Here is a 112,071-nt window from a genome sequence, read left to right as displayed (position 1 = left end):
CGCGGCGGCGCGCCCCTGGCCAGCCGGAGCAGTGGTTCCATCAGCCGGCCCGGCGCGGTGAGGACGCGCGCGGCGGTCCAGCCCTTCTGGCAGAGGCCACCCCGGTTGGTGGGGAAGTCCCTGGGGGTCACGGTGACGGCGGGTGGTGGCGCCGACGGTCGGCCGGGCGCGGGGACATCGCTCACGGCGAGCGACATTCCGCACTGGAGAGCGCAGTAGGGGCAGTGCGTCGCGGTGAGTGCGGATGCCCCGTCCGCACTCGTGCGTTGAGCCATTTCGACGACCTCCGCATACCCCAGCGTGGTCGCATCCCGAGTCCATCCCCACCCCTTCGGGGGGTCATCACGCGATCAGGCGAACACGCTGCGGGACGAACCCGACAATCCGGGAGCCCCTGCCACCCCGACAGACGGTGACGCTAGCCAGGAACTGTTACCCCGGGAGTGCCGCTGTGTTTCGGCCGCGCGAACTCGCCCGCTCACCGAGCGTGTCCCGTGGTGCGGGCTCGCCATCCCACCGGCTCCGCGCTACAGCAGCGGGTGCACCACGTGGTACGTCCGCTGCAGGCCCTCCAGCGACTCGGGAGTGGCCCGCGGGTGCATGGCGTTGACCGCCAACCGGAACAGCAGGGCGCGCAGCAGGACCTGCGGCCAGTAGGACAGCGAGGCCCACCGCTCGACGAGGCCGGGGTCCGCGCCGCCCCAGGCCAGGGAGTCCACGACGACGACCGCGGCGGCCCACTCGGCCGGCCGCCAGTAGGGGGTGAAGTCGATGACCGCCGGCGGGCCGTCGCCGTGGAACAGCACGTTGCCGAACAGGTCGCCGTGCACGACCTGCGGGTCCAGGCCGATCGGCCGCCGCAGCGCGGCGAGCATCTCGAACAGCCGGCCGCCCCGGTCCATCGCCAGCGGCTGGTCCTCCTCGCCCCAGGCCACCCGGTCGGCCAGCGAGAACACGTCCCGCCGGGCGTCGACGAACCGGGGCCGGGGCAGCCCGGCGGTGGCGGCGTGCAGCCGCAGCGACACCGCGACGACCTCGTCGTGCCTCGGCTCGGGGCGGCCCTCCAGCAGGCGGGTCGCCGACCAGCCGGCCACCACCCACCGACCGTCGGTGGACCGCAGGGGGCGGGCCAGGCGCAGGTCGGGCAGCTTCAGCGTGTCCAGCGTCTGCGCGATCCACGCGGCCTCGGCGGGGTTGGTGACCGGCTTGAGGACGACCTCGCCGCAGACCCATGCCGGCCCGCCGTCGACCAGCTCGGGCTGGACGCCACGCGCGCCGAACGCGGCGCACACGTGCTGCGGGGGCGGCTCCGGTCTTGGGCTCACGGCTCGGGACCGTACCTTGTGACCACGTCGGAGCGCGGGACGCTCGCCCACGCGGTGGGGTGCGTCCCGCGCCCTCGGCGACCGTCCGCGCACGTCAGGGGCGGGTCCCGACGCGCTGCCCGCTCAGTCGCGCCGGCCGACCCCCTGCCCCGCCGGCGCCTGCTGGCGGGTGTTCTGGAAGTGCGCGAACCGCCAGCCCCCGGCGCGCCGGACCGCGACCAGGGTGACGGTCGACAGCCGGTCGGAGGTCAGCTCCTGCCCGGGAAGGGCGACCCCGCCCTCGGTGGACACGAGCACCGCGACGTCGGGCGTCAGGAAGCGCACCTCGGCCCCGCTCGGGCCAACACCGCTCATCCGCGAGCCCTTGAGCACGGTGGCGAACAGCCACCGGTGGGTCTCGACGATCTCCCGCCGGCCTCGGGCCCGCTGCCCCATGAAGTCGACGTACTCGGCGTCCTCGGTGAAGACCTCGCCGTAGGCGTCGGCGTCGCCCCGGTTCCACGCCTCCGCGAGCGCTCCGGCCAACGCGCGGACGGCGTCCTCGTCCCGGACTTCGCCACGGTCGTGCTGCCCCATGTGTCCCCCTAGGATCACTACAACAACTCATCTTCTGCACGTGAACACTATCTGCACGTGTGCAGATATCAAAGTAGGGAGGGAGACCGGGGGTGTCAACGCCGCTGAACGTGCCCGACGACGCCGAGCGCGTCTACCGGGAGTACCTGACGGCCGTGGTGCTGCACGGCCAGGCGGTCGCCGACGCGGTGGGCATGCACACCACCGACGCCTACGCGCTGAACGTCCTGGGTGTCCACGGCGCGCTGACGGCGGGGGAACTGGCCGAGCGCACCGGGCTCACGACCGGCGCCGTCACCCGGCTGGTCGACCGCCTGGAGCGGACCGGCGCCGTCCGCCGCACCCGCGATCCCGACGACCGCCGCCGCGTGATCATCGAGCCGGTCGCCAGGGCGGACGACCCGACGGAGGAGCTGCTCGCCCCGGCCCGGGAGCGGATCGCCGACGTGTTCCGGAGCTACGACGCGGAGCAGATCCGCGTCCTGTTCGACTACTTCGCGCGGGCGGCTCCGGCGCTGCGGGACGCGACCGACGAGATGCGGCGGATCGCCCGGCGCCGCCGCTCCCCCTGACCCGCGCCCGCCCCGGAACGCGGCGGGCCGCCCCCGGACGTGGTCCGGAGGCGGCCCGCGGTGGTCGTGACGACCGGGACGGTCAGTAGGTGGGCAGGCTCGGGTCGATCTGCCGCGCCCAGCCCAGCACGCCACCGCCGACGTGCACGGCGTCGGCGAACCCGGCCCGGTGCAGCGCGGCCAGCGCCTCCGCCGAGCGCTGCCCCGACTTGCAGTGCAGCACGATCGGCCGGTCCTGCGGCAGCTCGGCCAGCGCCTCGCCGTTGAGGATGCGGTCCTTGGGGATCAGCACCGAGTTGGGGATGCGCACGATCTCGTACTCGTGCGGCTCCCGCACGTCCACCAGCAGGAAGTCGTCGCCGCGGTCGAACCGCTGCTTCAGCTCCAGCGGGGTGATCGTGTGGTTGGCCGCCGCCTCCTGGGCCGCGTCCGAGACCACGCCGCAGAACGCCTCGTAGTCGATCAGCTCGGTGACCGGGGTGGCGTTCGGGTCCTTGCGGATGCGGATGGTCCGGTAGGTCATGTCCAGCGCGTCGTAGACCATCAGCCGGCCGAGCAGCGTCTCGCCGATCCCGGTGATCAGCTTGATCGCCTCGGTGACCATGATCGAGCCGATCGACGCGCACAGCACGCCGAGCACGCCGCCCTCGGCGCAGGAGGGCACCATGCCGGGGGGCGGGGGCTCCGGGTAGAGGTCGCGGTACTGCGGGCCGTGCTCGGCCCAGAACACGCTGGCCTGGCCCTCGAACCGGAAGATCGAGCCCCAGACGTACGGCTTGTTCAGCAGCACGCAGGCGTCGTTGACCAGGTAGCGGGTGGCGAAGTTGTCGGTGCCGTCCAGGATCAGGTCGTAGTCCCGGAAGACGTCGAGCACGTTGTCCGAGTCCAGCCGGAGCTGGTGCAGGTTGACCTTGACGAACGGGTTGATCTGGGCGATCGAGTCGCGCGCCGACTCCGCCTTGGGCCGCCCGATGTCGGACTGCCCGTGGATGACCTGGCGCTGCAGGTTGGACTCGTCCACGACGTCGAACTCGACGACGCCGAGCGTGCCGACCCCCGCCGCGGCCAGGTACAGCAGCGCGGGGCTGCCCAGCCCACCCGCCCCGACCACGAGCACCTTGGCGTTCTTCAGCCGCTTCTGCCCGTCCACCCCGACGTCCGGGATGATCAGGTGTCGGCTGTACCGCGCGACCTCCTCCTTGGTCAGCTCCGCGGCTGGCTCCACGAGCGGCGGCAGCGGCATGTGCGCTCCTCCTCGTCTACGGGCGGTGCCGGGGGCGGGCACGTGCTCCTCCACCCGTCGACACCCACCGGGTGCGGGTGTCCCGCGCGAGACCGGTGCGGGCGTCCCGCGAGAACAGCTGGCAGGGAGTCCCAGTCTCCCGGAAGGCACAACGCGCGGAGCCCCGCCGCCCTTCCCCGCTCCCAGTCACTGGAACGTCGCAGGTAGCCGGGGCGTCAGGAAAGCCGACGACCTGGTGGCGGTGTCGGTCGGCCGGGTCGGTCGGCCGGCGGTGACGGGCGGTGCGGCGGTCGGCCGGCGGCGTCAGTTGACGGTCGGGTAGGGCCACGCGTTGGGCCGGCAGGTCTTGCCGTCGGCCTTCACGTTGTCCGTACCCAGCGCCGCGAGGTAGTCGTTGGAGACGCCCCAGCTCTGCTGCATCATGATCGGCGCGAGGTCGCCGTCCTTCGCGCACGGCTTGTGCTGCTGCCCCAGCCCGTGCCCCACCTCGTGGTTGATCACGTAGGTCTTGTAGTCGATCAGCGCGCCCTGGAAGGCCACCGCGCCCCGGGTCCACCGGGCGGTGTTGATCGTCACGCGCTTGGACGGCGGGTCGTAGCAGGAGCCCTCGAACTTGATGTCCCAGCCGCAGATCTCCCGCGTGGTCATCTGCGTGGTGAGGCTGATCCGCAGGTCGGCCTTGCCCGAGTCGACGCGCTGGAAGCCGTGCTTGCCGTCGCCGATCCAGCTCCGGGTGTCGCGCAGGATCTGCTCCACGTGGTGGGCGAAGTCCGTGCCGACCGACGGCATGTCGATGCCGTTCTCGACCTCGATCGTGTACTTGAAGACGTTGGGCCCGCCGAACGGCTCGCCCTTGCCCGGCACCACCGCCCACGTCCGCTGGCCCCGCTCGGGGAACGCGCCGCCGCCGGGCAGCTCGGCCGAGGCCTTGGCGGCGTCGTACAGCTTCGGGTCCGGGTTCGGCACCAGCGGGACCCGGCTGCTGGTGGTCTGGTCGGTGTTGGCGTTGGCCTGGTTCTGCACGCCGGCGGCCTGCGCGCCCTCCTGGCCGGGGTTCGTCGTGTTGAACACCGCGAGCGCGGTGACGACCAGCAGGACCGGCAGCGCGTAGACGCGCCAGCCGTAGGTGGACAGGAAGCCGGCGATCCCCTTCTTCCCGCCCCGCGGTCTCCCCCGCCGCGACCCGCCCGCCGAAGGCTCCGAGGCGTCGTCGGCGGCGGAGTCGGTCGCGGCGGCGGTGGGGTCGGCGGGCTCGGCCGCCGCGCCGGACCCCGCCTCGACGGCCGGGTCCCACGAGGCCGCCAGCGGTTCGGCGGTCGTCCTGCGCCCTCCCCTGCGGTACCGCTCCTCCCCCTGGTGCGGACGGGTCGCGGGGCGACTGGGCGCGGACTCGGCGGGGGCACGCTTGGCGACGCCCCCCCGGGGTCCCTGCGGCGTCCGGGTCACGGACCCAGATTGCCACACCACTCGATCAGACCTGGGAAGCGGCACGTCACCACTCCGTGCGGTCAACGGCCTCCCACATTCCGAGTACCGCGCGGGCCACCGACCGGGGTCGCTCCATCTGCGCGACGTGCCCGGTGCGGGGCAGCACGAGGAGCCGCCCCCTGGGCAGCAGCATCGCCGTCCTGGGCGCCTTGCGGACGCTCACCAGGCGGTCCTGGGTTCCCCACACGACCAGCGCGGGCGCCGGGACCTGGGGCAGGACCCGCCACAGCGAGCGGGCCCTCGGCGCGAGCCATGCCCGGATCAGCCCGACCGTGGTCCGCCCGAGGGCATCACCCGCCCAGGGCATCCCGTTGCGCTCCGTGTACTCGTCGACGGCCTGCGCCAGCCGGTGCTCGGGCACGTCGTCGGGGTTGGCGAAGCACAGCCGCAGCATCTGCTCGACCCGTTGGCTCGGGGTCACCGCGGCCAGCATGCTCCGGTAGTGCCGGCCGACGGCGCCCGGCAGCAGCGCGAGCGGCAGCCGGCGGTCGGAGAGCCGGCCGGGGTTGGGCCGGCGGTCCGGCACCGCGGGCGACACCAGCGTGAGGCTGCGCACCAGGTCGGGGCGGGTGGCGGCGGTGAGGATCGCCACCGTGCCACCGAACGAGTTGCCCAGCAGGTGGACCGGGCCACGACCGAGGCCGGCCAGGAAACGCACCAGGACGTCGGTGTGCGCGAGCACCGAGAAGTCGTGGCCATCGGGCGGCGGGGTGCGCCCGAAGCCGGGCAGGTCCACCGCCAGACCCTCGCAGCGCACCGCGAGCTGACCGGCCAGGTCGGTCCAGTTCGTCGACGAGCCGGCGAGTCCGTGCACGTAGACGGCGGTTTCGGCGGCCGGGCCCGCGGTGCGCCGGACGTGCAGCCGAACCCCGCCGGCGGTGACGAGCCCACCCGGCCACGGCGGTTGCCGCGGGTCGATCGGCGGCAGCGCGGCCGTGGACAGCGGCACCCTGGTGAGGGGAGCCCTGGTCCCCGGGACCGGCGGGCCGCTCGGCCGGATGAGCGTCACCCTTCCAGGATGCGCCGGCCCCGGCGACGGCGCGCGGGGGCCGCCGGGGCGACCCGGCGACAGCACGACACCACTACTCCCAAGTAAGGTCGGTGACCCGGTTGGAGTCCTCCCCTCGCGGCTCCAGTCGGGGACGACGTGGCTGGAGGCAGCACATGACTGAGACGGCGCAGCAGGGCACCGGACAGGTGGGACGTGGCGTGCGGTTGCCGCGTTCGGCGCGGCGTGCCCAGCTCCTCGCCGCCGCCCAGGACGTGTTCGTGGCCAACGGCTACCACGCCGCGGCCATGGACGAGATCGCGGAGCGGGCCGGGGTCAGCAAGCCGGTGCTCTACCAGCACTTCCCCGGCAAGCTGGAGCTGTATCTGGCGTTGCTGGAGACGCACGTCGACCAGCTCGTCAAGCGGGTGCGGGACGCCATCGAGTCGACCCACGACAACAAGCTGCGGGTCAGGGCGGCGGTGGCCGCCTACTTCGACTTCGTCGACAACGGGCAGGCCTTCCGCCTGGTGTTCGAGTCCGACCTGCGCAGCGAGCCGTCGGTGCAGGACGCGGTGGAGCGGGCGACCACGGCGTGCGTGGACGCGATCACCGAGACGATCACCGCCGACGCCGGGCTGGACGCGGACCGCGCCCGGCTGCTCGCGATGGGCCTGGTCGGGTTGAGCCAGGTCACCGCCCGCTTCTGGCTGGACGCCGCGAGCGCGGTGCCCAAGGACGAGGCCATCGCCCTGATCTCCACGCTGGCGTGGAAGGGCATCGGCGGCGGCTTCCCGCTCCAGCACCCCTGACCGCCCCGGGCGACGGGCCCGGTGGCCGCCCGGCCGTGGACCGGGCGGCCACGCGGCGTGCCCGCGACCGGACGACGCCCGTCGCCGAGTCGGGGGTTCTCCCGCCCCGCCTGGGGTGAACCCGCCCCGATGACCACTCTTCCGAGGGAACACCGGCCCCGAAACCGTCAGTGCCGCGTGGGACGTTGGAAGTGGGGGGTTCCCCCTAGCAAACCCTGGACTGATGCCCGAGAAGAGGCGCGCGGCGCACACCCCCGTGCGGCCCGACGTGGCAGGCGGTTCTCGGGCCGCACGGGGGTTCGCCGTCGGGAAGCCAGCCCGACCGCTACCGGGCGCTCCTGTGCCCGCCGCCCACCACCGCCGTCGACGCGGCCGCCGCGTCCCGGACCAGGCCGCCGATCCGCTCGGCGACCTCGACCGCCCGCTCGAACGGCAGCATGTGCCCTGCGCCGCCGAACACCACGAGCTCCGCACCGGGCAGCGCGTCCGCGATCACCCGGGAGTGTGACGGCGGGGTGAGCCGGTCCATGCCGCCGGCCAGCACCACGACCGGCCGGCCGCGCAGCACCTTCAACGCGTGCCACCGCTCGTGCTCGTCCAGCGTCACCCGGAACCCGGCCAACGCGACGGGCTGACAGCGGGCCACCTGCCGGGCGGCGTCCGCCAGGTCGCGCCGGTCCACGCGGTCGCCGAACAGCAGCCACCGCAGGGCCGGGCGCAGCGGTCCCGGGTACCGCGCGAGCACGGCCCGGCGACTGCGCCCGATGCGGCGCGTCACCCGGCGCTCCACCGCCAGCACCACCCGACCGAGGACGCCGGGCAGACCGAGCGTGATGCCCCGCAGCCCCCCGCTGGAGGTGTTGACCAGGGCCACGCCCGCCACCCGAGCGAACAGCTCGGGGTGCCGGTCGGCCAGCGCCATGACCGTCATGCCGCCCATGGAGTGCCCGGCGAGCACCAGCGGCCCCTCGGGCGCCAGCGCCGCGATCACCTCGGCCGCGTCGTCGGCGAGCTGGTCGAGCGTCGCGCCCTCCGGCCTGGTGGGCGCCGACCGCCCGTGGCCCCGGATGTCGTACCGCAGCACCCGGGCCCGCGGCCCGCCGGGGCCGGCCAGCTCGGTGGCCACCCAGCGCCAGGTGGCGTGGGTGAGCGTCCACCCGTGCAGGAGCACCACCGTGACCTCGGCGTCCGCCGGCCCGTCGACCACGACGTGCAGCTCGGTCCCGTCCGCCGTGCGGAACACCGCGTCCGCGCGCCCGCTCACGCGAGGAAGAACGACTTCCGCCACAGCGCCATCCCCGGTTTCCCGACCAGCCCGACCTCGTCGAAGAACTTCATCATCCGCTCGGCGGCCCACCGGACCGTCCGCTGCCAGTGCGGGTTCGCCAGGCCGACCCTGGTGGCCAGCACCGGGTCCAGCCCGACCGACCGGTACACCTCGGGTCGCACCAGGCCGCGGGAGAACACCAGCGCGACGGCGGCGCTGACGAACCGGTGCAGCGCGAGCGCCGGCGCCGACAGGCCCTCCATCGCCCGCACGAGCTCCTCCCGCGCGAACCGGACGTGCCTGGCCTCCTCGACCACGTGGATCCGGTTGACCATCCGCACCAGGGGCTGGAGCCGCTCGTCGCTCATCATCTCCCGCTGCATGCGGTCGAGGAGCTCCTCGCCGATCAACGTCGCGGCGAACATCGACGGCCCCCAGGCCACGCCCTTGAACACCCGGCCCAGCTCGTGGGTCATCCGCCACTGCGGGTACCGCGGGCAGCCCAGCCGCTCGATCAGGCGGCCGAACATCACCGTGTGCCGGCACTCGTCGCCGATCTCGGTGAGCGCGTACTGCACGTGCCTGCTGCGCGGGTCCTGGCTGTAGACGTGCCGGACCAGCATCTGCATGAGGATCTCCTCCAGCCAGATGCCGGAGCTGGCGACGCTGGCGGCGACGTGCCGGCTCAGCTCCACACGCTGGTCGTGGGTCAGCCCGTCCCACAGCGGGGTGCCGTGGATCGGCACGTACTCCGGGCTGACGAAGAACAGCCCGTCGACCAGCGGGGCGTCCCAGTCCAGGTCCAGCTCCGGGTCGTAGGAGTTCCGCGCCGACGAGCCGAGCAGCCGCTCGGCGGTCCGCTCCCGGTCGGTGATCCGCAGTGCTCGTGTCATGACCTCGCCACCCTCTCCGCGTCGTCGCGGACCATGCGCACCATCCGTTCGGCGATCGGCACGCCGTCGTAGGCACCGCGGGCGACGTCCCTGCGGTGCCGCGCCAACACCAGCCGGTCGACCAGGCCGGGCAGGACCCGGCCGAACCGGATCGCCCCACCGCCCCAGCGGGTGGTCCCGGTGTCCCTGGGCGGCCGGCCCGCCGCGATCACCCGCAGCAGGGTGCCGACCACGTCCTCGACCCGTTCGGCGGGGACCTTGCCCTCCAACGTCACCCCGGCCCGGCGGCTCGCCTCGTGGATCGGGGTGCGCACGTAGCCGGGGTAGACGGTCGTCACCCGGAGCCGTCCGCCGTACTCGACGCGCAGGCAGTCGGCGTAGGCGGACAGGCCGCGCTTGGCGACGGTGTAGGCCGAGGCGAACGGGACGGTCACGAAGGCCAGCCCGGAGGCGACGAACACCGCCCTCGGGTCGGGCGAGCGCAGCAGCTCCGGCAACGCGGCCGCGGTGACCCGCCAGGCCCCGAGCAGGTTGACCTCGACGGTGCGGCGGACCGCGTCGTCCACCGGGCCGCCGGCGTCGGAGGGCAGGCCGACCCCGGCGTTGTTGACCACGACGTCCAGGCCCCCGAGCCGGTCGACCGCCGAGGCGACGCCCTGCCGCACCGACTCGTCGTCGGTGAGGTCGCACCGGACGACGTCGTCCGGGTCGGCACCCGGCGCGACGTCGAGCCCGACGACCCGCGCGCCGCGGGCGCGCAGCGCCGCGGTCGTCGCGGAGCCGAACGCGCCGGCGGCGCCGGTGATCAGTATTCGGCGCCCGGTCAGCGGTTGTCCGCCCATCGCCCACCTCCTTCGTCGCGCCGAACGGCGCGGGGACCCGGCCGACGGCCGCGACGCCGACCGCCGGAACACCAGGACGTCACTTAGGTGTTACTCGAAGTAACGGATACTCGTGGTAGCGTGCGTCACATGGAGGGCTCTGTCAAGCGGCAATCGGGGGACCACGGCGAGAGGCGGCCCGACGCCCGTCGGGAACGGTGGCGGGCGCACCGGGCGGCGCGCCGCGCCGAGTTCGTCGAGGCCGCGATCCGCGCGATCACCCGGCACGGCGCCGGCGTCGGGATGGACGAGATCGCGGCCGAGGCGGGCGTCAGCAAGCCCGTCCTCTACCGGCACTTCACCGACAAGGCCGACGTGTACCTGGCCGTCGGCCAGCGGGGCACCGAGATGCTCATGGACCGGCTGGGTCCGGCGCTGGCGCGCATCGAGCGCGGGGACCACACGCCGAGGGACTGGATCAGGGGCGCGGTGGGCGCCTACATCGGCTTCGTCGCCGACCACCCGGAGCTGTACCACTTCGTGGTGCGCCGCCGGTTCGTCGAGGGGCCCGACGAGGCCGCCGCGGCGAGCACGCCGGACGTGGTCGCCGAGGACAAGGCGCTGATCGCCGCGGTGCTGTCCCGCGTGATCGGCGACTACCTGCGGTTGTTCGAGATGGACTCCGGCGGCGCCGAGGTGTGGGGCTACGGGCTCGTCGGCATGGTCCAGGCCGCGGGCGACTGGTGGCTGGAGCGCCGGTCGATGAGCCGCGAGGCGCTCACCGACTACCTGACCCAGATCATCTGGCACGCCGTGGACGGCGTGCTGCGCTCCGGCGGGATTTACGTCGAGCCGGACGTCCCGTTCGACGTCGCCCTCGGCGCGGCCGCGGCGCCGTCCCCCCGGCTGCGGCTGCTCAGCGGCGGCCCCGGGGGCGCGACCGAGGCGACGGCGGACACAACGACGGCGGGCACGACGACGAACGCGACGAACGCGACGGGCACGAGGGCGGACGCGACGGGCGCCTCGGACCCGGACGCGAGCGGTCAGGGCGCCGCCACACCGGACGACCCGGCCAGCACCGGGTGAGGTCCCAGGACGAGGGGAGCACATCGATGGACGCGCACGACCACGACGACGAGGAGTTCCGCGGCGCGGCCACGCTGGTGGCCGACGGCAGGGAGGTGACGACCGCGCTGCGGCTGCGGGGCCACTTCCAGCCCATCGACGGGCGTTTCCACTGGTACGGCCGGGTCGACGCGAGCGAGGACGTCACCGAGCTCGCGGGGAAGGGGAACCAGCGGGTCCTGGTGCGCACCGCCGACGGCGAGGCCGAGGGCGTGCTCTCCGACCCCGACACGTGGAACCGCTACCGCATCGCCGGCACCGGCCGTCCGCCGTTCGCCGTCGAGACGGACCTGCCCGACGCGGAGGACTGACCGGGCGGAGCGCGCGGAAGGCCCAGAAGGCGGAGCCGCCGAGCGCAGTCGTCGCTCGGCGGCTCTCGTCTGGTCCTCGGGCCTCGGGAAGGCCGTCGCCCTGCCTGGCTACTCGCCCACGGCGAAGCCGATCGGCCGCCGGTCGGCCGGCGCGATCTCGATGTAGGCGACCTTCGACGACGGGATCATGTACCGACGACCCTTGTCGTCGACCAGCACCAGCAGCCCGCTGGTCTCCCGCAGCGCGTCGTTGACCAGCGCCTCGACCTCGTCCGGCGACTGCGCGCTCGACACCACGAGCTCGCGCGGGCTCTCCGCGACGCCGATCTTGACCTCCACGCCGACCTCCGGTCAGGTTGGATCCTCGCCGGTCCCGGTGGACCGGCCCAGTTGCACCGTCAGGCTAGTCGAGCCGACCGCCCGGCCACGCGTTCAGGCCGTGCGCCGTCGGCGAACAGGGGAAACGCCACCACGGGGCCGACGCCCGCCGAGCCGGCCAGACCGACCCGGCCAGACCGACCCGGCCAGACGGACTCAGCCCAGGCCGAGCGCCTGCATCCGCCGCGTGTGGCTGTTCTGCAACCGCTTGAACAGCGCCGCGATGCCGGCCAGGTCGCCGGAGCCGCGCACGATCAGCTCGGCCAGGCCGTCCCGCTCGGCCACCACGTACTGGGCCTGGGTCACCGCCTCGCCCAGCAGCCGCCGGCCCCACAGCACGAGCCGGTCGCGCACCTTGCGGTCCTCGCAGGCCGCCCGCACCTCGCGCTCGGCGAACGCCGAGTGGCCGCTGTCGGCGAGCACGGTGAGCACCAGCTCCCGGGTCTCCGGGTCCAGCCACTCCGCCACCTCGCGGTAGAAGTCGGCGGCCAGCCCGTCACCCACGTACGCCTTGACCAGGGACTCCAGCCACGACTTGGGGGCGGTGGACGTGTGGAAGGCGTCGATCGCGCGGACGAACGGCCGCATGGCGTCCTCGACCGCGACCCCCTTCTCGGCGAGGTGGCGCTCCAGCAGGCCGTAGTGCCCGATCTCGGCCGCGGCCATGCTGGCCAGGGCGGCGCGCCCGGACAGCGTGGGCGCGGTCCTGGCGTCCTCGGCCAGCCGGTCGAACGCCGAGAGCTCGCCGTAGGCCAACACGCCCAACAGGTCGATGACGCCTTCGGCGACGCCCACCGGCGTCTGCTCCGCCTCGCTCATGGGACGTGAGCGTATCCGCCGACCGGGGCCGCGACCCGCACCGGACCGGCACGGTCCGGCACCGGACCGGCGCAGCATCGGCGACGACGGCGTCGGGGCAGGTAGACTGCGCCTGATGCCCGGTGCGGCCGCCCACGCGGCACCACCCGGCCGAGCCCGCGGTTCGGCGCTGGCCGGCACCCCGCCGGCCCGCACGTCCGGCGCCCCACCCGGGGTCGCGGTTCGGCCGAGGCGTGGTCGCCTCCCCAGGTGGCCGCCACCGGTTGTGGTCGGCACCCACCTGTCGCGGCGCCGGCCGACGAGGGTGCGCGCACCGCTACGCCGGCCCTCCCACGCATCGCGCAGGCGGACCACCCGGTCCGGCCGCGGCGGCGTGGTCGAGCGCCCGTGAAGGGGCCCGTGCGCGCTGGTACGAGAGAGGCGATCACCCTGACGGTCAGCAACACCCACCAGGACACCGTCGACCCCCGGGCGCTGGACCACAGCGAGTCCGGCCTGGGCGACGACACCGACACCTCGGAACCGCTGCACGCCGGCGCCCCGGTTCCCCCGGCCGCGCCGACGTTCGCCGAGCTGGGCGTGCGCGAGGAGATCGTGCGCGCGCTGGCCGAGGCCGGCATCGAGCGCACGTTCGCGATCCAGGAGCTCACCCTGCCGCTGGCGCTGCGCGGCGAGGACGTCATCGGCCAGGCCCGCACCGGCACCGGCAAGACGCTGGGCTTCGGCGTGCCGCTGCTGCACCGGCTCACCACGCCGGGCGACGGCGTCCCGCAGGCGCTGGTCGTCGTCCCGACCCGGGAGCTGTGCCTGCAGGTCTCGCACGACCTGACCGACGCCGGCAAGCACCTCGGCGTGCGGGTGCTCGCCCTCTACGGCGGGCGGCCCTACGAGCCGCAGATCGCGGCCCTGCGCGCCGGGGTCGACGTCGTGATCGGCACCCCCGGCCGGCTGCTCGACCTGGCCGAGCAGCGGCACCTGGTGCTGGGCAAGACCAGCTCGCTGGTGCTGGACGAGGCCGACGAGATGCTCGACCTGGGCTTCCTGCCCGACGTCGAGCGCATCCTGCGCATGGTCCCCGAGCAGCGGCAGACGATGCTGTTCTCGGCCACCATGCCGGGCCCGATCATCACGCTGGCCAGGACCTTCCTCACCCGGCCCACGCACATCCGCGCGGAGGAGCCGCACACCGGCGCGGTGCACGAGCGCACGAAGCAGTTCGTCTACCGCGCGCACGCCCTCGACAAGATCGAGGTCATCGCGCGGGTGCTGCAGGCGGAGGGCCGCGGCCTGAGCATGGTCTTCGCCAGGACCAAGCGCACCGCCCAGAAGATCGCCGACGAGCTGACCGAGCGGGGCTTCGCCGCCGGCGCCGTGCACGGCGACCTCGGGCAGGGCGCCCGGGAGCAGGCGCTGCGCGCCTTCCGCTCGGGCAAGGTCGACGTGCTGGTCTGCACCGACGTCGCGGCCAGGGGCATCGACGTCGAGGGCGTGACGCACGTCATCAACTACCAGTGCCCCGAGGACGAGAAGACCTACGTCCACCGGATCGGCCGCACCGGCCGGGCCGGCAGGGAGGGCGTCGCGGTGACCCTCGTCGACTGGGACGAGGAGCCGCGCTGGAAGCTGATCAACGACGCGCTCGGCCTGGACCGGCCGGAGCCGGTGGAGACCTACTCCACCTCCGAGCACCTCTTCCACGACCTGGGCATCCCGGCCGAGACCACCGGCCGGCTGCCGCTGTCGAAGCGGACCAGGGCCGGGTTGGCCGCCGAGCCGGTCGAGGACGACGAGCGCAAGGGGCGGCGTCGGCGCGGCCGCTCCGGCGCGGCCGGCGGCTCCGGGGAGCGGACCGCCGGTGAGGAGCGCGCCGAGTCGGGCGAGCCCCGCCAGCCGCGTCGGCGCCGCCGCACGCGGGGCGGCGCGACGGCCGGCGACGCGGCCTCGGCCACCAAGCCGGCCAAGGCCGGCAAGGGCGCGGAGGACCGCCAGGACGACGCCGAGGACGCGGCGGGCGGCGAGCGCCCGGCGCGGCGGCGTCGGCGGCGCACGCGCGGCGGCGCGGCGTCCGAGTCGACGGCCGCGAACGGCGGCCAGTCCGGCGACTCGGACTGACTCGGGGCCGACTCGGGATCGACCCGGGCTGAGCGGGAGCGGAACCACGTGACGGTGGCGGGCCACGGCCCGCCACCGTCGTCGTTCCCGGCCCCGGCTCCACCCCCGGTCCCCGGCGCCGCCGGGCACGAGTGCGCGACTTCGACCGGAACCTGACACGCGGGCTGCGATGATGGCGCCGTGGTTCGACCCGAGCGCCGGAAGAAGAGCGACCTGGTCGCCGTCGCGTTGCTGGCCGTCGGCGTGCTGGTGGCCGGGACCGTGGTCTGGTGGGGCAGCGACGCCAGGGCGACGTCCTCGCGGACCGCGCCCTCGGGCCCGGTCGCGCCGGAGGCGCCCACCTCCGTCCCGCCCTCCCTGGCCGAGCTGTGGCGCGCGCCCAGCGGGGCCACGACCAGCCCGGTCGTCGTCGGCCCGACCGTGGTCACGGCGCACGGCGGCGAGGTGGTCGGCCACGACCCGCTGACCGGCGACGTGCGCTGGCGCTACTCCCGCGACCTCGACCTCTGCACGGTCGGCGCGGCATGGGACCGGGCGCTGGCCGTCTACCGCAAGTCCCGCAACTGCAGCGAGGTCACCGCGCTGGACGGGACGACCGGCGAGCGCGCGGCGCAGCGCAACACCGACGCCGAACTGGGCACCCGGCTGCTGTCCGACGGCGTGCACGTCACCGCCACCGGCGGCGAGCTGGTGGAGGTGTGGCGCTCGGACCTGGTGCGAACCCTGCAGTACGGCGAGGTCCCGGCGATCGTCAACCCGAACAAGCAGCCGCGGCCGGAGTGCTCGTACGGCTCGTTCGCGGTGGCCAGCAACCGGATCGGCGTGGTGGAGCACTGCCCGGCGGAGCAGACCGACCGCTTCACCGTGCTGCGGCCCAACCCCAAGGAGTCCGACCAGCCCGAGCAGCTCTGGACGACGCTGACCGCGGGGAAGAACGCCCGGGTGGTGGCGATGAGCGGGGAGCTGGTCGCGGTCGCGCTGCCGCACCCCGCGCGGCTGACGATCCTGGACAGCGGCGGGCGCCAGATCGCCGAGCACCCCCTGCCGGTGCCGGACTCGGAGCTGACCGGCGACCCGGCCGGCCGGGTGGTCCCCACGACGATGGGCACCAGCGCGATCTACTGGTTCACCGGCTCCCGCACCGTGGCGCTGGCCCCGACCGACCTCCGTCCACTGTGGACGGTGGAGAACACGCTCGGGACGGGCACCGTCCTGGCCGGCCGGCTGGTGCTGCCGGTGCCCGGCGGGCTGGCGGTGCACGACGCGGCCAGCGGCGCGCGGCTGGGCGTGCTGCCGGTCGACCGGGCGGGCCACACCGGGCCGGTCTCGGTGACCTCGCTCGGCCCCGTGCTGGTGGAGCAGCGCGGCGACACGGTGGTCGCGCTGCGCTGACGGCCGACCCCGGGGTTCACCCCGGGGTGACCCGGAGTTGTCCCGGGTTACACCCCGATCACCGCTTCCGCGCCCCGGGGTTTCGGGCAGACTCGGTCCCGTGAGCACCGCACCGTCGCAGATCACCCCGCACCGCGCCAGCCGCGTCGACGTGCCCGCGCGGTGGGGTCCGCTGGCGGCGCTGCACGCCCCGGCCGTGGGCGGGGGTGGGGGCAAGGGCGGGGACGGCCCCGACCACGACGCCCTCGTGGTGTTCCTCCCCGGTTACACCGGGTCCAAGGAGGACTTCGCCCCGCTGATCGACGCGGTCGCCGAGCACGGCCTCTCGGTGCTGGCCCTCGACCTGCCAGGGCAGCACGAGTCGGCGGGCCCCGAGGACGAGGCGGACTACCTCCCCGAGCCGCTCGGCCGGGCGCTCGCTCCGGTGCTGGCCGACCTGGCCGCCGGCGCCGGCCTGCCCCACCCCCACCCGGCCCCCCGACCGGTGTTCCTGGTCGCCCACTCCTACGGCGGGCTCGTCGCGCGCTCGGCGGTGCTGGCCGGCGCGCCGGTCGACGGCCTGGTGCTGCTCGACTCCGGCCCCGGCGAGCTGCCCGACGGCCACCGCCGCCGCCTGCTGGACCTCGGCGAGCCGCTGCTGCGGGCGCACGGCGTCGAGGCGGCGCAGCGCATCCGCGAGGCGCAGGACGCCAACGACCCCCAGTGGGCGGCCCGACCCGACGCGCTCAAGGAGCTGCTGCGCCGGCGGTTCGTCGACTCGGTGCCCGCCGGCCTGCTCGGCATGGCCCGCGGCCTGCGTTCCGAGCCCGACCGCGTCACCGAGCTCGCGGCGGCGTTGCGGGAGCGCGCCATCCCGTGCGCGGTGATCTGCGGCGAGCACGACGACGCCTGGGCGGTGGACGCGCAGCGCGCGATGGCGGAGCGGCTGGGCGCGGACTTCACCGTCCTCCCCGGCGCGGGGCACTCGCCGAACACCGAGGCCCCCGCGGCCCTGCTCAGCGCGCTGCTGTCGTCCTGCGACGCCTGGCTCGGCCGCTGACCGCTGACGCGCGGCCTGGCGTCAGCGGTACCAGCCGTACCAGAGGACGAGGGAGAGGACGACCAGCACGCCGAGCCCCGCGGCCCACGCCCGCAGGCCCCGATCCCGGTCCACGACCCGTTGCAGCGCCACCGCGCCCACCGCGCCGAGGATGTGGCCGGTCACCGTGAGCCAGCCGGGGCCGCTCTCCCCACGGGACAGCGCCATCAGCTGCGCCGCGACCAGGAACAGGGCGAGCAGCACGAGGCCGGCGGTCAGCGAGCCGACGAACCCCCGCAGCAGGCGGCCGAGGCGGGCCAGCGGGCCGGGCCGGGTCGCGCCCGGTGAGATCTCGGAGGAAGTGTCCACAGTCGTCGCTTCGGGGGAGGGGGTCGATCCGGGCAAGAGGTCACGGCTCCAACTCAGGGTGCCAGCAGGGCCCAGGGTTCCAGGTCCGGCGCGGCCCGACGACCCTCGGCGCAGTGCCGCCGGAAGTCGCACCACGAGCACTGCCGGCCCGGCCGGGGCGGGAACAGCACGTCCGGGTCGCCCCCGGCGGCCAGCGTGTCCGCGGCGAGCTGGAGGTCGTCGGCCGCCTCCTCGGCCCGCCGCACGTGTCTGGCCAGCGAGTCCTCGGTGTGCTCCCAGGTCAGCACCTGCCCGCTCGGCAGGTGGTGCAGCTCGACCCGGCGGCACGGACGGCGCAGGGTCCGCCGCGCGGCCACCGCGTACAGCGCCAACGCCTGCGAGCCCCGGGCGTCGTCGGCGGTCAGCACGTGCCGCCCGGTCTTGTAGTCCACGATGACGAGCTCGCCGCCCCTGGCATCGATGCGGTCCACGCGCCCCTCGGCGACGATCCGCGCGGTCGGCGTCGACACCCAGCGCTCCAGGCCGACCGGCTCGGTCGCGGCGTCCAGCCCGCCGACGTAGGTGGCCACCCAGCCCTGCGCCCGCTCCCGGTGGTCGGCGGCCTGGTCGACGTCCCGGAAACCGTCGTTCTTCCAGTACTGGCGCACCAGCCCGGTGGCCGCCTCGACCGTGCGGCGCGCGGTCGGCAGCTCGAAGAACGCCCGGAGGGCGTTGTGCACCACCGCGCCCAGGGTGTTGTGCGCCCACGCGCCGCCCCGGGCGGGCGTCGGGCGGTCCAGGTAGGCCATCCGGTACCGGCGCGGGCAGTCCGACCAGGTCGCCAGCTTGGCCGGCGTGACCCGGACGAGCTTCTTCGGCATGCCCTCCAGCCCGAGCTGACCTTCCACGCGCACCACCGTACGCAGTGTCCTGCGGGACACCCGCACCCGGTCGCCGGGTCTGAGCGCGAGAAAAGACGATGATCGCCCACACCCGCCTCCAGCACCCTGCGGGACACCCGCACCCGGTCGCCGGGTCTGAGCGCGAGAAAAGACGATGATCGCCCACACCCGCCTCCAGCACCCTGCGGGACACCCGCACCCGGTCGGCGGCTGTGACCGCCGGAAAAGACCGAGACCGTTCGCGCCGGTCGGCGGCCGAGGGCGCGGGCGCGAATTCCAGCTCAGCCCCGGTGCGGGCACAATCGCGCCGTGGAGATCTGGCACAACCCGCGGTGCTCGAAGTCGCGCGCCGCCAAGCAGGCCCTTGAGGCCGCCGGCCCCGAGTACGCCGAACGCCGATACCTGGACCAGCCGCCCACCCCGGCGGAACTGGACGACGTGCTGGTGCGGCTCGGCATGCAGCCGTGGGAAATCACCCGGATGAACGAGCCGGTGGCCAAGGAGCTCGGGCTGGCGACGTGGGAGCACGACCGCGAGCGGTGGATCGCCGCGCTGGTCGCCCACCCGGTGCTGATCCAGCGCCCGATCGTGCTCACCGACGACGGCCGCGCGGTGCTGGCCCGCTCGCCGGAGGAGATCGCGGAGGCGTTGGGCTAGCTGACGGCCAGGAACCCGCGCACGGCGTTGGCGACGAGCTGGACGGCGATCGCGGCCAGCAGCAGACCGGCGATCTTGGCCAGCAGCAGGATGCCGCTCTGCCGCAGCACCCGGATCACGATGCCGGAGTAGCGGAGGAACAGCCACAGCGCGACGTGCACGACCACGATCGCGGCGGCCAGCGCCAGGTACGCGCCGAGCCGGTGGTCCGCCTGCCGGACGAAGACGATGGTCGCCGCGATCGCGCCCGGCCCGGCCAGCAGCGGGGTGCCCAGCGGCACCAGCGCGACGTTGACGTCGTCGACCTCCTCCGGCCGGGTGCTCTCCCGCCCGGTGAGCAGGTCCAGCGCGACCAGCAGCAACAGCAGCCCGCCGGCGCCCTGCAGCGCGGGGATGCCGATGCCCAGGTAGCGCAGGATCGCCTCACCGGTCAGGGCGAACAGCGAGATGACGCCCAGCGAGACCAGCACCGCCTGCCGGGCCGCCCGCCGGCGGGAGTCCGCGCTCCGCGTGCCGACCAGCCCCAGGAAGATCGGGATCGTGCCCGGCGGGTCCATGATGACGAACAGCGTGATCATGGACTCGACGAAGAGCGGGACGTCGAACATGGCTCACCTCGTCACGACACGGTCCGCCCCCGCCCGGTCCAGCAGCCGCTCGAACGCCTCCGGCGCGGTGGTCTCCTGACCGAGCCGCACCGTCTTGTTCGTGCCGTGGTAGTCGCTGGAGCCGGTGATGACCAGGTCCAGTTCGGTCGCCAGCGCCCTGAGCTCCGCCCTGGTGGGGGCGTCGTGGTCCGGGTGGTCGACCTCCAGGCCGGCCAGGCCGCGGCCGGCCAGCTCGACGATCACCTCCGGGGTGACCACCGGCCCCCTCGACCGGGCGAACGGGTGGGCCAGCACGGTCACCCCACCGGCCTGGTGGATCATCTCGACGGCCCGGCGCACCGGAGTGTCGGTGCGACCGAGGTAGTACGGGCCGCCCGTTGCCAGGTACCTGGCGAACGCCTCGTCCACAGTGGACACCACACCGGCGCGGACCAGCGCCCGCGCCAGGTGGGGCCGGCCGGCGGTCGCCTCGGCGGGCAGCCCGGCCATCAGCTCGTCGGCGTCGACCGGGAACCCGTCGCCCGCCATCCGCGCCGCCATCGTCCGCAGCCGCTCCCGGCGCTCCAGCCGCAGTCGGGTCTGCTCCTCGACGACGGCCGGCGAGTCGGGGTCGAACAGATAGGCCAGCAGGTGGACGGTGGCCTCGCCGCCCCGCCCGTCGGGGGAGACGCAGGACAGCTCCGCGCCGGGCACCAGGCGCAGTCCGGGCGGCAGCGCGGCGGTGGCGGCGGCCCAGCCGGAGGTGGTGTCGTGGTCGGTCAGCGCGACGACGTCGAGGCCGGCGGCCGCGGCCGCGAGCACGAGTTCGGCGGGGGTGTCCGTGCCGTCGGAGGCGGTGGAGTGGGCGTGCAGGTCGATGCGCACGCCCACCAGTGTGAAGGATCTCCCGTCAGCCGGCCGGGTGGCACCGGACCTCGGCCCCGGTCACCCGGCGGCCGGACGTGTTCGGGCAGTCCTGCCCGAACGGACGCGCCCGGGCGGACGAAGGCCCCGACGGCGTCGCCGTCGGGGCCCGTCCGCTCACATGCTGACCTTGCCGGGCATCGCCCGTTTGGCCTTGGTCATGGTGAACCGCTCGGCCTGCTTCTTCTTGTCGCCGAACACCAGTTCGGAGATCGCGTCGTAGACCTCCTCCGGGTTCGGCAGGTACTCGATGCGGTTCAACGCCTGGATCTGACCGGCCGACTCCACGACCAGGGTGCCGAAGCCGCACATGCGGCCCACCACGCTCCGCTCGTAGGTCAGGTCGGTGACCTTGGTGACCGGCATCATCGCGACCTTGGTGGTGAACACCCCTGATGTGATCATGAAGCGCTTGTCGGTGACGACGATGCGCTCCACCCACCACTCGATCACGAAGTACGCGAACCTCAGCACGACGAACAACGCGGCGTACCAGATGAGGTTCTGCAGGATCCAGGCCCCCTGGGGCAGCAGGTAGGAGATCATCACGGCGCCGGCCAGCAGGGCCACCGCCTCGAAGATGTCCCACAACAGGCACGCCCAGTGGCGCCGCACCCGGATCACCCGCCGCTCGGTGTCGAGCAGGTACTCGTCCGGATCGCGGGGCGCGAACACGGCCTATGCCCTTCGCCCGCGGCTCAGAACAGCGACCGCACGAACGTGATCAACGCCTCCGCCGCCTCCTTGAGGGTGCGGAGAATCCCGTTGACCAGGTCCGCGGACTGTGTCGGTTGGGTGACCAGGAAGAAGAGCAGAAGGGCGATCCCGGCCCACGTGAGGATCTTCTTCAGGTTCACGATGACCCACCCCGTCCCTTACCTGCGCCCACGACTGGGCACCTGCGTGATCCGTTGTACCGCACTCGACCGCCGGACGGCAGGGGTGTACCGCACTTGGGTCAGCGCGTGGCCCGGCCCCGTCACCCGGATTACGCTCCGTGGCCATGACGGGGAGTGAACACTGGATCATACGGTGCGTCGGGGCGCTCGTCCACGACACGGATGGCCGGTTGCTGCTCGTGCGACGGGGGAACGAACCGGGACGGGGACTGTGGTCCGTGCCGGGCGGCCGGGTCGAGCCGGGCGAGTCGGACGCCGAGGCGGTGGTCAGGGAGGTTCGGGAGGAGACCGGGCTCTCGGTCGCGGTCGGTCCGGTTGTCGGCAGCGTACGCCGCCCGGCCCCCGCCGGGACATACCTGATCGTCGACTACGCCGCGGCGGTCGTCGGCGGCGAACTCCGGGCGGGCGACGACGCCCTCGACGTCCGATGGACCGACAGTGTGATCTTCGATGCACTCGATCGGGGTGGTGCGCTCACCGAGGGTCTCGCCGCCACCCTGCGCGGGTGGGGCCAGCTCCCCCGGACCGAGCGACGCTGACCCGTCGGCCCCGCGACGCCACCGCCCGTCCGCCGCCCGAAGATCACACGAGCGAGTGAGCACCGGTCGAGTCGCGGGTGGCGCCGGGAAAGCCGGCGCGGAAACACCCTTTCCCGGCGGCGAGGAACCGCATCGGAACCGTTCGCGTTCTCGGCGGCCCGGGCGCGGGACGACGCACCCCGACTGAATCTCCACAGTGGACAGTGATACCCGGCCGCCGAATCGGGGAACCCCCGCGACGAGCACACGGACTTTCGCGAACAAGACGAACACGGAAAACAAGTCGTGAACAGCTCACGTGAGCGTCACCGCGCCGTCTCGCAGCGTCACGGCCAACCGCGGAACACAACACTCGCCGGAGGTCGGCGCAAACGCGAGAACCGGGGCGCGACAACGTCGCGGCCCCGGTCGCGTCGCCCCGCCGAATCCCGTCAGGACTTCGGCTCGGGACGACCCGGCTGCTCTCCGCCCCGGCTTTCGCCGTAGCTGCGCCTGGGAACCATCACCTTGCGGCGGAACACACAGACGACCGTGCCGTCCTGCTTGTAGCCCCGGGTCTCCACGTGCACGACACCCCGGTCGTCCTTGGACTTCGACGGCGTCTTGTCCAGAACCTCCGTCTCGCCGTAAACGGTGTCGCCGTGGAAGGTCGGCGCGATGTGCCGGAGCGACTCGACCTCCAGGTTGGCGATCGCCTTGCCGGACACGTCGGGCACGGACATTCCGAGCAGGAGGGAGTACACGTAGTTGCCCACAACGACGTTCCTGCCGAAGTCGGTGGTCTTCTCGGCGTAGTTGGCGTCCATGTGGAGCGGGTGGTGGTTCATGGTGAGCAGGCAGAACAGGTGGTCGTCGTACTCGGTGACCGTCTTGCCGGGCCAGTGCTTGTAGACGGCCCCGACCTCGAACTCCTCGAAGTAACGCCCGAACCGCACCGCTGCCTCCCGCGAATGTGATGGGAACCCCGTCGCCCGGGGACGACAGTCTGAACCCGGCGGGAGTACCCTCGACAACTGGTCTGTGAGCCACTCCACCCCATCGGGGGTCCGGCACAAGGAGGTGAGGAACGCGATGAGTAGTGCTGATACCGCGCTTCCGTGCAGTACCAACCGCGTCCTCGCCGGAGGGGCCTGGCTCGCCAGCTAGGCCCCCGCGATTCCGGCCGGGACGCCTCCCGTCAGCGCTGGGGCACCGGCTCCGGCGCGTCGTTCGACCAACGACGTGAGCGCTTGGAGGCCGTGATGCCGTCGCTGTCCAACCTTGGCCTGCGTGGTCGCACCACACGCAACGGACGCCCCATTCCCCCGATCCGGGTCCCTCTTTCGGCCTATGTGGTCGACTGCGGGGTGTACCTGGACGGTCGCCGGCTCCCCGGCCGGTTCACCCACGCCGAGGCCGTGCGCACGGTCCGCGAACGCGGCGAGGGATTCGTCTGGATCGGCCTGCACGAGCCGGACGAGGAGCAGATCAAGGGCATCGCCGAGACCTTCGGCCTGCACGAGCTGGCCGTCGAGGACGCCGTGCACGCCCACCAGCGCCCCAAGCTGGAGCGCTACGACGACGTGCTGTTCATGGTGCTCAAGACGGTCAGCTACGCCGGGCACGAGGACCCGACGACCGCCAGCGAGCTGGTGGAGACCGGCGAGATCATGGTGTTCGTCGGCAAGGACTTCCTGGTGACGGTGCGGCACGGCCGCCACTCCGGGCTGCGGCGCCTGCGCCAGCAGCTGGAGGAGGACCCGGAGCAGCTCGCGCTGGGGCCGGCCGCGGTGCTGCACGCGATCGCCGACCAGGTCGTCGACACCTACCTGGAGGTCACCAACCAGGTGGACGAGGACGTCGAGCGCGCCGAGACCGACGTCTTCGCCCAGCGCAGCCACCTGTCGATGGACCAGCTCTACATGCTCAAGCGCGAGGTGCTGGAGTTCCGGCGCGCCGTGCAGCCGCTGGCGCAGCCGTTGCGCCGGCTCGCCGAGGGCTACACCCCGCTCATCCCCGCCGAGGTCCGGTCGTACTTCCGCAACGTCGAGGACCACCTGACGTCCGTCGCCGAGAAGGTCAACGGGTTCAACGAGTTGCTGGACGCGTTGTTGGACGCCGCCGCCGCGAAGATCAACCTGCGGGCGAACACCGACATGCGCAAGATCACCGCCTGGGCCGCGATCATCTCGGTGCCCACCATGGTCGCCGGCATCTACGGCATGAACTTCGACTACATGCCCGAGACGAAGATGAAGTACGCCTACCCGGTCGTCGTCAGCATCATCGTCCTGGCCTGCGTAACGCTCTACCGGATTTTCCGACGGAACAAGTGGTTGTAGCCCAGCCCGGCCGTCGCTCTCTCCACCCCACTCGCCCAGCACGACGGGAGGTCGTTCGACGTGGCACGCCTGCTCACCAACCTGCGCTTCTGGGTCATGACCGCGCTCATCGCGTGGGTCTCCACCGTCTTCTACCTGATCCACAACCAGCCCTGACCCCGCCCCGTCGCGTTCGGACTGTCCTTGCGCCACAAGGACAGTCCGAAGGCGACGGGGAGATCCGACCGGACGAGACGTCCACAGTGGACGGTGGAGTGCCGTCGCGTGCTCAGCGGCGGCGCGCCACCGCCCGCCCCACCGCGTGCGCCACGCCCGCCACGAGCGGGAAGGCCGCCACGCCCACCGCTCCGCCGGCGCCGCCCCGGCGGAGCACGCCCGCCTGCCGGAGTTTCCGCCACGCCCACAGGGAAAACGGCGCGACCACGGTGGGCGCGGTGAGCAGTCCGGGCGTGTACCGGCGCAACAGCACGGCCTGGGCGACGTGGGTCAGCGAGTGCCAGCCGAAGGCGGCGAGCGCGGTCTGGTACCACGCGGAGCGGCCGCCGGTGCGCGCTCCGTCGGCGGCGGCGCTCGCGAACACCAGGGCCACCAGGCCGATCGCCACCCGCGCCTGCGTCGGCGAGACGTCCACCAGCGACCACACGCGGTCCGGCACCCCCGGGTAGCGCCGCCGCAGTTCGGGCCCGTTCCGGCGGGACCACCCGGCCATCGTCAGCAGCTCCTCGGCGTCGTGAACCACCCACGCCGCGAACAGGCCCCAGGTGGCGGCTTTCGGCACCGTCGTCTCGGACACGCCCACCTCCGCTTAACGTTACATTATGGAATGTAATTGATCGCGTACCCTACCGGCATGGCGACCGGCAGGCGAGGGCGACCGCGCAGCACGGCGGTGGACTGGGCCGTGGAACAGGCGACGCTGGACCTGCTCGCCAGCGCCGGCTACCACGGGCTGACCATCGAGGCGGTGGCCGCGCGCGCCGGGGTCGGCCGGCCGACCGTCTACCGGCGCTGGCCGACCAAGGACGACCTGGTGGTCGACGTGCTGAGCCGGGCGGTGCCGGTCATGGCCGACCCGGACACCGGCGACGCCCTCCGCGACCTGGAGGTCCTCGCCGCCGGCGTGCTGGAGCGGCTCGTCGCGGCGGGCGTCGGGCCGGTGGTGCTGGCCGTGCTCGGCGCGGCGATCGACCGGCCGGAGCTGGCCAGCCGGCTGGCGGAGCGCTACCTGTCGCCCCGGCTCGGCGTGCTCAGCGAGGTGATCACGCGCGGTGTGCGGGCCGGGCAGATCCGGGACGACCTCGACGTCGAGGTCGTCCGGGACCTGGTGCTCGGCCCGCTCGTCTACCGGGTGCTGCTCACCGGCCGGGTGTGGAACCGCGAGGAGCGGACGGCGGCGATGGCCGCCGTGCGGCTCGCGATCGCCGCGCCCGGCGCGGCCGCTCCCGCCCCGCCGGTCACAGGTCCTCCTCGTCGTCGCCGACCCGCCAGCTCACCGAGCTGATGCCCGGCTCCAGCGACAGCCGGCTCACCGCCTGCTCCAGCTGACCCGAGCCCTGGCCCTGGCCGTTGAGCCGGGCGGTCACCGCCACCTTCCCGGTGTTGTTGATGTCCTCGCTGTCCAGGGCGCACAGCGCGAACCCGCCCGCCGTGAGCGACTGCACCACCAGCGCCCTGATGTGCGCCTCGTCGGCGTCCCGGCAGACCGCGCGGAACCGGTAGCTCCTCGGCCCCTCGTCCCGCTCGACCTCGCGCCGGTCCACCCGCCGGGCCATCGACCGCAGCACCACGTTGGCGAGCACGATCGCCGCAGCCCCGAGCGCGGCCACCAGGAAGTGCCCGCCGCCGGCCATCACGCCGACGCCCGCGGTGCCCCAGACCGTCGCCGCGGTGTTGATGCCCCGCAGGTTCCCCCGGTCCCGGATGATCACACCGGCGCCGAGGAAGCCGACCCCGGACACCACGTAGGACGCGATCCGCGTCGGGCTGTTGTCCTCCGGGGTGAGCACGCTGAACAGCACGAACAGCGCCGCGCCGATGGAGACCAGCGCGTTGGTCCGCAGTCCGGCCATCCGCGACCGCCACTGCCGTTCCAGTCCCACTCCCGCGCCGAGCAGCAACGCGACGCCGAGTCGGGCCGGAACCTCCCACCAGGCAAGCGTTCCCATCTCACCCCTCCGATCGCTCGTCCCGGGCGCCGGCCACCCCGGCCGGCACCCCGGGTCCCACCGCGTCGCGGTCGTTCGGCGCACCCCGGCAGCCGTGGTCGGGCGTGGCTCCGGGTCCGGTCTTCTCTCGGCGCACGCGGCCGGGAGGCCGTGTGGTGTCCCAGACTCCGCTTCCTCGGCGGGGAGCGCCTGTCAGCGCTTGCCGGGACATGGCGCGCCGGAGCGGTGGGTGTCCCGCGACGCGTCAGAACACCCACAGTGGACAGTGGAAACAGGTCGCCGAAATCGGTGGCGGCGACACCGCTCGCTCAGGTCCCGGATTCGCCGGGGACGCCACACGTGCCTTCCGCGTCCGCCGACCGCGATCCGCGACGGGGTTCCCGGGGCTCTCCGGTTCGTTCCCGCAGAATGGCAGCGTCGGGCGAACGCCCGGAAACGGCGCGGGAACCGCCGCGCCGCGCGTGGGCGACCTCAGCGCAAACTACTCGGGGGATCGCCGAGATTCATCGCGATCACCTCCCGAGTCGCCGTGCGAGTCCTCGGCGAGGCTAGCGCCGGGCCTGTGTCGCGGGCGTGAGGAGGGAGGCTCCCGGCCACTCCGGTCGGCTGGCCGCTCCGGTCAGCACCGGGTCAGTTCCACACCTGCTCGTTCCAGGTGAACGGGATGCCGTGCCCGCCGCCGCTGCCCAGGTGCAGCGAGAGCCCGGCGGGCCACAGCCGCAGCAGCAGGTCGAACCGGTACGGCCCGCCCTCGCTGTTCGGCACCCGGCGGGGTTCGTACACCAGCAACGCCAGGGGCGCGTCCGGGGTGGCCTGCGCCGCGGCCTCGGCCAACACGGAGCGTCCCCGAGCCCGGTCACCCGGTGGGACGTACTGCCACACCACCGAGTGCCACACCACGGTGAGCACGCCGGACTGCCGCTGGGTGAGCCGCCGGCTCAGCCAGTCGGGGCCGCTCGCCCGCTCCACCAGCACCGGGTCCTCGGCGGCCAGCCGCATCGCGGCCTGCGCCCGCCGCCACCGGTCGAGCTGGTCCGGCCAGACGAAGCTGGACAGGTGCAGCCGGCCGTCCTCGGTGCTGACGTCCACCGGATGGGTGTCACAGCCGGCGCGCTCGACCACCTGGAGCGGCTGGCCCAGGTCGGCGGGCGGCAGCCCGGTCCACTGCGCGTCCAGCCGCAGCGGGCTGTCCGGGTCGCCGAGCACGTCCCCGTTCCCCAGCCGCACAGCCACCCGGTCGGGGCGCAGGTTCAGCCCGCCGCTCGCGCCGATCTCCCACAGCCGGACCGGGAAAGCCCCGCTCCGGCCGACCTCCCGCGCGGCCCGCTGCGCGGCCACCAGCAGCCCGCCGAGCATCGGGGCCATGCGCCCCGGCTCGTTGGTCTGCACGACCGTGGCCCGCACCCGCCGGCGCAGTTCGTCCAGGTGCTCGCGCAGGACGGGTTCGGCGTCCGCCCACAGCTCGTCCGCGCGGAGCCGGCCGCCGACGTTCGGGTAGTGCCGCGCCAGGTCCGGCGCGCGCCCCTCCAACACCAGGCGGTGCACGGCTCCGGCGAAGCGCAGGCCCGGCACGGAGCCCTGGCGGTCCCGCTCCGCGCCCGCCATCACCTCGGCGCTGACCCCGCCGGCGTCCAGGTCGTCGGCGGCCGCGGACAACAGCGCGTGCGTGAGCGGACTGCCGGTGGGGCCTCCGTTGGCCCGGCAACCCTCCGCCTGCGCGCGGAACATCTGCGAGAGTTCGCTGAGCGCGGTGAGCACGAATCGACGCTAACCCGGAGCGGACGCGTCCCAACACCCCCTGAGCGACGGAACTACGCCGTGAGATCGCTTACCTGGCTCAGCGACCACGCTCCGCGAGGGCTTTTCCGCACAACAACACCAAACGTCACAGAAATCCGGTTTCTCCGCACGGACAACACTCGTCGGTGGGGTCGCGCCGCCGCCGAGGCGTCGCCGGGTTGGCACGCTCCCGCGCCCGGCGACGCCGCCGGCCCGCTAGTGTTCGACGACCCAGTGGTCGTTGGCGTGCCGCACCTGGAACCGCAGCGACGGGCACTGGTAGGCGTCCGGGTCCGGCCGCGGCGGGACGATCGGCGACTCGGCCGGGCTGGCGGCGGCCCAGCTCCCGCCCTTGCGCAGCTTGATGTCGCTGCTCTCGAAGGGTTTGCCGACCGAGGCGGGGCAGTAGTGGCCCTCGCCCGTGGCCGGGTCCACCGTGGAGTAGATCTCGAAGACGTCCCAGCCGTACGCGGCGTCGGTCCGGTCACGTCCGGAACTGGTGAAGAAGACGTCCCATTTCTTGGTGGCGTAGTTGTGCAGATATGCGGTCCACGTGTTGTTCGCCGCGTTTGTCCGAACGTTCTGGACCGTATAGGCCCGGTGCCCGTTCACCGTCGTCGTGTAGGTGTCGAGGAAATCGCTGTCCACATTGACCTGTTTGGCGAGGTTCCCGGTGCGACACCAGTCCCACGCCCAGACCTGCGGGCCGAAGTGGCGGGAGTAGGAGGTCACGACCTCCACGCACGAGTCGTTGCCCGGCTTCGACGTCGGCGCGTAGAGGAAGTCCTCCTGGTGCGAGATCCGCAGGTCCTGGTGCACCGAGTGGGTGGCCACCATGCCGTCGCCCGCCCCGGCGTCGGGCGGCATCACGCCCCAGAAGTTGTGCGTCCGGTCCGACGCCGCGCCATTGCCGGCCGTGCCCCTGCCGGCCGTGCCCCTGCCGGCCGTGCCGCGCGGGCCGCCGGTCCGGCGCAACTCCCGGAACCCGGCCACGGCCGGGCCGGCCGCCCGTTCCGCCGCCGCGCCCTCGACGCCCGGCACCACGCCGCCCACCGGGGCGTGCGGGTCGGGGGTCCCGGACGCCGACCCCGCCGCTGACCCGGTCGCCGGTCGGGGTGTCGGCTCCCCCGCCGCCGGCAGGCCGGCCGCCACCCCGGACAGCAACACCGCGGCGGCCAGGACGGCCGCCCGTCGCGTCGTGCGCCGCATCGCAACTCCCTCGTCGCTCGTGCTGGTCGTCGCGGCGGCGGGGCAGGACCGCGTGGGTCCGGCCACCCGCATCCCAGCCTGTCCACGCCGTCGCCGCAGGTCAATGCGGCAAACGTGGTGCCGGACGCGGCCGGACAGCCGCACCGGCCGAGCGGTTCCGGCCGTACCCTCGGCGCTGTGCCCAGGGTGCTGGCGGTGGCCGACGAGGTCGTCGAGCGGCTCTGGACCGAGCAGGTCCGGCGGCTCGGCGTCGACCTGGTGCTCGCCGCGGGCGACCTGCCGTTCGAGTACCTGGAGTACCTGGTCGGCACGCTGGACCGGCCGTGCGTGTTCGTGCCGGGCAACCACGACCCCGACCTGAGCGGCTACCGCGCCGCGCGGGGCCTGTGGACCAGGGCCGGGATGCCGGCGCGGTGGCCGGGGCCGGCGGGCGCGGTCAACGCGGACGGGCGGGTGGTGGACGTCGCCGGGCTGCGGATCGCGGGCCTGGGCGGCTCGCTCCGCTACGGCGACGGGCCGAACCAGTGGACCGAGCGGCAGCAGGCCGGGCGGGCGCGGCGGCTGGTCCGGCGGGCGGCGTGGCGGCGGCTGCGGGACGGCCGAGGGGTCGACGTGCTGCTCACCCACTCCCCGCCGCGCGGGTGTGGCGATGGCGACGACCTGCCGCACCGGGGTTTCGAGTGCCTGCACGACGCGGTACGCGGGTTGCGGCCGCGCGTGCTCGTGCACGGACACGTCCACCCGTACGGCCGACCGACGCCGGACCGCGCCGACCACGGCGCGCTGGTGCTGAACGTCGTCGGCCACCGGGTGCTGGAGATCGCCTCGGGCGAGGAGGTGGCGGATGCCCCGTGACACCGGTTTTCCGCGCGCCGACGCGGAGAACGACTTCCTGCGGGCCCGACGCCGGCAGGTGCTGTCCCGGCTGGCGGCCTGGCTGCGCAGGGAGCCCGACGACGTCAACATCATGTTGCCGTTCGACGAGGTGGTCGGCGCGCTGGGCAGGGCGGGCGAGCGGCGGCTGGGGCTCCAGGTGATCCGGCTGGACACGATCGTCGGCAGCGTCGACCGCACCAGGGACTTCGACCGGCGGTTCCGGCCCACCTCGGCCAGGGTGCGCGAGCGGTGGCAGCGGCTGGCCCTGGCGACCCGGCGGGGCGAGCCGGTCCCGCCGATCGACGTCTACCGCGTGGGCGAGCTGCACTTCGTCCAGGACGGGCACCACCGGGTCTCGGTGGCGCACGCGTTGGGCCTGCGGACGATCGAGGCGCGCGTGACCGAGGTGCTGACCCGCATCGACCCGCACGGCATCCGCTTCCGCGGCGACCTGATCGTCAAGGACTACCGGCGGATCTTCCTGGAGCGGGTGCCGCTGCCCGGCGCGGCGCGGGCGGCCGTGGTGGTCGGCGACCCGTGGGACTACGCCGAGTTGGGCGAGGCCGTGGAGGCGTGGGGGTTCCGGCTGATGCAGGACGAGGGGGTCCTGCTCGACCGCGCGACGGTGGCCCGCCGGTGGTACGCCGAGGAGTACCTGCCGGTGGTGCGCATGCTGACGCAGGCCGACCTGGTGGGTCGGCGCACGGACGCCGAGGCGTACCTCTGGGTGATCGGCGAGCGCTACCGGCTGATCCGCACCCACCGCTGGGACGACGAGATCATCAACGCGCTGCGGGTCGGCGCACGACGATGACCGGTCGGGCTCAGTGCGGCGGCCGGGACTCGGGCGGCAACGGCTTGGCGCTGTCCATGATCCGCTGGGCGTGCGCGTCGAGCAGCCGGGTGCTCACCTGCTGGCCGTAGCCCAGGACCACGGCCCACAGCAGCAGCGCCGGCCGCGAGTGCGGGCTCACCGCGTCGCCCACCACCTCGGCGCCCAGCGCCAGCAGGCCCAGCAGCGCCAGGGTCGCGCCCAGCAGGATCTTGATCAGCGCCTGGTAGCCGGACAGCCGGTAGGTGGTCAGCGTGGGCCGTTGTCGGGCCAGCATCACGACCACGGCGACGGCCGCGCCGAGCACGCCGAGCAGCTGGACCAGCCAGACGTCCGGCGCGCTGGGCGAGCCGACCCGGCCGGGGCAGATCAGCTCGGTGGACGGCACGCACAGCGGCAGCAGGCCGGGCCAGAGCGTGCCCAGCACCCCGACGAGCATGTTCAGCAGCCCGAGCGCGAGGCCGGCCAGCAGGAGCTTGTTGCGCAGCGCGCGGACCGCGTTGTGCGCGTCGTCCGAGGCGTCGAAGGTCGCGCGCAGCGCGGCCTCCACCACCGGCCGGACGGAGACCACCGGCGCCTCGGCCAGGTTCAGCTCGTCCATCGCGCGCCGGCGCATGTCCTCCGCCGGCAGGTGCTTGGCGACCCGCTGCCGCAGGTCGACCAGCCGGCCCGCGAGGTCGGGGCTGGCCGCCAGCAGCCGGGCCTCGGCGTCGTGCAGCGCCCGCCAGCTCCGTTCGATGTGCCACCCCGACCACCACGCGCCCAGCCGGCGGCGGCCGCGGGTGGCGGCCGCCTGGTCCAGGGTGCGGCGGACGACGTCCAGCGCGCCGGAGACCGCGAGGTCGGTGCCGCCCTGCTTGGTGTGCTCCGCCGCGAGGACCCGCAACCGGTCCTCCACGGCCAGCCGCCAGTCGGTGGTGCTGCGGCTGCGCCCCCGCGCCCTGGCCTGCTTCTCCCCGGACACCCCGCTGCCGAGGGGCGTCTTGACGACGATCTCGGGCTCCACGCGGGGTTCGGGGACCGGCTCGGGCGTGACGGGAACCGGGACCGTGCTGCTGGGCACGTCGACTACCCCCTGACGGCCGCCTCTGTCGGGTCCCGCCGATGATCGCACCCCGGGCAACCCCGGACAGCCCGTTCCGGCAACTCCGCCCCCGCCGCGCACGCCCGCCGTTCCGGCAGCGCACGGCGCGTGTGGCCGGTCCGGGCCCGCGCGCCGGCCGGACGCGACGCGCCGACCCAAGATCACCCAGAAGGGTTGTCTTTCGCCGCGCAACGAGGTTCGGCGCACGCGCGACGGCCCCGCGGGCGGGTGCGCGCGGGGCCGTCGCGGTCGTGTGGGTCGTCGCGGCCGTGCGAGTCGTCCGGGGCCGTCCGGGCTCAGTCTCCGGAGTACGTCAGGTTGCGCCCGCTGCTCGGGTCGAACAACTGCACCTTGTCCGGGTCGAACCAGACCTCGACCGGCTCGCCCTCCCTGGCCCCCGAGGCGGCGGAGAGCCGGGTGACCAGGCTCCCGGCCCCGGACGAGGACAGGTCGGCGATGCCCACGTCGGCCGCGAGCTCCTCCAGCTCCGCCGACCGCGCCCGCTCCCCGCCCAGCGAGAAGTAGGCGTACTTGTCCGAGCCCATCGACTCCAGCACGTCCACCTGGGCGCGGTGGACCACGCCGGCCGCCCGCGCGTGCTCCTCGACCAGCGCGGCGTCCTCGAAGTGCTCCGGCCGCACCCCCATGATCACCTCACGCGGGGCCTTCGCCTCGGTCAGCAGCCGGCGGACGCGGTCGGTCAGCGGGATGTCGCCGAGCGGGCCGCGCAGGACCCCCTCCTCCACCCCCGCCGGCACGAAGTTCATCGACGGGGAGCCGATGAAACCGGCGACGAACAGGTTGGCCGGGTGGTCGTAGAGGAACTGCGGCGAGCCGACCTGCTGCACCACGCCCGCGCGCATCACGACGACCCGGTCCCCCAGCGTCATCGCCTCGGTCTGGTCGTGCGTCACGTACACCGTGGTGGTGCCGAGCTTCTTCTGCAGCCGGGACACCTCGGTGCGCATCTGCACCCGCAGCTTGGCGTCCAAGTTGGACAGTGGTTCGTCCATCAGGAACGCCTTGGGGTTGCGCACGATCGCCCGCCCCATCGCCACCCGCTGCCGCTGGCCGCCGGAGAGGTTGGCCGGCCGGCGGTCGAGGTGCTGGGTCAGGTCGAGCACCCGCGCCGCCTCCTCCACCTTGCGGCGCACCGTCTCCTTGTCCACCTTGGCCAGTCGCAGCGGGAAGGCCATGTTCTCCCGCACGGTCATGTGCGGGTAGAGCGCGTAGGACTGGAACACCATGGCGATGTCCCGGTCCTTGGGCGCGCGCTCGTTCATCCGCTGGCCGCCGATGCGCAGCTCGCCGGAGGTGATGTCCTCCAGGCCGGCGATCATGTTCAGCGTCGTGGACTTCCCGCAGCCCGACGGCCCGACCAGGATGACGAACTCGCCGTCGGCGATCTCCACGTCGACGTCGCGGACGGCCACCGCGCCGTCCGGGTACCGCTTGGACACCTTGTCCAGGACGATCTCGGCCATGCCCCGTCCTCACCTCATCCCTTGACCGCGCCGGACGTCAGGCCCGCGACGATGCGACGCTGGAAGAACAACACGAACACGATGATCGGCACGCTGATCACCACCGCGGCGGCGCAGGTCGTCCCGGTCGGGTCCTCGAACTGCGAGCTGCCGGAGAAGAACGACATCGCCGCCGGCACCGTCCGGGACCGCTCGGTGGAGGTCAGGGAGAGCGCGAACAGGAAGTCGTTCCAGCAGAAGATGAACACCAGGATCGCGGTGGTGAACACCCCGGGCGCGGCCAGCGGCGCGATCACCTTCAGGAACGCCTGCGCCGGGGTGGCGCCGTCCATCTTCGCCGCCTTCTCCAGCTCCCACGGGATCTCCCGGAAGAACGCCGACAACGTGTAGATCGCCAGCGGCAGCGCGAAGGTGATGTAGGGCAGGATCAGGCCCGGCCAGGTGTCGAACAGCCCCAGCCCCCGCTCCATCTCGAACAGCGGGGACACCAGCGACACCTGCGGGAACATCGCGATCAGCAACGAGACGCCGACGAGCGCCCGCTTGCCGGGGAAGTCCAGGCGGGCGATGGCGTAGGCCGCCATCGTGCCGAGCACCACCGCGATCGTCGTGGAGATCAACGCGATGCCGACCGAGTTCACGAGCGCGCGGACGAAGTCCGACGTGCCGAAGATGGCCCGGTAGTTCTCCAGCGTCCACTCGCGCGGGAGCAGCCGGCCGTCGGTGATCGTCTCCTTGGTCTTGAAGGACAGGGAGACGATCCACAGCACCGGCAGCAGCGCGTAGACCACGACGACGGCGTTGACGAACCACCACTTCGCCCTGCGGCGGGCCTCGGGGGACATCCGCCGGTCGGGGACCTCCAGCACCATCAGCGCCTCCCCTCCTTCTCACTGCCGGGCGCCGCCGTGCCGAAGACCTTCACGAACACGAACGCGATCGCCGCCACCGCGAGGAAGATCAGCACCGACATGGTCGCCCCGATGCCCAGGTTCAACCCCCGGATCAGGTTGTTGAAGGTCAGCATCGACACCGACGAGGTGCCCTGCGACCCCGCCGTGAGCACGAAGACGTTGTCGAAGATGCGGAACGCGTCGAGGGTGCGGAACAGCAGGGCGACCAGGATCGCCGGCCGCATCACCGGGACGATCACCTTGGTGAACCGCTGCCACGCGCTCGCGCCGTCCATCGCGGCGGCCCGCAACAGCTCGCTCGGCACGAGCGCGAGCCCGGCCATCAGCAGCAGGGCCATGAACGGCGTGGTCTTCCAGACCTCGGCCAACACGATGATCGCCAGGGCCGAGGCGCGCTCGGTCAGCGGAGCGCCCTCCGGGGAGAACAGCCGCGCCAGGTAGCCCACGTCCTGGCTCCACGCGTACCGCCAGCTGAACGCGGCCACCACCGTGACGATGCCGTAGGGCACGAGCGTGACCGTCCGCACCAGACCCCGGCCGACGAACGCCCAGTGCATCACCAGCGCCAGCGCCATGCCGAGCACCAGCTCGATCACCACCGACAGCACGGTGATCAGCGACGTGACGCCGAACGCCTGCCACCAGTAGGAGTTCGTCAGCACCGTGGCGTAGTTGGCCAGCCCGACGAACTCGCGCTGGTTGGGGAACCTCAGGTCGTAGCGCTGGAGGGACAGCCAGACCGAGTACAGGATCGGCCAGCCCGTCACCGCCACCATCACGATCGCGGCCGGCGCGCAGAGCAGCCAGCCGAGCCGGCGCTCCGCGCGCTTGCCCTCGCTGAGCGCGCGCCGCCCCGGTCGCTTCGTCGCCTCGTTCGCCATCGCCGGCGGTGCGGTGGCGCTCACGGCAGCACCCCCTTGGACTCGATGGCGTCCTGCAACTCCTTGCGCAGCCGGTCGGCCGTCGCCTTCGGATCGATCGCCGAGGGCGGGGAGAGCACTGTGGACAGCACCGTGGACACGTTCTGGTAGGCGGGCGTCATCGGGCGCAACGCCGGGTTCCGCAGCTGCTCGCGGATCACGTCGCGCATCGGGTACGCCTCGGCCATCTCCGGCTCGTCGTAGACCGAGGCGAGGGTCGGCGGCAGGCCGTCCTTGACCGCCTGGAACTTCTGGTTCGCCGCGTCGCGCAGGCACAGCACCGCGTCGAACGCCTCGTCCGGGTGCCGCGAGTAGGAGCTGACGGTGTAGTTCGCGCCGCCGATCGTGGCCTTGCCCGGCTTGCCGGGCTCCACCCCGGGCAGCGGGGCCCACTTCATGTTCCGGAAGACCTGCGGGTTGCCCGCCCGGGTCGCCGGGTGCACGAACGGCCAGTTGACCTGGAAGGCCGCGTTGCCGCTCTGGAAGCCCAACCGGACGTCGTCCTCCCGCTGGTTGGTCAGCGACGGGCTGGTCACCCCCGAGCGCGCGAGGTCCCTGAGCGTCTCCAGCGCCCGGACCGCGCCGTCGTCGAGCACCGCCCGGCTGCCGTCCTCGGACAGGATGTGCCCGTCCAGCGCGCCCACCATGTTGCTGTAGTTGACGACCAGGCCCTCGTACTGCGCCCCGGTCAGCAGGACCGTGCCCGGCTTGCCCCGCTGTTGCAGCTCCTGGGCGGTCCTGATCACCTCCTGCCAGGTCGTCGGCGGTTCCTCGACCAGGTCGGAGCGGTACCAGAGCAGCTGCACGTTGCTGTTCTTGGCCGCGGCGTAGGTCCTGCCCCGCCAGCGGGTCGAGGCCAGCGGCCCGGGCAGCACGTCCCGCTCCGCCTCCTCCTTGTGCCGGCCCGTCCACTCCCGGATCCAGCCGGCCTCGGCGAACTCCGGCGTCCAGGTGATGTCGAGGTTGAGCACGTCCATGTCGGTGTCGCCGGCGGCGAGCCGCCGCACCATCTGCTCCCGCTGGCCGTCGGCGCCGCGGGGCAGCGTGGTGAGGGCGATCCGGTACCGCCCACCGGCCCGCTGGTTGCAGGTCTCGACGACCTTGCTCAGGTTCTCCTCGGGCGGGTTGTACAGGTTGACGACGATCCCGTCGTCGGTGGCGGCCCCGCAGGCCGCCAGGGCTGGCGCGACGAGCAACGCGGCCCCCAACAACACGGCCGCCCTCCGCCCCCCGCGCGTGGGGCGCCCCATGGCCTCCTCCTTCCACCGGGTGGCGCGGAGGCCGTCGGGCAGCGTGCGGCCGGCCCGGACGACGCTCGCGCGAACCGGCACGTCATCGTGCGCCGTGGACGTGGCGGGCCCTCTGGTGTGACGGCGCACACGTCACCCGCCAGTGGCCCGAACCTAGGCGGCTTGATCAGCTCCCGCAACCGGTTCCGACAACGATCACGCCACGCGCCGTCGCGATCCGGTCACGACGCGCGGCGGACGGGTGGCGGACGGGACCGGCCCGCCGCGGGTCAGTCGGCGGTTCCACCCTCGGACGGGGGACGCATGGCCAGCCTGGCGAGCATGTCGCGCCCGCGCTCGGCGTTCCTCGGCTGGCAGAGCACGTCGTAGCGGCCGGCGACGAGCTGGCTGGCCGAGCTGAAGTCACGCACACCACGAGCGGACGCGTACCCCGCCGCGGCGAAGACGATGCCGAACACGACACCGGTCACCAGGCCGACCAGGATCGGCCCGAAGGCCGGGCCGGGACCGGAGCTGAACAGGCTGAGCAGCACGCCGACGAACAGGCCGAACCACGCGCCGGAGGCGGCGCCGGTGCCGAGGACGCGGCCCCAGGTGAGCCGGCCGGTGACCCGCTCGACCAGCATCAGGTCGACGCCGACGATCGTCACGTCCTGCACGGGGAAGTCGTTGTCGGCGAGGTGGTCGACCGCCCGCTGCGCCTCCTCGTACCGGGAGTAGGAGCCGATCGGCCAGCCCGAGGGCGGCGTCGGCAGGCGCGGCGGACCACCCGACGGGCGGTCCGGGCCGGAGAACGGGCTCGACACTTCCATCACCTCCGCGGCAACTGCCCCCATCCTGCCAACGATCTCCCCCGGGGGCAGGCCCAATTCGCGGAGGAATGACCCGGCGTGTCGGTTTCGACCCGGCCGCGGCGGGTGGTTTCCCCGGTGGGGTGACCACTAACCGCGACCGTGTTCGGTCAATCAAATGCCGGGTGACGGGTCGCGACGCGCCGGCGCGGGCGCGGTTCTCCCGCGCCCGCGCCGTGCGTTCCGGTCCGGTCGGGGGACGGGCCGGAGATCGGTTCACCGGGCCCAGTCAGCGGTGTTCCGGCAGCGGTGTTCCGGCAACGGGGTCAGCCCCGCTGGCGGTACTCCCGGAGCAGCCCCCTGCTGATGATCATCTTCTGGATCTCGCTGGTGCCCTCGCCGATGAGCAGGAACGGCGCCTCGCGCATGAGCCGCTCGATCTCGTACTCCTTGGAGTAGCCGTAGCCGCCGTGGATGCGGAACGCGTCCTGCGTCACCTCCGCGCAGTACTCGGACGCGATCAGCTTGGCCATGCCGGCCTCGACGTCGTTGCGCTGGCCGGAGTCCTTGAGCCGGGCGGCGTTGACCATCATCAGGTGCGCGGCCTCGACCTTGGTGGCCATCTCCGCCAACTTGAACGCCACGGCCTGGTGCTCGGCGATCGCCTTGCCGAAGGTCCTCCGCTGCTGGGCGTAGGCCACGGCCAGCTCGAACGCGCGGATCGCGATGCCGCAGGCGCGGGCCGCGACGTTGACCCGGCCCACCTCGACGCCGTCCATCATGTGCCGGAAGCCGCGCCCGGGGACGCCGCCGAGGACCTGGTCGGCGCGCACGCGGTGGCCGTCGAGCACCAGCTCGGTGGTGTCGACGCCCTTGTACCCCATCTTGGGGAGCTTGCCGGGCACCGTGAGGCCCGGCGCGACCTCGCCGTAGCCCTCGGGCTTCTCCACCAGGAAGGTCGTCAGGTTCTCGTGCGGCTTCTCCGCGCCCTCGTCGGTGCGCACCAGCAGCGCGACCAGGTTGGACGTGCCGCCGTTGGTGAGCCACATCTTCTGGCCGTCGATGACGTAGTCGTCGCCGTCGCGCCGCGCCCGCGTCTTGATCGCCGCGACGTCGGAGCCGAGGTCCGGCTCGGACATCGAGAACGCGCCCCGCACCTCGCCGGTGGCCATGCGCGGCAGGAAGTGCCGGCGCTGCTCCTCGGTGCCGTGCCGGGAGATCATGTACGCGGTGATGAAGTGGGTGTTGATCACACCGGAGACGCTCATCCAGCCGCGCGCGATCTCCTCCACCACGAGCGCGTAGGTGAGCAACGACTCGCCGAGGCCGCCGTGCTCCTCGGGGATGGTGAGGCCGAACAGCCCCATCTCCTTCATGCCCTCGACGATGTCGGCGGGATAGGCGTCCTCGTGCTCCAGCGCCTGGGCGTGCGGGATGACCTCCTTCTCGACGAAGTCGCGGACCGTCGAGAGGATCTCCTGCTGGACGTCGGTGAGACCGGCGGTCTGGGCGAGCCGAGCCATGCGCGCTCCCCTTTCGTCATGTCGCGGACCGGGGAGGCACCGCCCCGGCGCGGAGGTTACCGGCGAGTATCGAGCCTGCCCCAGCCAGACGGAAGGCCCTGCCCCAGGTGCGGCGCAGCTCACGCCCAACCGGGCCACCGCCCCCTTCCCCCCGTGCTCGGGTCACTCCGACTCGGCTCCCCCGTGGCCCGCGACTCACCGCGCGAGCCGTGCAACCCCCAGAGGCGCCCGACCCGTATACGGGGGAGATCCGAAAGAGGGGCGTGCGTTGATGGATGATTTACCCACTTTCACCCGGCTCGCCCGCGAGCGCGCAGCGGCTTGGCGACGTCTGGCGTTCCTGATGTGCGGAGGCGACTGGGCGAGAGCCGAGGACATCGTCCAGGTGGCACTCGTGCGTCTCTACAAGCAGTGGCGCCGCATCCGGGTCGACACCGTCGACGCCTACATGCACACCGTCATCTCCCGGCTGGCCATTGACGAGTCGCGGCGCGCCTACCGCCACACCGAAGTTCTGGGCGAACCTCCCGATTCTGCCCGTGTCACGTCGACACCGGACGACACGCTGGATGTGCGAGCCGCGCTACGACAAGTGCCACAGCGCCAGAGAGCGGTACTGGTGTTGCGGTTCTACAGCGACCTGACGGTCGCAGAGACCGCGAAAACACTCGGAGTGACCGAGGGAACGGTGAAGTCGCAGACCGCGCGCGGCCTGGAGGCGCTCCGGTCGTTCCTGTCCGACAGCTCCGGCCGCATGTCGAACGAGGAAGACGAGGTAACCACCCCATGACTCTCGACAAGCAGTTCTTCACACGCGCACTCGGCGACGACGAGCCGCCGCTGAACCTGGACTTCGACAAGATCGAGGCGGCCGGCAGGCGTTCGGCGCGCCGAGCGAAACTGTTTCCCCTGGCCGCCGCCGCTGTGGTGGTCGCGGTCGCGGTGGCCGGTGTCACCTTCACCATGGCGCGGGGCCTTCCCTCGTCCGGCCAGATCACGCCGGCCCACCCGGGAGGAACCCAGAGCGCCCCGAAGGCCCCGATATGGACCGAAGCCCCCACCGTTCGCGACCCGGCCTACTGCTACAAGTCCGCGGACCTCACCAGCAAGGAAATCAACCAGCACGTGCCGACGAGTATCAGTGGAAGAACGGAAACCGGACGAGGAGACACCGCCGCCCATATCGTGGAACTGTGCCGCATCGCTTGGCGGGACAACATCTACGAATGGCGCCCAGCGAAACCAGCCGGCGAGGCCCACGACGTGCCCGATCTGGTCGCCTGCGTGCTGTCCTCCCGCTCCGAGGACGTCGAGAGCGGTGCCGTGGGAGTCTTTCCCGGCGACGAGCAGACCTGCGCGGACCTCGGACTGGCCGTGGCACGCCTCTAGCCGACCGAGGGGGTGGTCCCGCCATGCCGGCGACGGGACCACCTGACCACTCTCACGGAAGACCCTGCCAACCCCGCTCACATGTGGAACACTCGCAGGCCGTTCACGTTGTCGTTAAAGCGCCCCATGTGCGCGACAGGAAGATCGAACTGGTAGCTGTTCTCATCCCAGTCGTGAACTCTCACGCGGTTGCAGTTGTTGTAACCAATCATGGAGGACACGTTCTTCGACACAGAGACAGTGTTTCGAAGATAGTATCCCATCGTGTCGCAAGGACCGCCCCCACCATAGTACGTGTGAATGACCCCGCCACCGTAGTTGACGTCCTTGAACTGATTCAGCAGGAGGGTGCCAGCGAGCTCTGGCACGGAGAACCGGCCTCCGCCAGACGCCGACGCCTTGACAAGTGCGTCCTCGACCGAAACAGGCGAGCAGCTCTTCGCCAGTTCCTTCGAGAACCCGTGCTCGTCGCGTTCCTTGCTCACGATCACCGCGCAGTACTCGGTCACCGCTTCGGACGGTGCGGCGACAGCGGCAGGCGCGAAGGACAACGCGGTAAGCCCCACCGTCACCGCGGTTAAAACTTTGCGAACCATTCGTTCACGACTCCTCACACGAGACAACAACGACCAACAGGCGGAATTCGCGGAAACAACAAATAGACATCAACTGCCCGCGACGAGCCGCGTCGTTTCTGACCCCCTCTTCCGCCCACCCCGTAAGGGCATCCCCCTTTGATGCCCAGGCGATGCTAGGCGAAGGGGAGGGAGGGAAGGGCATCCACCGTTGGTGTGATCGCACGAGAGTTTCTCGGAGAACAAGACAGATACAGCCCGTTGAGGCGCTTTTGACGACAGCGCGCGGGCTAAGCCGTACGGATCATTCCTTGTTGCGCTGAGACGCGGAAGGTGCTCTTTCCCGCAGCCCGACATGAAGGCGGATCAGGCCAAAGAAGCTCAGCGCCAGCCAGAACGCGGGCCGGGGTCGCCGTCGTCGCGGGGACGGGGGAGCCCACGACGACGGCGAGGCGGTGGGGCCGTCAGACGGCGGCGACCAGGTCCAGGGTGTGGCCGCAGTGTCGGCAGATCTCGGCGAACACGTGCACCTGCTCGCCGCAGCCGCCGCAGGGGCGCAGGCTGCGCTCCAGCAGGTCGTCGGGACGGCGACGGGGGAACAGTCGCAGGGCGCGCCGGAGCGCGCCCCCGGGATGGTCGGGGTTGGCCATGTCCAGCAGCCTGACCCGAGCGGTCCCGGTTTGAACAATCGGTGAACCCCAGATGTGCATGATCTCACCGGGTCGCACCACAACATGTTGCCCCATCGTCGCCCCTCGTGACATCGATCAGCGGTGGCGGCTCACGCTGCCTCGCCCTTGGCGACCGGGTGGCGGTCGGTGCGCCAGGTCCAGAAGCCGCCGATGAGCTTCTTGACCCGGAACCCGAGCTCGGCCAGGGCCAGGGCCGCCTTGTCGGCCCCGTTGCAGCCCGGCCCCCAGCAGTAGACGACGAGCACCGCGTCCCCGGGCAGGGAGGCGGTCGTCGTCGCGTTGATCTCGCGGGCCGGGAGGTTCGTCGCGCCCGGGACGTGCCCGGCCGCGAAGTGCTCGGGGCTGCGCACGTCGAGCACCACGAAGCCGCCCCGGCCGGCCTCCATGTCCGTCCTGAGGTCCGCCGGGTCCGTCTCGACGGAGAGCAGGTGGCGGAAGTGCGCGGCAGCGGTGGCGGGATCGGCGGTCCCGGCGGTGACCAGGCCAGTCGGGGCAGCGAGGAAGTTCGTCATGACCGTGAAACTATGCGGTGAAAAGCCCAGCTTACAGGGCATACTCACGCCAGACGCGCCGTTCTGGTGGGAGATGCCCGGTAGTGTGCGGGCATGACAGCGGATTCCACGTTTCCCCTGGACAGCACCGACTGGCGGATTCTCGCCGAGCTCCAGCAGGACGGCCGGCTGAGCTACTCCGAGCTGGGCCGCCGGGTCGGCCTGGGCGCGACGGCGGCCACCGACCGGGTCCGCCGGCTGGTGGAGGCGGGCGTCATCAGGGCGTTCCGGGCCGAGGTGGACCTGGAGCGGGTCGGGTACGGGGTGCAGGCCGTGGTCCGGCTGCGCTATCCCTCCGGCAACTACCGCCGACTGCACACCGAGCTGGAGCGCACACCGGAGATCCTCCAGTGCCACCACGTCACCGGTGAGGACTGCTTCGTCATGACCGTGGCCACTCGGAACATGCGCCACCTGGAGGAGGTCGCCGGCCGGATCGCCGCGCTCGGCTCGATCACGACGTCGGTCGTCTACTCGTCGCCGCTGCCCTCCCGGGTGGTCAGCGAGCCGCGGTCGGTCTGAGGGCGGTGCCGCGTCCCGGCACCCTGGGCAGGACGTCGACGACGGCGGTGAGCACGGCGACCACGTACCAGGACGCCGCCGTCGCCGCGACCAGCCACCACCCGATCGGCAGCCCCAGGTCGGCGAACAGCATCGCGCCGCCGAGGTAGCAGACGACCGCCAGCACCGTGGTCGTCAGCCTCGCCAGTGGTCGCATCCAGAACGTCCCGACCCACGTCGCGAGCAACGCGGACAACGTGACCGCGAGTGGGCCCAGCAGCACGCCGAACAGCGCCGCGACGAATCCGCCGACCACGAGGACCACGGCCAGGAGCGGGAACACGACCGGCCGCCGGGGGCAGTGCGCGGGTGGCCGGCGGGTCAGTCTCGACCAACTCGCGGACAGCGAGACGACGACGCAGAGGGCGGCGACCACCGCCAGAAGTGTTCGCGGCACGTCCCACCGGGTCTGCCCGAGCTCGGACACCAGCGGGAGCCGGGACCACGTGCGCCCACCGTCCACACTGGACCACTGGGCGCACAGCCACGTCCCGACCGACAGGCCCAGCGTGAACAGGAGTCGTTCCGGCGCGGCCACCGCGAACAGGAGCATCAGCCACAACGGCCGCAGCGCCGTCATGGTGGCGCGAATCCCGAGCGCGGCCGGCCGCGAGCTCCTCGGCCGCAGCGAGCGGTAGGCCACCATGCCCAGCCGCATGGCCATCCGCGTGACCCGGGTCTCCCCCAGGTCACGCACCTTCTGCCGGCCGACGTCGTAGCGCGCCACGTCCTCGACGAGCCGGCCCGGAGCGGGCGGGACCGGTTGCGGCGGCGGGTCGGAGTCGTCGCCCGTGCGGCACACCAGCTCCCGCACGAACGGGATCTCCACGGCTGCGATGCCCCAGTGCAGGCGTTCGACGAGCGCGGCGCGCAGCGCGGTCAGCGGGAACGCCGGCGGTTGCGCGGGCCCGGTCTCCGCGAGGAGGTTGACCAGCTCCGCGCGCACCGCGTCGACGCGCTCGTCCCACCGCTCCGTGAGGAACTGCCGCCACTCGTCCGCGTCGTCCCGGCTGACGGCGACGGCGCCCAGCTCGCCGGGCGTGGGGGGACTGGTGGCGATCGTGGCGATCTCGGAGAGCAGGTCGTCCACGTCGCGTCCACTGTGGAACCTGCGCAGCCGGTCGGGGTCGGTGAGCAGCGCGACCAGGCTCGTGACGGCGTCGAGCCGGCCCCACATCCAGTCGTTGGCCCGCCAGGCGCCCGAGCAGAAGGCGGCGAAGTTGCCCATGTCGACGCCGCACAGCTTCTCCTCGGGGGTGAGCCGGTCGGCATCGCCCCGCAGCGCGCGGAAGGGCAGCGACGTCTCCGCGTCGCTGGCGACCCGCAGGAACGCGATGCGGCCGTTGGACACCTCGCCGATCCGCAGGGGGACGGTGAGGACCACCAGTCCCGCCAACACCTCCGGCCGGCGCGCCGGCTCGGCCTCCTCCAACATCACGTGGCCGACCAGTTCCGGCCGGGAGCCGGGGTCGATCTGGCGCGCGATGACCGGCTCGGTCGCGCGGCGCGGGGGCGCGGCGTCCGCCAGCCGGTCGACGAGGCGGTGCACCGCTTCCCGCACCACCGCGACCGCGTCGACCCCGCCACTTTCGTCCACTGTGGACAGTTCTTCCGACTCGGCGCTCAGGGCGTCAGCCAACGCGACCAGCCGACGCTGGAAGTCCTCGCCACCACCGACCAGAACGGCGTCCAGCGCCGCACCCACCGACGCGGCGAGCGCGTGCTGACGGCGTTCGGCTTCGCGCGCCGCGCCGTCGATCCACTCCGACAACCGGGCGGGATCGGTGACCGGTCGGGAGATCGCGCTCTCCAGCCAGTGGTGCTCGACGTTCTCCTCCAACACCGAGAGCACCTGCCGGACCCGGTAGAGGTCGGCCTTCACGGCCCCCACCTTCGCCAGGGCCGGGGCGCGCACCCAGCGCTCCAGCTCCCTGGCCCAGCGCACGCACAGCTCGACGGCGGCGTCCAGCGCGCTCAGGTCGTCGAAGGTCCGCTCGGGGTGCTGCCCGGCGTGCCGGACCAGGTGCTCGTCGAGCCGACCGGCCAGCATCGCGCGGACGTGCGGCGCCCAGCCGGCCAGCACGTCCCCGGGCGGGGGATCGCCCAGCAGCCCGTGCTGCCGGACGCGGGGCTCGGTGAGCGCGCGGAACACCTTCTCCGCGACGGTGCCGGCCAGCACCCGCGCGTGCTCCGGCCGCACCTGGGCGGCCAGCTCCGCCAGCCGGGCGGGGCGGTCGGCCGGCCCGGCGGCGGCCAGCGGCGCGTAGATCGCCTCCGCCCGCAGCTCGAACCAGCGCACCTCGCGGTTGTGCGCCTCCAGCTCCGTGATGTCGGCGAGCAGCGACTCCTGCGTGAACCGGGTGGTCACCGCGCGCAGGGCGGTGGGCAGGGCCGAGATCGTCAGCGGGGTGGCCGGCGTGCCGCCGGTCTCCCCCACGCTGGGGTCGGGGTTGAGGTAGAGCAACCACCGCTCGGTCGGGCCGTCGGCGGGCGCGGCGGCCACCGCCCGGACGGCGGCGCTCACCGGGATGTTGTCCAGCACCCCGCCGTCGATCACGCCGAACGGGGAGCCGCCCGAGGGCGCGGTCTCGGAGAACACGCCCCGCATGTCCGGGTTGCCGTCGGGCGGGTCGGGCCGGGAGAAGACCGTGGCCGGCTCGAACGCCATCGGGAACGACGACGTCGACCGCCCGGCCAGCGCGAGCCGGCGGAGGGTGGGGCCGGCGTCGGCCAAGGACGCGAAGTGCGACAGCGGGTCGCCGGGCGCGCCCCGGTGCCGGAAGCGGAACCAGGCCGTGCGCCGCCACTCGTGGATCGCGCCGAGTCGGTCGTCCCGGCAGAGCACCGGCACCGCGTCCATGAGCGTCGCGGTGAGCAGCAGGTCCAGCCGGTCGGCGGACGGGCGGCGCGGCCCGCCGGCGGTCAGCCGGCCCAGCTCCCTGGCGAGCTGGGCCTGGAAGTAGTCGTCGCCCTCCAGGACCGACTGCGGGCGGGGCAGCAGCCGGAACGGCCGCAGCGAGACCAGGCCCGGCACCGGGCGGCACATGGCCTCCAGGTCGGCCAGGCGCACCCACACGTCCCTGGTGTCGGTGAACGGGAACCCGTAGACGAGGCTGGCCGCGAGCAGGGTGCCGTTGAGGCCGCCGGCGGACGCTCCGGTGAGGACGTCGACGCTCACCGAGTCGTAGCCGGCCAACCGGGCCAACGCCGCCCAGGGGTGGTCGGGGTCCTGGTTCGTCGTCGACCGCAGCCGGTCGACCTCGGCGACCGCGCCGCCGATCCACACCGCGAGGCTGACCCCGCCCCGCATGGCGAGGGCGAGGCGGAGTTCCTGCCGGTTCCAACCCGCGTAGCCGGGAGCTGGGCGGAGGGGGTCCACGTCCTCACAGTGGACCCACCCGCGCGCGTGAAGGCCGACCGCGCCGAGGTTTCACCCACCTGGAGCAGTCATCACTCGCTGGAGTGGAAACGGAAGGCGAACTCCCGCCCCACGCAAGGCGGGCCTCCCGTGATCAACACGGAGGCCCGCCCGGCGTCGACGTGATCGGGATCAGTCCTCCGGCGGCGTCCAGCGGTCGGTGCGGGTCATGCCGGCCGCGCGGCCCTTGCCGCTGATCACCAGGGCCATCTTCCGGGACGCCTCGTCGATCATCTCGTCGCCCAGCATGGCCGCGCCTCGCTTGCCCCCCGCCTCGGAGGTGAACCAGTCGTAGGCGTCGAGGATGTTCTCGGCGTGGTCGTAGTCCTCCTGGCGCGGGCTGAACACCTCGTTGCAGACCTCGATCTGGCCGGGGTGCAGGCACCACTTGCCGTCGAAGCCCAGCGCGGCGGAGCGGCCGGCGACCCGGCGGAAGCCGTCGACGTCGCGGATCTGGAGGTAGGGGCCGTCGATGGCCTGCACGTCGTGCGCCCGCGCGGCCATCAGGATGCGCATGAGGATGTAGTGGTAGGCGTCGCCCACGTCGTAGCCGGGCGGCTGCTCGCCGACGACCAGCGACTTCATGTTGATGGACGCCATGAAGTCGGCCGGGCCGAAGATGATCGTCTCGATCCTGGGCGAGGCCGCGGCGATCGCGTCGACGTTGACCAGGCCCCTGGCGTTCTCGATCTGCGCCTCGATGCCGATCCGGCCGACCTCCAGGCCCATGGTCTTCTCGACCTGGGTGAGCAGCATGTCCAGGGCGTGCACCTGCTCGGCGGTCTGCACCTTGGGCAGCATGAGGCAGTCCAGGTTCGCGCCCGCGCCCTCGACGACCTCGACCACGTCGCGGTAGGTCCACTCGGTGGTCCAGTCGTTGACCCGGACCACGCGGGTCTTCCCACCCCAGCCGCCCTCGTTGAGGACCGCCACGATGTTCTTGCGGGCCTCCGGCTTGGCCAGCGGGGCGCAGGCGTCCTCCAGGTCGAGGAAGACCTGGTCCGCGGCCAGGCCGCGGGCCTTGTCGAGCATCTTCGGGCTGGAGCCGGGGACCGCGAGGCAGGAGCGGCGGGGGCGCTGGCGGTCAACCACGTTCGGGACCTCCCTGTCCGGGTGACGGCAGGAGCCCGGCGCGACGACGATGCCGGGTGGGACGCCGTACCGACGAGTAACTCGATGTGCGGCGAATGCTGGCACGCCCGGGGCGCACCCGCCACGCGCTGAGGCGACTTTCACAGACCGTGCGATTCTGGACCGGTGGAGACGACTCGAGTGCTCGACGCCGCGCTGCGCAAGGCCGGGGCCGTGTGGGTGGCGGCGGCCAACCACCCGCCCCGACTGGTCTGGACGGTCTGGCGCGGCGGCGCGCTCTGGGTCGCGGTCGGGCCGGAGGAGCAGGAGGTGCCCGGCCTGGCGGACGGGGTGTCCTGCCGGGTGACGTTGCGGTCGCCGAGCACGCACTCGCACCTGGTGGACCTGACGGCGCTGGCGCACCTGGTCGAGCCGGACGAGGAGACCACGGCCGCGCTGGCCTCCGCGCGCCTGAACGCCCCGCCGCGCTGGGAGTCGGTCTACCGCCTCGACCCGGCCTGAGCGCCCGCGCCCCGACCGCGCCCGATCTGCCCGGGCCGCCCTGTCCGGCTGCCGTTCCAGGCCCGCCCTCCCCGAGGTCAGCCCCCACCCGTCCCGGGGGGCGAGCCCCGCTCCAGCCTATCCGGCCGGCACACGGCGCGACCAGCACCGCACCGTCCTCTGTGGACAACTCGCCGCCCTGTGGACAACCCGCTCCACCCCTGAGTGAAAGAACCACCCGAAAAGGCAGGACCACAGCCAAGGTCTTGACCTGAAGCCAGGACAAGAACCTCGCCACAACGAGAGATCGGCCCACCGCGCACCCCCAGCGCGCGGTGGGCCGACCCGCCGGCGGCCCCACGCGTCAGACGCGGTGGAACCGCCCCCGCGCGAACGGCGAGAACGCCGCGGCGTCCCCCAGCCGGACGTCGATCTCGTGCTCGAACGCGTCGCCGTGGAACCGGAACACGTGCCGCGCCTGCCCCCTCGGCGTCGTCTTCGCCAGCCGCAGCACACCCTCGCCGTCCCAGTCGCCCCGCAGCGGCGTGTCCGGCGGAAAACCGGTGCTGTCCAAGAAGAACCAGACGACCTCGCCGGTCCCCGGGTCCACCGTGAAGAACCCGTGCCCGAGGAACGGGTCGCCCCCGCCGCGCGCCTGCTCGTAGTCGTGGACCACGGCGAGCCCGCCCACCCCCGACCGCAGGCTGTGCCGCGACCGGGCCGTCCCCGCCGGCGCCCACGGCGTCGCCGCGAACTCCTCCTCGCCGACCCACTCCCCCACCAGAACGCCGAGCCGCTCGTGCGCCGGACCCGGCCGGACCTCGCCCATCCTCACCCTCCCGATTGACAGGCTCCTGTCAATCTACGACGGTAGCACCATGGCCAGCCGAACCACCGGAGGAGACGCCGTCACCGAGCTCGTCGAGGAGGTGTTCACCCTCAACGGCCTGTTTCTGAGGGCCGGCGACACCATGACCGCGCCGCACGGCCTGACCAGCGCCCGCTGGCAGGTCCTCGGGGTGCTCAACCACGGCCCGGCCACCGTCGCCCAGATCGCCCGGCTGCGCGGGCTGCGCCGGCAGAGCGTCCAGCAGACCGTCGACCGCCTGCGCGACGACGAGCTCGTGACCACCCGGCCCAACCCGAAGGACCGGCGCGCGCCACTGGTCCACATGACGGAGAAGGGCGCGCGGGCGCTGCGCGCGCTCGCCGCCCCCCAGGCCGCATGGGCCGACGAGCTGGCCGCCGCCGTTCCCCCCGACGACCTGGCCACGGCGCTCGCCGCGCTCCGCGCCCTGCGCGCCCGCCTGGAGAGCGACTGACGCGCTGACCGGCGGGGCCGACCACGCGCCGTTAGCCTGATCGAGTGGGAGGTGCGACCCGGGTCTACGCCGCGCAGCTCGCCGGGCTCGGGGTGTTCGGCCCCGACGGCGAGTCGATCGGCAAGGTCCGCGACCTGGTCGCCGGGCTGCGGATCGCCCGGCAGGCCCCCCGCGTGCTCGGCCTGGTCGTCGAGCTGGTGACCCGCCGCCGGATCTTCGTCCCGATGCTGCGGGTCAACGCGATCGAGCCGAACGCGATCACCCTGGCGACCGGCTCGGTCAACCTCCGGCGGTTCCACCAGCGCCCCAACGAGCTGCTGGTGCTCGGCGAGATGCTCGACGCCCGGGTGCGCCAGCGGTCCACCGACGCGGAGCTGGTCGTGGTCGACGCGGCGATGGAGCAGACCCGCACCAGGGACTGGCTGATCGCCCGGCTCGCCGTGCGGGAGCGCACCGGCCGGCTGACCCGGCGGGGCCCGGTGCAGGTCCTGCCGTGGGACGAGGTCTCCGGCCTCGGCCTCGCCGAGATCACCGGCCAGCCCCAGGGCGCCCAGCAGCTGCTCGCCGTCTTCGACACCATGCGCGCGGTCGACGTCGCCAGCGCGTTGCACGAGCTGCCGCCCAAACGCCGGTACGAGGTGGTCGACGCGCTGGACGACGAGCGGCTCGCCGACGTGATCGAGGAGCTGCCCGAGGACGACCAGAAGGACCTCCTCACCTACCTCGGCGAGGACCGGGCCGCCGACGTGCTGGAGGCGATGAACCCCGACGACGCGGCGGACGTGCTCGGCGAGCTGTCGGAGCGCCACAAGAACCGGCTGCTGGAGCTGATGGAGCCCGAGGAGTCCGCGCCGGTGCGCCGGCTGCTCGCCTACTCCTACGACACCGCCGGCGGCCTGATGACGCCGGAGCCGGTGGTGCTGACCCCGGACGCCACCATCGCCGAGGCGCTGGCGCTGGTCCGCAACCCCGACCTGACGCCGGCCTCGGCGAGCATGGTCTTCGTCTGCCGGCCGCCGTCGGCCACCCCGACCGGCCGCTACCTCGGCTGCGTGCACATCCAGCAGCTGCTGCGCGAGCCGCCGTCCCACCTGGTCGCCGGGGCGGTGGACGCCGACCTCGCGCGGCTGCCGCCGACCGCGTCCCTGGGCGAGGTCACCCGCTACTTCGCCGCCTACAACCTGGTGTGCGCGCCGGTCGTCGACGACCAGGAGCACCTGCTGGGCGCGGTGACCGTGGACGACGTGCTCGACCACCTGCTGCCCGAGGGCTGGCGGGAGACCGGCCTGCCGGAGACCGAGGAGCTGGACCAGCCCGGATAGCCACCGCCCCCACGGACGCGACCGGCCGGACCGGACCGGCCGGCGACCACCGGAGGTCACCGATGCCCGAGCTGCTCACCCGCCGCCGCCTGGACCAGCCCCGGCTGCCCCGCCGGATGACCATCGACATCGACCCGGAGGCGTTCGGCCGGTTCTCCGAGCGCATCGCCCGCTTCCTGGGCACCGGGACGTTCCTGTTCTGGCAGACCGTGATCGTCATCGTGTGGATCGCGGTCAACCTCACCGCGGCCGCGCTGGCCTGGGACCCCTACCCGTTCATCCTGCTCAACCTGGCTTTCTCCACCCAGGCCGCCTACGCCGCCCCGCTGATCCTGCTCGCGCAGAACCGGCAGGACGACCGCGACCGCGTCTCGTTGGAGGAGGACCGGATGCGCGCCGAGCGGACCAAGGCCGACACCGAGTTCCTGGCCCGCGAGCTGGCGGCGGTGCGCCTGGCCGTGGGCGAGGGGGTCACCCGGGACTACTTGCGGGGCGAGCTGGACCGGCTGCGCGCGGACCTGGTCAGGGCCGGAGTGCTCGACGACGAGCGCCGACGGCCCAACGAGCGCGAGCAGTGAACGGGAGTTGAGAGCGGGGGCGGCGGCGAGCAGGGGCGGGAGCGGCCGCACCGGAACGCGGCCGGGTGGCCCGCTGGACGGCCCGCTGGGCGAGCCCTCAGGCGACCTGTCCGGCGCCGCGGAGGTCGCGCAGCAGCTCGACGATCACCGGAGCGGTCTCCGGGTGCGCCAGGTACTCGTCCTCGGTCACCAGCGCCAGCTCGGCGACCTCCGCCGACGGGTGGGGTTCACCCACCACCTCGGCGGTGTAGCAGGACAGGTCGACCAGCACCCCGTCGCCCTCGCCGTAGGCCGGGCCGAGGTAGCGCCGCGCCGGCCGCACCGAGTCCGGCGCCAGCTCGACGCCCAGCTCCTCGCGCACCTCGCGCCGCAACGCGTCCGGCTCCGCCTCGCCCGGCTCCAGCTTGCCGCCGGGCAGGTAGAACGCCCCCTTGCCCCGGGGTCGCACCACCAGCAGCCGCCGGCCCACCACGTGCAGCAGGCCCACGGTCCTGATCACCCGGGGTTCACTCACACCCCCACTCTCGCACGCGCCGCTCCCGCGTCCCGCCGTCGGGACCCCGTCGTCCGGACCGTCCGGGCTGGGCCGTCCGGGCGCGGGCTCGGCGCGCGGCTCACGGGTCCGCGTGGCGCGTCGGCACCTCCGGGATGTCGCCGTTGGCCAGGCGGGCGCACGTGCGGCTCAGCAGGTCGAGCTCCTCGTCACCGACGGCCGAGACGAAGTGCCGGACGATGCCGGCCAGGTGCGTGTTGGACGCGGTGCGCAACCGGTCCAGCCCCCGCCTGGTCAGCACGGCCACCACACCGCGTCCGTCCTCGTCCGCCCGTTCCCGGCAGACCAGGCCGATCCGTTCGAGTCTGTCCACCAGCCGGGTCACGCCGGAGCGGGACAGCAGGACGGCGTCGGCCAGCTCCGTCATGCGCATCCGCTTCTCCGGCGCCTCGGCGAGCTGGACCAACACGTCGTAGGCGGCCAGTGACAGGCGCTGTTCGGCGATGAGCTCGGCTTCGAGCCGACGGGTGATCCGAGCGTGGGCGCGGAGGAAGGATCGCCACGCCGACAGCTCGTCTCTCGTCGGTAACCGGGCGGTTCCGGTCTTGGACACAGTGCAAATGTTACGGAGCGCGTCTATATGACTGCGGAGCGCCCCCATCTCCAGGGGGTTACTGACCAGTCACCTGACCAGGCGCGGAACGCGACTAGCATGGCCGTGACCCGAACCGATCGTCGGAAGGTCGCACCGTGACCAGCAGCCAGACCGTCCCGACCACGGACGCCGTGCGCGAGGCGTTGGCCCGCGTCCAGGACCCGGAGATCCGCCGGCCGATCACCGAGCTGGGCATGGTCAAGGATGTCACCGTCGGCGAGAACGGCGTCGTCGACGTCGCGGTGTACCTGACGGTCGCGGGCTGCCCGCTGCGGGACAAGATCACCAAGGACGTCACGTCCGCCGTCTCCGCCCTGCCCGGCGTGCGCGAGGTGCGGGTCGAGCTGGACGTGATGAGCGACGAGCAGCGCACCGAGCTGCGCCGCCGGCTGCGGGGCGACTCCACCGACCCGGTGATCCCGTTCGCCCAGCCGGGGTCGCTCACCCGGGTGTACTGCGTCGCCTCCGGCAAGGGCGGCGTCGGCAAGTCCAGCGTCACCGTCAACCTGGCCGCCGCGATGGCCGCCCGGGGTCTGTCGGTGGGCGTGGTGGACGCCGACATCTACGGCCACTCGATCCCGCGCATGCTGGGGTCCACCGGGCGGCCGACCAAGGTCGAGACCATGATCATGCCGCCGCAGGCGCACGGCGTGAAGGTCATCTCCATCGGGCAGTTCACGCCCGGCAACACCCCGGTGGTGTGGCGGGGCCCGATGCTGCACCGCGCGTTGCAGCAGTTCCTCGCCGACGTGTTCTGGGGCGACCTGGACGTCCTGCTGCTCGACCTGCCGCCGGGCACCGGCGACGTGGCGATCTCGGTGGCCCAGCTCATCCCCAACGCGGAGATCCTGGTGGTCACCACGCCGCAGCAGGCGGCGGCCGAGGTGGCCGAGCGGGCCGGCGCGATCGCGCTGCAGACCCACCAGCGGCTGGCCGGTGTGATCGAGAACATGTCGTGGCTGGAGATGCCCGACGGCACCCGGATGGACGTCTTCGGCTCCGGCGGCGGCCAGACCGTGGCCGAGTCGCTGACCAGGGCGGTGGGCTCGGACGTCCCGCTGCTGGGCCAGGTCCCGCTGGACCCGCGCCTGCGCGAGGCCGGCGACGCGGGCCAGCCGCTGGTCCTGTCCGACCCGGAGGCCCCCGCCGCCGCGGTGCTGCGGGACGTCGCCAAGCGCCTGTCGACCCGCTCGCGCGGTCTGGCCGGCCGCCTGCTCAGCGTCAGCCCCGCCGGTCGCTGACCCCCCGCTGTCGCCCCGGGGCACGTCGCCTTCCTGACGTGCCCTGGTTCGGCGTTGGCCGGCCGGGGCAGGGGATCACCCCGGCCAGGCGCCAAAACCGCCCAGCGGGCCGAACTGGGCGTGAAAACGCGCCGCGGTGGGGGCGGTGGGGCGTGGGGACGCCGGGCGCGGCGCGTGCAGGCGACGTTCGGACCCGATCCGCTCGGCGGCGGACGCACCCGACAGTCGGGGGATCAACCGTCGGTCAGGCGATCAGGTGGCGTCCGGGTCGAAGGGCGGGCGCTCGCCGGGCTGGAGCGGCTGCTGCGGAGGCCGTGCCGCCGGCGGGTAGCCCTGGAAGCCGTTGTTCGTCGGGAGGCCCGGGTCGCGGTAGTCGGTGTCCCGGTAGTCCGTGTCACCGTCGAACAGGTGACGGGTGACCGCGCGCTTCGGGTCGAAGTTGCGCAGCTCGCGCAGGTCCTCCAGCGGCTTGCGGATCTGGTCGAAGTCGGGGCCGAGCTCGTCGCGCAGCTGCTGCCGGGCGCCGGTCGCGTACTCGCGGACCTGGCGGACCGTGCGCCCCAGCCAGGCGGCGGCGGAGGGCAGCCGCTCGGGGCCGAGGATGAACAGCCCGGCCACGACGAGCAGCAGGATCTCGCCCCAGCCGATGTTCTCCAGCACCCGGCACCTCCACGTCCGTGACCGGGCCCAGGGTAACCCGCCGGGGGAACCGGTCGATGGTCCGGATGGCGGCCGCCACACCCGGCCCGGCCGCCGGCCCCGGTGGACGGCCCAGCGGGACGACCCAGCGGAACGACTTCGGTGAACAGCCCGGCCCGACAGCTCAGTCGGACTTGAGCGCCGCCTCCAGCGTCATCTGCCGGCCCTGCCGGACGAGCTGCACCGGCACCCGCTGCCCGATCCGCTGCTGGTGCTCGGCCACGACGAGGTCGTCGGCGCTCTGCACCCGGCGATCACCCAGCTTGGTGATGATGTCACCCTCGGCGATGCCGGCCTCGGCCGCCGCGCTGCCCTGGCGGACGTTCTGCACCTGCGCGCCGCTGCCGCTGCCGTCCATCACGGTCTTGGTGTTCACGCCCAGCTCGGCGTGCTTGACCTGACCGCTGCGGATCAGCTCCTCGGCGATGCGCCGCGCGTCGTCGACCGGGATGGCGAAGCCGATGCCGACCGACCCGCCGCCCTCGCTCGCGGTGCGGATCGCGGTGTTGATGCCGACCAGCGCGCCCCGGGAGTCCACCAGCGCGCCGCCGGAGTTGCCGTGGTTGATCGCCGCGTCGGTCTGCACCGCGTTGATCACGACCGGGCCGCCGCCCTCGCCCTCCAGGCGCACCGCCCGGTTGACGGCGCTGACGATGCCCTCGGTGACGGTGCTGGCCAGGCCCAGCGGCGACCCGATGGCGATCACGCCGTCCCCGACCCTGAGGTCGGCGGACTTGCCGAGCTGGATCACCGTCGGGTTGCGGACCTCGACCTTCAGCACCGCGAGGTCGGTCTTGGGGTCGCGCCCGACGATCCGGGCCTGCGTGCGGTTGCCGTCGTGGAAGACGACGAACACCTTGGCGGCGTCGCCCTTGGCCGCGTCGGCGACCACGTGGTTGTTGGTGAGCACGTAGCCGCCGCCGTCGATGACCACGCCGGAGCCGGTGCTGCCGCCGCTGCCGACCACGACCTCGATCGACACCACCGCGGGCAGGACGCGGCCCGCGACGTCGGCCACCGAGCCGGCCGGACGCTCCTTGCCGGGGGCGACCTCGGCGAGCGTGACGTTCGGCGAGGTCAGCGGGCTGCCCTCCTCGGCGGTGAGCCGGCCGAGGAACCCGCCGAGCGTCCCGACGAGCAGCGCCGCGCCGAACAACGCGGCCAGCGCCGACGGCCGGACGCGCCGCCCGAGTACCAGCTCGCGCAGGCTCAGCCGGGCGCCCTCGGCCCGGGCCCGGGCGTCGTCCTCGGCTGGCTCGGCGGTGTCGACGGCGGGGGGACCCAACACCGCCGCCGCGGCGGGGTCGCGCCACGGGTCGCGCTCGGCCTCCTCGTCCCAGAACGCCGGCTCGGTCCCCGGGCGCTCGCCACCGGGCCGGGACCCCGGCGGCCGCTGCAGCAGGTCCTCGCTGCCCGCGGGGCGCCGGAACGCCTTCTGCAACACCTCGGGCGGCGGGGGCGTCAGCAGCAGCCCGTTCCGCTCGCCCTGCTCGCGGCGGGGCGCGAACGCGCCCGAGACGTCCCGGGGGCGGGCGAACACCGCGGCCTGCGCCGGGTCGACCGGCGGCTTGGCCACCGGGCGGGGCCGCAGCCGCGGGCGCGCGGCGGAGGCGTCGCCCTGGCCGGGGTCGGCGGAGTCGGACGCCGACGGCACCGTCGGCGGAGTCGGCGCGGCCGGGCCCGGCTGCTCGGCGCGGGCGGCCGGCTCGGGCTGGTGCGGGCTCGGCGGCTGCTGGCTCATCGCTCCCCGTGGCGGCGGTCGGTCGGACGGACAGGGTGGGTGGCGGCGCGACCCCCACACCGGTCCCCGAGATCACCCGACGGGGGTGTGCACAGCCGCGTGCCGTCCCTCATCCTGCCGCCGGACAGGTGAAGTCCGCGTAGCGGGTCCCCCGGGTCAGCGATCGGCGAAGTGCGGGTTGATCAGGGGCGCGCGCAGCGGCGCGCCGGGGGCGGGCCGGCCGTCCTGGCCGAGGACCGCCGGGTCGCCCCGCAGTCGCGGGTCCGACGGGGCGGCCGCCCTGGGCGTCGGCGCGTGGGGCGTCGTCGACACCGGGGACGACGAGGACGGCGGCGCGGGCCGCGAGGGGGACGCCGTGCGGGAGCCGTCGGCGCCGAAGACGGCCCGCGCGTTGGCGGGCGCGACGGTGGAGGGCTCCTCGTCCGAGTCGCCAGCCACCGGCGAGACGGTCGGGTTGACCAGGGCCAGCGCGCCCAGGACGAGACCGGAGACGACGAGGCCGGCGCCCTGCCACCCCCGTCGGCCCCTGCGCTGCTGGCCGAGCACCGCGGACCCGACGCCCAGCGGCGTGGTGGAGCCCAGCACCGGACCGTCGCCGAGCACGGGGCCCTTCGGGCCGGGCAGCGGGCGGAGCACCGCCACGAGCTGCCCGTCCTCGCTCACGGCCAGGTTGTCCGGAGCCGGCGGCAGCTCCGTGTTCTGCGGGATGTCCCGCAGCGCCGCCAGCAGACCGGTCGGAACGTGGGGGGCGGCGGCGGTGCGCACCGCCGCGCGGGCCTGCCGCTGGGTCGCGGCCTCGGCCGCGCACCGCGGGCACCGCGCGAGATGGGCCGCGGCTCGGTCGTGGGCGGTGGGCGACAGCTCACCGTCGACGAAGGCCACGACGGCGTCCGGCGCCAGGTGTTGCACCGGTAGCGCCCACCCGCGCAAGTGGGTCATGCAAGGTCCTCCCGAGCACCGCCGCGACGGCGCTCCAGCGCCGCCTTGAGAGCCTGCCTGCCACGGTGGATCCTGCTCCGGACCGTGCCCAACTTCACCCCGAGTGTGGCGCCGATCTCCTCGTAGGACAGGCCCTCCACGTCGCACAGCACCACGGCCGCGCGGAACTCGGGGGGCAGCTCGTCCAGCGCCGCCTGCAGGTCGGGGTCCAGGTGGGTCTCGGAGTAGACCTGCTCGGGGCTGGGGTCGCCGCCGGGGAGGCGGTCGGTGTCCTCGGGCAGGCCCTCCATCCGCAGCCGGGAGCGGCGGCGGGCCATGTCCAGGAACAGGTTCGTGGTGATCCGGTGCAGCCAGCCCTCGAAGGTGCCCGGTTTGTAGGAGGCGAGGGATCGGAACACCCGGATGAAGGTCTCCTGGGTGAGGTCCTCGGCGTCGTGCTGGTTCCCGGTGAGGCGGTAGGCCAGCCGGTAGACGCGGTCCGCGTGTTCCCGAACCACCTCGTCCCAGGACGGCGGCGTCCAGCCGGCCGTCTCCGCGGGAGCGGCGGTCGTGGTCGCGACGTCGGGCGTCGCGGTCGGCAGCGTACGCATCGTGGGGTGGGGCACCTCCTGGCGGGCGGGTCTGCCCTCTCGTCGACAACGTGCACGGTCGGTCCGGTGTTCCCGGGGTTCCGGGAGGAGGTCGATCGGCGGGGCCCGGCGCCACGGGCGCGTGGCGAGTCCGACGTCTCCGCGTTCAGCATTCCGCCCACCGGTGAGGCGACCGTGAGAGTGACCTGAGAACAGTCTGAGAAAGCGCGCGGCGCGCGTCGTCGGGGTTTCCCCGGGCATTCCCCCTGAGAAGCCGTCAGACCCCCGCTAACCTCCCCTCGTGACCCCCGGAACGCCGACCAGCACCGCGCCCGTGGTGTCGGACTACGTCGAGGGCTACCTCACCGAGGACGAGGTGCTCCAGACCGCCCGCGCCCGTGGCGCCGAGCTGGGCTGCCCGTCGGTCGGGCCGGGCGCCGGCGCCGCGCTGCGGTTCCTGGCCGCCACGCTGCGGGCCAGGGCGGTGGTCGAGGTCGGGACCGGGTCCGGGGTGAGCGGGCTGTGGCTGCTGCGGGGGATGGCCCCCGACGGCGTGCTGACCTCCATCGACGTCGAGCCGGAGCACCAGCGCGCCGCCAAGCGGGCCTTCGCCGAGGCCGGGGTGCCGCCCGGCCGCACCCGGCTGATCATGGGGCAGGCGCTGGAGGTGCTGCCCCGGCTCACCGACGGCGGCTACGACCTGGTCCTGGTCGCGGCGGCGAAGACGGAGTACCCGCGCTGCCTGGAGGAGGGCGTGCGGCTCCTGCGCCCCGGCGGAGTCATCGTCTTCGACAACGCCCTCTGCGACGGTCGGGTCGCCGACCCGGCGCACCGTGACCCGGAGACCGTGGCGATCCGGGAGGTCGCGCGGGCCGTGCGCGACGACGAGTCCCTCGTCCCGGTGCTGCTGCCGCTGGACGACGGCCTGCTCGCCGTGACGAAACTCTGACCGCCGGCCGGGACGAGCAACGCCGCTGCCGCGTTTCCGTCGACGTGCCGCGAGGCCGGGATCGCCCGATGTGTTGATCTTCGGTGGCGGTGCGTCCGGGTTCTTCGCGGAATTCTCCGGAAAATGCGCCCGAACCAATGACACCTGTTCGGGAAACTCCCACCCGGCGGGAAAAACGGCGGACCGCACGGCGCCGCGCGGCCGACCCTGGACGACCCGGCCGACCCCGTCGGCTCAGTCCGCGCGGACGCCCTTGCCGAGGACGACCACCCCGCTGGTGCTGACCGTCCAGCGGTCCCGGTCGGCCTCGGCGTCGAGCCCGATCTGCGCGCCGTCGGCGACGGTCACGTTCTTGTCCAGGATCGCCCGGCGCACGACCGAGCCCTTCCCGACGCGCACCCCGGGCAGCAGCACGCTGCCCTCGACGTGCGCGCCCGCCTCGACCACCACGTCGCACCCGACGACGGAGTGCCGGACCGACGCCCCGGAGATGATCGACCCGGGGCCGACGATCGACTCCTGCGCGGTGCCGCCCTCCACGAACTTGGCCGGCGGCAACGGCGGCGTGGCCGTGCGGATCGGCCAGTGCCGGTTGTAGAGGTTGAACACCGGGTGCACGGACACGAGGTCCATGTGCGCGTCGTAGTAGGCGTCGAGGGTGCCCACGTCCCGCCAGTAGCCCCGGTCCCGCTCGGTGGTGCCCGGCACGACGTTGTCCGCGAAGTCGTAGACCGCGGCCTCGCCGCGCGCCACCATCAGCGGGATGATGTCGCCGCCCATGTCGTGGTCGGAGTCGGGGTTCGCGGCGTCGGACCGCAGGGCGTCGACGAGCATCTCGGTGCTGAACACGTAGTTGCCCATCGAGGCGAAGGTGACCTCGGGGTCGTCCGGCACGTGCGGGGGCTCGGCGGGCTTCTCCAGGAACCGCGTGATCCGGCCGGACGCGTCGGAGTCGATACAGCCGAACGCCTTCGCCTCGGCTCTGGGCACCCGGATCCCGGCGACGGTCACGCCGGCCCCGCTCTCGACGTGCTGCTCCACCATCTGCGCCGGGTCCATCCGGTACACGTGGTCGGCCCCGAACACCACGATGTGGTCCGGGCGCTCGTCGAAGACCAGGTTGAGCGACTGGAAGATCGCGTCCGCGCTGCCCAGGTACCACCGGGGGCCGAGCCGCTGCTGCGCCGGCACCGGGGTGATGTACTGGCCGAGCACGCTGGACAGCCGCCAGGTGGTGGAGATGTGCCGGTCCAACGAGTGCGACTTGTACTGCGTGAGCACGCACAGCCGGTGGTAGCCGGCGTTGACCAGGTTCGACAGCACGAAGTCGACCAGGCGGTAGTTCCCCCCGAACGGCACGGCCGGCTTGGCCCGGTCCGCGGTCAGGGGCCACAGCCGTTTTCCTTCACCGCCCGCCAGCACGATCCCGAGGACGTGGGGCTGCCCCTTCACGAGGGCCGACCCTATCCGGGGCGGTGGGGAGCGGCCACCGACCAGCCGGGGCGTGACCGGCTGGAACCCGGTCCCCCGTCCCACGTTCACCCGAGCGCAGCACGGCGGATTGCCCCTGCGCGCGCACGGCCGGCACTAACCTCCAGAAGGGTGCGTATCGGCCTGTTGACCCGTGAATACCCACCCGAGGTCTACGGCGGCGCCGGCGTCCACGTCGGTTTTCTCGTGCCCCGGCTGCGGGATCTCGTCGACGTCGACGTCCACTGCTTCGGCGGGCCCGGCCGGGACGCGGTCCCGGGCGCCCGACCGCATCACCACCCGATCGTGCTGGACGGAACCCGCTGGCTGGACGGGGCCAACCCCGCGCTGCACGCCCTGGCGGTGAACCTGTCGATCACCGCCGCCGTGGCCGGCGTCGACCTCGTCCACTCGCACACCTGGTACGCCAACATGGCCGGCCACCTGGCGAAGGTGCTGCACGACGTGCCGCACGTGGTCACCACGCACTCGCTGGAACCGCGCCGGCCGTGGAAGGCCGAGCAGCTCGGCGGCGGCTACCGCCTCTCGTCCTGGGCGGAGCGCACGGCCTACTCCGACGCGGACGCGTTGATCGCGGTGAGCGAGGGGATGCGCGCCGACGTCCTCGACTGCTATCCCGAGCTCGACCCGTCCCGCGTGCACGTGGTGCGCAACGGCATCGACCCCACCGCGTACTACCCCGTGACCGAGACTGACGCGTTGCGGCGCTTCGGCGTCGATCCCGCCCGGCCCACCGTGGCGTTCATCGGCCGCATCACCCGGCAGAAGGGCGTCGGCCACCTGGTGGCCGCGGCGCACCTGATCGACCACGACGCCCAGATCGTGTTGTGCGCCGGCGCGCCGGACACGCCCGAGATCGCCGAGGAGACGAAGGCGGCGGTCGCCCGGCTCGCTGGCGCGCGTCCCGGCGTGTTCTGGGTCCAGCGCATCCTCACGCAGGAGGAGGTCCGCCAGGTCCTCTCGCACGCCACGGTGTTCGTGTGCCCCTCGGTCTACGAGCCGCTGGGGATCGTGAACCTGGAGGCGATGGCGTGCGGCACGGCCGTGGTCGCCTCGGACGTCGGCGGCATTCCCGAGGTCGTCGAGCACGGCCGGACCGGGTTGTTGGCGCGGTACACCGGGCAGACGGCGCGGGACTTCGAACACGCGCTCGCCGAGGCGGTCAACGAGTTGCTCGCCGACCCGGGGCGCGCGGCGGCGATGGGGCGGGCCGGCAGGCAGCGCGCCGTGGCGGAGTTCTCCTGGGCGTCCGTCGCGGAGCGGACCGTGGCCGTCTACCGCGAGGTCCTCGCCTGACCACAACTGTCCACATCGCACACTTCGCGCGAGGATTCCCGGTTCACCGCCGGAGAACGGGACGGCAGCCAGGACGCCACGAGCACCGCGACGACAGCCGTGGCCAGCCAGCAGCACGTGGTGGCCACCAACGCCGACCACCCCCACACTCCGTACACCGTGCTGCCGAGCCACCCACCCACACTGCTGCCGAGGTAGTACGAGAACAGGTAGACCGACGACGCCTGTCCCCTGGCCCCGGCGTTCGCCCGCGCGCCGACCCACCCGCTGGCCACGGCGTGCGCGGCGAAGAACGCCCCGGTGAGCACCGCGAGTCCGGCGAGCACCCACCCGAGGTCGTCCGGCAGGGTCATGACGATCCCGACCGCGGTCATCACCAGCGCGCTGAGCAACACCACGGGCCGCCCAACTCGGTCGGCGATCCGGCCGGCCGCCGCGGAGCAGACGCCGCCGACCGCGTAGGCGAGGAAGACCAACGCGGCGACCGCGGGCGAGACCTCGAACGGCTCCGCCACGAGCCGGAACCCGATCGCGTTGTAGACCGCCACGAACGCCCCGACCATCACCACGGCGACGACGTACGGCCCGTACAGCACCGGGTCGGTGACGGCGGAGCGAAGTCCCGCGACCAGCGGAGCGACCCGCAACGGCTGCCGCTGGTGCCGCCGCGACGCGGGCAGCAGCCAGGCGACCAGCACCCCGCACAGCGCCGACATCACCGCCACCGCGACGAGCCCGCCCCGCCACCCCGCACCGGACAGGACCACGTCGTCGGCGACGAGACCAGCCACCAGCCGACCGCCCATCCCACCGACGGTCGTACCCGCGACGTACACACCCATGAGCGAGCCCATGCTCGTCGCGCCGATTTCCTCGGCCAGGTAGGCCATCGCCGTCGCCGGCAGCCCGGCGATCGCCACCCCCTGCACCGCGCGCAGCGCCACCAGCGCGCCGAACGAGGGCGCGAAGGGCGCCAGCACGCCGATCACCACAGCGGCCACGATCGAGCCCAGCATCACCGGGCGCCGACCCACGGCCTCGGACAACGTCGCCACGGGCACCACCGCCAGCGCGACGGCGGCGGTGGTGACGGTGACCGTCAGCGACGCCGCGCCCGGGTCGAGCCGGAACTCCGCCGCGATCTGCGGCAACACCGGCTGGGGCGCGTAGAGCAGGGCGAACACCGCCAGTCCCGCCGACAACACCGCGATCCCGATCCGCCGCAGCGACGCCGGTTCGGATGCCTCCGCGTCGACCGAGCCCAGGTGAGTCACGTACGGCGACGCTAGGCACGGGCAACCCATGCGTCCAATACAACTTTGCACCAGAATCCATACCGTGCTGGATGAACGCGCGGAAGCCCTGGCCCGGGGACTGGCGCCCCGGTTGGCCCTGCTCCGGGAACTCGGCCGCGACCCCCACATCACCCGGGTCGCGGAGCGGCTGGGCGTGCCGCAGCCGACCGTGAGCCGCTGGCTCGCCGCGCTGGGCGAGGAGGTCGGCTCCCCGGTCGTGGTGCGCACCGGCCGCCGCGTCCAGCTCACCCGGGTCGGCCGGTTCCTCGCCGACGCCGCCGAACACGCCGTGGCCGCCGTGACCAGCGGCTGCCGGCGGGTGGTGGAGGAGGTCGACCCGGACCGGGGCCACGTGTCGCTCGCGTTCCTGCACACGCTCGGCCAGACCCTGGTCCCCGGCCTGGTCCAGGGCTTCCGGGAACGCTTCCCCCAGGTGCGGTTCGCCCTTGTGCAGGGCTCCCACGAGAAGCTGCTCGACCGGCTTCGGCTGGGCGAGGTCGACCTCGTGCTCACCTCACCACTGCCCACCGACCCCGACCTCGCGGCGGCGCCCCTCCAGGACGACGCCCTGGTGGTGCTGGTCCCCGAGCGGCACCGACTCGCGAAGCGCCGGCGGGTGCGGCTCGCGGAGCTGGCGGACGAGGACTTCGTCGCGCTCACCCCCGACTTCGGCCTCCGGCAGATCACCGACGAGCTGTGCGCGGCGGCCGGGATCACCCCGCGCCTGGCCTTCGAGGGCGAGGAGACCGACACCCTGCGCGGGCTCGTCGCGGCGGGCCTGGGCGTGGCGCTGGTCCGCCGCGCCTGGCCGGCCCCGCTCCCGGGCACCGTCGAGCTGGACCTGCTCCCCAGCGCCTTCCGCACGATCGGCATGGTCTGGTTCGCCGACCGCCCGCTCACGCCGTCGGTGCGCGCCTTCCGCGACTTCGCCCGGCAGTCGGCGCGGTCCTCGCTTCGCTGAACAAGGTGTGCGTCACGCCACCGGAGGTTTGGCCGAACCTCGGGAAGGCAACTCCCCTCGTCCCAACTGCCCGCCCGCCTTCCGGGCGTGAAGACGAGGAGCGCCATGCGGTTCTACGGGGTGAACGCGTTCAGCACGACGCCGTTCGGCGGCAATCCCGCCACGGTCCTCCTGATGGAGGGCCCTGCGGACGAGTCGTGGATGCGGCGGGTGGGCACCGAGTTCAACCAACCGGTGACGGCGTTCGTCTGGCCGGAGTCCGACGACGACGGCTACGGGCTGCGGTGGTTCAGCCCGACCACGGAGCTTCCCCTGTGCGGGCACGGCACGCTCGCGGCCGCGCATGTCCTTTGGGAGAACGAAGTCGTGCCGGCGGACCAGAGAATCACCTTTCACACCAAGGCAGGGCCGCTGACAGTCCATCAGGAGGACGGCCAGACCTGGATGCGGTTGCCGGCCGTGGAACTGGTGGAGGCGACTGCCCCGGACGGACTTCTCGACGCCCTGGGCGTGCCGGACGCGGTGTGGTTCGGGCTCTCGGAACACGACTTCGTCGTCGAACTCGACTCGCCGGAGGCGGTCGAGCGACTCCGGCCGAACTTCGTGCGACTCCGGGATTTCCCGGTCCTGCGGGTGAACGTGACTGCCCAGGGCGGCACGGACGGCGCGGACTTCACGTCCCGGGTCTTCGCCCCCAACCTCGGCATCAACGAGGACCACGTCACCGGCTCCACCCACTGCGCGCTCGGTCCACTGTGGACACGACGCCTGGGCCGCTCCCCTCTCTCGGCCCGCCAGGCGTCATCCCGCCAGGGACGCCTCTCCGTCGTGCACTCCGACGACCAAGCCGACCACGCCGACCACGTCCTCCTCGGCGGCCAGGCCCTGACCACCTACACGGGCCAGCTCCACATCACGCCCTGAGACCGACGGTCGTGATCGCCGAAACTCGGTTCGCGCGGGCCGGGCTTCGGCGATCATGCATGGGTGGGTGAGGAGAAAAAGCCCAAGCGGCAAGGAAAACGGCGATGGCGGGCGCGTCCGGAGTCGCTGTGGTGGCTCTCCGCCGTGGTCGTCCTGCCGGTGCTGGCGATCACCGGAATCGCGATCACAGCGCTGGTTTGGACACTGGACCCGTCATCACCTGGCGAGCGCATCGACCTCGTGAAGACCGCGCTGAGCATCGGCGCCGGCACGGGCGGTGTCGCCGCACTCGTGTTGGCCAGCCGCCGGCAGTGGTCCGCCGAACAGGCCCACCGCCTCGCCGAACGCACCAGCCAGATCACCGAACACGATGCCGCTGAGCGACGAATCACCGAGCTGTACACCAAGGCCGCCGAACAACTCGGCTCCGACAAACACACGGTCCGACTCGCTGCCCTGTACGCACTGGAGCGCCTGGCCCAGCACAATCCCGAGCACAGACAGACCACCGTCAATCTGCTGTGCGGCTACCTCCGCACTCCCTACACTCCACCGCGAGAAACCCCGAGTAACGTGAATGGCACTGGAGTCCACCGCCCACTGGTCTCCAGCAAGGCCAGACGAATGCGGCCAGCCAAATCAGCCGGTCGCAGCGCCGCGCCTACCAAGCCCAGCCACCGGGAGGCCGTGCTCGAACGGGACGTGCGGCTCACCGCCCAACGCATTCTCGCCGCCCATCTGCGGCCCGACTACGGCGACGCGGGCAGCCCCACTAACCCGAAGTTCTGGCCAGAAGTACTCGAAATCAACCTCACCGGCGCCCACCTCCTCGACTTCAACCTTGACGATTGCCGGGTTCGCTCCGCCACCTTCACTGAGGCGACCTTCGTCGGTGTCGCGCGGTTCAGTCGAATGAAATTCACAAGAGCCAACTTCGACAGGTCCTCCTTCAGTGGCGAGACTGATTTCACCTACTCAACCTTCACTGGACCAGCAAGTTTCAATAAAGCAATTTTTGCCGCCGAAGTCCGTTTCGACGAAAGCACTTTCACTCACGACACTTTGTTCGAGGGGGCAATATTTAATAACGCGCTGAGCTTCTATGATGCTACATTTATGATGCAAGCGCTCTTCATCGAGGCAACTTTCAAAGGGATGGCAGCCTTTGGTGATACGCTCTTTCTAAGCGGAGCCTTGTTTGAACGAGCCAACTTTACCCAACTCTGCTACCAAAACGACTCCACCTTCATCTCCAATGGCTCTTTCAAGGGGGCACAGTTGGGAAATCAGGCATTCGACCCTACACGCAATCAGTGGTGAGGGCGGCAGGGAACAAAGAACAGGGCAACTACGAGAAGAAGCCGCGGCGCGCCCCGAGAAATCTCCTCGGGGCGCGCCGTCGGGGAAGAGCGGTCAGCAGTAGGAGCGGGCGAACTCGACGAGGGTGCGGGCGGCGAAGCCGGTGCCGCCCGGGTTGACCTCGTCGTAGACCTTGTCCGAGCGGGCCGGGCCGGCGATGTCCAGGTGGGCCCACGGGAGGCCGCCGGTGAACTCGCGCAGGAACAGGGCGGCGGTGATGCCACCCGGGCCGGGCGGGCACTGGCGGACGTCCGCGAGGTCGCTGCGGACGTCGGCGGCGTGGTCGTCGAGCAGCGGCATCCGCCACCACGCCTCGCCCGCTCGGCGGCCGGCCTCGGTGATCCGCTCGGCCAGCTCGTCCTCGGTGGCGAAGAGGCCGCCGGTCCGCAGGCCCAGGGCGACCTTCATCGCGCCGGTGAGGGTCGCGACGTCGACCAGGAGGTCCGGCTTGAGGCGGTGCACGGCGTAGGCGAGGGCGTCGGCCATGACCATGCGGCCCTCGGCGTCGGTGTTGGTCACCTCGGTGGTGGTTCCGCCGTAGTGGCGGACCACGTCGCCGGGGCGGTACGCGGAGCCGGACACGTGGTTCTCCGCGCACGGCACCAGGCCGGTGACCCGCACCGGCAGGTTCAGCTCGGCGATCGCCAGCAGGGCGGCGATCACGGCCGCGCCGCCGGACATGTCGGTGCGCATGAGGTGCATGCCGTCGGCGGGCTTGATCGAGATGCCGCCGGTGTCGAAGGTGATGCCCTTGCCCACCAGCACCAGGTGCGGGGCCTTGGCCGCGCCGCGCGGCTGGTGGCTCAGCTCCAGCAGGCGCGGCGGGCGGGCGGAGCCGCCGCCCACGGCGAGGACGCCGCCGAAGCCGTTCTCCCGGAGCCACGCCTCGTCGCGCACCACGGCGGTGAGGCCGGGAGCGGCCTCGGCCAGCCGGGCGGCGGTGTCGGCCAGCCAGGCCGGGTCCTTCACGTCGGACGGCGTGCTCGCCAGGTCCCTGGCCAGGCCGGTCGCGGCGGCGAGGGCGCGGCCCTCCCGCACGGCGGCCGTCATGGCGGTCTCGTCAACGCCGGCCGGCAGGACCAGCCGCAGTTCCTTGGTGCGCGGCGTGCGCTCGTTGGTCACGCGGAACGCGTGGCCGCCGAGCATGGCGCCGAGCGTGAACGCGGCGACCGCGTCGCCGTCGACGTCCTCGGGCAGCGCCACCTGCACCGCGCGCGCCGGGCGTCGGCCCTCCCGGTGCTCGTTGGCCGCCTGGCCGTCCACGGCTCGTGCCAGCGCCGCGCCGGCGGCCCGCCAGTCGCGGGACTCGCCGGAGCCCAGGCCCACCAGCCAGCCCTGCGACCCGTCCGGCGCGGGCACCGCGTGCGCCTGCCCCGCCCTGCCGGTCGCGCCGACCAGCTCCAGCCACCGCGCGTCCAGGCCCAGGCGGTCGGCGAGCGGGCCGAGCTCCGGGCCGGCGCCGTCGCCACCGGCGGCGGGGCGGGCCACGACGACGAGCGGGACGCCACGCCGGGGCGCGGTCGTGATCTGGACATCGACCAGCGGCGTGGGAACGGAGGGCAACGGCGACGGCACTGTGACGCTCCTAACAGGAGGGAGATTTCCCTCGCGGAGTGGCGATCCCCGGAGCTGGGACGCGCGTCGGGGACGATGCCGCACAACGAGGGGCCTGACGACGTGTGCCGGCCCCGGCTCCCCGCGCGATGCCCCGCTCCCGGGGGAGCGACGCACCAGACCGATCCCACCGGGGTTGATTCCACTGGGCTCGACTCCACAGAGCTCGATCCCGCGAGCGGATGTCGGGGATGAGCGACCGGGACGGGGGAAACCGGGGCCGGACGGTGCTCGGCCGGACCGGCCGGTTGGCGGTTCGGTTACCTCAGCCCGCAGCGGCCTTCAGGGCATCGCCCAGCTCGCTGGCCTCCTCCGCCGACATCTCGACGACGAGGCGCCCACCACCCTCGAGCGGGAGGCGCATCACAATCCCGCGACCCTCCTTGGTGACCTCGAGGGGACCGTCGCCGGTCCGGGGCTTCATGGCCGCCATAGCGTGCTCCCTCCGTCAACTCTTCCCCGCCCGACACACCGCCCAGCGCGTCGGGTGCGGGACCCATTCTCCCCCATTCGTACGCACGGACGAAACCGAACGATCACTTCGTGTCGCTCCACGCCGGATTCCACGCAGGTCACACCGGCGACAACGGCACTGGTCGAGTGGCTTTCGGACTGACAAACTCAGCCGTCGTGCGGGCTCGTTCAGCGTTGTTCGACGTGTACGGCGGTCATCTCCGGGAGCGGGGTGGCGCCGCGACGATCGCCGCCCTCGTGCGCCTGCTCGAACCGCTCGGCTTCGCCGCGCCCGCGGTGCGCACGGCGGTCTCCCGCACCGTGCGGCAGGGCTGGCTGCGTCCCGTGCGCCTGCCCGCCGGCCCCGGGTACGCGCTCACGCCGCGCGCCGAGAAGCGCCTTGACGAGGCCGCGGCGCGGATCTACCGCACTCGTCCGTCCACTTGGGACAGTCGGTGGCACGTGGTGGTGCTGGAGGAGCTGCCGGCGCGCCCGGCGCGGGACCGGCTCACCTCCTCGCTGCACCTGCTCGGCTACGGCGAGCTGGGGCCGGTCACCTGGATCGCGCCGCGCCCGTCCCGGGAGCTGTCCGACGTGCTGGCCGCCGAGGAGGTCGCCGCGCGCACCTTCCACGGCGAGCACGACGGCGACGACACCGAGCTGGCCGCGCGCGCGTGGGACCTCGCGGAGTTGGGCGCGGACTACGCCACGTTCGTCGCCGAGTGGGAGCCCCGGGTGTCCGTTGTGGACGCCTCGTCGGCGGCAGCGGCGTTCGCCGCCTCGCAACAGCTGTTGCACGCGTGGCGCAAGTTCCTCTTCCGCGATCCCGGTCTTCCGCCGCAGTTGCTGCCGCCCGACTGGTCGGGGCGGGAGGCGGCGCGGTTCTTCGACCACCACACCGAGCGGCTCGCGCGGGGCGCGAACCGGTTCGTGGAGTCCTGCTTGGACAGCCAGTGAACGCCCCGCCGCGATCCGGCGGCGGCGACCCGAGGAGAGGGAGGACACCCGTGTCCGACGCCGTGTTGCTGACCGAGGACGCCGAGGGCGTGCGCACCTTCACGCTGAACCGGCCCGACGCGTACAACTCGCTGACGACCGCGTTGAAGGAGGACTTGCTGGCCGCGCTGGGCGAGGCGGCGGCGGACGACGCGGTGCGCGCGGTGGTCATCACCGGTGCGGGGCGGGCGTTCTGCGCCGGGCAGGACCTCAAGGAGCACGTCGAGTTGCTCACCTCCGGCGACCCGGCCCCGCTGCGCACGGTGGAGGAGCACTACAACCCGTTGGTCACCGCTGTGCTGCGGATGCCGAAGCCGGTGATCGCCGCTGTGAACGGGACGGCGGCGGGCGCTGGGGCGTCGCTGGCGTACGCGTGCGACCTGCGGGTGGCGGCGGAGTCGGCGAAGTTCCTGATGGCCTTCGCCAACGTCGGGCTCACGGCGGACTCGGGGGCGTCGTGGACGTTGCCGAGGTTGATCGGCTACGGCCGGGCGATGGAGATGTTCCTGTTGGCCGAGCCGGTCGGGGCCGAGGAGGCGCTGCGGATCGGCATGGTCAACCGGGTCGTGCCGGACGGCACCGCGCTGGACCGGGCGCGGGAGATCGCCGCGCGGATGGCGGCCGGGCCGACCACCGCCTACACCAAGATCAAGGAAGCGATGCTGGCGTCGGCCGCGGCGGCGGTGGAGGAGGCGCTCGCGGTCGAGGCCCGCACGCAGGCGGAGGCGGGCGCGACGGCCGACCACCGCGAGGCGGTCGAGGCGTTCGTGGCGAAGCGTTCGCCGAAGTTCACCGGCCACTGATCTCGGGGCTCGGCCGCGCTGAAGTGGTCGGGTGATCGGCGATCGGGTGCGTGAGGGGGCTGCGGCGAATTCGTCGGCTCGGTCCGCGGGGTGCCGCGACCGCTGTGGCTGCGGTAGCTCTCGCTGGAGGCCGGGCTTTCCAGTGTCGCGCGATCTCTCGGCGACGGCCCGATTTCGGCCTGGGGACAACCCTTTTGTGGCTCGGGTTGTCCCCAGGCTCCGAGCAGTTGTCCACAGTTACCCGATCTTCGGGTGAACGTGGAGCCATTCTCGGGAGGTTTGTCCACAGGCGACGGTTTGGGTGGTGCGGGGCGGTGTTGATCCTCGGTAGGCTGGAAGCGGGGTCGCCCCCCAGGGCGGGTGGGGGCTGTGCAGAAGAAGATCGACAACGGCCCACCGCGACCGGGAATCAGAAGGTCAGTCGGCTCAGGTCGATGTCCAGGCGACCTGGAGACGTCGTGATCAGGCGGTCCACGTACTCGCCACTGGCGGTGTAGCCGCCTCGCGTCCGGTCGAGTTCGAAGGTGTGGACGCACACGCTCGGCGCGCCACTGGTCGGACCTTCCACTCGCCAGAAGTGCGGAATCCCCGCCTCGGCGTGGGCGATCGGCTTGGAGCCGCGATCCTCCCGGCGGGAGCCGTGGGAGACGACCTCCACGACGAGCAGGATGTCCAGGGCGGGAATCGGCCTGGTGGTCAGGGGTAGGTCTGCCCGGAACACCACGACGCCCGGGGTCAGGTAGTCCAGCGGCTCTCCGCGAGCATCACGTCGATGTCGGTCTCCAGTTGCCACTCCCGAGGAAGCTGCGACTCCAGTGCCGCCGCCAGCCGCCGCACAACGCGCTGATGCAGGGGGGAGCGGGCTGGGATTCACAGTCAGGGCTCCGTCCAGGACCTCCACCCGGCACTTCTCGGAAGATTACGGACGTCATCCAGCGTCCAGCCTCCGGGTGGTGGGTAGAGCCAGTCAGCGGGCAAGGCCACCACAGGAAGTCCCTTCTCCAGCTTTCACGGGACCGGGTGGGACAGGCCGACCAGATCGGTCGCGGTGCGCCGCCAGCAGCCGGCGAGGTGGTCGTTGACCATGCCGGTGGCCTGCATCAGCGCGTAGCACGTGGTGGGGCCGACGAAGGCGAAGCCCCGGCGCTTGAGCTCCTTGGCCATCGCCTTCGACTCCGGGCTCGTCGCCGGCACGTCGGTGTGCAGTTCGGGCGCCGGTCTCTCCGGCGTGTCCGGCGCGAACGACCACAGCAGGTCGTCCAGCGGCACGTCCAGGTCGCACACCGCCCGCGCGTTCCGGATCGTCGCCTCGATCTTGGCCCGGTTGCGCACGATGCCGGCGTCGGCGAGCAGCCGGGCCACGTCGTCCGCGCCGAACCCGGCCACGGTCTCCGGGTCGAAGCCGGCGAAGGCCCGGCGGAAGCCCTCCCGCTTGCGCAGGATCACCAGCCACGACAGCCCGGACTGGAACGCCTCCAGCGACATCCGCTCGAACAGGGCCGTGACGCCCCGCAGCGGCACACCCCACTCGGTGTCGTGGTACGCGGCGTAGTCCGGGGTGGACGCGCCCCAGGGGCAGCGGGCGAGGCCGTCGGCGCCGAGGTCCGGACCGCTCATCATGGGTACTCCTGACAGAACGAGGCGAATCTGGTCAACGAACGGCGCAGGCCCCACGAGACAGCGGGCCGGACGAGGCGCCAGCCGAGCTCGCCCAGCACGCCGAGCGGCGCGCGGAGCCGCTCCTCCCAGGTGAGCACGGCGCCCCGGTCGTGCGGTCGCACCGCGAAGACGCCGACGCCGTGGAGCAGGTGGCCGAGGTGCCGCACCTCGCACCGGTGCGGCGGGTCCCAGACGGCGATCTCCATGGTGTCCAGGAACCCGAGGTCGCCGAGGCCGGTGAAGGCGATCACGCGGGAGCCGACGTCCCGGCCCGAGCCGGCCACCACATGCGACTGGGTGCCGAGCATCCACTCCCGCTGCCGGGTCCAGTCCGTGGCCGCCGCGAACACCACCTCGGGCGGCGCCGGCACCACCGTCGACAGCTCCACCCGCACGAGGGGCCCGCGCGCGGGGGTCATTCCGCCGACGTCCTCGTGGCGATCTCCTGCTCCAACTCGGCGATCCGGCCGCGGAGCTGGTCGACCTCGCCGGCCAGGTGCTCCAGCGCCCAGTCGACCTCCGACATGCGGTAGCCCCGCACCGCCTGCTGGAACCGCAGGGCCCGGACGTCGTCCCCGGTGACGTCCTCCGGGGGCAACCGCGTGGGCGAGGCGCCGGGGGGCAGCGGCGCCAGCTCCTCGCCGCGCCCGAACACGGCCGAGGCGAGCAGGAACACCACCGCCGCCACAGCGATCATGACGACGAGGTAGATGAGCGCGGTGGTCACGGTCAGATCGTGGCACGCCCGCCCGACGGCCGTCCGGCGGCGGGGCGGGCCCCGATCCAAGATCGTCCGCGCGACGGGGCCCACGACCGGGCGGCCCCGCGCGCACCGGCTCAGGCGACGAGCACGAAGCAGCGCCGGGCGAGCAGGACGAGCCGGCCCATCACCGCGAAGGTCACCACGGTCGCGAGGAGCACCGGCGGGGAGACCAGCAGCAGGGCCGGCTCCACGCCCGCCGTGGCGACCACGACGGTGAGCAGGCTGAAGCCGTACACGCCGACGGCGCCGACCGACCACGCGCCGGCGAGCCGGCCGACCAGCCGGGTGTCGCCGATGAGCCGGGCCAGCCAGCGGAAGGCGAGCAGGATCGCCGCGGCGGAGGCGGCCAGCACCCACGAGGTCAGGTCGGTGGCCTGGGCGACCGTGCGGTACCAGTCGGGCTGGGAGGCGTCCACCCACAGCAGGCGGTTCAGCTCCCACAGGCCGTGCACGAGCGGGATGAGCAGCAGCAGCGAGCGGATGAACCGCACGCCCTGCGCCACGGCCAGCTCGGCCTGGTACTCCCGGGCGATCCGCGGCACGGGACCGAAGTCGGCCACGGCGCGGCGCTGCGCCTCCTCGGGGTCGAACCCGGCGTCGAGGTAGCTCTCGGCCGCGTCCTGCAGGCCGTCCCTGGCCTCGGTGAGCAGGTCCCCGAGCAGGACCGAGGGGCCGCGCAGGCGGGCGGCCAACGCGTCGACGTAGTCGTCGATCAGGCTTTGGCCGGCCACGGTCCGCTCCCCAGCACACCTTCGATGGCCGTGGTGAACTCCCGCCACGCCGCGCGCTCGGCGGTGAGCGCCCGCCGGCCCGCGGTGGTGAGTTGGTAGGTGCGGCGCTGGCGACCGGAGACGGTCGTCCACTCGCTCCGCACGTAGCCCGCGCGCTCCAGTCGCCGCAGCGCGGGGTAGACCGTGCCGGTCGGCAGGTCCAGCGCCCCGCCACTGCGGAGTTGGAGCGCCTCGATGATCGCGTACCCATGCAGCTCGCGGCCGTCGAGGGTGGCCAGCAGCAAGGCATCCAGGTGCCCACGCAGCGCGTCCGCCTTCACGTGTAGTGAGTCTACGGATGCCCCCCGGAGGTGTGTCACCACCCGGTGTCGGAACGGACGCGAGCAGTACGCGGCGCCTCCCCGCGACCCGCTCCGCGCCCCGCAGCTCCACTGTGGATGGACGGTGGCGGCCCTCCTCGCCCCTGGGCTCCCGTCGGCCCGGACCCGCCTCCTCCGGCCCACCCGCGGAGCGCGACGCGGCCCCACGCGCGCGGCCCGGAGTAGCGCGTAAGAGGTGAGCGCGCACCGCTGACCAGCCAACGGCCGAGCGGTTCGGTCGGCGGGCGAAGTGGTTGCCGCGAAACGTACCGACGCGCTGGTCCATCAGAGTGGATCGCCGGTGATTTCTTTCCGCTACCGCCAACGGAGGTCGACACTGCGGGCGATCCGTGATCTCCCCCACATCCAGCAGCGCTGGAGGTCAGATGACCGCTGAATCGATTTCGCACACCGGTGACCAGGCCGCCGCCGCCGTCGTCGCCGCTCCCCAGCTGGACGACGAGGCGACCCGGCACCTCTCGGCCGCCGCGCACCTGGACGAGACCTTCGCGGACAACGCGATCGAGGAGTTCCTCGCCGAGCCCCGCCGCGCCGTCCCGCCCTCCCCCGGCGTCGACGCCGCCGTCGTGCTCCGCGAGGCCCTGGCCGCCCGGCGCCGGCGGCTGCTCCGCGACGTGGCCGTGCTGGTGGCGTTCCTGGTCGCCCTGCTCATCGCGCCGGTGACGGCGGTGGCCTGGGTGGCCGTGGCCGCCATCTGGCTGGTGATCCACGCGACGACCACGGCCTCGGCCAGGATGCGGGGCGTGGAGCCCAGCACCGCGCGCACGGGGCTCATCACCGCCGGCGTCCTGGCGTTCCTGTTGTTCTCGACGGTTCTCACGCTTCCCACGACAACGACCTCCAGCAGCCGTCGCTACGGCTACCGCTCTCCAATGGACGAGGCGCTGGACGCGCTCGCGCCGGGCGTCGCGGTGTTCCTGTTGCTCGTCCTCATGTTCGTCGTGCTGCTCTCGGACCGACTGGCCCTGCGGCACCTGCTCATCAACCACTTCACCTACGGCCGCTTCCGCCAACCCCAGCCCCAGGACTCCCGGCTCGACCACGCGCTGCGCGCCTCCGGCTGGGAGCCGCACGCCAAGCGCCTCGGGCTGATCTCGAACGCCGGGCAGCGCGGCAACCTCGTGGTGCACGACGGGTGGCGCGCGTTCGTGGGCTCCGGGACGCTGGCGCGGTCCTGGTCCGTGGCCGTGCAGTTGCGCCAGGACGAGGAGGCGGCCGAGACGGACGCCGAGCCGACCCCGCTCAACCCCACCGAGCTGTACGACCGGGTGGCCGAGGAGCTGAAGCGGATGCGCGGCTCGGACAACCTCGCGCCGGGCCTGCGCCTGCGCGAGCTGTCCGACAGCGAGCACGCCGTCGTCTCGGCGCTGTCCCTCATGCGCTACCGGCACGAGGAGCTGGCCTGCCACATCCTGCCCAGCCCCACGTCCACGCCGGCCAACTGGCTGCCGGCCGAGGTCCTGCGGAACCTGGCCGACCGCAGCCCGGAGTGGATCAGGTACTTCCGCTGCTTCCGCGTCGAGACCTGGCACAAGGAGCTGGTCATCTCCAGCTACCTGCACATCGGCTGCGACGAGCGGACGCTCTACGTCGAGTGGGACGCCTTCCAGCTCAACCCGGTCGCCCCCTACTACACCCGGGGCGAGTGGGCGGAGACCCGGCTGTCGCACGCGATCTCGCGCGCGCTGATCGACCTGGTCGCCCTGCCCGGGACCGTCCCCCGCCGCGTTCGCACGATCTACCGCGTCCTGCGCGACGCGGCGCGGCGCGCCGGGATCACCTACCGGCAGCAGCACGTCGTCCCCTCCGCGTACGGAGCGCGGCGCAGCATCCGGGAGCTGGCCGCGAACCGGCGCGGCGAGACGTACTTCCACGAGATGGACGGCATCCGGCACGTGAAGCTCATGGAGCGGCGCGCGATGGCCGCGATCGCGGACTGCCTCGCGGAGCACGGCTACTCCACCAAGGAGTTCACCGGCAGCGCGAACGCCGTCATCCACAACACCGTGATCAACGACAGCCAGGTCTCCGGGCTCAACATCGGCGGCAGGGGCAACACCGTCAACACCGGCGACACCAAGATGTCGCGTGGCCGCGACGAGGGTGGGAAGGACTGACGTGACCAACCAACCCAGAGGCATCCACATCACCGGGAGCACCGTCGTCGGCGCGAACCTCGGCGGCAGGAACAACAAGGTCGACGTCGGCGACGTGACGATCGGCGGCCCCGCCCGGACCGACGAGCTGCGCGCGCTGGTCGCCCGGCTCCGGGCGGAGCTGGCCGCGCACGCGAACGACCCCGCCTACGCGAAGGCCGACGCGCACGCTGAGCTCCTGGCCGAGGAACTGGCGGCGGAGCGGCCCGACCCACAACGGGTGCGCGGTCGGTGGGATCGGTTGCGGGGCCTGCTCACCGCCCTCACCGCCGGTGGGGCGATCGCCGAGATCGCCGACGGGATCAGCAAGCTGCTCTGACCGCCGGACTCCCGGACCACCGAACTACCAGGGTACGGGGGTGCGGGGCCGTCTGGGTGCGGGGCCGCGGGGTCGCCGGTGCGGGTCAGCGCCCGGGTGCGCGCACCTCGCGCATCGGCGGTCGGTCGGCGATCCGGACCTCGGCCACGTCGGGCAGCCACTCCCCGGCGACCTGGGCGAACTGGGCGTAGGGCCCGCCGGGGTCCGGCAGGCCGCAGCGGTCGAGCACGGTGCCGAGGATCTGCCGGGCCATGACGCCCAGCGCACGCAGCGAGCGGTTGCGGTGCTTGCGCACACCGAGGTTGACCTGGGCGATCGCGTCCGTTCCGTGCCGCTGGGCGGTGTCGAGCAGCAGTCCGATCTCCACGCCGTAGCCGGCGGCGAAGGGCAGGGACTCCAACAGCTCGCGCGTCGCCGCGTACTCGCCGCCCAGCGGCTGCACCACCCCGGACAGCTCGGGGCGCAGGGCGGCGAGCAGCGGCCGCGCGAGCAGCTCGGTGACCCGGCCTCCCCCGTTGTCCGCCTCGTCGGTCCCCACGCGCAGTGGCCGGCGGTAGAAGCCCTTCACCAGGCGCACGCCGTCGACGGTGAGCAGGGGGCCGAGCAACGCCGGGACGAAGCCGGCGTCGACCTCGACCAGGTCGGAGTCCAGGAACACCACCAGGTCGCCGGTGGTGGCGGCGAGCGACCGCCACAGCACCTCGCCCTTGCCGGGCACCGGCGGCAGGTGCGGCACGACGTCCTCCCGCCGCACCACGCGCGCCCCGGCGGCCGCGGCCACCTCGGCGGTGCGGTCGGTGGACCCGGAGTCGACGACGACCACCTCGTCCACCAGCCGACGTCCGTCCACCGCGGAGGTGTGGGGCAGCACCGCCGCCACCACGTCCGCGACGGTCTCCTCCTCGTCCAGCGCGGGCAGCACGACGCTCACCGTGCGGCTCCCCTTGGCCGCGCGGAGCTCCTCAACCGTCCACTGTGGATTCTGGGTGGTGCGCGCCGTGAACCAGCGCTCGACGTCGGGCCGCATGCCGCCGCTCAGGCCATCGCCCGCAGCACCCCGGCCGGCGGCCGGGTCCCGGCGATGCTGCCCACCATCTCCAGCACGTGCCGGGTCTGCCGGACGTTGTGCGCGCGGAACACCCTGGCGCCGGCCCAGGCGGCGACGGCGGTCGCGGCGAGGGTCCCGTCCACCCGGTCATCCACCTCGGCGTCGAGGGTCTCGCCCACGAAGTCCTTGTTGGACAACGCCATCAGCACCGGCCACCCGGTGGCCACCAGCTCGTCCAGCCGGCGCAGCAGCTCCAGGCTGTGCCAGGTGTTCTTGCCGAAGTCGTGGGTGGGGTCGATCAGGACGCCGGCGCGGGGCACGCCCAGCCGCACCATCCGCTCGGCCTGCCGGGTCACCTCCTCGACGACGTCGGCGACCACGTCGGGGTAGCGGACGCGGTGCGGGTCGGTGCGCGGCGGCAGGCCGCCGGTGTGCGAGCAGACGACGCCGACGCCGAACTCCGCCGCGACCTCCGCGAGCCGGGGGTCGGCGCCGGCCCAGGTGTCGTTGAGCAGGTCGGCGCCGGCCTCGCAGACCAGCCGGCCGACCTCGTGCCGCCAGGTGTCGACGCTGATCACGAGGTGGGGGTGTCGCTCGCGGACCGCCGCGACGAACGGGACCACCCGGCGGATCTCCTCGTCGACGTCGACGACCTCGCCGTGCGAGCCGGCCCGCACGCCGCCGATGTCGACGATGTCGGCGCCCTCGGCGACGACCCGGTCGACGGCGGCCAGCGCGGCGTCCTCCGCGAAGGTGGCGCCGCGGTCGTAGAAGGAGTCCCTGGTGCGGTTGACGATCGCCATCACCAGGGCGCGGTCCTGCCGGACCTCGCGCTTACCGAACCGCAGCGTGCTCACACACCCGATCGTGCCAGGCGATGACAGCGAAGCCCGCCCGCGCACCGCGATATGACCCCGATCACCTTCTGGGCGACCCCGTGAGCACCATCACCCCCTGCCGTCACGCGGCGTAATCCGGAAAGCGCAGCACGGCGTCGAGTTCTGTCCACCTGAATCGATCGGCGCACGTCAGCGCGGTGTCATCCCCGCACCCCAGCTCGCAGTGATCTCCATCACAGTGACGCCGATCATGTGACCTGTTCCACGACGATTACCCGCCAGTAACACCGAAGAAACTTCACATTCGAGGGAGGTCGGATGCGCCGGACACCCCTGCTCCTGCTCGCGGCCCTGGCCGCGCTGCTCGGTTCGCTCCTGGTCGCACCCGCGGCGCACGCCGCGCCCGGACACACGACCCGCTACGAGACCATCCCCGGCGAGGGCGGGACGCCGCTGCGGGCGTTCGTCATCCGACCCACCGGCCGCGGCCCCGGCCCGCACCCGCTGCTGGTGCTGCCCACGAGCTGGGGCATGAACAACCTGGAGTACGTCGGGGCCGCGTGGCGGATGGCCCACGAGTCCGGGTACGTCGTGGTCAGCTACACCAGCCGGGGCTTCTGGGACTCCGGCGGGGAGATCGGCGTGGCCGGCCCCACCGACGTGGCCGACGCGCGCAGGGTCATCGACTGGGCCGTGCGCAACGCCGGAGGCGACCCCGACCGGGTCGGCATGGCGGGCATCTCCTACGGCGCCGGCATCAGCCTGCTCACCGCCGCGGCGGACCGCCGCGTGCGCGCGGTGACGGCGATGAGCGGCTGGGCCGACCTCGCCGCCTCGCTCTACCCGAACCGGACCGTCGGCTTCCAGGCCGTCGAGATGCTCATGGGGCTGGGGCACCTGACCGGCCGGCCGGGACCGGAGCTGCGCCAGGCCGAGGTGGACTACCGCGCGGGGAACTTCGACAAGGTGCTGCCGATCGCACCCGAGCGCTCGGCCAGCACCAAGGTCGACCAGATCAACGCCAACCGACCGGCCGTCATGATCGCGCACGCGTGGCAGGACGGGATCTTCCCGCCCAGCCAGCTCGTCGACTTCTACAACCGGCTCACCGGCCCGAAGCGGATCATGCTCACCCCGGGCGACCACGCCACGCCCGAGCTCTTCGGCGCGGCCGGGTTCCCCAACGAGATCTGGGAGAGCACCGGCCGCTGGTTCGACCACCACCTGCGGGGCGTGGACAACGGCGTCGACCGGGAGAAGCCGGTCCAGCTGAAGCCCGCCAACGGCGGCGGTTGGCGCGGCTACCCGAGCTGGGCGGCGGCGACGGCGCGGAACAGCACCTTCTACCTGACCCGGCCCACCACGAGCTGGACCTCACCGCAGGTGACGGGCTCGCTCGCCGGCGCGGCCTCGACCGGTTGGACGCACCGGATCAACACGGGCTGGGACACCGCGGCCAACAGCGGCACGATCATGGTGAGCGGGATGTTGCAGGGCTTCTTCAACATCCCGACCGGAGTGTGGATGCCCCAGGTGAACCGCTCGGACGCCGCCGTCTGGTGGGGACCCGACCAGGAAAGCGCCACCACGGTCAACGGCGCGCCACGCCTGCACACCACCGTGACCCCGAGCGCGGCCGACACGACGCTCTACGCCTACCTCTACGACGTCGGCGCGGTGGGCGGTGGCGCGTTGATCACGCACAAACCGTTCACCCTGCGCGGCGCCAAGCCCGACGTCGCCCAGACCATCGACATCGACCTGGAGCCGGTCACCTGGGACGTTCCGGCCGGGCACCGGCTGGTCCTGGTGGTCGACACCGTCGACCCGCGCTACCTCGGCACGAGCCAGCGCGGCGAGACGGTGACCTTCGGCTCCCCGGCGGGCAACCCGTCCTGGCTGCGGGTCCCCACGGCCTGACGGCCCACCGGACGCGGATGCGGTCGGGCCAACGACGTCCCGACCGCACTCTCCGTCCACAAAGGACAAACCTTTGCCCGGCCGCCCGCCCCTCTCGCCCCCACCGGAGACAGCCCCCACCCGCCCTGGGGGGCGAGCCCTGCTCCAGCCTATCGGCCCAGCACCCGGCCCCCAAGGCGATCATGAAGCCCTGTGGAGGAAATCGGGTGACTGTGGACAACTCCGCCGAACCCCGAGGCGAGACAACACCAAAGAGCGAACTGACTCCGCCTGCTAAAGCCCTGACGCAGAGCCGACAAGCGAGAGTGACGACCTAACCCCGAACCTGTCGCAGGAACGCGTCGAACCGGGCGGGATCGAAGACCAGAGCCGGACCCGAGGGATTCTTGCTGTCCCGCACGGCAACCCAGTCCAAACCCCGTGCGACCTCAACGCACATGTTGCTCGACCCGCTCCGACCGCTCTTCCGCCACTCGGCCCGAGCGAGCCCCTCCATCGATGTCCTCCTGAAGCTGTTCACGTCTTCCGCGCGCGGTACTCATCCATGACCGTAGCGATGAAGTCGACGGACTCCGGTTCCGTGAGGGCAAGAGCACGTACATCCGCGAACATGTTCAGCAGAACTTCCACTTCGGACGGATCATCGATGACGTGGCCACCCACGGCGTCGTCGGCGTAGCCAAGTGGCGGGTCCAGCTTGGGATCACTGAAGTGGAGGACGGCGAAGTTGCCGCAGACGGCAGGGTGCGCGCCCACGCGGTAGGGAAGAACCTGAATCCGGATGTTGGGAGCGCTTGCCAAACGTACGAGATGCCACAGCTGATCGGCCATGATCGCCGGCCCACCCACTTCGAGGCGCAATGCGGACTCCGCGATCACGACGTGCAGTTCTAGCGGATGCTCGCCCACCAATCGCCGTTGTCGCCCCTTCCGCAGCTCAAGACGCTTCTCCAGAACTTCTCGTGGAGTCGTGTAGGGGCCAGCCAGGTGGATGGCCCGGGAGTAGTCCTCCGTCTGGAGAAGTCCAGGGATCAGGATCGGCTCGAACGCGGTGATCTGCGACGCGTCCGACTCGAAGCTCACCAGCGGGCGCAGCCAGTCGGGCAGCTTGTAGACCGACCACCAGCCCTTGCTTCGACCAGCCAGCCGTAGCTTCTCCAGTTCCTCGCGCACGTCGTCGGAAGCGCCCAGCTCCTTGAGCAGGACGTGGAGATCGGACTTGCCGATGCGAGTCTTGCCGTGCTCCCAGTTCACGATCGAGACGTGGGAGCGTCCCAGCACTTCGGCGAGCTCGGACTGCGTTCGTTCAGCGGCCTCGCGCAGCCGCCGCAACTCCGCGCCCAGCCTGCGCAGCTTGGCCGAGGAACCAGCCATGAGGGTCGCCTCCAACATCACCCAAACAGGTCGCTAGTGATCTTGTATGTAAGCGCAATACAGTGCGATGTGTCACACTGTAGTCGACCGATCACCAGGAGCGGTTGGCGGGGAGCCAGGAGGAGGCGGCCATGTGCGCGAGGGTCCGGGGAGTCGAGATCAGCGCCGACGTGACGGTCACCGAGGACGCTGAGATCAATTACGACGTGACCGGCTCGGGAGAGGAGGTCCACGTGCGGGTGGGCAACTGCGACCTGTACCTCGTCCTCACCAGCAAGGCACTGCCGACGATGATCGAGGTTCTGACGAAGGCCAAGGGGGAGATGGACCGGATCGACGCCGAGTACGCGGCCCGGGCTGAGAGCTGAGGGCTGAGAAGGCGTTGCCCGGTAAGGGAAAGTGGCCCCGCCGAGGGGCGGGGCCACCGGGTTCGGAAGGGGCGGCTCAGGAGAGGGCGGGTTGGAGGGCGCTCCGCCGCCTTCGTCCCCCGGCCAGGATCAGGGCGGCGGCCAGGGCCACCGCGCCAACCAGGGCGCCCAGCGCCGCCAGGGTCAGACCGTCCGGCCGCAGCAGCGGCTGCCCGCGCATCGCCTGCCACGTCAGCAACACGCCCAGTCCGGTGTAGCCGGCCGACGCCACGAGGGTCAGGCCCAGTCGAATCCGCTCGGAGCGCAGGACGGCGTACCGGGTGGCCAGCATCCCCAGCAGGACGGCGACCAGCGGCAGCACCTGCATGGCGTGCAGGCCGACGAAGTGGCCGATCCTCAGGTCTCCCCCACCCGTGCTCCAGCCGACGCCCGGCAGCCCGGGGCCGCCGTCGGCCACCCCGACGCTGTGCGCGCCACTGAGAGTCCCGACTCCGCTCTTCAGGGCCGCGACCTGCTCGTCGCGCGGGCGGGTCATCAGGCTGGCCTCGAACATCCCGCCGAACGCCACTAGCAGGCCCAGCCGGGCCGACCACCGGGTGGCCGAGTCCGCGAACCTGTTGAACATCAACGGAACCAGGAACAGCAGGTTGGCCACCGCCAACACCATCGCGGTCTGGCCCATGATGCTGTAGAGCCGGGCGTCGAACGGGGTCGCGACGTTGAAGTGGCTGGCGACGCCCCGGGCCGCCTGGAACGTGATGACCGCGAACTCGACCGCCACGCCCGCCGCGAGCACGGTGCCCACCCACCACGCGAACCGCCGCCCACGCCGGCAGACCGACGCCAGCCAGGCCAGGGTCACCGCGTAGAGCAGGAACGAGATCCCGAACTTCAACGGCTTCATCCACACCGGCGTGCCGCCGACGAAGCGATCGTCCACCAGGAGGCCCACGGTGGAGACCAGAACGAAAACAGCCAGGACACCGGCGCACAGCATCAGCGGTCGGTGCCAGGCGAACGCCTGCCGCGCGAGCTTCGTCAGCGGCGCACGCGACCGAACGGGCGTTGGGACCATTGGTGCTTCCCCCAGGAGGTCTGCGGATCGACTCCGCAACCCTCCTGCCCGCGACGGCCGGAAACCCTGGTGGCGCCTGGAGAACCCCGGCTCGCCCCGGCCCCACCCCTAGGGGTGGGGACAGCCGCACCCCGTCTCCACCCCACTGTCCATTGTGGAACCCCAGCTGCGGGCGGACCAGCGGGGTCGACTAGCGCACGTCGGGTTCGAGCGACTCCGCGCGGTCGGCCCACTTGGCCCTGGGCGGCGTGTAGTCGGCGAACCGCTCCAGCACCCGTACGGGATCGGCGTCGACGATCAGCATGTCCCGGGTGGCCTCCCGGAGGAAGTCCTCCTCGACCATGTGGTCGACGAACCTGCGCAGGTGCGCGTAGTAGCCGTCCACGTCGAGCAGCGCGAGGGGCTTGCGGTGGATGCCGAGGTGCGCCCACGTCCACACCTCGAACAGCTCCTCCAGCGTGCCGATGCCGCCGGGCAGCGCGATGAACGCGTCGGCCTTCTCGGCCATCATGGCCTTGCGCTCGTGCATGTCGGCGACCACGTGCAGCTCGGTCAGCCCCTGGTGCGACAACTCGCGGTCGACCAGCCCGTGCGGGATCACGCCGACGACCTCGCCGCCGGCGGCCAGCACGGCGTCGGCCACCTCGCCCATCGTGCCGACGCTCGCACCGCCGTAGACCAGGCCGATGCCCCGCTCGGCGAGCACCCGCCCCAGCTCACGCGCGGCGGCGACGTACCGCTCGCCCCGTCCCGTCGAGGACCCGCAGAAGACACAGACACGCACGCCCCGACCCTACGCGCCGCCTCGACCCCACGACCCCCTGCGGGCCGCCGCTCCGGCTCGCCGGCCGGACCCCGAGGCCGGTCACCGACCCCGGTCGCCGGGGTCAGTGCGTGTCCTCCCAGGCGCGGTAGGCGTCCCGCACCAGCTCGACCGCCTCGTCCACGTCGTCGGTGAGGTGGAGCAGCGCGAGGTCGCGGTCGCCGACCTTGCCGCCGGCGAGCGCCGTGCCCCTGATCCAGTCGTACAGGCCGCGCCAGTACTCCGTGCCGAACATGATCACCGGGAACTTGGTGACCTTCTTGGTCTGCACCAGGGTGAGCGCCTCGAACAGCTCGTCCAGGGTGCCGAAGCCGCCGGGCAGGCAGATGAACGACTGCGCGTACTTGATGAACATCGTCTTGCGGGCGAAGAAGTAGCGGAAGTTCACGCCGAGGTCGACCCACGGGTTGAGGCCCTGCTCGAACGGCAGCTCGATGCCCAGGCCGACCGAGAGCCCGCCGGCCTCGGAGCACCCCCGGTTGACCGCTTCCATCGTGCCGGGGCCGCCGCCGGTGATGACCGCGAAGCCGGCGCGGGCCAGCGCGGCTCCCAGCTCGCGGCCCAGCGCGTACTCGGGGTGCTCGCGCGGGGTGCGGGCCGAGCCGAACACGGTGGTCGCCCTGGGCAGTTCGGCCAGCGCGCCGAAGCCCTCCACGAACTCCGCCTGGATGCGCAGCACCCGCCAGGGGTCGGTGTGGACCCAGTCGGAGGGGCCGCGGGAGTCGAGCAGGCGCTGGTCGGTGGTGGTCGGCTCGTCCCGCCGACCCCGGCGGAGCACGACCGGACCGCGGTGCTTCTCCTTCGGGCGCTCGTGGTTCTCGCTGCTGTCCGGGCGGTTGGGCTCCTCGGCGGTCATGTGTTCCACCCTAGGGGCGAATCCCCGCCGTGAGAGTCACCACTGCCGACGAGGTTGCCGACGCGTGGTCGGTGGCGGCAGGATCGACGGCGACAAGTTGAACTTTCAACTAGCTGGAGACGCACCATGAGTGAGCCGGTGAAGGTCGCCGTCGTCTACTACAGCTCCACCGGAAGCACGCACGCCCTGGCGCAGGCGGTGGCCGAGGGCGCGGAGCAGGCCGGCGCCGAGGTCCGCCTGCTGCGCGTCGCCGAACTCGCCCCGGCCGAGGCGATCGCCAGCAACCCCGCGTGGCAGCAGCACCACGACAGCGTCCGGGACCTGCCGGTGGCCACCCCGGCCGACCTCGAGTGGGCCGACGCCGTCGTGTTCGGCACCCCGACCCGGTTCGGCAACGTGGCCAGCCAGCTCAAGCAGTTCCTCGACACGCTGGGCGGCCTGTGGGCCCAGGGCAAGCTCGCCGACAAGGTCTACTCGGGCTTCGTGTCCACGGCGACCCCGCACGGCGGCCGCGAGTCGACCCTGCTCGCGCTCTACAACTCGGTGCACCACTTCGGCGGCATCCTGGTGGCCCCGGGCTACACCGACCCGGTGCAGTTCGCCACCGGCACGCCCTACGGGCCGTCGCACCACGACGCGCAGGGCGCGAACCCGATCTCCGAGGAGACCCGCGAGTCCGCCCGCTACACCGGCCGCCGGGTCGCCCGGGTGGCCGCGCAGCTCAGGGCCGGCCGCGACGCCGTCGTCGAGGGCTGACCGGATCGCCCGGATCGACAACAACGCCACACCACGCGGAACCCGTGCGGTCGGGGAGGACATTTCCCCGGCGCCGCACGGGTTTCGCGCGTCAGAGGCGGCTCGGCGGTCAGGCGCTCACGAAGCGCGCCAGGACCTCCGCGCAGCGGCGGATGTGGGCGGCGGGGACGTTCTCCTCCCGCGTGTGCGCCAGGGAGGGGTCGCCCGGACCGAAGTTCACGGCCGGCATGCCCAGCGCGGCGAACCGGGCCACGTCCGTCCACCCCAGCTTCGCCACCGGCTTCCCCCCGGCCGCCGCCGCGAACTCCTCGGCCACCGGGTGCGCCAGGCCGGGCAGGGCGCCGCCGGCCATGTCCGTCACCCGGACGTCGAAGCCGGAGAACACCTCCCGCAGGTGCGCCTCGGCCTGCTCCGGCGACCGGTCCGGGGCGAAGCGGTGGTTGACCGTCACCACGCACTCGTCCGGCACGACGTTGCTGGCGACACCGCCGCCGATCCGCACCGCCTGCAGGCCCTCGCGGTAGACGCAGCCGTCGATGTCCACCTGGCGCGCCTCGTACTCGGCGAGCCGCCGCAACACCTCGCCGGCGCCGTGGATCGCGTTGACGCCCATCCACGCGCGCGCCGTGTGCGCGCGCCGGCCGTTCGTGCTCACCTCGACCCGGATGGAGCCCTGGCAGCCCGCCTCCACGACGGCGTTCGACGGCTCGCACACCACGGCGAGGTCGCCGCGCAGCCACTCCGGCAGCTCGCGCTCGATGCGGCCCAGCCCGTTGCGCGTGGCCTCGACCTCCTCGCAGTCGTAGAAGACGAAGGTGAGGTCGTGTCGCGGCTCCGTGACGGTGGCGGCGAGGTGCAGCATCACCGCGTCGCCGCCCTTCATGTCGACGGTGCCGCAGCCGTGCAGCACCAGGTCCTCGCCCTCGCCGGTGCGCCGCAGCGGGAGGTTGTGGTTGATCGGCACGGTGTCGAGGTGGCCGGCCAGCACGACCCGGCTGTCCCGGCCCAGGTTCGTCCTGGCCAGCACCGCGTTGCCGTTCCGCACGACCTCCAGGTGCCGGGCCTGCGCGCGCAGCGCGTGCTCGACGGCGTCGGCCAACGCTGTCTCGTTGCCCGAGACGCTGGGCACGTCCACCAGGGCGGCGGTCAGCTCGACGGGATCGGCGGCGAGGTCCAGTGCCATGGTCACGAAGATGACGTTACCCACCCTGGCGCGCGAGGGGCACCGCCGGCACTACCGTTGTCCCCGTGAGCGAGGCAGCGCAGTCGCAGTACCCGGACCCGACCACGACCGGCGCGCACGGCGTCGGCCTGGCCACCGTCGCCGACGACGGCACCGTGCTCGACACCTGGTTCCCCGCGCCCAAGCTGGGCGCGCCCGAGAGCACCGGCACCGCCCAGCTGTCCGCCGAGGAGGCCGCGGCCGCCCTGGGCGAGGCCGCGGCCGGGCTGCTCGGCAGGGACGACGCCCGCGGCGTCGAGGTCGTCGCGGTGCGCGTCGGCATCGGCCGGCTGGCCGACGCCCCCACCGACGCGCACGACGTCTACCTCCGTCTGCACCTCATCTCTGGCCGCCACCTCCCGCCGCACGGCTGCAGCCTGGACGGCATCTTCGGGCTGTTGGCCAACGTGGTGTGGACCAACCACGGCCCGTGCCGGGTCGAGGGCTTCGAGGCCACCCGGCTGCGGCTGCGCGCCCGCGGCGTCGTGGCCGTCTACGGCGTGGACAAGTTCCCCCGCATGACGGACTACGTGCTGCCCAGCGGCGTGCGGATCGCCGACGCCGACCGCGTCCGGCTGGGCGCGCACCTGGCATCGGGCACCACGGTCATGCACGAGGGCTTCGTCAACTTCAACGCGGGCACGCTGGGCGCGTCCATGGTGGAGGGCCGCATCTCGGCCGGCGTGGTGGTCGGCGACGGCTCCGACGTCGGCGGCGGCGCGTCGATCATGGGCACGCTGTCCGGCGGCGGCAAGGAGATCATCTCCATCGGCGAGCGCTGCCTGCTCGGCGCCAACGCCGGCATCGGGATCTCCCTCGGCGACGACTGCGTGGTCGAGGCCGGCCTCTACGTCACCACCGGCACCAAGGTCACGCTGCCAGACGGCCGCCTGGTCAAGGCCCGCGAGCTGTCCGGCCAGTCCGGCCTGCTGTTCCGCCGCAACTCCACCACCGGCGCGGTCGAGGTCGTGACCCGCGAGGGCACCGGCATCGAGCTCAACGCCGCCCTGCACGCCAACGACTGAGCCCCCTGACCAGAGGACGGCCGCTTCCCCGCGCGGGGAGGCGGCCGTCTTCGCTCTGTCGGCGGGTTCCCAGTGCCGTTCCGGGTTCTACCGTGGGGTCATGGTCCGGGCGACCGCTCCCCACCCCACGCGCCGCCGGGTGACGATCTCGGCGGAGATGCTCGGGCTGCCCGCGACTCCCCCGGCCGCCGGCCGGCGCGCGGCGGTCACCGAGCACGTCCGCGTGGCGTTGGACCAGGGCCTGCGCGCGGTCGTCGCCCACGACCCGGGCACCCGGTCGGGTGCGGACCCGGAGGACCTGCACCAGATGCGGGTGGCGGTGCGCCGGATGCGGGCCGTGCTGCGGAGCGCCAGGAGCGCGCTCGACAAGGAATGGGCGGACAGTCTGCGCGGGGAACTGGGGTGGCTGGGACACGCGCTCGGGCCGGTCCGCGACCTCGACGTCCTCCTGGACCACCTCCGGGCCGAGGCCGCCGACTTTCCCGCGGAGGAGCGGACGGCCGTCGAACGCCTGCTCGACGGGCTGGTCGGCGAACACGAGGAGGCGCGCGGACGTCTGCTCACGGTGCTGGCCGAGGAGCGGTACCACGACCTGCTCCAGCGACTCACCGACGCCGCGACCGAACCCGTCCCCGGCTCCGGCTCCGGCTCCGGGCAGGCACTGGACCCCAACGCGCTCGTGCGTTCCGAGTACCGCTCGCTGCGCGGCCGGGTGCGTCGCGCCGGACCTCAACCTCCTGACCAGGAGCTGCACGACCTCCGGGTGCACGGCAAACGGCTGCGCTACACGGTGGAGCTGACCGCGCCGGCGCTGGGCAAACGCGCCCGACCGCTGCTCCGCGCGCTGCGGACGATGCAGGAGGTGCTCGGCGAGCACCAGGACGCCTGCGTCGCCGAGCAACGGGTGCGGTCGCTGCTGAAGAGTCTGGAGCCGGCCGCGCCCGAGGTCGCGTTCGTGGCCGGCCGCCTGGTGGAACGCGAACGGCGACGGCAGGAGGCCAGCCGCGCCCGCTGGCCCGACGCCTGGGCCGAGGTCGAACACCGCGCCCACGAGATCTGACGCCCAGTCTCGGCCCTCCCACCCGACCGAGTGACTGCCGCACGCCCGTTTCTGTCAGACCCCCGTGAGATGTTTGAGATGGGGGTTCCCCCATTACTAAGCCCTGGTGAGGGCAAGAGACTGTGTCAGCCGAGGGCCGCGGGGACTGGGCGGCGCGCGTCGGGCCTTCTTTCCCGGTTCCGTCAGAACGGGTATCCGCCGGCGGGCCACGAGCGCCGCGCCCACGGGACCCGGCGGTGGGGCCGGGCCCGTGGGCGGGCCGGTCAGCGCAGGCGTTCGACGGCCGCCGCGACGCGCTCGTCCGACGCGGTCAGCGCGACGCGGACGTGCTGGCCGCCGCCAGGGCCGTAGAAGGTGCCGGGAGCGACCAGGATGCCGCGCTCGGCGAACCAGCCCACCGTCTCCCAGGCGTCCTCACCCCGGGTCGTCCACAGGTAGAGGCCGGCCTCGGAGTGGTCCACCTTGAAGCCCGCCGCCTCCAGCGCCGGCCGGAGCCGGTCGCGGCGCGCGGCGTAGAGGGCCTTCTGGGCGGCCACGTGCTCGTCGTCGGCCAGGGCGGCGGTCATCGCCGCCTGCACCGGCCGCGGCACGATCATGCCGGCGTGCTTGCGCACGTGCAGCAGCCCGGCGACCAGGGACGGGTCGCCGGTGACGAACCCGGCCCGGTAGCCGGCGAGGTTGGACGACTTCGACAGCGAGTGGACCGCGAGCAGGCCGTCCAGCCGCCCGCCGGAGACCGACGGGTGCAGCACCGAGACCGGCTCGACCTCCCAGCCCAGCGACAGGTAGCACTCGTCGGAGGCGACCACCGCGCCCACCCGCCGGGCGGCCTCGACCGCGGCGACCAGGGCGTCCCGGGACAGCACCCGGCCGGTGGGGTTGGACGGCGAGTTCAGCCAGACCAGCGCGGTGCCCTCGGGCGGGGCCTCGCCGACGGCCAGCCGCACCACCTCGGCGCCGACCAGCCGGGCGCCGACCTCGTAGGTCGGGTAGGCCAGCTCCGGGATGGCCACGACCTGGCCGGGGCGCACCCCGAGCAGCGTCGGCAGCCAGGCGACCAGCTCCTTCGAGCCGATCGTGGGCAGCACGGCGTCGGCGGCCAGCCCGGTCACGCCGAAGCGCCGGGCCAGGGCGGCGACGGTGGCCTCCCGCAGGGCGGGCGTGCCGTGCGTCGCCGGGTAGCCCGGCTGGTCGGCGACCGACGCCAGGGCCTCCCGGACGACGGCGGGCACCGGGTCGACCGGGGTCCCCACGGACAGGTCGACCAGACCACCCTCGTGCCGCCTGGCCCGCGCGGCCTGGTCGGCCAGGGTGTCCCAGGGGAACTCCGGGAGCCGCGGCGCGGGCGGGGTCACGAGTGCTCGGCGTCCCGCTTGGGCTGCTGGGCCACGAACGGGGCGTCCGCCTTGATCTTGCCCACCTTGGAGGCGCCGCCCGGCGAGCCGATCTCGTCGAAGAAGTCGGCGTTGGCCTTGGTGTACTCGCGCCACTCGTCGGGCACGTCGTCCTCGTAGAAGATGGCCTCGACCGGGCAGACCGGCTCGCACGCGCCGCAGTCGACGCACTCGTCGGGGTGGATGTAGAGCATCCGGTCGCCCTCGTAGATGCAGTCCACGGGGCATTCCTCGATACACGCCTTGTCGAGCACGTCGACGCAGGGCTCGGCGATCACGTAGGTCACGGCAGGTCTCCTGCTCCTCATCCGCTCCGACCACGGGCAGCACCGGCTGCCGTGGCTGGCGACAGTATCCCCTCTGCCGCATCGAGATCAGTAAGCGGTGTCCCACTTCACGGGAATCACGGTACTCACCCGACAGTGACTGGACAGCATGACCAGCCAACCCCTCGCGACAGGCGCAAACAGGTCACCGGACGCGGCCGTGGTGACCGCCGGTCACCACCGCGCGAGGTCCTTCCCGGGAGCGCCGCGCGGAGGATCGCGAAGGCCCGGACGGAGGCTTCGCGGTGGGTCCGCGAGGGCGCGGCGGGGCTCGGGCAGTCGGCGTCGGTGTCAGTCACCGGACCTGCGCCGCAGGAGCTCCAGGATCGCCTCCTGCCCGGCGCGCACCGTCGCCAGGGTCCCGTTCACCTCGTCGAGCTTCGCGTCCACGGCGGCAACCCTGGCATCCACGGCAGCGACCTTGGCGTCGATCTCCGCGGAAGTCGTCCGTGTCGCCGCGGAGAGCGTTGACGACACGGATCATGCTCTGTTGGAGACTCTTGTGCTACGAGGCGTCGTGCTCGGCATCAGTGGCGAGGCGATGTGCCGCAGCCGCCTCACCCCTCGTGTCGTGCAGGCGCCGGGCGAGTTGTTCGACGCGTTCCTCGAAGACCGCGAGCCGCATCTCCAGATCGGGCTGACCGAGGTCACTCACCGTGCCAGTCTGCCCGGAGCAGGCGGACCCGGTGACAGCGGCGTGCGTCTGCTGGTTCGTCGCCGCGTCAGCTCGGAGTGGGCGCGTTCTTGCGGATCCAGGCGGCGCCGCGCTTGGCCGCGCGGCGGAGGGCGGAGCGCTCGCCGAGGTAGTTGCCGACCACGCCGATCACGGGCACCATGCCGACCGCCTGGTGGTAGAAGCGGCCCTGCGGGCGTTTGCCCAGCTCGTCGCCGAGCGACCACAGCGCGCGGCCCAGCTTCCACACGGTGCGGCCCACCGCCCTGAACGTCACCTTCCCGAACTTCCGCCGGGACTCGGTGAGGTCCTCGGTCAGCTCGGCGGTGCGCTGCTCCTCCTCGGCCGCCGCCGACTCGGCGGGGCCGGGCTCGCCGATCGGCTCGGGCTCCCCGGCCGGCTCGGGCTCCTCCACCTCCACCGTCGTCCGCCGGCGGCGCGGTCCCTCGGCGAGCTCGGGGCTGACGTCCCGGTCGAACAACACGGTGGCCAGCAGCCGGACCCGGTCGGCGACCGACAACCCGTGCTCGCCGCCGATGGCGCACAGCACCAGGCCCTGCCCTGCCACGCCCATCGCGTCCTGGACCGGCAGCCGTTGCGCCAGCGCGCCGCCCAGCCCCGGGACGGCCGCGAGCAGGGCCGTCACCCGTCCGACGCGATTCACCCACCACTCCGAGCGGTGTTCGACGTCCATCGCCGCCCACGCCGCCGTGCCGGGCACGTTCATCGACGCGAGCCCGTCGAGCAGCTTGTCGCGCAGCGTGCGGTCGACGCTCTCGGTGTCGCGGTCCGGCGTCCGGCTCCGCAACCCGAACAGGTCGGCGTCGCGCATCGCGTCGAGCAGCGGGACCGTCGCCCGCACGAACGGGCGCAGCACCGCCACCACGTGCCGGTCACTGATCGGCTCAGCCACGGTCCTTCTTCGCCGCCCTCCCGGTGTTCCCCGTGCTCCCGGTGTTCCCCTTGCTCCCGGTCCCGCCGGCGTTCCCCGGCGACGGCGACGGAGTCGGCGAAGCGCCGCCCGACGGTCGTGCGGGCACGGGGCGGCCGAGCTGGCCGCCCAGCGCCACGGCGGCGGGCAGGGCGCCGCCGGCGAACATCAGCAGCGTGCGCCAGTCGTTCACCACGACGACGTCGCCGCCTGGGCCGGCGAAGCCGATCACGGCGACGGCCAGCACCCACCCCAGCAGCGGCAGTCCCGCCACCCCGAGCGAGGGGCGCAGCGACGCCGCGGTGCGCACCAGCCAGGGCGTCGTCAGCAACGCCACGACGGCGCTGACCGGCAGCGGCCAGCTCACCACCGAGGCCGGCAGCCAGCCCGGCGCTCCGGACGGGACGAGGTCCGCCACGCGCAGGGGGAGGAACAGCAGCTCCAGGCCGGCCAGCACGATCGCGTCGGCGACCAGCACGGCCAGCAGGAGGCGGTCCCGTCCCCTCACCGCGCCCCCTGGGCGTCGGCCTCCCGGCCGCCGAAGAGCCCGCCGAACAGGTCCTGCTCGACGCCGGTCGGGTCGCCGTCGGCCAACACGTAGTACTCGTGGCCGAGCACGGGCTGGGCGATGCCGTTGGACAGGGCGTACGAGGCGACGCCCGAGCCGTCCTGCCACACGCTCACCTGGGTGGCGTGGGCGCGCAGCGCGCTGAGCTTCGCCGGCAGGTGGCCGGAGACGTCCACCGCGGTGGTGATCACCCCGTCGTCGACGACGGGCAGCTCGTCGGGCTCCGGCAGCCGGTAGGGCAGGCCCGGCACGTCGCGGAGCGCGCCCACCCCGGTGTTGGTCGCGGCCCGGCTGGCGACGGTGTGGAAGAACCGGTCGACGCCGCCCACCCGGCGCACCGCCTCGGCGGTGATCTCGTGCGCGCGGACGTGGTCGGGGTGGCCGTAGCCGCCGTCGGGGCCGTAGGTCACCACGACCTGCGGGCGGACCTCGCGCACGACGGCCTCCAGCGAGGCGACCTGCTCCTCGGGGTCGCCGGCCACGAGGGCCCTGGGGTGCTTGTTGGCGTCGACGCCGGCCATGCCGGAGTCGCGCCAGCGGCCCATCCCGCCGAGGAAACGGTGGTCGGCCACGCCCAGCGCGGCGCAGGCGGAGCGCAGCTCGCCGACGCGGTACCCGCCGAGCTGGTCGGCGTGGTCCACGGCCAGCCCCTGGAGCCCCTCCGGGATGACCTCACCCTCCTCACCGAGCGTGCACGTCACGACGGTGACGTGCACTCCGTGGGCGGCGTACCGGGCGATGGTCCCACCGGTGGTGAGGGTCTCGTCGTCGGGGTGAGCGTGCACCAGCAGCAGCCGGGGCGGGGCGGTCAGTGTCACCGGATCAGAGTAGAGCACCCCGGTGTGGGCGGGGTGTCCGCTCGCACGCCGCGCACACAAGATCATTCTTTTGTCGCAACGCCCCCTGGCGCACGGGCGCCAGGGGGCGTTGACGGGGCGGTCGCGACTACGCCACGTGGTCCCTACAGGACCTCGCGAACCTCCGCGAAGTGGCAGGCCGAGAGCGTGCCGCCGGCGCGCAGCTCCAGCTTCGGCTCCTCCGTGGCGCAGATGTCCTGCGCCTTCCAGCACCGCGTCCGGAACCGGCAGCCCGAGGGCGGGTTGACCGGGCTGGGCACGTCGCCGGTGAGGACGATGCGCTGCCGCTGCCGCTCCCGCTTCGGGTCCGGCTCGGGCACCGCGGACAGCAGCGCCTGGGTGTAGGGGTGGGTCGGCCGCAGGTAGATGTCGTCCCTCGGCCCGATCTCCACGATCTTGCCCAGGTACATCACGGCCACCCGGTCGGAGATGTGCCGCACCACCGACAGGTCGTGCGCCACGAACAGGTAGGCCAGGCCGAGCCGCTCCTGCAGCTCCTCCAGCAGGTTCACCACGCCGGCCTGCACCGAGACGTCCAGCGCGGAGACCGGCTCGTCGAGCACGATGAGCTTCGGCTCCAGCGCCAGCGCGCGGGCGATGCCGATGCGCTGCCGCTGACCGCCGGAGAACTCGTGCGCGTACCGGTTGCGGTGCTCCGGGTTGAGGCCGACGAGCTCCATCAGCTCGTTGACCTTCCGCTGGATCTCCGCGCCGCTGCCCACGCCGTGGATGCGCAGCGGCTCGGAGATGATGTCGTTGACCTGCCAGCGCGGGTTCAGCGACGCGTACGGGTCCTGGAACACGATCTGCAGGTCGCGGCGGACGCTCCTGAGCTGCTTGGTGCTGAGCTCGGTCAGCTCCCGCCCGGCGAACCGCACCGAGCCCGAGGTCGGCTTGTGCAGCTGCAGGATCGCCCTGCCGGTCGTGGACTTGCCGCAGCCGGACTCGCCGACCAGGCCCAGGGTCTCGCCGGTGTCCAGGTCGAAGCTGAGGTCGGACACGGCCTGCACCTGGCCCACGGTGCGCGGGATGATCCCGCCGCCGCGCACCGGGAAGCTCTTGACGAGGTTCCGGACTTGCAACAGCGGGCCAGCGCCCCGGTCGGAACCGGCCGGGCGGGCGGCGCTCGTGGTGGTGGTGTCGGTCGGGGTGCTCACGGGGTCGAGCCCTCCTCCTCGTGCAGCCGGGCCTCGACGTCGGCGACGGTCTCGACGACGGGCATGGCGTCGGGGTCGGCCTCGGTCAGCGCCGCCGGGTTCTCCACGACGCCGATCTCGTCGATGGCGAAGAGCTCCTGCGGCCGCTCGATCGTGGCCAGGTGCTCGGAGCGGTGGCACCGCGCGAGGTGCCGCGACGCCCCGACCTCGGCCAGCGCCGGCTCGGACTCGTGGCAGACGTCGATCGCCAGCGGGCAGCGCGGCGAGAACGCGCAGCCGGTCGGCAGGTTGACCAGCGACGGCGGCGTGCCCTTGATCGGGGTCAGCCGCTTGCCGAGCAGGGCCGGGTTGGGGATCGAGCCGAGCAGACCCACGGTGTAGGGCATCCGCGGCCCCTCGAAGACCTCCTCGACCCCGCCGGACTCCACGACGGTGCCGCCGTACATCACCTGCACGCGGTCCACCATGCCGGCCACGACGCCCAGGTCGTGGGTGATCATCATGATCGCGGCGCTCGTCTCGTCCCTGATCCGCAGCAGCGTCTCCAGGATCTGCGCCTGCACCGTGACGTCCAGCGCGGTGGTCGGCTCGTCGGCGATGATCAGCTCCGGGTCGTTGATGATCGACATCGCGATCACCACCCGCTGCCGCATGCCGCCGGAGAACTCGTGCGGGTACTGGTCGGCCCGCCGGTCCGGCTGCGGGATGCCGACCAGCTCCAGCGCCTCGACCGCCTTGGCCTTGGCCGCCTTCTTGGAGACGTCGTGGTGCGCCCGGTACGCCTCGGCGAGCTGCCAGCCCACGGTGTAGACCGGGTTCAGCGAGGTCATCGGGTCCTGGAAGATCATGGCGATCTTGTTGCCCCTGACCGGCCGCATCTGCTTGTAGGTGCGGCCGACCAGCTCCTCGCCCCGGAACTTGATGGACCCGGTGACCTTCGCCGACTTCGGCAGCAGGCCCATGATCGCCATGGACGACACGGACTTGCCGGAGCCGGACTCGCCCACGATGCCGAGCACCTCGCCCGGCGCCAGGGAGAACGTGACCCCGCGCACCGCGCGCACGTTGCCGTCGTCGGTCGGGAACGTGACCGAGAGGTCCTCGACGGTCAGCATCTTCTCGGTTGCCTCGGCCATCACGCACGCACCTTCGTCTGCCTCGGGTCGAACGCGTCCCGCAGGCCGTCGCCGATGAAGTTGATCGTCAACGAGATCAGCACGATCACCAGGAACGGCCCCCAGAACAGCCAGGGCCGCTGCACGACCTGCGGGTAGTTCTCGGACACGATCACACCGAGCGAGGTGTCGGGCAGCTGCACGCCCAGGCCGATGAACGACAGGCCGGCCTCGGCCAGCACCGCGGTGGCGACGGTGAGCGTGGCGTTCACGGTGATGCTGCCGATCATGTTCGGCACCAGGTGCTTGAAGATGATCCGCCAGGTGCCGGCGCCGCACGCCCGCGCCGCCTCGACGAACTCCCGCTGGGCCAGCGACAGCGTCTCGGCGCGGGTGATCCGGGCGATCTGCATCCAGTGGAACAGGGCGAGCACCAGGGCCACCATGTACCAGCTGCCGGACACGGTCCGGATGATGATCGCGGCGACCGCGATGTAGGGCAGGATCAGCAGCAGGTCGACCAGCCGCATGACGGTGGCGTCGACGAACCCGCGCAGGTAGCCGGCGAGCGCGCCGAGCACCACGCCCATGGCGGTGGCCAGCAGCGACACGACGAGCGCGATCTCGATGGAGTACTGGGTGCCGCGCATGAGCAGCGCCAGCATGTCCTTGCCGACCTCGGTGGTGCCCAGCGGGTGGGCACCGCTCGGCGCGAGGTAGGACCCGCTGCTGCTGTCCTCGTAGCTGAAGCTCCAGAACAGCGGCCCGGCGAAGGCGAACAGCACGAGCAGCACCAGCACGGCGAAGCTGGTCATCGCCAGCCGGTGGCGCAGGAACCGGCGCAGCACGATCTGACCCTGGGTGCGGGTCTTGGCGCTGTCGAACTCGTGGCCCGATCCGGCCCTCCCGGCCGCCGTGGCGGAGGCGGGACGAGGCCCGGGCGTGGTGGGAGTGGTCACGTCAGCCAAGGCGGATCCTCGGGTCGAGGTAGGCGTACAGGACATCGGCCACCAGGTTGAAGACCACAACCGAGATGGCCACCACGACCAGCCAGCCCATCAGCATGTTCGGGTCGTACTGACGGACGGCGGAGACCAGCACGGAGCCCATGCCGTTCCAGCCGAACACCTGCTCGGTCATGATCGCGCCGGTGAACACCTGGCCGACGTTGAGCGCGGCGAGGGTGACCACCGGGATCAGCGCGTTGCGGAAGGCGTGCCGGAAGATGACCCGGCCCTGGGACAGGCCCTTGGCCCGAGCGGTGCGGACGTAGTCGGAGTGCAGGGTCTCCAGCATGGAGGCCCGCTGGAACCGGCTGTAGGCCGCGAAGCTGATCAACATGAGGCTCAGCGTCGGCAGCAGGAAGGTGCCGGAGTACTTGAAGATCACTTCGCCGAAGCCGCCGGAGAAACCGCCGGTGGGCGGGCCGGCGGTGGTGAGCCAGCGGTCGGCGCCCATCGAGGTCAACAGGTTGTTGAACTGGATGCCGTAGCTCTTGAGGATGATCGCGACGCAGAACACCGGCATCGAGAAGGCCAGGAAGGCCAGGCTCGTCGCGGTGTAGTCGAAGATCGAGTACTGGCGCACGGCGGCCAGCACGCCGACCGCGACGCCGAGCACCAGCGCGAGCAGCTGGGCGAAGATCACGAGCTGGGCGGTGACCCACAGCGCGTCGGTCACGACGGTGTAGACGTCGGCCCTGGCCTGGCCGAGGGCGACGCTGGTGCCCCAGTCGCCCTGGACGAAGCTAGTCAGCCAGTCCCAGTAGCGGACGAGGATCGGCTTGTCCACGCCGAGGGACTGGGCCAGCGCCTGGACGTCGGCCTCGGTGACGCCCGGCTTGGCGCGCAGCTCGGAGAGCGGGTCGCCCAGCGAGGCCACGAGGACGAAGGACAGGAACGTGCCGACGAGCAGGATCGGTATGGAGATCAGCAGGCGGCGGATGATGTAGCGGATCACGACGAACTCCTCGATGGGCCCGGTGCCTCGCTGGGGCCGGCGCGGGGTCCCCCTGCCACGCCGACGGTACGCCCGGATCGACGGGCCACCATCGGCGGGAGGGGGCCGGACCCCGCGGGTCCGGCCCCCTCCGGCGGCATCAGGTCGGCGGCCTCCCCCGCCCGGACGTCCGGGCGTCGGGAGGGGCCGTCCCCCGCGGCAACCCGGTGCGGGTGTCCCCGCGAGCTACCGGGTGGCCGGGTCGACTACGACGTCTTCTGCCACTCGTTGGCGTTCCACAGGGCACCGAAGTAGCTCTGGTGCCACACGCGGTCGACGCCCTTGAAGGCCCACATGTTCGGCGTCTGGAACAGCGGCAGCGACGCGTACTCCTCGGACAGCGCCTTGTCCGCCTCCTTGTACAGCGGGATGGCGGCGGCCGGGTCGGTCTGCGTCACGGCCTTGTCGAGGGCGGCGTCGGCGGCGGGGCTGACGACCTTCTGCCAGTTCTGCGTGCCGGCCGAGTGGTAGATCGGCTTCTTGTCCGCCTTGAACGGGGCGCCGGACCAGGCGAACAGGGCGATGTCGTAGTCGCCCTTGTCCACGCGGCCGTCGAGGAAGTTCGGGTCGGTGTCGTCCTTGACCTCGATGCCCGCGGCCTTGGCCTGGCCCATCAGGATCTCGACGGTCTTCTTGCGCCGCGGGATGTCGGTGTGGCTGACCTTGAGGCTCAGCCGCTGGCCGTCCTTGGCGTAGACGCCGTCGCCACCCAGCTTCCAGCCGGCGGCCTCCAGGATCTTCTTGGCCTCGTCCGCGCTGCCCTTGGACTTGTCCGAGTAGTGGTCCTGGTAGCCGTCCTCACCCGGGTAGAAGATCAGGCTGCCCATCGGCTTGGCGTCCTTGACGACCGGGCCGACCAGCTTGTCCGTGATGTCCTTGCGGTTGACCGCCATGAAGAAGGCCTTGCGGACCTCCTTGTCGGACAGCAGCGGGTTCCGGAAGTTCAGGTCCAGGTGCTCGAAGGTCAGGCCCTGCTCCGAGCCGTACTTCACGCCCTGCGAGTTCAGGTTGCGCAGCCGGTCGGCCGCGTTGGCGTCGGGCTGCATCGAGGCCAGGATCTGGTTCTCGCCGTTCTCCAGCGCCTGCGCCTGCGCCACCGAGTCCGGGACCGACTTGACGACGATCTTGTCCGGGCCGCCCTTGGGGCCGGGCCACTTCGGGTTGCGCTCCAGCGTGATCGACTGGTTCTGCTTCCAGTCCGTGATCATGTACGGGCCGGAGGCCGGCATGAGGTCCTTGGTGAAGCCCTTCCACCCGGTGTTCCAGAAGGTGGCGATCTTCTCCAGGGACGCGGCGTCGGTCGGGGTGACCTTCAGCAGGTCGGGGATGCCGGCCTGCTTCTCGACGATGTGCGCGGGCAGCGGACCGGTGTCACCGCCGCCGAACAGGCCCTTGTAGTCCGGGTAGTTCTCGGCGTAGGTGGTGACGACCGTCTGCGGGTCCGGGCAGGCCAGCTCGGCGATCTTCTCGTAGCCGCTGGTCGAGGCGGGCAGGAAGTAGCTGCTGCCGTCCGCCTTCTTCGACTTGCCGCTGCGGCTCAGCCAGGTGAGGTAGAAGTCCTTGCAGCCCCAGGGCGCGCCGTCGGACCAGGTCAGGCCCTTCTTGAGCTTGTAGGTCACCTTCTGCGGGTTGGTGGCGACCTCGACCGACTCGACGACGTCCTTGTTGAGGATGACCTTCTGGTTGCCGTCGACCTTGTAGGTGGCCGCCAGCACCGGGGTCAGGATGAACGTGTTGTACGAGTTGTTCGCGTCAGCCGTCTCGTTGTTGTAGGACGTGAACGGCTTGTCCGTCGACACTGAGATCGTGCCCGCAGAGGACAACCCATCCGGCGAGGTGTAGGTGAGCTCCTTCTCGTTCTCACCCTTCGCCACCGCCATGGCGGCCACGTCGGCGTCGCCACCGGTACCGCTGCCACCACCGCCGCCGCAGGCGCTCAGTGCCAGGGCTGCGCCCGACACCAGAGCGACCGCGGAGACGAACTTCGTTCTCCTCATCGACACGTGCCCTCCTAGCACGGGGCATGGGCTGCCGGAGCCGGCGCCCTCTCACCCGTAAACACAGTTGACGCACCATGCTTCCTCGACCGGTGCGCCGTGGCTGCACGGTAGGAAGCGCCGATGCGGCAGGTCACTGGTCGATGGGGGATCGTGACCAAAGGGTGACCCATTCATAGCAACGAGCGACGCGGTGACTACCGAACGGACACGTTCGATTGTCGAACGGGTGAGCGAACGCCGGCCGGGGCCCCGGCCGACCGGGTCAGCGGGGCTTGCGCCGCCACTGCGCGGCGTTGGCGAACGGCGTCGCCAGCGGCGGGCCCTCCGCCACGTTGACCGCCTCCGGCCGGGTTACGAGCACGTCGGTGAGCTGGAACAACGGGATCGCCACCGACTGCTGCCACAGCACCGGCTCCACCCTGCCCAGCGCGTCGGCGAGCGGGGTCGCCCCGGTCAGCGCCGCCTCGATGACGGGCTGGAGCGCCGGGTCGCAGAAGCCGGCCGGGTTCGGCGGCGACTGCTGGGAGCCGCCGGGCAGCTCGACCCGGCAGCCGAAGGCCGAGGCGAGCGCGGTCGCGCCGTCCCCGCCCACCGGGCGGGGCACGAGGGCGATGTCCACGACCTGGTCGGCGCCGCTGCCGGCGTCCCCGGCGAGGAGCTGGCCGAACAGCCGGTCCGGGTCCACCGCGATGACCCTGGCCTCGATGCCGGCCGCCGCGAGCTGCCGCTGCGCCAGCGCCGCCAGCGCCGGGTACGGCTCCTGCTTCTCCGGGGCGGCGATGACCAGGCTCAGCGGCTGGTTGTCCCGGATCCAGGTGCCGGCGGTCCTGGTGTAGCCGGCCTCGGTCAGCAGCCGCCGCACCGCCTCGGGGTCGGGTCGCACGGGCACCCCGGCGGCCGGCGCGGTGGCCGCGTACGCCGGCGCGGAGGGCGGCAGCACCTGGGCGTTGGCCACGAGGTCGGCGCCGGGTCCGCCGCCGGTCCCGGCCGCGATCAGCGCCGGCCGGTCCAGCGCCGCCGCCACCGCGGCCCGCACCTTGGCGTCTGCCAGCCGGGGGCTGCTCGGGCGCAGCAGCACCTGCGCCACGGTCGCTCTCGGCACGACGCCCAGGCGCACGCCGGTCAGGGCGCGCATCGTGTTCATCGAGATGGCGTCGGCGCGCAGCAGCGCGGCCTGGTCGTCGCCGCTGTCGACCGCGCGGGCCAGGCCGCCGTGGTCGGCGGCGCGCAGCACGATGCGCTCCAGCGCGGCCGGCCGGTCCCAGTAGCGGTCGTTGCGCTCCAGCACGATCTCGCCGCGCCCGCGGTCCAGCGAGTTCAGGCTGAACGGGCCACCGGAGGTCGGGTAGCTGTCGGCCAGCGCCCTGGCCCAGCCGCCCGGCGCGTCCTTGAGCAGGTGCGCGGGCAGCAGGTTGCTGAACAACGACCGCCAGCCCGGGTAGGGCTTGGTGAACACGACCTCGACGGTCTTGCCGCCCCCCCGGGAGTTGACCTTGTTGATGAGCCGGTAGCCGGCGGGGTCGGCCACCCCGGGCTCCGAGCGCATCCGCTCGTACAGGTAGACGAAGTCCTCGGCCGCGATCGGCGCGCCGTCGGACCAGGACGCCTCGTGCCGCAGGGTGTAGGTCACCGTGAACGGCTCGCTGCGGGTGACCTCGGCCGAGGTCATCAGGGTGCGGTCGAGCTGGGGGACACCGTCGGGGCCCGGCCGGAACGCCGAGGGCAGCATGAGCTGGGCCAGCACGGTGGCGGTCCGGTTCTGGTCGGCCAGCGCGTGCGGGTTGAGCCCGCCGGAGCCGACCGCGTCCACGCCGAGCACGAGCTCGTTGACCTCGGGGGACTTGGACGGCGACGTCTGGGCCACCGGGGAGGTCACCAGCGGTGGCGGCGGGGTGTTGCTGCACCCCGTCCCGACGGCCAGGGTCACGGCGGCCAGTCCGGCCACCGCCACCAGCGGCAGCCGGCGTACCCGCGGCGTCACGCGCCTCTCTCGGCGCCGTTCTGGCTGGGCGGACGGGCCCACGCGGACAGACCTCCCTGGATCCTCGCCGCGCCGACGGGGAGCCCGTCGGCGGCGCGCCTCGACTGGGGTGACGCTGGCCGGTCCGTCGCCGGCGGGGGCGCCCGGCAACGAGGTTGCCAGACTCCCCGTGACCACCACCCACCGGGACGGTGATCTCACGACGACCACACGCACCGCCCGGTGATGGACGTGGCCACCCTCACCCGGGTTCCGTCATCCGAACCGGTGAGATCGGGCGCACTCGGCGACAGCGCGTCGCCGTCGGGGGCGGACGCCGCCGACCCCGAACCCGATCCCGACCTCGCCTCGCCTGGCCTCGCGGAGCGGAACACCGGCAGGCACTCGGCGGCGGCCCAGGTGAGCGCGGCGCGAACGGGGTGGTGCGCCCAGCATGAACGGCCGGGCGGTGTCCCGCACGGGGGCTCGGGCGCGGGCGCCCTCCGCGCGACCGGCTCGCGGACGGGGACGCCCCGGACCGGGCAGGTCCGGGGCGTCGCCGCGCGAAACCGACGAGGGTGGAACCGGCGCAGGCTCAGCCCTGGCCGCGGTCGCGGGCCTTGGCCCTGGCCTGCTCGCGCTTGCGGTTGTTGGCCTCCAGCACGACCTTGCGCACCCGCACCACGCTCGGCGCGACCTCGACGCACTCGTCGGCGGCGCAGAACTCCAGCGCCTCCTCCAGGCTGAGCGTGCGCGGACGGGCCAGGCGCTCCAGCTCGTCGCCGGTGGAGGAGCGCATGTTCGTCAGCTTCTTCTCCCGGCACACGTTGACGTCGAGGTCCTCGGCCCTCGGGTTCTCGCCGACGACCATGCCCTCGTACACGTCCGCGCCCGGCTCGACGAAGAACGTGCCGCGGTCGGCGAGCTGGAGCATCGCGTAGGAGGTGACGGCGCCGGAGCGGTCGGCGACCAGCGAGCCGTTGTGCCGCGTGCGCAGCTCCCCGACCCAGGGCTGGTAGCCGTCGAACACGTGGTGCGCGATGCCGGTGCCGCGGGTCTCGGTGAGGAACTCGGTGCGGAAGCCGATCAGGCCCCGCGACGGCACGACGAACTCCAGGCGGATGCGCCCGGTGCCGTGGCCGCCCATGGTCTCCATCCGGCCCTTGCGGTTGGCCAGGAGCTGGGTCACCGCGCCGAGGTGCTCCTCGGGCACGTCGACGGTGAGCTTCTCGAACGGCTCGTGCAGCTTGCCGTCAATCGTCCGGGTGACCACCTGCGGCTTGCCGACGGTCAGCTCGAAGCCCTCACGGCGCATGGTCTCGACCAGGATGGCCAGCGCCAGCTCGCCCCGGCCCTGCACCTCCCAGGCGTCCGGCCGCTCGGTGGGCAGCACGCGCACGCTGACGTTGCCGACCAGCTCCGCGTCCAGCCGGTTCTTGACCAGGCGGGCGGTCAGCTTGGTGCCGCCGCCGCGCCCGGCCAGCGGCGAGTTGTTCACGCCGATCGTCATCGAGATCGCCGGCTCGTCGACCGTGATCCGCGGCAGCGGGGTCGGGTTCTCCGGGTCGGCGAGGGTGTCGCCGATGGTGATGTCCGGGATGCCGGCGATGGCCACCAGCTCACCGGCGGCGGCCTCCTCCGCCGGCACCCGCTCCAGCGCCTCGGTCACCAGCAGCTCGGAGATGCGCACCCGCTCGACCACGGTGTTGCCGTCGCCGTCGGCGCGGCACCAGGCCACGGTCTGGCCCTTGCGCAGCCGGCCGGCGTGGATGCGGCACAGCGCGATCCGGCCGAGGAAGGTCGAGGAGTCGAGGTTGGTCACCAGCGCCTGCAGCGGGCCGTCCGGGTCGGCCGAGGGGCCGGGCACGTGCCCGAGCAGGACCTCGAACAGCGGGTCGAGGTTCTCGCTGTCCGGCAGCCCGCCGTCGGCGGGCTGGGTCAGCGACGCCCGGCCGGCGCGCGCCGAGGCGTAGACCACCGGCAGGTCCAGCACGGAGTCGTCCGCGCCGACCTCGGTGGCCAGGTCGAGCAGCAGGTCGTGGGTCTCCTCGACGACCTCGGCGATCCGGGCGTCGGGGCGGTCGACCTTGTTGACCACGAGCACGACGGGCAGGCCGGCGGCCAGCGTCTTGCGCAGCACGAACCGGGTCTGCGGCAGCGGGCCCTCGCTGGCGTCGACGAGCAGGACGACGCCGTCGACCATGGACAGGCCGCGCTCGACCTCGCCGCCGAAGTCGGCGTGGCCGGGGGTGTCCACCACGTTGATCGTGACGACCCCGTCCGGCGTGTGCCGCTGCACCGCCGTGTTCTTGGCCAGGATCGTGATGCCCTTCTCCCGCTCGAGGTCGCCGGAGTCGAGCACCCGGTCGACCGGCTCGGCCCGCTCGGAGAAGGCGCCCGACTGCCGCAGCATGGCGTCGACGAGGGTCGTCTTGCCGTGGTCGACGTGCGCGACGATGGCGATGTTGCGCAGGTCGTCCCTGGTCGCGGGCAGGGCGGCGGTGCGGGCTTCGGTGCTGGTAGGCACGCGCGTGCTCCCGTGTGGGTCAGGACTGGGTCGTCAGGACGGGGTCCGGTGAACGGGGGAGGCCGCCAGCGCACCAGCACGCGGTGACGACGACGTCACCAGGGCAACAACGCACATGCGGCCTCGTTCAGCTTAGCCCGCCCTACCAAGTGACCGGGGCCACGTCCTGATCAGGTAAGGCTTACCTTAATGTCCACTCCGCATTCGACGGGAGAGGGACGTGGGCGGCGACGGCGCGAAGAAGATCGAGAAACTGAGGAAGAAGGCCGGGAAGTGCTGCCGGTCGAAGCCGCGCTGCACGAAGTGCCCGGTTGCCGCCCTCCTGCGACTCAAGGAGAAGGAGCGCGAGAAGAAGAAGCGCTGAACGCCCGCGATCCGACGGGCGAAAGGCGCGATGATGGGATGATGCCGACGCTCCGGAAGGCCGACCTCGGCGCGCCGCTCCCGGCCCACCGGTCGACCTTCACGGAATTGCTCTTCGCTTTCCCGGGGAAAGCTCAAGAAAGATTAATGGTACGGAGTACGGGAGGTCGGCCGACCGGCGTCAGCCGGCGAGCGCCTCGTTGAACGCGAGCATCGCCGGCGCGGTCCGCGTGGCGTCGAACTGGATCACGTCGTACCGGGCCAACCGGCGCAGGACCAGCGGATCCCTGGCCAGGATGGCGTCCACCCTCCCCCTCGGCATCGGGCCGACCAGAACGATCTGCGCGGCGTTCCCCCGGCAGCGCCCGGAGGCCAGGAAGCTCCCGGCCTCGTACTCCCCCGCCAGCCACTCGGCGTGTTCGGGAAGCACCAGTGCGATTTCGTCCACCGACGCGAGGTGGTGCAGCAGCGCTACGTACATACAAGCAAGGTAGCGCCGTGGGGACGGGTATTCACCCGGAGACCCGAAGTCCACGCAAAATTGATGTCGCGGTGACCTGGCGCGATCATTTCACCGGTTCGGCGTATGCCGCCAGCGCCGGACTTGTCCGGCTTGCCTGGAATTCCAGGATCTCGTGGTGGACCAGTCGCCGGACGGCCAGCGGATCACACGCCAGGATCGCGTCCAGTCGACCGCGCGGCATCGCCCTGGCGATGATCACGTCTCCGTCACGCGTGTGCCGGCGGCCGGACGCCAGGAAGTTCCCGGCGGCGTAGTGCTCCGCCAACCAGACCGCGTGGTCCGGCAGGAAGTTGTCGACCTGGTCCAGGGGCGCGGCGAAGTTCAGCAGCACGACATACACCGTTTGAGGCTAGTGCTGGACAGCGCCGCCCGCTCGCGCGCTAACCTGCCGCGGTGCGCGTGACAACGCCGACCACCCAGTGGTGGGCCGCCTGACGGCGGCCCCAGCGACGCGCACGCGCAGACCGGATGGCCGCCCGCAGGCGGCGGCCCCGGCGGTGCCAGGTCCTCCTCCCCGACGGGCGGCGTGGGAATCGAGGAGGCAGCACATGACCCGGCTCTCGGGAATCCAGCCCACCGGGGCCGCCCACCTGGGCAACTACCTCGGGGCCGTGCGGCGGTGGGCCGCCGAGCAGGGACCGGACGACCTGTACTTCGTGGTCGACCTGCACGCCATGACCGTGCCGCACCATCCCGGCCAGCTCAGGGCCAGGACCAGGGAGCAACTCGCGATGCTGCTCGCCGCCGGGATCGACCCGGAGGTGGCCTGCGTCTTCGTCCAGTCCGACCTGGTCGACCAGCTCGGCGCGCTGACCTGGCTGCTGGAGTCCACCTGCACCTTCGGCGAGGCCAACCGGATGACCCAGTTCAAGGAGAAGGCGGCCGGCCAGGCGTCGGTGCGGCTGAGCCTGCTGACCTACCCGGTCCTGATGGCCGCCGACATCCTGCTGCACGGCGCGGACGAGGTGCCGGTCGGCGAGGACCAGTCCCAGCACCTGGAGCTGGCCAGGACCCTGGCCCGGCGCTTCAACACCACCTACGGCGAGGTGTTCCGGGTGCCCAGGGGCACGCTGCCGACCGTCGCCGCCCGGGTGCGCGACCTCAGCGACCCCAGCCGCAAGATGGCCAAGTCCGCGGGGGACGGCGCGGGAACGATCTACCTGCTCGACCCGCCGGACACCGTGCGCCGCAAGGTCCAGCGGGCGGTGACCGACACCGTGGGCGAGGTGCGCTACGACCCCGAACGGCAGCCGGGCGTGGCCAACCTCCTGGAGATCCTGGCCGCCTGCACGGGCGTCAGCCCCTACACGGCGGCGGGCGGCCTCGACTCCTACGCCGCCCTGAAGTCGGCCGTGGCCGACGCCGTGGTCGACACCCTCCGACCGGTCCGCGAACGCACCACCGAACTGCTGGCCGACCCGGCCGAACTGGACCGAATCCGCGCGGCGGGCGCCGACCGAGCCCGCCAACGCGCCCAACCCCGCCTCGAAGCCGCCCTGAAGGTCATCGGCCTCCGCTGACCACGGCCCCGACCCGGCGCCCGGCCCGCACCACCCCCGGTGCGGACCGGGGTCGGCGGGGGCTCACCGCTCCGCGCGGCGCAGCACTGTGCCGATCCTGGCTCCGGCCACGTTTCCTGCCAGCACCGCGGCGGCGACCGCCACCACCGCGGCGACAAGCAGTCCGACCCACGGCCACGGAGTCCAACTCACCTTGAGTGCGGCGAGCACCGCCGGGGTGGCCGCCACCGTGACAGCTACGCCCACACCCACACCGAGCGCGGTCACCGTTCCGGCGTGGGAGCCGCTCAGCCACGACCGGAACCGGCGGTCCGCGCCGACCGCCGCCATCGCCGACAGCTCAGGCCGGATCTCCCGCGTCGACAGCGACACCGTGACGAAAGCGAGGGTCGCCGACACCAGGGTCAGCAGCGCGATGATCGCCACGGTGCTGGCCCGGTAGACCTCGGCTGCCCGGGGTCCCCGCTCCACGTCCAGCCGGAAGAAGCCGGCGCCGATGTCGGCCGACAACACCGCGCGAGCACGATCCTCCTGCTCAGGGCTGATTCCTCCTTCGCGAGCGGGTGCGGGAGCGAAGAGGAAGACGTCGTTCGGCTGCACGACAGCGCCCAACCTGTCCAGTCCCTCCTGGGTCACGTAGACCATGGGCAGGTGGCCGTAGGCGGACCGGCTCCGCGCCACGAAAGCGGGGAGCGTCGCGCTGACCGTCCTGGCCGGCGCGCCGTTCGTCGGGCTGGCCGGGTCCGGCGCCTGGACCGTCAGCACCCCGCCGGGAGCCAGCCGGTCGTCGAGCACCAGAGCCCGCCCCTCCGCCAGCGCCTGCCGCTCCTCGCTGCTCACCGCCCTGCCCAGAACCAGGTCCACCTGTGCCCCGTCGATCACCGCAACCGGCGTGTTCGGGGTGGGGAAGCCGGTAGCCAGCCGACATCTCTCCTGGTCCAACGGCTCCGAACCAGGGATGGGGCCTCGTCCGGCCAGACATTCCGTGACCGGCCCCAGCGCCTGGTAGTGACCCCAACTGCTGAGCCGGTCCATCCCCTGCTGGCGAGGTGGGAGCGGCGGGCTGGCGATCCCGAGGCGCACCACCCGGTCAACGCCGAGAGCCTCAGCCATCGCACGCAGTGTGGTCGGCTGCGGGGTCCTGGACGCGAAGACGAAGGCGGAGCCCGGTGGCGACACCGGGACGTGGGTGTTCTTCGCCTGCTCGGTCAATCCACCCATCGCCGCCAGGACAAGTCCACCAACCAGGGTCAGGCTGGCCACCACCATGCCCAGAGCGACGGCCCGGCCCGGAGATCGCCCGGTGATCCGCAACCCGAGCCTGGGCAGCAGGCGCCAACGCCGGCCGCCACGAGCCAACACCGGTAGTACGACGCGCAACAACATCCCCACGCCGACGACCAACGCGAGCGCGCCCACGAGCACCATCGGCAGAGCCCCCAGAGCGGCCCCACCCAGGAGCGACACCGTCCCGCCCGCGAGGAAGGCGAACACGGCGGCCGGCACGCTCCGCCTGCGGAGTTGGGGTTCCACCTGGTCCACGCCGCGCAGTGCGGCCACGAGGTCGCCCCGAACACCTCGGGACGCCACCCACGCCGCGACCGCCGGGGTCATGACGCCCAGCCCCACCAGCGCGAGCAGCGGGAGCAGGTCCAACCGCAACGGGCCCCAGACCTGGTAGCTCCGTGCCGCGAGCACAGGAACCAGTGGCCAGGCGGTGAGCACTCCGACCACACCGGCGACGAACGTCGCCACCACCCCGACGAACAGGCCCTGACACGTGATCACCAGGCGTCGGAGCCCGGGCCCGGCGCCGGCCACGGCCAACAACCCGAGCTCCCGCCGGCTGCTTCGGACGACGATCGCGTAGGCCGCACCCAGGACGAGGCCGATCTCCACCACGACGAGAACCGTCACGCCGAGGATCAGCGGTCCGCTTCCCTCCCCGCCCATCTCTGCCTGCTGCCGGTACAGCCGGAAGGCTTCCGCACGCGTCTCCAGCCGCCAGCCGTCGGTCTTCGCCCCCGCCGGGAGCTCGACGCGCTCCGGAGAGTGCCAGTTGATCTGGGCGGGCCGCTGGTCCCAGCCGGCCGCCGCTCCGGAGCGGCGGCCGCCACCGCCGTCTGCCGGACGCTCCGACATCAACCTGGCGCCCTCAGCAGGTGTCGTGACCGCGAACTGGCGAGTGGTGTCCGTGACGTCGACCAGGATTCCGGTCACTTCGGCGGGGGAGTTACCGCCACCCAGCCCCACCTCGAACCCGATTCCTGTTCCGAGGCGCTCCGCCACCGCACGTGAAATCGCGACCTCGCCGTCGCGACGGGGTGCCCGCCCCTGATGCAACTCGAATCGGCCCTGGTGGACGGGTGCGCCGAGATCGAGACCGAACCCGTCGGCGAGAGCCTGACGCCCCTGGGACGAGACCGCGAGCGGCCCGGTCACCTCGGGGAACACCGCCGCGCTTCGCCCGAGGACCGCAGCCAGCCGAGTGGGTCCGATGGTCAGTGTTTGCTGTACGCCCTGCTCGCTGACCAGCTCTGGGTTGAGCAACACCGTCTGCGACTGCCCGATCAGCCTGCTGACGAGTCTCTCCTGCGAGAAGACGCTGGTCGAGCGAAGCGTTGACAGTGCGAAACCCACTGCCAAGGGAACCGCGAGCACGGCGACCATCAGAAGCGCGCGGCGCCGGTTCCGGGTGAGGCTGCGGCTCGCGAGGCGCAGTGCCACTCGCCCCGCGCTCACGCCGCACTCCCGAACTCCAGCAAACCGTCCCGCATTCGGGCGATGCGGTGCGCACGAGCCGCAACAGCGGGATCGTGAGTAACGACGACACAGGCCACCCCGCCGCGAACCAGACTGGCCAACACGTCGAGCACCTGGTTGGCGTTGGCCGAGTCGAGGGCGCCTGTGGGCTCGTCCGCCAGGACCAACCGACGCTCTCCACAAATCGCACGCGCCAACGCGACCCGCTGCTGCTGTCCACCGGACAACGTGTCCGGAAACCGGTCCGCATGGTCGGCCATACCGACGGCGGACAGGGCCTGTTTCGCCTGTTCCACCGCGCGTGCTCGGGGAGCGCCGTCGAGTTCCAGCGGTAACGCGACGTTTTCCACCACCGTCAGGATCTGCACCAGGTTGTAGTCCTGGAAGACATAGCCGACATGCCGACGACGGTGCCGGTACAAGTCCTTTTCGGACAGTTCTCCGAGGCGTACCCCCGCGACGGTCACATTCCCCTCGTCCGGTGGCTGCAAGCCACCGGCGATCGTTAACAACGTGGACTTGCCACACCCGCTAGGCCCCATCACGGCGGTCAACGTGCCTGGCTCCGCGGTCAGGCTGACCCCGCGGACCGCGGGCACCACCACCTCGCCACTCCGATAACACCGGGAGACCTGGTCCAGTACCAGCAATGGTCTACCGATCCCTTTCGTTGCGAAAACAACGACAAACACAGGCTGTGGCCACGGTAGCCCTCACAGGCGATCGCGTCCACGGACAAGCAGGGCTTGCCGGCCCGAGTTACCGGCCCAACAAAACCTGCCACCACCCTCCCCCTTTTCAAGCCCGAATCGCGCCCAGTCTTCGGAACAGCGAATCTTTTCCTCAGTGCTGGAGGCCGCGACGAGTTCCACCGTGAAGGTCCAGCTGGTAGCACGGGAGTTCGCCCTGGAGAAATCACCGTCCCGCCGGCGAGAACAGTCATTACCGGCAAGAAGACGCAGAGGGGGACAAGGCGCACGCAATGGTCATCCCTGTGCGGGCAACCGTTAGCCCGCGCGTGTCCACCGTTCGCCGAAGATCAGCCGCGTTCGGTCTTCACACACACGCCAGCTTCCAGAGAGCTGAGCGCCGCCAGCTCCATGGGGTCCACTGGTCAGGACGTCGCAAGCCGCCCTGCGCGGCGCGGTGTTGTACGAATATTCGGTTGAACGTGCTGATCAGGCCTCAGCGCAGGGGGTTCTCGTCGCGGCCGTGGACCTGGGCCGGGGGGTGGGTGGCCTCCACGGCCGTGAACGGTTCGAGGATGCGGTAGGTGTGCTGGGCTCCTCGGGGCACCACCCACGAGTCGCCCGGTTCGAGCAGGACGGTCTGGCCCTCGCTGCGCAACTCGGCCCGGCCGCTGATCACGTATCCCACGGTCTCGTAGTCCCTGGCGACCTCGGGCTTGTCCGCGTCCGGCTGCTCGTCCCGCCACAGCCGCATGCTCAGGCTCACGCCACTGGCCAGGTAGACCTGGCCCAGCGCGCCGTGCGGCGAGTGCCTGCCGTCCACCTTGGTGATCGAGCTGTCGCCCATCGCGCACCTCCTCGGCTCCGCGACCGCCCGTGCCTGTCGGACGGCGGGGAGCCGCCGCGAGGTGATCGACTCCGGGATCCGGGCCGGGTGGCCGACACCCACGAGCCTAGGAGCGGGCGGTGGGCTCCGCAGGGTTGGCGGGCGCGAGCAGCCGGCGCAGGGCGGGCACGACGACCCGGTCGGCCGGCAGCCAGTCCACGCCAGCCAGGTCGGCGGCGGCGAGCCAGCGCACGGCCTGGTGGTCGTACGGCGTCGGCTCCGCGGCCGGGTCGGTGAGGTGGGCGGCGAGGATGCGCAGCACCTTCCCGCCGGGCAGCGGGATGTCCGGGCCGACCTGGGGGCCGGGCGCGACGTCCACCCCGAGCTCCTCCCGGCACTCCCTGACCAGCGCCTCGACGTCGGACTCCCCCGGCTCGACCCGTCCGCCGGGCAGCTCCCACTGACCGGCGTGCTCGGCGGGGTAGGCCCGCTGCTGCGCCAGCAGGCGACCGTCCCGGACCACGGCCGCGCCGACCACGACCGGGGCCGCCGCCAGGTGCTCGGCCCGCTCCCGCACCCCGCGGGCGCGGTTGGCGAGCACCCGCAGCACGAGCCGCCGGCCGAGCACGGAGTCCGCGACCCGCCCGAGGGGGCCACCGGGCGTCGTCCACGCCAGGGTGTCGGTGACCAGGGTGCCGGCCCCGGTCTCGGCGAGCGTCACCTCGTGCCGCAGGCGGGTCAGCGGGCCGGCCACCAGGACGGTGCTCATGCCCTCGACGCCGAGCCGGAGCACGCGGGTGCGCAGCCGGGCGCCCGGCACAGCGGGCAGCCGGAACTCGACCTCGTCGCCCTCGGTGAACAGCCCTGGGGCGGCGGTGTGCGCGACGAGCTCGGCCGGCGCGGCGATCCGCCGGGCCAGCTCGACGTCGAGGAGGGCGGCGGCGACCGCGCGTCGCGGCGCGGAGGTCAGCAGCGTGTTGCGCAGAACGGGCACGTCTGCCGATCCTGGCACGACGGCGGGCGGACGCGCCGTGATGGGCGGGCACGGCTTGGTCGGCGGACACGGCCCGTGCGCCGGTTTCCTCTCCGACCGCCCGGTTCGGCCCCGAGCTGGGCGAAGAGAGCTGCGCCACAGTGCGGCAAAACCGCTCTGGGCCGGCACGGTGGTCAATATCGTTTGCCGGGTCAATCACTGACTGATCTTTCTGGGGAGGACGCATGTCGATGCGCAAGTTCCTGTCGGCGATCGGGGTGGCTGGCGTGGCCCTGCTGGCCTCCGCCACCTTCGCCACCACGGCCTCCGCCGCGCCGTCCGCCGAGGCGGCGCCCCAGGCCGCCTTCGCCAAGGACTGCCGGTGGCGGGCGTCCGAGACCGTCAAGATCCGCAACGCGCCGAGGACCAGCGCGGCCGCCATCGGCCAGGTCAACAAGGGCGAGCGCGTGTGCGCGACCGGTCACGTGGTCAACGGCGGCAAGTACACCGCCTGCGGCCGCACCGACGACCGCTGGGTGCCGATCGGCCGCGGCCGTTACATCGCCGGCATGTGCATCGAGTTCACCGGCTGATTCCGGTACTCGCGGGAGGACGGACGCCCCCACGTCGGGGGCGTCCGTTTTTCGTCATCTGACGGAAGACGACCCCACGAGCGGCGGAGGTCGCCCTCACCGCGACAGCGCTGTCGCGAGTGGACAGTCTCTTACGGACTGTCCCTTGTGGACTGTCATCTGTGGACAGTCACCACGGCGAGGCCGGCCAGCGGACCTCGAACCGGGCGCCGCCCTCGGGGGAGCTGCCCACCGAGACCGAGCCACCCCGCCGGCGCACCATCTCGGCCACCATCGCCAACCCCAGCCCCGCGCCGCCGGTGTCCCGCGCCCGGTCGTCCTGGACCCGGTAGAAGC

At 72.6% G+C, this 112,071-nt stretch carries 117 protein-coding genes (2 of these 117 cut by a window edge); 38 read left to right on the top strand and 79 right to left on the bottom strand.

Annotated features, from left to right (window positions below; all coding sequences use genetic code 11):
• The 3 genes from BUE43_RS24060 to BUE43_RS24050 form a co-directional block, all read right to left on the bottom strand.
• Positions 1-275: the beginning of a molybdopterin oxidoreductase family protein gene (locus tag BUE43_RS24060; RefSeq protein WP_083960090.1), read on the bottom strand. 1,993 nt of this gene lie to the left of the window's left edge; only the first 275 of its 2,268 coding nucleotides appear in the window; it begins with the start codon at positions 273-275; its stop codon lies beyond the left edge, outside the window.
• Positions 276-527: 252 nt separating this feature from the next.
• Positions 528-1,325, bottom strand: coding sequence for a TIGR02569 family protein (locus BUE43_RS24055; RefSeq protein WP_073487185.1), 798 nt, complete (start codon positions 1,323-1,325; stop codon positions 528-530).
• A gap of 123 nt (positions 1,326-1,448) precedes the next feature.
• Positions 1,449-1,901, bottom strand: a complete 453-nt coding sequence (locus BUE43_RS24050; RefSeq protein ID WP_073487183.1) for an SgcJ/EcaC family oxidoreductase — start codon at positions 1,899-1,901, stop codon at positions 1,449-1,451.
• A gap of 92 nt (positions 1,902-1,993) precedes the next feature.
• Here BUE43_RS24050 and BUE43_RS24045 point away from each other — a divergent pair, with 92 nt between their 5' ends.
• Positions 1,994-2,473, top strand: a complete 480-nt coding sequence (locus BUE43_RS24045; RefSeq protein WP_073487180.1) for a MarR family winged helix-turn-helix transcriptional regulator — start codon at positions 1,994-1,996, stop codon at positions 2,471-2,473.
• An 82-nt stretch (positions 2,474-2,555) separates the two neighbouring features.
• Here BUE43_RS24045 and moeZ read toward each other — a convergent pair whose 3' ends face one another.
• The 3 genes from moeZ to BUE43_RS24030 all read right to left on the bottom strand — a co-directional run bounded on the left by moeZ (position 2,556) and on the right by BUE43_RS24030 (position 6,213).
• Positions 2,556-3,716, bottom strand: a complete 1,161-nt coding sequence (moeZ, locus tag BUE43_RS24040; RefSeq protein ID WP_073487178.1) for an adenylyltransferase/sulfurtransferase MoeZ — start codon at positions 3,714-3,716, stop codon at positions 2,556-2,558.
• A 303-nt stretch (positions 3,717-4,019) separates the two neighbouring features.
• On the bottom strand, positions 4,020-5,162 hold the full coding sequence (locus tag BUE43_RS24035; protein WP_073487176.1) for a DUF3152 domain-containing protein: 1,143 nt from the start codon (positions 5,160-5,162) through the stop codon (positions 4,020-4,022).
• 46 nt (positions 5,163-5,208) lie between these two features.
• The gene (locus BUE43_RS24030; protein WP_200797658.1) at positions 5,209-6,213 is read right to left on the bottom strand and encodes an alpha/beta fold hydrolase; all 1,005 of its coding nucleotides are present in this window, start codon (positions 6,211-6,213) and stop codon (positions 5,209-5,211) included.
• 155 nt (positions 6,214-6,368) lie between these two features.
• On the opposite strand from BUE43_RS24030, the gene BUE43_RS24025 reads away from it, so the two are divergent.
• Positions 6,369-7,004 (top strand): TetR/AcrR family transcriptional regulator, encoded by a 636-nt coding sequence (locus BUE43_RS24025; RefSeq protein ID WP_073487174.1) that lies wholly within the window; start codon positions 6,369-6,371, stop codon positions 7,002-7,004.
• A 325-nt stretch (positions 7,005-7,329) separates the two neighbouring features.
• On the opposite strand, the gene BUE43_RS24020 is transcribed toward BUE43_RS24025, so the two are convergent.
• Genes BUE43_RS24020 through BUE43_RS24010 form a run of 3 tightly spaced genes read right to left on the bottom strand, consistent with a single transcriptional unit; the run spans position 7,330 to position 10,006 of the window.
• Positions 7,330-8,268 (bottom strand): alpha/beta fold hydrolase, encoded by a 939-nt coding sequence (locus BUE43_RS24020; RefSeq protein WP_234995884.1) that lies wholly within the window; start codon positions 8,266-8,268, stop codon positions 7,330-7,332.
• Complete coding sequence (locus tag BUE43_RS24015) at positions 8,265-9,164, bottom strand: AurF N-oxygenase family protein (protein ID WP_073487169.1); 900 nt, start codon at positions 9,162-9,164, stop codon at positions 8,265-8,267. Before BUE43_RS24015 ends, BUE43_RS24020 begins: the two co-directional genes overlap by 4 nt.
• Positions 9,161-10,006, bottom strand: coding sequence for an SDR family NAD(P)-dependent oxidoreductase (locus tag BUE43_RS24010; RefSeq protein WP_073487167.1), 846 nt, complete (start codon positions 10,004-10,006; stop codon positions 9,161-9,163). Before BUE43_RS24010 ends, BUE43_RS24015 begins: the two co-directional genes overlap by 4 nt.
• A 129-nt stretch (positions 10,007-10,135) precedes the next feature.
• On the opposite strand from BUE43_RS24010, the gene BUE43_RS24005 reads away from it, so the two are divergent.
• Complete coding sequence (locus tag BUE43_RS24005) at positions 10,136-11,074, top strand: TetR/AcrR family transcriptional regulator (RefSeq protein WP_073487165.1); 939 nt, start codon at positions 10,136-10,138, stop codon at positions 11,072-11,074.
• A 26-nt stretch (positions 11,075-11,100) separates the two neighbouring features.
• The gene (locus tag BUE43_RS24000) at positions 11,101-11,424 is read left to right on the top strand and encodes a DUF4873 domain-containing protein (RefSeq protein ID WP_073487163.1); all 324 of its coding nucleotides are present in this window, start codon (positions 11,101-11,103) and stop codon (positions 11,422-11,424) included.
• Between the two features lie 108 nt (positions 11,425-11,532).
• Here the strand turns inward: BUE43_RS24000 and BUE43_RS23995 are convergent, their stop codons facing one another.
• A complete protein-coding gene (locus tag BUE43_RS23995; protein WP_073487161.1) occupies positions 11,533-11,763 on the bottom strand; it encodes a DUF3107 domain-containing protein in 231 nt (76 codons plus the stop codon).
• Positions 11,764-11,958: 195 nt separating this feature from the next.
• Positions 11,959-12,621, bottom strand: a complete 663-nt coding sequence (locus BUE43_RS23990) for a ferritin-like fold-containing protein (RefSeq protein ID WP_073487159.1) — start codon at positions 12,619-12,621, stop codon at positions 11,959-11,961.
• 399 nt (positions 12,622-13,020) lie between these two features.
• On the opposite strand from BUE43_RS23990, the gene BUE43_RS23985 reads away from it, so the two are divergent.
• The 3 genes from BUE43_RS23985 (at position 13,021) to BUE43_RS23975 (ending at position 17,164) form a co-directional block, all read left to right on the top strand.
• Positions 13,021-14,733, top strand: a complete 1,713-nt coding sequence (locus tag BUE43_RS23985) for a DEAD/DEAH box helicase (RefSeq protein WP_083960116.1) — start codon at positions 13,021-13,023, stop codon at positions 14,731-14,733.
• A 180-nt stretch (positions 14,734-14,913) separates the two neighbouring features.
• Positions 14,914-16,125, top strand: a complete 1,212-nt coding sequence (locus BUE43_RS23980; protein WP_073487157.1) for an Rv3212 family protein — start codon at positions 14,914-14,916, stop codon at positions 16,123-16,125.
• 100 nt (positions 16,126-16,225) lie between these two features.
• Positions 16,226-17,164 carry an alpha/beta fold hydrolase gene (locus tag BUE43_RS23975; protein ID WP_073487155.1) on the top strand — a complete coding sequence of 313 codons (939 nt, stop codon included), beginning with the start codon at positions 16,226-16,228 and terminating at the stop codon, positions 17,162-17,164.
• Between the two features lie 21 nt (positions 17,165-17,185).
• Here BUE43_RS23975 and BUE43_RS23970 read toward each other — a convergent pair whose 3' ends face one another.
• Both BUE43_RS23970 and BUE43_RS23965 read right to left on the bottom strand, forming a co-directional pair.
• The gene (locus tag BUE43_RS23970) at positions 17,186-17,512 is read right to left on the bottom strand and encodes a hypothetical protein (protein WP_083960089.1); all 327 of its coding nucleotides are present in this window, start codon (positions 17,510-17,512) and stop codon (positions 17,186-17,188) included.
• Positions 17,513-17,565: 53 nt separating this feature from the next.
• Positions 17,566-18,399 carry a RecB family exonuclease gene (locus BUE43_RS23965; RefSeq protein WP_073487471.1) on the bottom strand — a complete coding sequence of 278 codons (834 nt, stop codon included), beginning with the start codon at positions 18,397-18,399 and terminating at the stop codon, positions 17,566-17,568.
• 303 nt (positions 18,400-18,702) lie between these two features.
• On the opposite strand from BUE43_RS23965, the gene BUE43_RS23960 reads away from it, so the two are divergent.
• Positions 18,703-19,050, top strand: coding sequence for an arsenate reductase family protein (locus tag BUE43_RS23960; protein ID WP_073487152.1), 348 nt, complete (start codon positions 18,703-18,705; stop codon positions 19,048-19,050).
• On the opposite strand, the gene BUE43_RS23955 is transcribed toward BUE43_RS23960, so the two are convergent.
• From BUE43_RS23955 to BUE43_RS34790, 4 genes are all read right to left on the bottom strand, one after another.
• Positions 19,047-19,658: a MarC family protein gene (locus BUE43_RS23955; protein ID WP_073487150.1), complete on the bottom strand. Its 612-nt coding sequence runs from the start codon at positions 19,656-19,658 to the stop codon at positions 19,047-19,049. The two genes, BUE43_RS23960 and BUE43_RS23955, sit on opposite strands and share 4 nt — an antisense overlap.
• Positions 19,659-19,661: 3 nt before the next feature.
• Positions 19,662-20,522, bottom strand: coding sequence for a PHP domain-containing protein (locus BUE43_RS23950; protein WP_234995883.1), 861 nt, complete (start codon positions 20,520-20,522; stop codon positions 19,662-19,664).
• Between the two features lie 156 nt (positions 20,523-20,678).
• Positions 20,679-21,236, bottom strand: coding sequence for a PH domain-containing protein (locus BUE43_RS23945; protein WP_073487144.1), 558 nt, complete (start codon positions 21,234-21,236; stop codon positions 20,679-20,681).
• A 23-nt stretch (positions 21,237-21,259) separates the two neighbouring features.
• Positions 21,260-21,418 carry a hypothetical protein gene (locus BUE43_RS34790; protein ID WP_200797657.1) on the bottom strand — a complete coding sequence of 53 codons (159 nt, stop codon included), beginning with the start codon at positions 21,416-21,418 and terminating at the stop codon, positions 21,260-21,262.
• A 146-nt stretch (positions 21,419-21,564) separates the two neighbouring features.
• Between BUE43_RS34790 and BUE43_RS23940 the strand changes: the two genes are divergently transcribed.
• Positions 21,565-21,999, top strand: coding sequence for an NUDIX hydrolase (locus tag BUE43_RS23940; protein WP_073487469.1), 435 nt, complete (start codon positions 21,565-21,567; stop codon positions 21,997-21,999).
• 431 nt (positions 22,000-22,430) lie between these two features.
• Here the strand turns inward: BUE43_RS23940 and BUE43_RS23935 are convergent, their stop codons facing one another.
• A complete protein-coding gene (locus tag BUE43_RS23935; protein WP_073487142.1) occupies positions 22,431-22,934 on the bottom strand; it encodes a MaoC family dehydratase in 504 nt (167 codons plus the stop codon).
• A 306-nt stretch (positions 22,935-23,240) separates the two neighbouring features.
• Here BUE43_RS23935 and corA point away from each other — a divergent pair, with 306 nt between their 5' ends.
• On the top strand, positions 23,241-24,320 hold the full coding sequence (gene corA / locus BUE43_RS23930) for a magnesium/cobalt transporter CorA (RefSeq protein ID WP_073487467.1): 1,080 nt from the start codon (positions 23,241-23,243) through the stop codon (positions 24,318-24,320).
• Positions 24,321-24,588: 268 nt separating this feature from the next.
• On the opposite strand, the gene BUE43_RS23925 is transcribed toward corA, so the two are convergent.
• A complete protein-coding gene (locus BUE43_RS23925) occupies positions 24,589-25,113 on the bottom strand; it encodes an HXXEE domain-containing protein (protein ID WP_083960115.1) in 525 nt (174 codons plus the stop codon).
• Between the two features lie 57 nt (positions 25,114-25,170).
• On the opposite strand from BUE43_RS23925, the gene BUE43_RS23920 reads away from it, so the two are divergent.
• On the top strand, positions 25,171-25,821 hold the full coding sequence (locus tag BUE43_RS23920; RefSeq protein WP_073487140.1) for a TetR/AcrR family transcriptional regulator: 651 nt from the start codon (positions 25,171-25,173) through the stop codon (positions 25,819-25,821).
• On the opposite strand, the gene BUE43_RS23915 is transcribed toward BUE43_RS23920, so the two are convergent.
• The 3 genes from BUE43_RS23915 to BUE43_RS23905 all read right to left on the bottom strand — a co-directional run bounded on the left by BUE43_RS23915 (position 25,775) and on the right by BUE43_RS23905 (position 29,473).
• Complete coding sequence (locus tag BUE43_RS23915) at positions 25,775-26,485, bottom strand: MgtC/SapB family protein (RefSeq protein WP_073487137.1); 711 nt, start codon at positions 26,483-26,485, stop codon at positions 25,775-25,777. The two genes, BUE43_RS23920 and BUE43_RS23915, sit on opposite strands and share 47 nt — an antisense overlap.
• A 630-nt stretch (positions 26,486-27,115) precedes the next feature.
• Positions 27,116-28,243: a DUF2332 domain-containing protein gene (locus BUE43_RS23910; protein ID WP_234995882.1), complete on the bottom strand. Its 1,128-nt coding sequence runs from the start codon at positions 28,241-28,243 to the stop codon at positions 27,116-27,118.
• A 237-nt stretch (positions 28,244-28,480) separates the two neighbouring features.
• Positions 28,481-29,473, bottom strand: a complete 993-nt coding sequence (locus BUE43_RS23905) for a hypothetical protein (RefSeq protein ID WP_073487135.1) — start codon at positions 29,471-29,473, stop codon at positions 28,481-28,483.
• Positions 29,474-29,650: 177 nt separating this feature from the next.
• On the opposite strand from BUE43_RS23905, the gene BUE43_RS23900 reads away from it, so the two are divergent.
• Positions 29,651-30,328: a metallophosphoesterase family protein gene (locus tag BUE43_RS23900; RefSeq protein ID WP_073487461.1), complete on the top strand. Its 678-nt coding sequence runs from the start codon at positions 29,651-29,653 to the stop codon at positions 30,326-30,328.
• Positions 30,318-31,163, top strand: a complete 846-nt coding sequence (locus tag BUE43_RS23895) for a ParB N-terminal domain-containing protein (protein ID WP_073487132.1) — start codon at positions 30,318-30,320, stop codon at positions 31,161-31,163. The genes BUE43_RS23900 and BUE43_RS23895 overlap by 11 nt, the downstream gene beginning before the upstream one ends.
• A 10-nt stretch (positions 31,164-31,173) precedes the next feature.
• Here BUE43_RS23895 and BUE43_RS23890 read toward each other — a convergent pair whose 3' ends face one another.
• The 7 genes from BUE43_RS23890 to BUE43_RS23860 form a co-directional block, all read right to left on the bottom strand.
• Positions 31,174-32,244, bottom strand: a complete 1,071-nt coding sequence (locus BUE43_RS23890; protein ID WP_234995881.1) for a hypothetical protein — start codon at positions 32,242-32,244, stop codon at positions 31,174-31,176.
• A gap of 317 nt (positions 32,245-32,561) precedes the next feature.
• Complete coding sequence (locus tag BUE43_RS23885; protein WP_073487129.1) at positions 32,562-33,749, bottom strand: ABC transporter ATP-binding protein; 1,188 nt, start codon at positions 33,747-33,749, stop codon at positions 32,562-32,564.
• Between the two features lie 14 nt (positions 33,750-33,763).
• Entirely contained in the window at positions 33,764-34,594 is an 831-nt protein-coding gene (locus tag BUE43_RS23880; RefSeq protein WP_073487457.1) for a carbohydrate ABC transporter permease, read from the bottom strand.
• 26 nt (positions 34,595-34,620) lie between these two features.
• The gene (locus tag BUE43_RS23875) at positions 34,621-35,544 is read right to left on the bottom strand and encodes a carbohydrate ABC transporter permease (RefSeq protein WP_073487455.1); all 924 of its coding nucleotides are present in this window, start codon (positions 35,542-35,544) and stop codon (positions 34,621-34,623) included.
• Positions 35,545-35,564: 20 nt separating this feature from the next.
• Positions 35,565-36,833, bottom strand: a complete 1,269-nt coding sequence (locus BUE43_RS23870; protein ID WP_073487453.1) for an ABC transporter substrate-binding protein — start codon at positions 36,831-36,833, stop codon at positions 35,565-35,567.
• Positions 36,834-37,102: 269 nt separating this feature from the next.
• Positions 37,103-37,645 carry a general stress protein gene (locus BUE43_RS23865; protein WP_073487127.1) on the bottom strand — a complete coding sequence of 181 codons (543 nt, stop codon included), beginning with the start codon at positions 37,643-37,645 and terminating at the stop codon, positions 37,103-37,105.
• A gap of 305 nt (positions 37,646-37,950) precedes the next feature.
• Positions 37,951-39,147 (bottom strand): acyl-CoA dehydrogenase family protein, encoded by a 1,197-nt coding sequence (locus BUE43_RS23860; protein WP_073487124.1) that lies wholly within the window; start codon positions 39,145-39,147, stop codon positions 37,951-37,953.
• A gap of 271 nt (positions 39,148-39,418) precedes the next feature.
• Between BUE43_RS23860 and BUE43_RS23855 the strand changes: the two genes are divergently transcribed.
• Positions 39,419-39,937, top strand: coding sequence for an RNA polymerase sigma factor (locus tag BUE43_RS23855; protein ID WP_073487122.1), 519 nt, complete (start codon positions 39,419-39,421; stop codon positions 39,935-39,937).
• Positions 39,934-40,536 carry a hypothetical protein gene (locus tag BUE43_RS23850; protein WP_073487120.1) on the top strand — a complete coding sequence of 201 codons (603 nt, stop codon included), beginning with the start codon at positions 39,934-39,936 and terminating at the stop codon, positions 40,534-40,536. Before BUE43_RS23855 ends, BUE43_RS23850 begins: the two co-directional genes overlap by 4 nt.
• Positions 40,537-40,613: 77 nt before the next feature.
• Here the strand turns inward: BUE43_RS23850 and BUE43_RS23845 are convergent, their stop codons facing one another.
• The 3 genes from BUE43_RS23845 to BUE43_RS23835 all read right to left on the bottom strand — a co-directional run bounded on the left by BUE43_RS23845 (position 40,614) and on the right by BUE43_RS23835 (position 42,315).
• Entirely contained in the window at positions 40,614-41,132 is a 519-nt protein-coding gene (locus tag BUE43_RS23845; RefSeq protein WP_143174349.1) for a hypothetical protein, read from the bottom strand.
• A 443-nt stretch (positions 41,133-41,575) separates the two neighbouring features.
• Positions 41,576-41,761, bottom strand: coding sequence for a hypothetical protein (locus BUE43_RS23840; RefSeq protein ID WP_143174348.1), 186 nt, complete (start codon positions 41,759-41,761; stop codon positions 41,576-41,578).
• A gap of 131 nt (positions 41,762-41,892) precedes the next feature.
• A complete protein-coding gene (locus tag BUE43_RS23835) occupies positions 41,893-42,315 on the bottom strand; it encodes a rhodanese-like domain-containing protein (RefSeq protein WP_073487113.1) in 423 nt (140 codons plus the stop codon).
• Positions 42,316-42,408: 93 nt separating this feature from the next.
• Between BUE43_RS23835 and BUE43_RS23830 the strand changes: the two genes are divergently transcribed.
• Positions 42,409-42,876: an Lrp/AsnC family transcriptional regulator gene (locus BUE43_RS23830; RefSeq protein WP_073487111.1), complete on the top strand. Its 468-nt coding sequence runs from the start codon at positions 42,409-42,411 to the stop codon at positions 42,874-42,876.
• Here the strand turns inward: BUE43_RS23830 and BUE43_RS23825 are convergent.
• On the bottom strand, positions 42,854-46,294 hold the full coding sequence (locus BUE43_RS23825; protein ID WP_143174347.1) for a patatin-like protein: 3,441 nt from the start codon (positions 46,292-46,294) through the stop codon (positions 42,854-42,856). The two genes, BUE43_RS23830 and BUE43_RS23825, sit on opposite strands and share 23 nt — an antisense overlap.
• Positions 46,295-46,465: 171 nt before the next feature.
• Positions 46,466-47,425, bottom strand: coding sequence for an HpcH/HpaI aldolase/citrate lyase family protein (locus BUE43_RS23820; protein WP_073487107.1), 960 nt, complete (start codon positions 47,423-47,425; stop codon positions 46,466-46,468).
• 165 nt (positions 47,426-47,590) lie between these two features.
• Between BUE43_RS23820 and BUE43_RS23815 the strand changes: the two genes are divergently transcribed.
• The gene (locus BUE43_RS23815; RefSeq protein ID WP_234995880.1) at positions 47,591-47,926 is read left to right on the top strand and encodes a hypothetical protein; all 336 of its coding nucleotides are present in this window, start codon (positions 47,591-47,593) and stop codon (positions 47,924-47,926) included.
• A gap of 343 nt (positions 47,927-48,269) precedes the next feature.
• On the opposite strand, the gene BUE43_RS23810 is transcribed toward BUE43_RS23815, so the two are convergent.
• On the bottom strand, positions 48,270-48,734 hold the full coding sequence (locus tag BUE43_RS23810; protein ID WP_073487102.1) for a DUF1579 family protein: 465 nt from the start codon (positions 48,732-48,734) through the stop codon (positions 48,270-48,272).
• 49 nt (positions 48,735-48,783) lie between these two features.
• On the opposite strand from BUE43_RS23810, the gene BUE43_RS23805 reads away from it, so the two are divergent.
• The 3 genes from BUE43_RS23805 (at position 48,784) to BUE43_RS23795 (ending at position 51,127) form a co-directional block, all read left to right on the top strand.
• Positions 48,784-49,227: a MarR family winged helix-turn-helix transcriptional regulator gene (locus BUE43_RS23805; RefSeq protein WP_073487100.1), complete on the top strand. Its 444-nt coding sequence runs from the start codon at positions 48,784-48,786 to the stop codon at positions 49,225-49,227.
• A 44-nt stretch (positions 49,228-49,271) separates the two neighbouring features.
• Positions 49,272-50,549: a magnesium transporter MgtE N-terminal domain-containing protein gene (locus BUE43_RS23800; RefSeq protein WP_073487097.1), complete on the top strand. Its 1,278-nt coding sequence runs from the start codon at positions 49,272-49,274 to the stop codon at positions 50,547-50,549.
• A 62-nt stretch (positions 50,550-50,611) separates the two neighbouring features.
• Positions 50,612-51,127, top strand: coding sequence for a DUF1003 domain-containing protein (locus BUE43_RS23795; RefSeq protein WP_073487095.1), 516 nt, complete (start codon positions 50,612-50,614; stop codon positions 51,125-51,127).
• Between the two features lie 97 nt (positions 51,128-51,224).
• On the opposite strand, the gene BUE43_RS23790 is transcribed toward BUE43_RS23795, so the two are convergent.
• Both BUE43_RS23790 and BUE43_RS23785 read right to left on the bottom strand, forming a co-directional pair.
• Positions 51,225-51,641: an NUDIX hydrolase gene (locus BUE43_RS23790; RefSeq protein WP_073487093.1), complete on the bottom strand. Its 417-nt coding sequence runs from the start codon at positions 51,639-51,641 to the stop codon at positions 51,225-51,227.
• Positions 51,642-51,741: 100 nt separating this feature from the next.
• Complete coding sequence (locus BUE43_RS23785; RefSeq protein ID WP_073487091.1) at positions 51,742-52,233, bottom strand: MarR family winged helix-turn-helix transcriptional regulator; 492 nt, start codon at positions 52,231-52,233, stop codon at positions 51,742-51,744.
• Between the two features lie 137 nt (positions 52,234-52,370).
• On the opposite strand from BUE43_RS23785, the gene BUE43_RS23780 reads away from it, so the two are divergent.
• A complete protein-coding gene (locus tag BUE43_RS23780; protein WP_073487089.1) occupies positions 52,371-53,516 on the top strand; it encodes an Mrp/NBP35 family ATP-binding protein in 1,146 nt (381 codons plus the stop codon).
• A 252-nt stretch (positions 53,517-53,768) separates the two neighbouring features.
• Here the strand turns inward: BUE43_RS23780 and tatB are convergent, their stop codons facing one another.
• From tatB to sigE, 4 genes are all read right to left on the bottom strand, one after another.
• Positions 53,769-54,176, bottom strand: coding sequence for a Sec-independent protein translocase protein TatB (tatB, locus tag BUE43_RS23775; RefSeq protein WP_073487087.1), 408 nt, complete (start codon positions 54,174-54,176; stop codon positions 53,769-53,771).
• 163 nt (positions 54,177-54,339) lie between these two features.
• Positions 54,340-55,956: a trypsin-like peptidase domain-containing protein gene (locus tag BUE43_RS23770; RefSeq protein WP_083960084.1), complete on the bottom strand. Its 1,617-nt coding sequence runs from the start codon at positions 55,954-55,956 to the stop codon at positions 54,340-54,342.
• A gap of 156 nt (positions 55,957-56,112) precedes the next feature.
• A complete protein-coding gene (locus BUE43_RS35825; protein ID WP_073487085.1) occupies positions 56,113-56,895 on the bottom strand; it encodes a zf-HC2 domain-containing protein in 783 nt (260 codons plus the stop codon).
• Positions 56,892-57,485: an RNA polymerase sigma factor SigE gene (gene sigE, locus BUE43_RS23760; RefSeq protein WP_073487083.1), complete on the bottom strand. Its 594-nt coding sequence runs from the start codon at positions 57,483-57,485 to the stop codon at positions 56,892-56,894. Before sigE ends, BUE43_RS35825 begins: the two co-directional genes overlap by 4 nt.
• Before the next feature lie 280 nt (positions 57,486-57,765).
• Here sigE and BUE43_RS23755 point away from each other — a divergent pair, with 280 nt between their 5' ends.
• Positions 57,766-58,413: an O-methyltransferase gene (locus tag BUE43_RS23755; protein WP_073487081.1), complete on the top strand. Its 648-nt coding sequence runs from the start codon at positions 57,766-57,768 to the stop codon at positions 58,411-58,413.
• Positions 58,414-58,647: 234 nt separating this feature from the next.
• On the opposite strand, the gene glgC is transcribed toward BUE43_RS23755, so the two are convergent.
• Positions 58,648-59,865, bottom strand: coding sequence for a glucose-1-phosphate adenylyltransferase (gene glgC, locus BUE43_RS23750; protein ID WP_073487079.1), 1,218 nt, complete (start codon positions 59,863-59,865; stop codon positions 58,648-58,650).
• A gap of 150 nt (positions 59,866-60,015) precedes the next feature.
• Between glgC and glgA the strand changes: the two genes are divergently transcribed.
• Positions 60,016-61,200 (top strand): glycogen synthase, encoded by a 1,185-nt coding sequence (gene glgA / locus BUE43_RS23745; protein ID WP_073487077.1) that lies wholly within the window; start codon positions 60,016-60,018, stop codon positions 61,198-61,200.
• On the opposite strand, the gene BUE43_RS23740 is transcribed toward glgA, so the two are convergent.
• Positions 61,179-62,474 carry an MFS transporter gene (locus BUE43_RS23740; RefSeq protein ID WP_073487075.1) on the bottom strand — a complete coding sequence of 432 codons (1,296 nt, stop codon included), beginning with the start codon at positions 62,472-62,474 and terminating at the stop codon, positions 61,179-61,181. The two genes, glgA and BUE43_RS23740, sit on opposite strands and share 22 nt — an antisense overlap.
• Positions 62,475-62,538: 64 nt before the next feature.
• Between BUE43_RS23740 and BUE43_RS23735 the strand changes: the two genes are divergently transcribed.
• From BUE43_RS23735 to BUE43_RS32940, 3 genes are all read left to right on the top strand, one after another.
• The gene (locus BUE43_RS23735) at positions 62,539-63,456 is read left to right on the top strand and encodes a LysR family transcriptional regulator (RefSeq protein WP_073487073.1); all 918 of its coding nucleotides are present in this window, start codon (positions 62,539-62,541) and stop codon (positions 63,454-63,456) included.
• A gap of 105 nt (positions 63,457-63,561) precedes the next feature.
• Positions 63,562-64,380: a PhzF family phenazine biosynthesis protein gene (locus BUE43_RS23730; protein ID WP_073487070.1), complete on the top strand. Its 819-nt coding sequence runs from the start codon at positions 63,562-63,564 to the stop codon at positions 64,378-64,380.
• Positions 64,381-64,443: 63 nt separating this feature from the next.
• A complete protein-coding gene (locus BUE43_RS32940) occupies positions 64,444-65,700 on the top strand; it encodes a pentapeptide repeat-containing protein (RefSeq protein ID WP_143174346.1) in 1,257 nt (418 codons plus the stop codon).
• Positions 65,701-65,793: 93 nt separating this feature from the next.
• Here BUE43_RS32940 and BUE43_RS23715 read toward each other — a convergent pair whose 3' ends face one another.
• Entirely contained in the window at positions 65,794-67,314 is a 1,521-nt protein-coding gene (locus tag BUE43_RS23715; RefSeq protein ID WP_073487064.1) for a leucyl aminopeptidase, read from the bottom strand.
• A gap of 304 nt (positions 67,315-67,618) precedes the next feature.
• Positions 67,619-67,786: a DUF3117 domain-containing protein gene (locus BUE43_RS23710; RefSeq protein WP_073487062.1), complete on the bottom strand. Its 168-nt coding sequence runs from the start codon at positions 67,784-67,786 to the stop codon at positions 67,619-67,621.
• Between the two features lie 197 nt (positions 67,787-67,983).
• On the opposite strand from BUE43_RS23710, the gene BUE43_RS23705 reads away from it, so the two are divergent.
• A complete protein-coding gene (locus tag BUE43_RS23705; RefSeq protein ID WP_073487060.1) occupies positions 67,984-68,763 on the top strand; it encodes a PaaX family transcriptional regulator in 780 nt (259 codons plus the stop codon).
• Between the two features lie 50 nt (positions 68,764-68,813).
• A complete protein-coding gene (locus BUE43_RS23700; protein WP_073487058.1) occupies positions 68,814-69,605 on the top strand; it encodes an enoyl-CoA hydratase-related protein in 792 nt (263 codons plus the stop codon).
• Between the two features lie 409 nt (positions 69,606-70,014).
• Here BUE43_RS23700 and BUE43_RS23695 read toward each other — a convergent pair whose 3' ends face one another.
• From BUE43_RS23695 to BUE43_RS23670, 6 genes are all read right to left on the bottom strand, one after another.
• The gene (locus tag BUE43_RS23695) at positions 70,015-70,506 is read right to left on the bottom strand and encodes a Uma2 family endonuclease (RefSeq protein WP_083960080.1); all 492 of its coding nucleotides are present in this window, start codon (positions 70,504-70,506) and stop codon (positions 70,015-70,017) included.
• A gap of 107 nt (positions 70,507-70,613) precedes the next feature.
• A complete protein-coding gene (locus BUE43_RS23690; protein ID WP_073487056.1) occupies positions 70,614-71,222 on the bottom strand; it encodes a DNA-3-methyladenine glycosylase I in 609 nt (202 codons plus the stop codon).
• On the bottom strand, positions 71,222-71,683 hold the full coding sequence (locus tag BUE43_RS23685; RefSeq protein WP_073487054.1) for an SRPBCC family protein: 462 nt from the start codon (positions 71,681-71,683) through the stop codon (positions 71,222-71,224). The genes BUE43_RS23690 and BUE43_RS23685 overlap by 1 nt, the downstream gene beginning before the upstream one ends.
• The gene (locus tag BUE43_RS23680) at positions 71,680-71,991 is read right to left on the bottom strand and encodes a DivIVA domain-containing protein (protein ID WP_073487446.1); all 312 of its coding nucleotides are present in this window, start codon (positions 71,989-71,991) and stop codon (positions 71,680-71,682) included. Before BUE43_RS23680 ends, BUE43_RS23685 begins: the two co-directional genes overlap by 4 nt.
• Before the next feature lie 110 nt (positions 71,992-72,101).
• Positions 72,102-72,758, bottom strand: a complete 657-nt coding sequence (locus BUE43_RS23675) for a permease prefix domain 1-containing protein (RefSeq protein WP_083960079.1) — start codon at positions 72,756-72,758, stop codon at positions 72,102-72,104.
• Positions 72,740-73,078, bottom strand: coding sequence for a PadR family transcriptional regulator (locus BUE43_RS23670; RefSeq protein ID WP_073487052.1), 339 nt, complete (start codon positions 73,076-73,078; stop codon positions 72,740-72,742). The genes BUE43_RS23675 and BUE43_RS23670 overlap by 19 nt, the downstream gene beginning before the upstream one ends.
• A 425-nt stretch (positions 73,079-73,503) precedes the next feature.
• On the opposite strand from BUE43_RS23670, the gene BUE43_RS23665 reads away from it, so the two are divergent.
• The gene (locus BUE43_RS23665; protein WP_073487049.1) at positions 73,504-75,255 is read left to right on the top strand and encodes a hypothetical protein; all 1,752 of its coding nucleotides are present in this window, start codon (positions 73,504-73,506) and stop codon (positions 75,253-75,255) included.
• 1 nt (position 75,256) lies between these two features.
• On the top strand, positions 75,257-75,613 hold the full coding sequence (locus BUE43_RS23660; RefSeq protein ID WP_073487047.1) for a hypothetical protein: 357 nt from the start codon (positions 75,257-75,259) through the stop codon (positions 75,611-75,613).
• Positions 75,614-75,698: 85 nt separating this feature from the next.
• On the opposite strand, the gene BUE43_RS23655 is transcribed toward BUE43_RS23660, so the two are convergent.
• Together BUE43_RS23655 and folP are read right to left on the bottom strand one after the other, a co-directional pair.
• Positions 75,699-76,640, bottom strand: a complete 942-nt coding sequence (locus tag BUE43_RS23655) for a glucosyl-3-phosphoglycerate synthase (protein ID WP_073487045.1) — start codon at positions 76,638-76,640, stop codon at positions 75,699-75,701.
• 8 nt (positions 76,641-76,648) lie between these two features.
• Positions 76,649-77,518: a dihydropteroate synthase gene (gene folP / locus BUE43_RS23650; RefSeq protein ID WP_143174345.1), complete on the bottom strand. Its 870-nt coding sequence runs from the start codon at positions 77,516-77,518 to the stop codon at positions 76,649-76,651.
• A 300-nt stretch (positions 77,519-77,818) separates the two neighbouring features.
• On the opposite strand from folP, the gene BUE43_RS23645 reads away from it, so the two are divergent.
• Positions 77,819-79,420 (top strand): CocE/NonD family hydrolase, encoded by a 1,602-nt coding sequence (locus BUE43_RS23645; RefSeq protein ID WP_073487043.1) that lies wholly within the window; start codon positions 77,819-77,821, stop codon positions 79,418-79,420.
• 313 nt (positions 79,421-79,733) lie between these two features.
• Here the strand turns inward: BUE43_RS23645 and BUE43_RS23640 are convergent, their stop codons facing one another.
• Positions 79,734-79,916 (bottom strand): DUF397 domain-containing protein, encoded by a 183-nt coding sequence (locus tag BUE43_RS23640; RefSeq protein ID WP_073487440.1) that lies wholly within the window; start codon positions 79,914-79,916, stop codon positions 79,734-79,736.
• Between the two features lie 20 nt (positions 79,917-79,936).
• Positions 79,937-80,812, bottom strand: a complete 876-nt coding sequence (locus tag BUE43_RS23635; RefSeq protein WP_234995879.1) for a helix-turn-helix domain-containing protein — start codon at positions 80,810-80,812, stop codon at positions 79,937-79,939.
• A 113-nt stretch (positions 80,813-80,925) separates the two neighbouring features.
• On the opposite strand from BUE43_RS23635, the gene BUE43_RS23630 reads away from it, so the two are divergent.
• Entirely contained in the window at positions 80,926-81,162 is a 237-nt protein-coding gene (locus BUE43_RS23630; RefSeq protein ID WP_143174344.1) for a hypothetical protein, read from the top strand.
• A 76-nt stretch (positions 81,163-81,238) separates the two neighbouring features.
• Here BUE43_RS23630 and BUE43_RS23625 read toward each other — a convergent pair whose 3' ends face one another.
• The 3 genes from BUE43_RS23625 to BUE43_RS23615 all read right to left on the bottom strand — a co-directional run bounded on the left by BUE43_RS23625 (position 81,239) and on the right by BUE43_RS23615 (position 83,916).
• Positions 81,239-82,237, bottom strand: coding sequence for a hypothetical protein (locus BUE43_RS23625; protein ID WP_234995878.1), 999 nt, complete (start codon positions 82,235-82,237; stop codon positions 81,239-81,241).
• Between the two features lie 190 nt (positions 82,238-82,427).
• Positions 82,428-83,021 carry an LOG family protein gene (locus BUE43_RS23620; RefSeq protein ID WP_073487039.1) on the bottom strand — a complete coding sequence of 198 codons (594 nt, stop codon included), beginning with the start codon at positions 83,019-83,021 and terminating at the stop codon, positions 82,428-82,430.
• A gap of 103 nt (positions 83,022-83,124) precedes the next feature.
• A complete protein-coding gene (locus BUE43_RS23615) occupies positions 83,125-83,916 on the bottom strand; it encodes an LOG family protein (RefSeq protein WP_073487037.1) in 792 nt (263 codons plus the stop codon).
• 126 nt (positions 83,917-84,042) lie between these two features.
• On the opposite strand from BUE43_RS23615, the gene wrbA reads away from it, so the two are divergent.
• Complete coding sequence (gene wrbA / locus BUE43_RS23610) at positions 84,043-84,672, top strand: NAD(P)H:quinone oxidoreductase (protein ID WP_073487035.1); 630 nt, start codon at positions 84,043-84,045, stop codon at positions 84,670-84,672.
• A gap of 109 nt (positions 84,673-84,781) precedes the next feature.
• Here the strand turns inward: wrbA and dapE are convergent, their stop codons facing one another.
• Positions 84,782-85,855, bottom strand: coding sequence for a succinyl-diaminopimelate desuccinylase (gene dapE, locus BUE43_RS23605; protein WP_073487434.1), 1,074 nt, complete (start codon positions 85,853-85,855; stop codon positions 84,782-84,784).
• A gap of 65 nt (positions 85,856-85,920) precedes the next feature.
• On the opposite strand from dapE, the gene dapD reads away from it, so the two are divergent.
• Positions 85,921-86,919, top strand: a complete 999-nt coding sequence (gene dapD / locus BUE43_RS23600) for a 2,3,4,5-tetrahydropyridine-2,6-dicarboxylate N-succinyltransferase (protein WP_073487032.1) — start codon at positions 85,921-85,923, stop codon at positions 86,917-86,919.
• A gap of 100 nt (positions 86,920-87,019) precedes the next feature.
• Positions 87,020-87,979 carry a CHAD domain-containing protein gene (locus BUE43_RS23595; protein WP_073487030.1) on the top strand — a complete coding sequence of 320 codons (960 nt, stop codon included), beginning with the start codon at positions 87,020-87,022 and terminating at the stop codon, positions 87,977-87,979.
• Positions 87,980-88,242: 263 nt separating this feature from the next.
• Here the strand turns inward: BUE43_RS23595 and dapC are convergent, their stop codons facing one another.
• From dapC to typA, 13 genes are all read right to left on the bottom strand, one after another.
• On the bottom strand, positions 88,243-89,334 hold the full coding sequence (gene dapC, locus BUE43_RS23590) for a succinyldiaminopimelate transaminase (RefSeq protein ID WP_073487027.1): 1,092 nt from the start codon (positions 89,332-89,334) through the stop codon (positions 88,243-88,245).
• Positions 89,331-89,660: a ferredoxin gene (fdxA, locus tag BUE43_RS34785; protein WP_073487025.1), complete on the bottom strand. Its 330-nt coding sequence runs from the start codon at positions 89,658-89,660 to the stop codon at positions 89,331-89,333. Before fdxA ends, dapC begins: the two co-directional genes overlap by 4 nt.
• 544 nt (positions 89,661-90,204) lie before the next feature.
• Positions 90,205-90,354 carry a hypothetical protein gene (locus tag BUE43_RS34350; RefSeq protein ID WP_159447781.1) on the bottom strand — a complete coding sequence of 50 codons (150 nt, stop codon included), beginning with the start codon at positions 90,352-90,354 and terminating at the stop codon, positions 90,205-90,207.
• A 67-nt stretch (positions 90,355-90,421) separates the two neighbouring features.
• Positions 90,422-91,285: a hypothetical protein gene (locus BUE43_RS23575; protein WP_073487021.1), complete on the bottom strand. Its 864-nt coding sequence runs from the start codon at positions 91,283-91,285 to the stop codon at positions 90,422-90,424.
• Positions 91,278-91,811: a hypothetical protein gene (locus tag BUE43_RS23570; protein ID WP_073487018.1), complete on the bottom strand. Its 534-nt coding sequence runs from the start codon at positions 91,809-91,811 to the stop codon at positions 91,278-91,280. The genes BUE43_RS23575 and BUE43_RS23570 overlap by 8 nt, the downstream gene beginning before the upstream one ends.
• The gene (gene mshB, locus BUE43_RS23565; RefSeq protein ID WP_073487431.1) at positions 91,808-92,689 is read right to left on the bottom strand and encodes an N-acetyl-1-D-myo-inositol-2-amino-2-deoxy-alpha-D-glucopyranoside deacetylase; all 882 of its coding nucleotides are present in this window, start codon (positions 92,687-92,689) and stop codon (positions 91,808-91,810) included. Before mshB ends, BUE43_RS23570 begins: the two co-directional genes overlap by 4 nt.
• Positions 92,690-92,832: 143 nt before the next feature.
• Entirely contained in the window at positions 92,833-93,813 is a 981-nt protein-coding gene (locus BUE43_RS23560; RefSeq protein WP_234995897.1) for an ABC transporter ATP-binding protein, read from the bottom strand.
• A gap of 68 nt (positions 93,814-93,881) precedes the next feature.
• Complete coding sequence (locus BUE43_RS23555) at positions 93,882-95,021, bottom strand: ABC transporter ATP-binding protein (RefSeq protein WP_073487428.1); 1,140 nt, start codon at positions 95,019-95,021, stop codon at positions 93,882-93,884.
• The gene (locus BUE43_RS23550) at positions 95,021-95,968 is read right to left on the bottom strand and encodes an ABC transporter permease (protein ID WP_234995877.1); all 948 of its coding nucleotides are present in this window, start codon (positions 95,966-95,968) and stop codon (positions 95,021-95,023) included. The genes BUE43_RS23555 and BUE43_RS23550 overlap by 1 nt, the downstream gene beginning before the upstream one ends.
• Entirely contained in the window at positions 95,961-96,959 is a 999-nt protein-coding gene (locus tag BUE43_RS23545) for an ABC transporter permease (RefSeq protein WP_073487011.1), read from the bottom strand. The genes BUE43_RS23550 and BUE43_RS23545 overlap by 8 nt, the downstream gene beginning before the upstream one ends.
• Positions 96,960-97,204: 245 nt before the next feature.
• Positions 97,205-98,995, bottom strand: coding sequence for an ABC transporter family substrate-binding protein (locus BUE43_RS23540; protein ID WP_073487426.1), 1,791 nt, complete (start codon positions 98,993-98,995; stop codon positions 97,205-97,207).
• A 265-nt stretch (positions 98,996-99,260) separates the two neighbouring features.
• A complete protein-coding gene (locus tag BUE43_RS23535) occupies positions 99,261-100,979 on the bottom strand; it encodes an ABC transporter family substrate-binding protein (protein ID WP_234995876.1) in 1,719 nt (572 codons plus the stop codon).
• A gap of 574 nt (positions 100,980-101,553) precedes the next feature.
• Positions 101,554-103,485 (bottom strand): translational GTPase TypA, encoded by a 1,932-nt coding sequence (gene typA, locus BUE43_RS23530; RefSeq protein WP_073487009.1) that lies wholly within the window; start codon positions 103,483-103,485, stop codon positions 101,554-101,556.
• Positions 103,486-103,705: 220 nt separating this feature from the next.
• Here typA and BUE43_RS34780 point away from each other — a divergent pair, with 220 nt between their 5' ends.
• Positions 103,706-103,849 (top strand): hypothetical protein, encoded by a 144-nt coding sequence (locus tag BUE43_RS34780; RefSeq protein ID WP_200797656.1) that lies wholly within the window; start codon positions 103,706-103,708, stop codon positions 103,847-103,849.
• Between the two features lie 180 nt (positions 103,850-104,029).
• On the opposite strand, the gene BUE43_RS23520 is transcribed toward BUE43_RS34780, so the two are convergent.
• Positions 104,030-104,329, bottom strand: coding sequence for a YciI family protein (locus tag BUE43_RS23520; protein WP_073487005.1), 300 nt, complete (start codon positions 104,327-104,329; stop codon positions 104,030-104,032).
• 85 nt (positions 104,330-104,414) lie between these two features.
• Positions 104,415-104,711 carry a YciI family protein gene (locus BUE43_RS23515; protein ID WP_073487002.1) on the bottom strand — a complete coding sequence of 99 codons (297 nt, stop codon included), beginning with the start codon at positions 104,709-104,711 and terminating at the stop codon, positions 104,415-104,417.
• Between the two features lie 208 nt (positions 104,712-104,919).
• Here BUE43_RS23515 and trpS point away from each other — a divergent pair, with 208 nt between their 5' ends.
• Complete coding sequence (gene trpS, locus BUE43_RS23510; RefSeq protein ID WP_073486999.1) at positions 104,920-105,891, top strand: tryptophan--tRNA ligase; 972 nt, start codon at positions 104,920-104,922, stop codon at positions 105,889-105,891.
• Between the two features lie 63 nt (positions 105,892-105,954).
• Here the strand turns inward: trpS and BUE43_RS23505 are convergent, their stop codons facing one another.
• The 4 genes from BUE43_RS23505 to BUE43_RS36035 all read right to left on the bottom strand — a co-directional run bounded on the left by BUE43_RS23505 (position 105,955) and on the right by BUE43_RS36035 (position 111,163).
• Positions 105,955-108,633, bottom strand: a complete 2,679-nt coding sequence (locus BUE43_RS23505; protein ID WP_073486997.1) for an FtsX-like permease family protein — start codon at positions 108,631-108,633, stop codon at positions 105,955-105,957.
• The gene (locus BUE43_RS23500) at positions 108,630-109,253 is read right to left on the bottom strand and encodes an ABC transporter ATP-binding protein (protein WP_083960112.1); all 624 of its coding nucleotides are present in this window, start codon (positions 109,251-109,253) and stop codon (positions 108,630-108,632) included. The genes BUE43_RS23505 and BUE43_RS23500 overlap by 4 nt, the downstream gene beginning before the upstream one ends.
• Before the next feature lie 586 nt (positions 109,254-109,839).
• Positions 109,840-110,190: a cupin domain-containing protein gene (locus BUE43_RS23495; RefSeq protein WP_073487419.1), complete on the bottom strand. Its 351-nt coding sequence runs from the start codon at positions 110,188-110,190 to the stop codon at positions 109,840-109,842.
• A 106-nt stretch (positions 110,191-110,296) separates the two neighbouring features.
• A complete protein-coding gene (locus tag BUE43_RS36035) occupies positions 110,297-111,163 on the bottom strand; it encodes an NUDIX domain-containing protein (RefSeq protein WP_407697139.1) in 867 nt (288 codons plus the stop codon).
• A 224-nt stretch (positions 111,164-111,387) separates the two neighbouring features.
• Here BUE43_RS36035 and BUE43_RS23485 point away from each other — a divergent pair, with 224 nt between their 5' ends.
• Positions 111,388-111,735 carry an SH3 domain-containing protein gene (locus BUE43_RS23485; RefSeq protein WP_073486994.1) on the top strand — a complete coding sequence of 116 codons (348 nt, stop codon included), beginning with the start codon at positions 111,388-111,390 and terminating at the stop codon, positions 111,733-111,735.
• Between the two features lie 169 nt (positions 111,736-111,904).
• Here the strand turns inward: BUE43_RS23485 and BUE43_RS23480 are convergent, their stop codons facing one another.
• On the bottom strand, positions 111,905-112,071 hold the 3' portion of the coding sequence (locus BUE43_RS23480; RefSeq protein ID WP_073486992.1) for a sensor histidine kinase. Its footprint extends 1,180 nt past the window's final position; only the last 167 of its 1,347 coding nucleotides appear in the window; the start codon falls outside the window, past its right edge; its stop codon occupies positions 111,905-111,907.

The sequence above is a fragment of the Streptoalloteichus hindustanus genome (assembly GCF_900129375.1).
Classification (GTDB): domain Bacteria; phylum Actinomycetota; class Actinomycetes; order Mycobacteriales; family Pseudonocardiaceae; genus Streptoalloteichus; species Streptoalloteichus hindustanus.
This window is presented reverse-complemented; position numbering and strand designations above follow the sequence as displayed.

What these genes read in the sequence shown, in the direction of transcription:
- BUE43_RS24050 (WP_073487183.1), bottom strand. Translation starts at nt 1,901, where the DNA reads ATGGGGCAGCACGACCGTGGCGAAGTCCGGGACGAGGACGCCGTCCGC.
- moeZ (WP_073487178.1), bottom strand. Translation starts at nt 3,716, where the DNA reads ATGCCGCTGCCGCCGCTCGTGGAGCCAGCCGCGGAGCTGACCAAGGAG.
- BUE43_RS24025 (WP_073487174.1), top strand. Translation starts at nt 6,369, where the DNA reads ATGACTGAGACGGCGCAGCAGGGCACCGGACAGGTGGGACGTGGCGTG.
- BUE43_RS24015 (WP_073487169.1), bottom strand. Translation starts at nt 9,164, where the DNA reads ATGACACGAGCACTGCGGATCACCGACCGGGAGCGGACCGCCGAGCGG.
- BUE43_RS24010 (WP_073487167.1), bottom strand. Translation starts at nt 10,006, where the DNA reads ATGGGCGGACAACCGCTGACCGGGCGCCGAATACTGATCACCGGCGCC.
- BUE43_RS24005 (WP_073487165.1), top strand. Translation starts at nt 10,136, where the DNA reads ATGGAGGGCTCTGTCAAGCGGCAATCGGGGGACCACGGCGAGAGGCGG.
- BUE43_RS24000 (WP_073487163.1), top strand. Translation starts at nt 11,101, where the DNA reads ATGGACGCGCACGACCACGACGACGAGGAGTTCCGCGGCGCGGCCACG.
- BUE43_RS23990 (WP_073487159.1), bottom strand. Translation starts at nt 12,621, where the DNA reads ATGAGCGAGGCGGAGCAGACGCCGGTGGGCGTCGCCGAAGGCGTCATC.
- BUE43_RS23955 (WP_073487150.1), bottom strand. Translation starts at nt 19,658, where the DNA reads ATGTTCGACGTCCCGCTCTTCGTCGAGTCCATGATCACGCTGTTCGTC.
- BUE43_RS23940 (WP_073487469.1), top strand. Translation starts at nt 21,565, where the DNA reads ATGACGGGGAGTGAACACTGGATCATACGGTGCGTCGGGGCGCTCGTC.
- corA (WP_073487467.1), top strand. Translation starts at nt 23,241, where the DNA reads ATGCCGTCGCTGTCCAACCTTGGCCTGCGTGGTCGCACCACACGCAAC.
- BUE43_RS23920 (WP_073487140.1), top strand. Translation starts at nt 25,171, where the DNA reads ATGGCGACCGGCAGGCGAGGGCGACCGCGCAGCACGGCGGTGGACTGG.
- BUE43_RS23915 (WP_073487137.1), bottom strand. Translation starts at nt 26,485, where the DNA reads ATGGGAACGCTTGCCTGGTGGGAGGTTCCGGCCCGACTCGGCGTCGCG.
- BUE43_RS23905 (WP_073487135.1), bottom strand. Translation starts at nt 29,473, where the DNA reads ATGCGGCGCACGACGCGACGGGCGGCCGTCCTGGCCGCCGCGGTGTTG.
- BUE43_RS23895 (WP_073487132.1), top strand. Translation starts at nt 30,318, where the DNA reads ATGCCCCGTGACACCGGTTTTCCGCGCGCCGACGCGGAGAACGACTTC.
- BUE43_RS23885 (WP_073487129.1), bottom strand. Translation starts at nt 33,749, where the DNA reads ATGGCCGAGATCGTCCTGGACAAGGTGTCCAAGCGGTACCCGGACGGC.
- BUE43_RS23880 (WP_073487457.1), bottom strand. Translation starts at nt 34,594, where the DNA reads ATGTCCCCCGAGGCCCGCCGCAGGGCGAAGTGGTGGTTCGTCAACGCC.
- BUE43_RS23875 (WP_073487455.1), bottom strand. Translation starts at nt 35,544, where the DNA reads ATGGCGAACGAGGCGACGAAGCGACCGGGGCGGCGCGCGCTCAGCGAG.
- BUE43_RS23870 (WP_073487453.1), bottom strand. Translation starts at nt 36,833, where the DNA reads ATGGGGCGCCCCACGCGCGGGGGGCGGAGGGCGGCCGTGTTGTTGGGG.
- BUE43_RS23865 (WP_073487127.1), bottom strand. Translation starts at nt 37,645, where the DNA reads ATGGAAGTGTCGAGCCCGTTCTCCGGCCCGGACCGCCCGTCGGGTGGT.
- BUE43_RS23860 (WP_073487124.1), bottom strand. Translation starts at nt 39,147, where the DNA reads ATGGCTCGGCTCGCCCAGACCGCCGGTCTCACCGACGTCCAGCAGGAG.
- BUE43_RS23855 (WP_073487122.1), top strand. Translation starts at nt 39,419, where the DNA reads ATGGATGATTTACCCACTTTCACCCGGCTCGCCCGCGAGCGCGCAGCG.
- BUE43_RS23850 (WP_073487120.1), top strand. Translation starts at nt 39,934, where the DNA reads ATGACTCTCGACAAGCAGTTCTTCACACGCGCACTCGGCGACGACGAG.
- BUE43_RS23845 (WP_143174349.1), bottom strand. Translation starts at nt 41,132, where the DNA reads ATGGTTCGCAAAGTTTTAACCGCGGTGACGGTGGGGCTTACCGCGTTG.
- BUE43_RS23840 (WP_143174348.1), bottom strand. Translation starts at nt 41,761, where the DNA reads ATGGCCAACCCCGACCATCCCGGGGGCGCGCTCCGGCGCGCCCTGCGA.
- BUE43_RS23835 (WP_073487113.1), bottom strand. Translation starts at nt 42,315, where the DNA reads ATGACGAACTTCCTCGCTGCCCCGACTGGCCTGGTCACCGCCGGGACC.
- BUE43_RS23830 (WP_073487111.1), top strand. Translation starts at nt 42,409, where the DNA reads ATGACAGCGGATTCCACGTTTCCCCTGGACAGCACCGACTGGCGGATT.
- BUE43_RS23810 (WP_073487102.1), bottom strand. Translation starts at nt 48,734, where the DNA reads ATGGGCGAGGTCCGGCCGGGTCCGGCGCACGAGCGGCTCGGCGTTCTG.
- BUE43_RS23805 (WP_073487100.1), top strand. Translation starts at nt 48,784, where the DNA reads ATGGCCAGCCGAACCACCGGAGGAGACGCCGTCACCGAGCTCGTCGAG.
- BUE43_RS23795 (WP_073487095.1), top strand. Translation starts at nt 50,612, where the DNA reads ATGCCCGAGCTGCTCACCCGCCGCCGCCTGGACCAGCCCCGGCTGCCC.
- BUE43_RS23770 (WP_083960084.1), bottom strand. Translation starts at nt 55,956, where the DNA reads ATGAGCCAGCAGCCGCCGAGCCCGCACCAGCCCGAGCCGGCCGCCCGC.
- BUE43_RS35825 (WP_073487085.1), bottom strand. Translation starts at nt 56,895, where the DNA reads ATGACCCACTTGCGCGGGTGGGCGCTACCGGTGCAACACCTGGCGCCG.
- sigE (WP_073487083.1), bottom strand. Translation starts at nt 57,485, where the DNA reads ATGCGTACGCTGCCGACCGCGACGCCCGACGTCGCGACCACGACCGCC.
- BUE43_RS23730 (WP_073487070.1), top strand. Translation starts at nt 63,562, where the DNA reads ATGCGGTTCTACGGGGTGAACGCGTTCAGCACGACGCCGTTCGGCGGC.
- BUE43_RS23710 (WP_073487062.1), bottom strand. Translation starts at nt 67,786, where the DNA reads ATGGCGGCCATGAAGCCCCGGACCGGCGACGGTCCCCTCGAGGTCACC.
- BUE43_RS23690 (WP_073487056.1), bottom strand. Translation starts at nt 71,222, where the DNA reads ATGAGCGGTCCGGACCTCGGCGCCGACGGCCTCGCCCGCTGCCCCTGG.
- BUE43_RS23685 (WP_073487054.1), bottom strand. Translation starts at nt 71,683, where the DNA reads ATGACCCCCGCGCGCGGGCCCCTCGTGCGGGTGGAGCTGTCGACGGTG.
- BUE43_RS23665 (WP_073487049.1), top strand. Translation starts at nt 73,504, where the DNA reads ATGACCGCTGAATCGATTTCGCACACCGGTGACCAGGCCGCCGCCGCC.
- BUE43_RS23655 (WP_073487045.1), bottom strand. Translation starts at nt 76,640, where the DNA reads ATGCGGCCCGACGTCGAGCGCTGGTTCACGGCGCGCACCACCCAGAAT.
- BUE43_RS23645 (WP_073487043.1), top strand. Translation starts at nt 77,819, where the DNA reads ATGCGCCGGACACCCCTGCTCCTGCTCGCGGCCCTGGCCGCGCTGCTC.
- BUE43_RS23640 (WP_073487440.1), bottom strand. Translation starts at nt 79,916, where the DNA reads ATGGAGGGGCTCGCTCGGGCCGAGTGGCGGAAGAGCGGTCGGAGCGGG.
- BUE43_RS23635 (WP_234995879.1), bottom strand. Translation starts at nt 80,812, where the DNA reads ATGTTGGAGGCGACCCTCATGGCTGGTTCCTCGGCCAAGCTGCGCAGG.
- BUE43_RS23630 (WP_143174344.1), top strand. Translation starts at nt 80,926, where the DNA reads ATGTGCGCGAGGGTCCGGGGAGTCGAGATCAGCGCCGACGTGACGGTC.
- BUE43_RS23625 (WP_234995878.1), bottom strand. Translation starts at nt 82,237, where the DNA reads ATGGTCCCAACGCCCGTTCGGTCGCGTGCGCCGCTGACGAAGCTCGCG.
- BUE43_RS23615 (WP_073487037.1), bottom strand. Translation starts at nt 83,916, where the DNA reads ATGACCGCCGAGGAGCCCAACCGCCCGGACAGCAGCGAGAACCACGAG.
- wrbA (WP_073487035.1), top strand. Translation starts at nt 84,043, where the DNA reads ATGAGTGAGCCGGTGAAGGTCGCCGTCGTCTACTACAGCTCCACCGGA.
- dapE (WP_073487434.1), bottom strand. Translation starts at nt 85,855, where the DNA reads ATGGCACTGGACCTCGCCGCCGATCCCGTCGAGCTGACCGCCGCCCTG.
- BUE43_RS23595 (WP_073487030.1), top strand. Translation starts at nt 87,020, where the DNA reads ATGGTCCGGGCGACCGCTCCCCACCCCACGCGCCGCCGGGTGACGATC.
- BUE43_RS23555 (WP_073487428.1), bottom strand. Translation starts at nt 95,021, where the DNA reads ATGGCCGAGGCAACCGAGAAGATGCTGACCGTCGAGGACCTCTCGGTC.
- BUE43_RS23540 (WP_073487426.1), bottom strand. Translation starts at nt 98,995, where the DNA reads ATGAGGAGAACGAAGTTCGTCTCCGCGGTCGCTCTGGTGTCGGGCGCA.
- BUE43_RS23520 (WP_073487005.1), bottom strand. Translation starts at nt 104,329, where the DNA reads ATGTACGTAGCGCTGCTGCACCACCTCGCGTCGGTGGACGAAATCGCA.
- trpS (WP_073486999.1), top strand. Translation starts at nt 104,920, where the DNA reads ATGACCCGGCTCTCGGGAATCCAGCCCACCGGGGCCGCCCACCTGGGC.
- BUE43_RS23495 (WP_073487419.1), bottom strand. Translation starts at nt 110,190, where the DNA reads ATGGGCGACAGCTCGATCACCAAGGTGGACGGCAGGCACTCGCCGCAC.
- BUE43_RS23485 (WP_073486994.1), top strand. Translation starts at nt 111,388, where the DNA reads ATGTCGATGCGCAAGTTCCTGTCGGCGATCGGGGTGGCTGGCGTGGCC.